Annotated in this window: 117 protein-coding genes, 1 tRNA gene and 3 pseudogenes (2 of these 121 running past the window's edge); 51 read left to right on the top strand and 70 right to left on the bottom strand. The window is 58.9% G+C overall.

The genetic code is table 11. The annotated features are described in order from the left end of the window. Positions 1–178 carry the 3' portion of a hypothetical protein gene (locus tag AC3A5O_RS08250; RefSeq protein ID WP_305467544.1) on the top strand. 50 nt of this gene lie to the left of the window's left edge, so 178 of the gene's 228 nt are visible here — the last part of the coding sequence; its start codon lies off the left edge, out of view; it ends in the stop codon at positions 176–178. 225 nt (positions 179–403) lie between these two features. Here the strand turns inward: AC3A5O_RS08250 and AC3A5O_RS08245 are convergent, their stop codons facing one another. Both AC3A5O_RS08245 and AC3A5O_RS08240 read right to left on the bottom strand, forming a co-directional pair. Further along, positions 404–1,159, bottom strand: coding sequence for an OBAP family protein (locus AC3A5O_RS08245; RefSeq protein WP_305467545.1), 756 nt, complete (start codon positions 1,157–1,159; stop codon positions 404–406). Between the two features lie 108 nt (positions 1,160–1,267). Next, the gene (locus tag AC3A5O_RS08240) at positions 1,268–1,801 is read right to left on the bottom strand and encodes a DUF3087 family protein (protein WP_305481804.1); all 534 of its coding nucleotides are present in this window, start codon (positions 1,799–1,801) and stop codon (positions 1,268–1,270) included. 217 nt (positions 1,802–2,018) lie between these two features. Between AC3A5O_RS08240 and ppnN the strand changes: the two genes are divergently transcribed. Beyond that, on the top strand, positions 2,019–3,392 hold the full coding sequence (gene ppnN / locus AC3A5O_RS08235; protein WP_122566255.1) for a nucleotide 5'-monophosphate nucleosidase PpnN: 1,374 nt from the start codon (positions 2,019–2,021) through the stop codon (positions 3,390–3,392). A 129-nt stretch (positions 3,393–3,521) separates the two neighbouring features. Here ppnN and AC3A5O_RS08230 read toward each other — a convergent pair whose 3' ends face one another. Together AC3A5O_RS08230 and AC3A5O_RS08225 are read right to left on the bottom strand one after the other, a co-directional pair. Then, positions 3,522–4,181 carry an HAD family hydrolase gene (locus tag AC3A5O_RS08230; protein ID WP_487753089.1) on the bottom strand — a complete coding sequence of 220 codons (660 nt, stop codon included), beginning with the start codon at positions 4,179–4,181 and terminating at the stop codon, positions 3,522–3,524. A 223-nt stretch (positions 4,182–4,404) separates the two neighbouring features. Continuing rightward, positions 4,405–5,751 (bottom strand): MATE family efflux transporter, encoded by a 1,347-nt coding sequence (locus AC3A5O_RS08225; protein WP_122566254.1) that lies wholly within the window; start codon positions 5,749–5,751, stop codon positions 4,405–4,407. A gap of 672 nt (positions 5,752–6,423) precedes the next feature. Between AC3A5O_RS08225 and AC3A5O_RS08220 the strand changes: the two are divergent. From AC3A5O_RS08220 to AC3A5O_RS08180, 9 genes and pseudogenes are all read left to right on the top strand, one after another. Continuing rightward, positions 6,424–7,368, top strand: a pseudogene (locus tag AC3A5O_RS08220) (methyl-accepting chemotaxis protein); the annotation flags it as partial. An 11-nt stretch (positions 7,369–7,379) separates the two neighbouring features. After that, positions 7,380–7,748: a response regulator gene (locus AC3A5O_RS08215; protein WP_003203044.1), complete on the top strand. Its 369-nt coding sequence runs from the start codon at positions 7,380–7,382 to the stop codon at positions 7,746–7,748. 15 nt (positions 7,749–7,763) lie between these two features. Then, entirely contained in the window at positions 7,764–8,048 is a 285-nt protein-coding gene (locus tag AC3A5O_RS08210) for an STAS domain-containing protein (protein WP_122566252.1), read from the top strand. A 36-nt stretch (positions 8,049–8,084) separates the two neighbouring features. Continuing rightward, positions 8,085–10,187: a chemotaxis protein CheA gene (locus tag AC3A5O_RS08205; RefSeq protein ID WP_122566314.1), complete on the top strand. Its 2,103-nt coding sequence runs from the start codon at positions 8,085–8,087 to the stop codon at positions 10,185–10,187. 33 nt (positions 10,188–10,220) lie between these two features. Continuing rightward, positions 10,221–11,879: a methyl-accepting chemotaxis protein gene (locus AC3A5O_RS08200; RefSeq protein WP_487753088.1), complete on the top strand. Its 1,659-nt coding sequence runs from the start codon at positions 10,221–10,223 to the stop codon at positions 11,877–11,879. Positions 11,880–11,918: 39 nt separating this feature from the next. Next, positions 11,919–12,455, top strand: coding sequence for a chemotaxis protein CheW (locus tag AC3A5O_RS08195; protein ID WP_122566250.1), 537 nt, complete (start codon positions 11,919–11,921; stop codon positions 12,453–12,455). Then, positions 12,452–13,288, top strand: a complete 837-nt coding sequence (locus AC3A5O_RS08190; RefSeq protein WP_163006739.1) for a CheR family methyltransferase — start codon at positions 12,452–12,454, stop codon at positions 13,286–13,288. Before AC3A5O_RS08195 ends, AC3A5O_RS08190 begins: the two co-directional genes overlap by 4 nt. Beyond that, on the top strand, positions 13,285–13,782 hold the full coding sequence (gene cheD / locus AC3A5O_RS08185; RefSeq protein WP_305467554.1) for a chemoreceptor glutamine deamidase CheD: 498 nt from the start codon (positions 13,285–13,287) through the stop codon (positions 13,780–13,782). The genes AC3A5O_RS08190 and cheD overlap by 4 nt, the downstream gene beginning before the upstream one ends. A gap of 2 nt (positions 13,783–13,784) precedes the next feature. After that, a complete protein-coding gene (locus AC3A5O_RS08180; RefSeq protein WP_122566248.1) occupies positions 13,785–14,858 on the top strand; it encodes a protein-glutamate methylesterase/protein-glutamine glutaminase in 1,074 nt (357 codons plus the stop codon). Positions 14,859–14,871: 13 nt separating this feature from the next. On the opposite strand, the gene AC3A5O_RS08175 is transcribed toward AC3A5O_RS08180, so the two are convergent. Both AC3A5O_RS08175 and AC3A5O_RS08170 read right to left on the bottom strand, forming a co-directional pair. Continuing rightward, entirely contained in the window at positions 14,872–15,999 is a 1,128-nt protein-coding gene (locus AC3A5O_RS08175; protein WP_487753087.1) for a mechanosensitive ion channel family protein, read from the bottom strand. A gap of 378 nt (positions 16,000–16,377) precedes the next feature. After that, positions 16,378–16,509 (bottom strand): hypothetical protein, encoded by a 132-nt coding sequence (locus AC3A5O_RS08170; protein ID WP_277343017.1) that lies wholly within the window; start codon positions 16,507–16,509, stop codon positions 16,378–16,380. A gap of 54 nt (positions 16,510–16,563) precedes the next feature. Between AC3A5O_RS08170 and AC3A5O_RS08165 the strand changes: the two genes are divergently transcribed. Then, positions 16,564–17,106 carry a hypothetical protein gene (locus AC3A5O_RS08165; protein ID WP_122566246.1) on the top strand — a complete coding sequence of 181 codons (543 nt, stop codon included), beginning with the start codon at positions 16,564–16,566 and terminating at the stop codon, positions 17,104–17,106. Positions 17,107–17,610: 504 nt separating this feature from the next. Here the strand turns inward: AC3A5O_RS08165 and AC3A5O_RS08160 are convergent. Further along, positions 17,611–18,528 (bottom strand): DMT family transporter, encoded by a 918-nt coding sequence (locus AC3A5O_RS08160; protein WP_487753086.1) that lies wholly within the window; start codon positions 18,526–18,528, stop codon positions 17,611–17,613. 102 nt (positions 18,529–18,630) lie between these two features. Here AC3A5O_RS08160 and AC3A5O_RS08155 point away from each other — a divergent pair, with 102 nt between their 5' ends. Then, positions 18,631–19,497, top strand: coding sequence for a LysR family transcriptional regulator (locus AC3A5O_RS08155; RefSeq protein ID WP_487753085.1), 867 nt, complete (start codon positions 18,631–18,633; stop codon positions 19,495–19,497). A gap of 268 nt (positions 19,498–19,765) precedes the next feature. Here the strand turns inward: AC3A5O_RS08155 and AC3A5O_RS08150 are convergent, their stop codons facing one another. After that, positions 19,766–20,209, bottom strand: coding sequence for a PaaI family thioesterase (locus AC3A5O_RS08150; RefSeq protein WP_305481807.1), 444 nt, complete (start codon positions 20,207–20,209; stop codon positions 19,766–19,768). Between the two features lie 470 nt (positions 20,210–20,679). Between AC3A5O_RS08150 and AC3A5O_RS08145 the strand changes: the two genes are divergently transcribed. The 3 genes and pseudogenes from AC3A5O_RS08145 (at position 20,680) to AC3A5O_RS08135 (ending at position 21,719) form a co-directional block, all read left to right on the top strand. Beyond that, positions 20,680–21,120 (top strand): HIT family protein, encoded by a 441-nt coding sequence (locus tag AC3A5O_RS08145; protein ID WP_487753132.1) that lies wholly within the window; start codon positions 20,680–20,682, stop codon positions 21,118–21,120. Next, positions 21,080–21,331: pseudogene (locus tag AC3A5O_RS08140) on the top strand (TonB-dependent receptor domain-containing protein); the annotation flags it as partial. The gene AC3A5O_RS08145 and the pseudogene AC3A5O_RS08140, both read left to right, overlap by 41 nt. Positions 21,332–21,467: 136 nt before the next feature. Continuing rightward, positions 21,468–21,719, top strand: a complete 252-nt coding sequence (locus AC3A5O_RS08135; RefSeq protein WP_122566236.1) for a hypothetical protein — start codon at positions 21,468–21,470, stop codon at positions 21,717–21,719. 175 nt (positions 21,720–21,894) lie between these two features. On the opposite strand, the gene AC3A5O_RS08130 is transcribed toward AC3A5O_RS08135, so the two are convergent. After that, positions 21,895–22,950 (bottom strand): hypothetical protein, encoded by a 1,056-nt coding sequence (locus AC3A5O_RS08130; RefSeq protein WP_305481809.1) that lies wholly within the window; start codon positions 22,948–22,950, stop codon positions 21,895–21,897. Between the two features lie 47 nt (positions 22,951–22,997). Further along, positions 22,998–23,110: transfer RNA gene (locus tag AC3A5O_RS08125), tRNA-OTHER, on the bottom strand. A gap of 148 nt (positions 23,111–23,258) precedes the next feature. Here AC3A5O_RS08125 and AC3A5O_RS08120 point away from each other — a divergent pair. Continuing rightward, on the top strand, positions 23,259–23,825 hold the full coding sequence (locus tag AC3A5O_RS08120) for an RNA 2'-phosphotransferase (protein ID WP_122566234.1): 567 nt from the start codon (positions 23,259–23,261) through the stop codon (positions 23,823–23,825). A gap of 97 nt (positions 23,826–23,922) precedes the next feature. Here the strand turns inward: AC3A5O_RS08120 and AC3A5O_RS08115 are convergent, their stop codons facing one another. Further along, positions 23,923–24,669 carry a substrate-binding periplasmic protein gene (locus AC3A5O_RS08115; protein ID WP_122566233.1) on the bottom strand — a complete coding sequence of 249 codons (747 nt, stop codon included), beginning with the start codon at positions 24,667–24,669 and terminating at the stop codon, positions 23,923–23,925. 204 nt (positions 24,670–24,873) lie between these two features. Between AC3A5O_RS08115 and AC3A5O_RS08110 the strand changes: the two genes are divergently transcribed. The 3 genes from AC3A5O_RS08110 (at position 24,874) to AC3A5O_RS08100 (ending at position 27,254) form a co-directional block, all read left to right on the top strand. Continuing rightward, positions 24,874–25,674 (top strand): DUF6630 family protein, encoded by an 801-nt coding sequence (locus AC3A5O_RS08110; RefSeq protein WP_487753084.1) that lies wholly within the window; start codon positions 24,874–24,876, stop codon positions 25,672–25,674. 140 nt (positions 25,675–25,814) lie between these two features. Next, positions 25,815–25,976, top strand: coding sequence for a hypothetical protein (locus AC3A5O_RS08105; protein ID WP_163006736.1), 162 nt, complete (start codon positions 25,815–25,817; stop codon positions 25,974–25,976). 324 nt (positions 25,977–26,300) lie between these two features. Then, the gene (locus AC3A5O_RS08100) at positions 26,301–27,254 is read left to right on the top strand and encodes an alpha/beta fold hydrolase (RefSeq protein ID WP_122566231.1); all 954 of its coding nucleotides are present in this window, start codon (positions 26,301–26,303) and stop codon (positions 27,252–27,254) included. A 194-nt stretch (positions 27,255–27,448) separates the two neighbouring features. Here AC3A5O_RS08100 and AC3A5O_RS08095 read toward each other — a convergent pair whose 3' ends face one another. Together AC3A5O_RS08095 and AC3A5O_RS08090 are read right to left on the bottom strand one after the other, a co-directional pair. Further along, the gene (locus AC3A5O_RS08095) at positions 27,449–27,841 is read right to left on the bottom strand and encodes a GFA family protein (RefSeq protein WP_305467578.1); all 393 of its coding nucleotides are present in this window, start codon (positions 27,839–27,841) and stop codon (positions 27,449–27,451) included. Positions 27,842–27,874: 33 nt separating this feature from the next. Then, the gene (locus AC3A5O_RS08090) at positions 27,875–28,801 is read right to left on the bottom strand and encodes a LysR family transcriptional regulator (RefSeq protein WP_487753083.1); all 927 of its coding nucleotides are present in this window, start codon (positions 28,799–28,801) and stop codon (positions 27,875–27,877) included. A gap of 132 nt (positions 28,802–28,933) precedes the next feature. On the opposite strand from AC3A5O_RS08090, the gene AC3A5O_RS08085 reads away from it, so the two are divergent. Then, entirely contained in the window at positions 28,934–29,332 is a 399-nt protein-coding gene (locus tag AC3A5O_RS08085; protein ID WP_122566227.1) for a RidA family protein, read from the top strand. Positions 29,333–29,550: 218 nt separating this feature from the next. Here AC3A5O_RS08085 and AC3A5O_RS08080 read toward each other — a convergent pair whose 3' ends face one another. From AC3A5O_RS08080 to AC3A5O_RS08065, 4 genes are all read right to left on the bottom strand, one after another. Then, positions 29,551–30,030 carry a VOC family protein gene (locus AC3A5O_RS08080; protein ID WP_122566226.1) on the bottom strand — a complete coding sequence of 160 codons (480 nt, stop codon included), beginning with the start codon at positions 30,028–30,030 and terminating at the stop codon, positions 29,551–29,553. A gap of 69 nt (positions 30,031–30,099) precedes the next feature. After that, positions 30,100–31,401 carry an Nramp family divalent metal transporter gene (locus tag AC3A5O_RS08075; RefSeq protein ID WP_122566225.1) on the bottom strand — a complete coding sequence of 434 codons (1,302 nt, stop codon included), beginning with the start codon at positions 31,399–31,401 and terminating at the stop codon, positions 30,100–30,102. A gap of 154 nt (positions 31,402–31,555) precedes the next feature. After that, positions 31,556–31,792, bottom strand: a complete 237-nt coding sequence (locus tag AC3A5O_RS08070) for a hypothetical protein (protein ID WP_122566224.1) — start codon at positions 31,790–31,792, stop codon at positions 31,556–31,558. Further along, the gene (locus tag AC3A5O_RS08065) at positions 31,785–32,573 is read right to left on the bottom strand and encodes an MlaA family lipoprotein (RefSeq protein ID WP_487753082.1); all 789 of its coding nucleotides are present in this window, start codon (positions 32,571–32,573) and stop codon (positions 31,785–31,787) included. The genes AC3A5O_RS08070 and AC3A5O_RS08065 overlap by 8 nt, the downstream gene beginning before the upstream one ends. Positions 32,574–32,951: 378 nt before the next feature. On the opposite strand from AC3A5O_RS08065, the gene AC3A5O_RS08060 reads away from it, so the two are divergent. The 4 genes from AC3A5O_RS08060 to kefC all read left to right on the top strand — a co-directional run bounded on the left by AC3A5O_RS08060 (position 32,952) and on the right by kefC (position 37,534). After that, on the top strand, positions 32,952–33,662 hold the full coding sequence (locus AC3A5O_RS08060) for a response regulator (RefSeq protein ID WP_487753081.1): 711 nt from the start codon (positions 32,952–32,954) through the stop codon (positions 33,660–33,662). Continuing rightward, entirely contained in the window at positions 33,659–35,005 is a 1,347-nt protein-coding gene (locus AC3A5O_RS08055; RefSeq protein ID WP_305467585.1) for an ATP-binding protein, read from the top strand. The genes AC3A5O_RS08060 and AC3A5O_RS08055 overlap by 4 nt, the downstream gene beginning before the upstream one ends. A gap of 179 nt (positions 35,006–35,184) precedes the next feature. Next, positions 35,185–35,706, top strand: a complete 522-nt coding sequence (gene kefF, locus AC3A5O_RS08050) for a glutathione-regulated potassium-efflux system oxidoreductase KefF (RefSeq protein WP_305467586.1) — start codon at positions 35,185–35,187, stop codon at positions 35,704–35,706. A 1-nt stretch (position 35,707) separates the two neighbouring features. Further along, entirely contained in the window at positions 35,708–37,534 is a 1,827-nt protein-coding gene (gene kefC, locus AC3A5O_RS08045) for a glutathione-regulated potassium-efflux system protein KefC (RefSeq protein WP_122566220.1), read from the top strand. Positions 37,535–37,540: 6 nt separating this feature from the next. Here kefC and AC3A5O_RS08040 read toward each other — a convergent pair whose 3' ends face one another. Beyond that, complete coding sequence (locus AC3A5O_RS08040; protein ID WP_122566310.1) at positions 37,541–38,509, bottom strand: GlxA family transcriptional regulator; 969 nt, start codon at positions 38,507–38,509, stop codon at positions 37,541–37,543. Positions 38,510–38,600: 91 nt separating this feature from the next. Here AC3A5O_RS08040 and AC3A5O_RS08035 point away from each other — a divergent pair, with 91 nt between their 5' ends. Continuing rightward, positions 38,601–39,383 carry an MBL fold metallo-hydrolase gene (locus AC3A5O_RS08035; RefSeq protein ID WP_305467588.1) on the top strand — a complete coding sequence of 261 codons (783 nt, stop codon included), beginning with the start codon at positions 38,601–38,603 and terminating at the stop codon, positions 39,381–39,383. Here the strand turns inward: AC3A5O_RS08035 and AC3A5O_RS08030 are convergent. After that, entirely contained in the window at positions 39,380–40,243 is an 864-nt protein-coding gene (locus AC3A5O_RS08030) for an aldo/keto reductase family oxidoreductase (RefSeq protein WP_122566219.1), read from the bottom strand. The two genes, AC3A5O_RS08035 and AC3A5O_RS08030, sit on opposite strands and share 4 nt — an antisense overlap. 100 nt (positions 40,244–40,343) lie before the next feature. Between AC3A5O_RS08030 and AC3A5O_RS08025 the strand changes: the two genes are divergently transcribed. The 5 genes from AC3A5O_RS08025 (at position 40,344) to AC3A5O_RS08005 (ending at position 45,728) form a co-directional block, all read left to right on the top strand. Next, entirely contained in the window at positions 40,344–41,297 is a 954-nt protein-coding gene (locus AC3A5O_RS08025; RefSeq protein ID WP_354338288.1) for a LysR family transcriptional regulator, read from the top strand. Between the two features lie 423 nt (positions 41,298–41,720). Continuing rightward, positions 41,721–42,401 carry an SOS response-associated peptidase family protein gene (locus AC3A5O_RS08020; RefSeq protein ID WP_487753080.1) on the top strand — a complete coding sequence of 227 codons (681 nt, stop codon included), beginning with the start codon at positions 41,721–41,723 and terminating at the stop codon, positions 42,399–42,401. A gap of 108 nt (positions 42,402–42,509) precedes the next feature. After that, positions 42,510–42,890, top strand: coding sequence for a RidA family protein (locus tag AC3A5O_RS08015; protein WP_079301342.1), 381 nt, complete (start codon positions 42,510–42,512; stop codon positions 42,888–42,890). 518 nt (positions 42,891–43,408) lie between these two features. After that, complete coding sequence (locus AC3A5O_RS08010) at positions 43,409–43,744, top strand: DUF6124 family protein (protein WP_305467592.1); 336 nt, start codon at positions 43,409–43,411, stop codon at positions 43,742–43,744. A gap of 220 nt (positions 43,745–43,964) precedes the next feature. Further along, positions 43,965–45,728 carry an L-lactate permease gene (locus AC3A5O_RS08005; protein WP_122566215.1) on the top strand — a complete coding sequence of 588 codons (1,764 nt, stop codon included), beginning with the start codon at positions 43,965–43,967 and terminating at the stop codon, positions 45,726–45,728. Between the two features lie 162 nt (positions 45,729–45,890). Here AC3A5O_RS08005 and AC3A5O_RS08000 read toward each other — a convergent pair whose 3' ends face one another. Further along, positions 45,891–46,226 carry a hypothetical protein gene (locus AC3A5O_RS08000; protein WP_122566214.1) on the bottom strand — a complete coding sequence of 112 codons (336 nt, stop codon included), beginning with the start codon at positions 46,224–46,226 and terminating at the stop codon, positions 45,891–45,893. Between the two features lie 247 nt (positions 46,227–46,473). On the opposite strand from AC3A5O_RS08000, the gene AC3A5O_RS07995 reads away from it, so the two are divergent. Continuing rightward, positions 46,474–47,130 carry a polysaccharide lyase family 7 protein gene (locus AC3A5O_RS07995; protein ID WP_305467593.1) on the top strand — a complete coding sequence of 219 codons (657 nt, stop codon included), beginning with the start codon at positions 46,474–46,476 and terminating at the stop codon, positions 47,128–47,130. 18 nt (positions 47,131–47,148) lie between these two features. Here AC3A5O_RS07995 and AC3A5O_RS07990 read toward each other — a convergent pair whose 3' ends face one another. The 3 genes from AC3A5O_RS07990 to AC3A5O_RS07980 all read right to left on the bottom strand — a co-directional run bounded on the left by AC3A5O_RS07990 (position 47,149) and on the right by AC3A5O_RS07980 (position 50,830). After that, positions 47,149–48,381 carry a nucleoside permease gene (locus AC3A5O_RS07990; RefSeq protein ID WP_305467594.1) on the bottom strand — a complete coding sequence of 411 codons (1,233 nt, stop codon included), beginning with the start codon at positions 48,379–48,381 and terminating at the stop codon, positions 47,149–47,151. 197 nt (positions 48,382–48,578) lie between these two features. After that, positions 48,579–49,595, bottom strand: a complete 1,017-nt coding sequence (locus tag AC3A5O_RS07985; RefSeq protein WP_439653612.1) for a sugar phosphate isomerase/epimerase family protein — start codon at positions 49,593–49,595, stop codon at positions 48,579–48,581. Positions 49,596–49,654: 59 nt separating this feature from the next. Continuing rightward, positions 49,655–50,830 carry a Gfo/Idh/MocA family protein gene (locus tag AC3A5O_RS07980; RefSeq protein WP_305467597.1) on the bottom strand — a complete coding sequence of 392 codons (1,176 nt, stop codon included), beginning with the start codon at positions 50,828–50,830 and terminating at the stop codon, positions 49,655–49,657. Positions 50,831–50,996: 166 nt separating this feature from the next. On the opposite strand from AC3A5O_RS07980, the gene AC3A5O_RS07975 reads away from it, so the two are divergent. The 4 genes from AC3A5O_RS07975 (at position 50,997) to AC3A5O_RS07960 (ending at position 55,676) form a co-directional block, all read left to right on the top strand. Next, positions 50,997–52,001: a LacI family DNA-binding transcriptional regulator gene (locus AC3A5O_RS07975; protein WP_305467598.1), complete on the top strand. Its 1,005-nt coding sequence runs from the start codon at positions 50,997–50,999 to the stop codon at positions 51,999–52,001. A gap of 227 nt (positions 52,002–52,228) precedes the next feature. Continuing rightward, on the top strand, positions 52,229–53,179 hold the full coding sequence (locus AC3A5O_RS07970) for a TAXI family TRAP transporter solute-binding subunit (RefSeq protein ID WP_305467600.1): 951 nt from the start codon (positions 52,229–52,231) through the stop codon (positions 53,177–53,179). Between the two features lie 80 nt (positions 53,180–53,259). Next, positions 53,260–55,287 carry a TRAP transporter permease gene (locus tag AC3A5O_RS07965; RefSeq protein ID WP_305467601.1) on the top strand — a complete coding sequence of 676 codons (2,028 nt, stop codon included), beginning with the start codon at positions 53,260–53,262 and terminating at the stop codon, positions 55,285–55,287. Further along, a complete protein-coding gene (locus AC3A5O_RS07960) occupies positions 55,284–55,676 on the top strand; it encodes a DUF1850 domain-containing protein (protein WP_122566206.1) in 393 nt (130 codons plus the stop codon). The genes AC3A5O_RS07965 and AC3A5O_RS07960 overlap by 4 nt, the downstream gene beginning before the upstream one ends. 170 nt (positions 55,677–55,846) lie before the next feature. Here AC3A5O_RS07960 and AC3A5O_RS07955 read toward each other — a convergent pair whose 3' ends face one another. Further along, positions 55,847–56,938, bottom strand: coding sequence for an SMP-30/gluconolactonase/LRE family protein (locus AC3A5O_RS07955; protein ID WP_487753079.1), 1,092 nt, complete (start codon positions 56,936–56,938; stop codon positions 55,847–55,849). Between the two features lie 96 nt (positions 56,939–57,034). Continuing rightward, on the bottom strand, positions 57,035–58,159 hold the full coding sequence (locus AC3A5O_RS07950; protein WP_487753078.1) for a sensor histidine kinase: 1,125 nt from the start codon (positions 58,157–58,159) through the stop codon (positions 57,035–57,037). 880 nt (positions 58,160–59,039) lie between these two features. On the opposite strand from AC3A5O_RS07950, the gene AC3A5O_RS07945 reads away from it, so the two are divergent. Continuing rightward, the gene (locus AC3A5O_RS07945) at positions 59,040–60,005 is read left to right on the top strand and encodes an EamA family transporter (RefSeq protein ID WP_122568534.1); all 966 of its coding nucleotides are present in this window, start codon (positions 59,040–59,042) and stop codon (positions 60,003–60,005) included. Between the two features lie 325 nt (positions 60,006–60,330). Here the strand turns inward: AC3A5O_RS07945 and AC3A5O_RS07940 are convergent, their stop codons facing one another. From AC3A5O_RS07940 to AC3A5O_RS07910, 7 genes are read right to left on the bottom strand one after another with little or no spacing between them, the layout of a single operon-like run. Beyond that, positions 60,331–61,182, bottom strand: coding sequence for a DNA cytosine methyltransferase (locus tag AC3A5O_RS07940; RefSeq protein ID WP_487753077.1), 852 nt, complete (start codon positions 61,180–61,182; stop codon positions 60,331–60,333). After that, on the bottom strand, positions 61,143–61,343 hold the full coding sequence (locus tag AC3A5O_RS07935; RefSeq protein ID WP_305490536.1) for a Com family DNA-binding transcriptional regulator: 201 nt from the start codon (positions 61,341–61,343) through the stop codon (positions 61,143–61,145). Before AC3A5O_RS07935 ends, AC3A5O_RS07940 begins: the two co-directional genes overlap by 40 nt. Positions 61,344–61,345: 2 nt before the next feature. Then, the gene (locus tag AC3A5O_RS07930; RefSeq protein ID WP_487753076.1) at positions 61,346–61,843 is read right to left on the bottom strand and encodes a DUF4376 domain-containing protein; all 498 of its coding nucleotides are present in this window, start codon (positions 61,841–61,843) and stop codon (positions 61,346–61,348) included. Between the two features lie 5 nt (positions 61,844–61,848). Continuing rightward, on the bottom strand, positions 61,849–62,793 hold the full coding sequence (locus AC3A5O_RS07925) for a glycine-rich domain-containing protein (protein WP_487753075.1): 945 nt from the start codon (positions 62,791–62,793) through the stop codon (positions 61,849–61,851). After that, a complete protein-coding gene (locus AC3A5O_RS07920) occupies positions 62,793–63,338 on the bottom strand; it encodes a phage tail protein I (protein WP_487753074.1) in 546 nt (181 codons plus the stop codon). The genes AC3A5O_RS07925 and AC3A5O_RS07920 overlap by 1 nt, the downstream gene beginning before the upstream one ends. Further along, complete coding sequence (locus AC3A5O_RS07915; RefSeq protein WP_487753073.1) at positions 63,331–64,452, bottom strand: baseplate assembly protein; 1,122 nt, start codon at positions 64,450–64,452, stop codon at positions 63,331–63,333. Before AC3A5O_RS07915 ends, AC3A5O_RS07920 begins: the two co-directional genes overlap by 8 nt. Then, on the bottom strand, positions 64,436–64,813 hold the full coding sequence (locus tag AC3A5O_RS07910) for a GPW/gp25 family protein (RefSeq protein WP_487753072.1): 378 nt from the start codon (positions 64,811–64,813) through the stop codon (positions 64,436–64,438). Before AC3A5O_RS07910 ends, AC3A5O_RS07915 begins: the two co-directional genes overlap by 17 nt. A 109-nt stretch (positions 64,814–64,922) precedes the next feature. Here AC3A5O_RS07910 and AC3A5O_RS07905 point away from each other — a divergent pair, with 109 nt between their 5' ends. Beyond that, the gene (locus AC3A5O_RS07905; protein ID WP_487753071.1) at positions 64,923–65,696 is read left to right on the top strand and encodes a hypothetical protein; all 774 of its coding nucleotides are present in this window, start codon (positions 64,923–64,925) and stop codon (positions 65,694–65,696) included. A 142-nt stretch (positions 65,697–65,838) separates the two neighbouring features. Here the strand turns inward: AC3A5O_RS07905 and lepB are convergent, their stop codons facing one another. After that, positions 65,839–66,879, bottom strand: a complete 1,041-nt coding sequence (lepB, locus tag AC3A5O_RS07900) for a signal peptidase I (protein ID WP_487753070.1) — start codon at positions 66,877–66,879, stop codon at positions 65,839–65,841. A gap of 145 nt (positions 66,880–67,024) precedes the next feature. Here lepB and AC3A5O_RS07895 point away from each other — a divergent pair. After that, positions 67,025–67,293 (top strand): annotated as a pseudogene (locus AC3A5O_RS07895) (hypothetical protein); the annotation flags it as partial. Here AC3A5O_RS07895 and AC3A5O_RS07890 read toward each other — a convergent pair. The 6 genes from AC3A5O_RS07890 to AC3A5O_RS07865 all read right to left on the bottom strand — a co-directional run bounded on the left by AC3A5O_RS07890 (position 67,273) and on the right by AC3A5O_RS07865 (position 73,102). After that, positions 67,273–67,806, bottom strand: a complete 534-nt coding sequence (locus AC3A5O_RS07890) for a phage baseplate assembly protein V (RefSeq protein WP_487753069.1) — start codon at positions 67,804–67,806, stop codon at positions 67,273–67,275. The pseudogene AC3A5O_RS07895 and the gene AC3A5O_RS07890 overlap by 21 nt on opposite strands. Beyond that, positions 67,803–68,855 (bottom strand): phage late control D family protein, encoded by a 1,053-nt coding sequence (locus AC3A5O_RS07885; RefSeq protein WP_487753068.1) that lies wholly within the window; start codon positions 68,853–68,855, stop codon positions 67,803–67,805. Before AC3A5O_RS07885 ends, AC3A5O_RS07890 begins: the two co-directional genes overlap by 4 nt. Continuing rightward, positions 68,843–69,049 carry a tail protein X gene (locus AC3A5O_RS07880; protein ID WP_030132023.1) on the bottom strand — a complete coding sequence of 69 codons (207 nt, stop codon included), beginning with the start codon at positions 69,047–69,049 and terminating at the stop codon, positions 68,843–68,845. The genes AC3A5O_RS07885 and AC3A5O_RS07880 overlap by 13 nt, the downstream gene beginning before the upstream one ends. Then, a complete protein-coding gene (locus tag AC3A5O_RS07875) occupies positions 69,049–69,930 on the bottom strand; it encodes a phage tail protein (protein ID WP_487753067.1) in 882 nt (293 codons plus the stop codon). Before AC3A5O_RS07875 ends, AC3A5O_RS07880 begins: the two co-directional genes overlap by 1 nt. Then, positions 69,930–72,446 (bottom strand): phage tail tape measure protein, encoded by a 2,517-nt coding sequence (locus AC3A5O_RS07870; RefSeq protein ID WP_487753066.1) that lies wholly within the window; start codon positions 72,444–72,446, stop codon positions 69,930–69,932. The genes AC3A5O_RS07875 and AC3A5O_RS07870 overlap by 1 nt, the downstream gene beginning before the upstream one ends. 341 nt (positions 72,447–72,787) lie before the next feature. Next, positions 72,788–73,102 carry a phage tail assembly protein gene (locus AC3A5O_RS07865; protein WP_487753065.1) on the bottom strand — a complete coding sequence of 105 codons (315 nt, stop codon included), beginning with the start codon at positions 73,100–73,102 and terminating at the stop codon, positions 72,788–72,790. Between the two features lie 144 nt (positions 73,103–73,246). Between AC3A5O_RS07865 and AC3A5O_RS07860 the strand changes: the two genes are divergently transcribed. Beyond that, on the top strand, positions 73,247–73,453 hold the full coding sequence (locus tag AC3A5O_RS07860) for a hypothetical protein (protein ID WP_487753064.1): 207 nt from the start codon (positions 73,247–73,249) through the stop codon (positions 73,451–73,453). Between the two features lie 58 nt (positions 73,454–73,511). On the opposite strand, the gene AC3A5O_RS07855 is transcribed toward AC3A5O_RS07860, so the two are convergent. Further along, on the bottom strand, positions 73,512–73,874 hold the full coding sequence (locus AC3A5O_RS07855; protein WP_487753063.1) for a DUF6124 family protein: 363 nt from the start codon (positions 73,872–73,874) through the stop codon (positions 73,512–73,514). A 1,121-nt stretch (positions 73,875–74,995) separates the two neighbouring features. Here AC3A5O_RS07855 and AC3A5O_RS07850 point away from each other — a divergent pair. Beyond that, complete coding sequence (locus AC3A5O_RS07850; protein ID WP_487753062.1) at positions 74,996–75,889, top strand: hypothetical protein; 894 nt, start codon at positions 74,996–74,998, stop codon at positions 75,887–75,889. Positions 75,890–75,934: 45 nt separating this feature from the next. On the opposite strand, the gene AC3A5O_RS07845 is transcribed toward AC3A5O_RS07850, so the two are convergent. The 14 genes from AC3A5O_RS07845 to AC3A5O_RS07780 form a co-directional block, all read right to left on the bottom strand. Then, positions 75,935–76,918: a hypothetical protein gene (locus AC3A5O_RS07845; RefSeq protein ID WP_487753061.1), complete on the bottom strand. Its 984-nt coding sequence runs from the start codon at positions 76,916–76,918 to the stop codon at positions 75,935–75,937. Next, the gene (locus tag AC3A5O_RS07840) at positions 76,915–77,577 is read right to left on the bottom strand and encodes a TauD/TfdA family dioxygenase (RefSeq protein ID WP_487753060.1); all 663 of its coding nucleotides are present in this window, start codon (positions 77,575–77,577) and stop codon (positions 76,915–76,917) included. The genes AC3A5O_RS07845 and AC3A5O_RS07840 overlap by 4 nt, the downstream gene beginning before the upstream one ends. Before the next feature lie 979 nt (positions 77,578–78,556). After that, positions 78,557–79,249 (bottom strand): hypothetical protein, encoded by a 693-nt coding sequence (locus tag AC3A5O_RS07835; RefSeq protein WP_487753059.1) that lies wholly within the window; start codon positions 79,247–79,249, stop codon positions 78,557–78,559. A gap of 102 nt (positions 79,250–79,351) precedes the next feature. Continuing rightward, complete coding sequence (locus tag AC3A5O_RS07830) at positions 79,352–79,876, bottom strand: phage major tail tube protein (RefSeq protein ID WP_487753058.1); 525 nt, start codon at positions 79,874–79,876, stop codon at positions 79,352–79,354. Then, the gene (locus AC3A5O_RS07825; protein ID WP_487753057.1) at positions 79,877–81,298 is read right to left on the bottom strand and encodes a phage tail sheath subtilisin-like domain-containing protein; all 1,422 of its coding nucleotides are present in this window, start codon (positions 81,296–81,298) and stop codon (positions 79,877–79,879) included. Positions 81,299–81,301: 3 nt separating this feature from the next. Then, on the bottom strand, positions 81,302–81,544 hold the full coding sequence (locus AC3A5O_RS07820) for a hypothetical protein (protein ID WP_487753056.1): 243 nt from the start codon (positions 81,542–81,544) through the stop codon (positions 81,302–81,304). After that, entirely contained in the window at positions 81,541–82,023 is a 483-nt protein-coding gene (locus AC3A5O_RS07815; RefSeq protein ID WP_487753055.1) for a Gp37 family protein, read from the bottom strand. Before AC3A5O_RS07815 ends, AC3A5O_RS07820 begins: the two co-directional genes overlap by 4 nt. After that, a complete protein-coding gene (locus tag AC3A5O_RS07810) occupies positions 82,023–82,454 on the bottom strand; it encodes a gp436 family protein (protein WP_487753054.1) in 432 nt (143 codons plus the stop codon). The genes AC3A5O_RS07815 and AC3A5O_RS07810 overlap by 1 nt, the downstream gene beginning before the upstream one ends. A 3-nt stretch (positions 82,455–82,457) precedes the next feature. Next, the gene (locus tag AC3A5O_RS07805) at positions 82,458–83,438 is read right to left on the bottom strand and encodes a major capsid protein (protein ID WP_043042198.1); all 981 of its coding nucleotides are present in this window, start codon (positions 83,436–83,438) and stop codon (positions 82,458–82,460) included. Between the two features lie 12 nt (positions 83,439–83,450). Next, a complete protein-coding gene (locus AC3A5O_RS07800; RefSeq protein WP_487753053.1) occupies positions 83,451–83,819 on the bottom strand; it encodes a head decoration protein in 369 nt (122 codons plus the stop codon). A gap of 8 nt (positions 83,820–83,827) precedes the next feature. Further along, positions 83,828–84,664 (bottom strand): phage protease, encoded by an 837-nt coding sequence (locus AC3A5O_RS07795; RefSeq protein WP_487753052.1) that lies wholly within the window; start codon positions 84,662–84,664, stop codon positions 83,828–83,830. 601 nt (positions 84,665–85,265) lie between these two features. Next, complete coding sequence (locus AC3A5O_RS07790) at positions 85,266–85,811, bottom strand: restriction endonuclease (RefSeq protein WP_487753051.1); 546 nt, start codon at positions 85,809–85,811, stop codon at positions 85,266–85,268. Between the two features lie 72 nt (positions 85,812–85,883). Further along, positions 85,884–87,521, bottom strand: a complete 1,638-nt coding sequence (locus AC3A5O_RS07785; protein ID WP_487753050.1) for an endonuclease NucS domain-containing protein — start codon at positions 87,519–87,521, stop codon at positions 85,884–85,886. A gap of 47 nt (positions 87,522–87,568) precedes the next feature. Continuing rightward, positions 87,569–88,471, bottom strand: a complete 903-nt coding sequence (locus AC3A5O_RS07780) for a hypothetical protein (protein ID WP_487753049.1) — start codon at positions 88,469–88,471, stop codon at positions 87,569–87,571. A gap of 496 nt (positions 88,472–88,967) precedes the next feature. Between AC3A5O_RS07780 and AC3A5O_RS07775 the strand changes: the two genes are divergently transcribed. After that, on the top strand, positions 88,968–89,720 hold the full coding sequence (locus AC3A5O_RS07775; RefSeq protein ID WP_487753048.1) for a hypothetical protein: 753 nt from the start codon (positions 88,968–88,970) through the stop codon (positions 89,718–89,720). Between the two features lie 86 nt (positions 89,721–89,806). On the opposite strand, the gene AC3A5O_RS07770 is transcribed toward AC3A5O_RS07775, so the two are convergent. The 10 genes from AC3A5O_RS07770 to AC3A5O_RS07725 all read right to left on the bottom strand — a co-directional run bounded on the left by AC3A5O_RS07770 (position 89,807) and on the right by AC3A5O_RS07725 (position 97,312). Next, on the bottom strand, positions 89,807–90,625 hold the full coding sequence (locus tag AC3A5O_RS07770; RefSeq protein WP_487753047.1) for a hypothetical protein: 819 nt from the start codon (positions 90,623–90,625) through the stop codon (positions 89,807–89,809). A gap of 419 nt (positions 90,626–91,044) precedes the next feature. Beyond that, on the bottom strand, positions 91,045–91,527 hold the full coding sequence (locus tag AC3A5O_RS07765; protein WP_487753046.1) for a phage virion morphogenesis protein: 483 nt from the start codon (positions 91,525–91,527) through the stop codon (positions 91,045–91,047). Positions 91,528–91,637: 110 nt separating this feature from the next. Then, on the bottom strand, positions 91,638–92,438 hold the full coding sequence (locus AC3A5O_RS07760) for a phage head morphogenesis protein (protein ID WP_487753045.1): 801 nt from the start codon (positions 92,436–92,438) through the stop codon (positions 91,638–91,640). A 1-nt stretch (position 92,439) separates the two neighbouring features. Continuing rightward, entirely contained in the window at positions 92,440–93,822 is a 1,383-nt protein-coding gene (locus AC3A5O_RS07755; protein WP_487753044.1) for a DUF935 domain-containing protein, read from the bottom strand. Then, a complete protein-coding gene (locus AC3A5O_RS07750; RefSeq protein ID WP_487753043.1) occupies positions 93,819–95,423 on the bottom strand; it encodes a hypothetical protein in 1,605 nt (534 codons plus the stop codon). The genes AC3A5O_RS07755 and AC3A5O_RS07750 overlap by 4 nt, the downstream gene beginning before the upstream one ends. Beyond that, entirely contained in the window at positions 95,420–95,971 is a 552-nt protein-coding gene (locus tag AC3A5O_RS07745) for a phage protein Gp27 family protein (RefSeq protein WP_487753042.1), read from the bottom strand. Before AC3A5O_RS07745 ends, AC3A5O_RS07750 begins: the two co-directional genes overlap by 4 nt. Before the next feature lie 2 nt (positions 95,972–95,973). After that, positions 95,974–96,267 (bottom strand): VpaChn25_0724 family phage protein, encoded by a 294-nt coding sequence (locus AC3A5O_RS07740; protein ID WP_487753041.1) that lies wholly within the window; start codon positions 96,265–96,267, stop codon positions 95,974–95,976. After that, positions 96,264–96,569, bottom strand: a complete 306-nt coding sequence (locus tag AC3A5O_RS07735) for a DUF2730 family protein (protein WP_487753040.1) — start codon at positions 96,567–96,569, stop codon at positions 96,264–96,266. The genes AC3A5O_RS07740 and AC3A5O_RS07735 overlap by 4 nt, the downstream gene beginning before the upstream one ends. 27 nt (positions 96,570–96,596) lie before the next feature. Continuing rightward, a complete protein-coding gene (locus AC3A5O_RS07730) occupies positions 96,597–96,815 on the bottom strand; it encodes a DUF7940 domain-containing protein (RefSeq protein WP_487753039.1) in 219 nt (72 codons plus the stop codon). Further along, on the bottom strand, positions 96,812–97,312 hold the full coding sequence (locus AC3A5O_RS07725) for a structural protein (RefSeq protein ID WP_487753038.1): 501 nt from the start codon (positions 97,310–97,312) through the stop codon (positions 96,812–96,814). Before AC3A5O_RS07725 ends, AC3A5O_RS07730 begins: the two co-directional genes overlap by 4 nt. Before the next feature lie 398 nt (positions 97,313–97,710). On the opposite strand from AC3A5O_RS07725, the gene AC3A5O_RS07720 reads away from it, so the two are divergent. Continuing rightward, positions 97,711–98,946, top strand: coding sequence for a hypothetical protein (locus tag AC3A5O_RS07720; protein WP_487753037.1), 1,236 nt, complete (start codon positions 97,711–97,713; stop codon positions 98,944–98,946). A 220-nt stretch (positions 98,947–99,166) separates the two neighbouring features. Here AC3A5O_RS07720 and AC3A5O_RS07715 read toward each other — a convergent pair whose 3' ends face one another. The 4 genes from AC3A5O_RS07715 to AC3A5O_RS07700 form a co-directional block, all read right to left on the bottom strand. Then, positions 99,167–99,766 (bottom strand): hypothetical protein, encoded by a 600-nt coding sequence (locus AC3A5O_RS07715; protein WP_487753036.1) that lies wholly within the window; start codon positions 99,764–99,766, stop codon positions 99,167–99,169. 330 nt (positions 99,767–100,096) lie between these two features. Next, entirely contained in the window at positions 100,097–100,720 is a 624-nt protein-coding gene (locus AC3A5O_RS07710; protein ID WP_487753035.1) for a hypothetical protein, read from the bottom strand. A gap of 75 nt (positions 100,721–100,795) precedes the next feature. Further along, positions 100,796–101,203 carry a hypothetical protein gene (locus AC3A5O_RS07705; RefSeq protein WP_487753034.1) on the bottom strand — a complete coding sequence of 136 codons (408 nt, stop codon included), beginning with the start codon at positions 101,201–101,203 and terminating at the stop codon, positions 100,796–100,798. Positions 101,204–101,219: 16 nt separating this feature from the next. Continuing rightward, a complete protein-coding gene (locus tag AC3A5O_RS07700; RefSeq protein WP_487753033.1) occupies positions 101,220–101,663 on the bottom strand; it encodes a helix-turn-helix domain-containing protein in 444 nt (147 codons plus the stop codon). Between the two features lie 98 nt (positions 101,664–101,761). Between AC3A5O_RS07700 and AC3A5O_RS07695 the strand changes: the two genes are divergently transcribed. From AC3A5O_RS07695 to AC3A5O_RS07660, 8 genes are all read left to right on the top strand, one after another. After that, positions 101,762–101,998 carry a DNA-binding protein gene (locus AC3A5O_RS07695; protein WP_204126644.1) on the top strand — a complete coding sequence of 79 codons (237 nt, stop codon included), beginning with the start codon at positions 101,762–101,764 and terminating at the stop codon, positions 101,996–101,998. 217 nt (positions 101,999–102,215) lie between these two features. Continuing rightward, on the top strand, positions 102,216–102,518 hold the full coding sequence (locus AC3A5O_RS07690) for a helix-turn-helix domain-containing protein (RefSeq protein ID WP_186642575.1): 303 nt from the start codon (positions 102,216–102,218) through the stop codon (positions 102,516–102,518). Between the two features lie 10 nt (positions 102,519–102,528). Further along, complete coding sequence (locus tag AC3A5O_RS07685) at positions 102,529–103,455, top strand: hypothetical protein (RefSeq protein ID WP_487753032.1); 927 nt, start codon at positions 102,529–102,531, stop codon at positions 103,453–103,455. Between the two features lie 3 nt (positions 103,456–103,458). After that, entirely contained in the window at positions 103,459–105,213 is a 1,755-nt protein-coding gene (locus AC3A5O_RS07680) for a transposase family protein (protein WP_487753031.1), read from the top strand. Then, positions 105,213–106,394, top strand: a complete 1,182-nt coding sequence (locus AC3A5O_RS07675; protein WP_487753030.1) for an ExeA family protein — start codon at positions 105,213–105,215, stop codon at positions 106,392–106,394. The genes AC3A5O_RS07680 and AC3A5O_RS07675 overlap by 1 nt, the downstream gene beginning before the upstream one ends. A 1-nt stretch (position 106,395) precedes the next feature. After that, on the top strand, positions 106,396–106,716 hold the full coding sequence (locus AC3A5O_RS07670; protein ID WP_487753029.1) for a hypothetical protein: 321 nt from the start codon (positions 106,396–106,398) through the stop codon (positions 106,714–106,716). A gap of 31 nt (positions 106,717–106,747) precedes the next feature. After that, entirely contained in the window at positions 106,748–107,110 is a 363-nt protein-coding gene (locus AC3A5O_RS07665; protein ID WP_186642580.1) for a Mor transcription activator family protein, read from the top strand. Between the two features lie 259 nt (positions 107,111–107,369). Continuing rightward, a complete protein-coding gene (locus tag AC3A5O_RS07660) occupies positions 107,370–108,230 on the top strand; it encodes a CAP domain-containing protein (protein WP_305481825.1) in 861 nt (286 codons plus the stop codon). 154 nt (positions 108,231–108,384) lie between these two features. Here AC3A5O_RS07660 and AC3A5O_RS07655 read toward each other — a convergent pair whose 3' ends face one another. After that, on the bottom strand, positions 108,385–109,017 hold the full coding sequence (locus tag AC3A5O_RS07655; RefSeq protein WP_122568532.1) for a Vgb family protein: 633 nt from the start codon (positions 109,015–109,017) through the stop codon (positions 108,385–108,387). Positions 109,018–109,051: 34 nt separating this feature from the next. Further along, on the bottom strand, positions 109,052–109,575 hold the end of the coding sequence (locus AC3A5O_RS07650) for a helix-turn-helix domain-containing protein (RefSeq protein ID WP_487753028.1). Its footprint extends 697 nt past the window's final position; only the last 524 of its 1,221 coding nucleotides appear in the window; the start codon falls outside the window, past its right edge; it ends in the stop codon at positions 109,052–109,054.

Genomic DNA, 109,575 nt, shown 5'->3' with positions numbered 1-109,575 from the left:
CGACAATCGCGTGGTCGAGGCCAACTCCGAGACATTGAGTGTCAGCGAAGCCGAAGCCTTATTGAGGGCGACGTTCAATGAACTCAAGGAGGTTGAACTCAGCGATGTGCAAGTTCAGAAAAAAACCAGGCCCAATGAAAAAGAGCATGGTGTGCCTGGGCATTTCAAACAGCCGTAGTTGTACTTCTCCTATATCATCACAAGCACTTCGCACCTTTCTTTGTGGCAAAGGGCTCTTGTGGCGAGGGGATTTATCCCCGTTGGGCTGCGAAGCAGTCCTTATGGAAGCAACCCGGATTTCCCTGCTCCACCAAAGTGGTCAGATGGGGCTGCTTCGCAGCCCAGCGGGGATAAATCCCCTCGCCACAAATAAATCCCTTATCACAAATTAGTATTTCCCCCTTCAATGTGCGTGTTCGCCAGTCGGATCCTTGATCTGCCACACCTGCCCTTTCTGCCAAGCATCGGCACCCGGATCAATCGCCGGCGTGTCGATACCCGCTCGGGCACGCTTTTTCGCTTCGCTGTCGACACCCATCCGAGCGTCCCGCTCGCGTACCAACTGCGGGTCAACCTGCCCATCGGCCGTGAACCCCATCATCAGCTGAGGCACCCCGTAAGGCAGTGCATTGCCCTGTTCGGTATGCCAGGTGTGCCAGGTCTTGCCGTAAGTGCCGATCAGATTTTTCATCAACCGGGTTTCCGCTGCCTGGGGAATCCCGGGCGCAATCAACTGCCCGGATTTCACCTCATGCACATGGCTGTGCCACAGCTGTTTTTCACTGGCCGGCAAACCTTCGAACAAGCGCTGGCTGATGATGTACTCGACGCCCATCAGCTTGGCACTGGAGGTATTGCCGTCGAAGATGGCGCACTGAAAGACTTCCTCGTTCAGCGCCGAGCAGTAGTGATGCGCTTCCATCTGCCCGGACATGCGCCCGTTATAGAAATGAAAACCATCGAGGTAGGTGTCCAAGGCCCGCAACGGCGGTTTGTCCTGCAGGATCCGCGCCCCGGTTTCCAGCGTCGCGGTGGTCGGGGTCTTCGCGGCGCCTGGCGCATCCACAGGCGAATCGCTCGTGCCGCCCGCGCAGCCGGTCAATCCAAAAACCGCTGCCCATAGCCATTTCCAGCTGCCATAAACACTTCGATCAGGCATGTCATCTCTCCTTTGCATGACTGATCATGAGAAAGACAGTGCCTGGGGCGGGTTTGATTTTCCTGACGGCCTACCGACGAACGGCGCGCATCGGCCGCCTCTGACCGATCAACCGGCGCTATAGGCCTGCTTCACCGTCTCGATCCAACTCGGGTCAAGGCGCGACTGTTCGCTGTCCAGGCCCAGCGCCTGCATGTTCGCCAGGTGCGCGTCGGCTTCCCGCGCCAGGGAACCCTGGGCGCTGGAGTTGGCGTCCAGCTGATGCATCTGGGCCAGCCCCAGGTGATAAAAGCGCAGCAGCTTCATGGCAGCGGGGTCCTGGGCCTGCACCCCAGCCGTCACCTGGTGCATCACGTTGGTGATTTTCATCAGGCTGCGCTTGAGCTGCCAGCCGTACACCGCGGCGGCCATCCACGGCTGCGACCAGAAATACTGGCGCATCAGCACAGCCATCGCCAGCACCGCGACAATCACCCCACCGAGGTTGAAACGAAAGTTATCGCCTCCGGGCGTCCCCAACAGCATCACGGCCAGGCTGGACAGCAGCATCGCCAGGGCCAGGAACACCACCGCGATGATCAGGGTGCTGCGGCGGGTCTGCCTGCGGTAGGTGTCGCCATCCCACGGTTTGATCTCGAACATCGCGGCGCAATTTCCTTGTACGGCATCAAAAGAGTCACGCATTATCGCCTGCCCGGTCGATTTAGCTATGCTGGGGCTCATTTTGTATCGCTACCGACTCGCCGGGCGAGGAACAAAGTCCATGGCGATAGTGCAAGGATCGTGCGATCTTTCGGTGTGGACGTTTTTTTCAAGATGCCGTCGTTGTGTGCATGGCATCGTTTTCAAGGAAAGCTGAATGACTCAAAGACATGTAATCAACGCCTCGGTCAGCCCCAAGGGCAGCCTGGAAACCTTGTCCCAACGCGAAGTCCAACAACTGAGCGAAGCCGGTTCCGGCAGCATCTACGACCTCTTCCGCCAGTGCGCCCTGGCCATCCTCAATACCGGCGCCCATGTCGATAACGCCAAGACCATCCTGGAAGCCTACAAGGACTTCGAGATCCGCATTCACCAGCAGGACCGCGGTGTACGCCTGGAGCTGCTGAACGCGCCAGCCGATGCGTTCGTCGACGGCGAAATGATCGCCAGCACCCGAGAAATGCTCTTCAGCGCCCTGCGCGACATCGTCTACACCGAGAACGAACTGGACAGCCAGCGCATCGACCTCAGCTCGTCCCAGGGCATCAGCGACTACGTGTTCCACCTGCTGCGCAACGCCCGTACCCTGCGCCCTGGCGTGGAGCCGAAAATCGTCGTGTGCTGGGGCGGTCACTCGATCAACACCGAAGAATACAAATACACCAAGAAGGTCGGCCACGAACTGGGCCTGCGCAGCCTCGACATCTGCACCGGTTGCGGCCCGGGCGTGATGAAAGGCCCGATGAAAGGCGCCACCATTGCCCACGCCAAGCAGCGCATCCATGGCGGCCGTTACCTGGGACTGACGGAGCCGGGCATCATCGCCGCCGAAGCGCCAAACCCGATCGTCAATGAGCTGGTGATCCTGCCGGACATCGAGAAACGCCTGGAAGCCTTCGTGCGTGTCGGCCACGGCATCATCATCTTCCCGGGTGGCGCCGGTACGGCGGAAGAGTTCCTGTACCTGCTGGGCATCCTGATGCATCCGGCCAACCAGGACCTGCCCTTCCCGGTTGTTCTCACCGGGCCGAAAAGCGCCGCGCCGTACCTCGACCAGTTGCATGCGTTTGTCGGTGCGACCCTGGGCGAAGCAGCGCAGAAGCACTACCAGATCATCATCGACGACCCGGCCGAAGTGGCACGGCAGATGACCCAGGGGCTCAAGGAGGTCAAGCAGTTCCGCCGCGAACGCAACGACGCCTTCCACTTCAACTGGCTGCTGAAGATCGACGAGGGCTTCCAGCGCCCGTTCGACCCGACTCACGCCAACATGGCCAGCCTGGGCCTGAGCCGCGACCTGCCCGCCCACGAACTGGCGGCCAACCTGCGCCGGGCGTTCTCGGGGATCGTGGCCGGTAACGTCAAGGACAAGGGCATCCGTCTGATCGAAGAGCACGGCCCTTACGAGATCCACGGCGACGCCGCCATCATGGAACCCCTCGACCGCCTGCTCCAGGCCTTCGTCGCCCAACACCGCATGAAACTGCCGGGCGGCGCGGCGTATGTGCCGTGCTATCGCGTGGTGACCTGACCTATCTGAGGGCCACAAATCCAATGTGGGAGCGAGCTTGCTCGCGATGGCGGTGGCACATTCAGCATTGATGCAGGCTGAACCACCGCTATCGCGAGCGAGCTCGCTCCCACAGGGGATTTGCGGTGGCTACAGAATTCGCATCAAGCCGGCGCCATCCACTTCAAGGCCCAGTCCACGGTAATCCTTGATCTGCGGATGACGGCTGACCACCGGGTGCGTGTGCGTTGCCGTTACCACCATCACGTCAGCCCCGACAGCCTCGCCTGCCCGGATTCCGGCCTCGGCGTCTTCAAACACCAGGCAGTCCTGGGGCGCCACTTGCAGGCGCTCGGCGGCCAGGCGATAGCAGGTGGGGTTGGGCTTGCCGTCGCTCACATCCTCGGCGGTGACCATCACACCGGGACGGGGGATCCCCGCCGCTTCCATCCGGCGCAAGGCCAACGCCATGGGCGCCGAGGTGACGATTGCCCAACGCTCTGGCGGCAGGCTTTCCAGGAAAGCCAGCGCACCGGGCACTTGCACCACCCCTTCGACGTCTTCGATTTCTTCGCGGGTAATCTGCTCGGCTTCCGCTTGGGCATCCACCCGCGACAGGTGCTGGCGGGCGATGGTGTCGATGGCGCGCACGCCATGGATGGTCGGCAGGAACGTCGCCACGTCCACGCCATGGCGCAGGGCCCAGCGCGTCCAGATCCGCTCGGCGGCGGCGATGGAATTGAGCAGGGTGCCATCCATGTCGAACAGGAAGGCGCGGTAGGCGATGTGAGTGGGGAGACTGGCAGGCATCGGATCCTCGGTGGCGGCGTGGCGGGTGATGGCCACTGTAACATCGTCAGGCACCGAACCTGTGGAAGCAGAACCTGTGGGAGCAAGGCTTGCCCGCGATAAAGTTGACGCGGTCTCTCAGAAACCGAGGTGTCTGCATCGCGAGCAAGCTTTGCTCCCACAGCAAGCTTTGCTCCCACAGGTTCGCACACAGGGAGTTTGTGTTGTTTTACAAAACGGCGATCTAAACGAGGCGCTCGATCGGCTGATGCTGCCAGACCAGCTTGTAGTACAGCGTCTGCAACAGCAGCATGCTCAAGTAAGCCACCGGGAACGCCATCCATACCCCTTGCAACCCGAAGTGCGCGTCCAGCAGATACGCGGCCGGCACTTGCACGGCGACGATGCAGAAAATCGAGATGACGACCGGCACCAGCACCGTGCCGCTGGCACGCATGATGCCGCCGACGATCGCCTGGAAGCCGAACACCAGCAAGCTCCAGAGCATGATATGCAGCAAGTGTTCGGCCTGGATCCGGGCCGCCGGGGCGGTGATGAACAACCCCAGCAGCCAGTGGGACAACAGATAGCCCAGCAGAACCAGCCCACCGGTGAGCCAGAGATTGATCGCGAGCCCCGTGCGCAGGATCGGCCCCAGGCGCTCCAGGCGGCCGGCACCGATGGCCTGGGCGCCGAGGATCGAGGCGGTGATGGCAATCGACAGCGCCGGAAACTGCACGTAATTGACGATCTGCGTCACCGCGCCGTAGGCCGCCGTAGCCTCGGAGCCATGGCGATTGACCAGTGCCAGGATCACCAACTCCGACAACGAGATCACCACCATCTGCAACCCCGTGGGCAGGCCAATGCGCAGCACCTTGCCAAGAATTTCCCGGTCCAGGCGCATCGCCGCGAACAACGCGCGGTCCGGCGCCAGGGCATGCTGGCGGCGACTCAGGCGCCATGCCAGCATCAGCATCGCCGACGTCGTCCCCGCCAGCCCCGCCCATGCCGCGCTCTGGATGCCCATCTGCGGCAACCCCAGCCAGCCGCGAATCAACGCTGGCGTGAGCAGCAACCCGACACTGGTGGACACCAGCAGCGCCAACATCGGTGACACCGTATCGCTCACCCCGCGCAGCAATTGGGTGAACAGCACGAAAACCAGCAACATCGGCAGGATCCACAGCATGACCCGGGCATAGGCAACGGCATCCTCCAGTACATCGGCCGGCGTGCCGAGCCCTTGCAACGCCTGACGCGCAAAGACACTGCCCAGCACCGCCGCCATCAGGCCGATAATCGCCCCCAGCAACAACGTCGAACCGGCAATCGCCTTCACCGTGCCGGTTTCGCCGGCACCGTAGGCCTGCCCGATCAGCACCCCCGCGCCCGCGCCCAGGCCGATCACCAAAGCGATAAAGAAAAACACGATGGGAAACATGCCCGACACCGACGCCAATGCCTGGGTGCCGAGCATCTGGCCGATGTAGATGCTGTTGAACGTGCCGGACATGGACTGCAGGAAGTTGGACAGAACCATGGGGATCAGGAACAGGAGATAGGTTTTCCAGAGGGGCTGGGTCGGCATGGGGACTCTGATGGCAGGTTCGAAAATCCGATGCGGGGTAATTTAGCTCAATCCATACAAATCGTTTCAGAAGATTCGGCGCAAACCGCTCCTGTGGCGAGGGAGCTTGCTCCCGCTGGGCTGCGCAGCAGCCCCAATACCTGAACACGCGGTGTATCAGGCTAACCGCCCCAGCCATTTTTGGGACCGCTTCTCGCTCCAGCGGGAGCAAGCGCCCGCGCCACGGGACTTCCACAGGTCAGGCCATCTCGACAATTTTCCAATCTCGTCTATCCTTAGATAGCACTGTGCCATTATTTTTATCGAAACCGGACGATTGGTCCTCAAGACCGGGTCGGTTTGGCAGATAACCAGTTATTCGCAAATAACCTGTTGGCAACACTGTTCAAGGACCGAACCATGACGTCGTATTCTCACGGTCATTCCCCTTCCCCATCAAAACCACGCATCCTCTGGAGTGCCGTGCTAGTGGCCATTGCCGCGAGCATTGGCGTGCTGGCGCTCAATGGCGCGAGTGGGCAAAACATCGGTTTGAGCGTGGCGATCCTGGCCTTGGGCGTCGGGGCCGGCGTATGGGGTGCGCGCTCGCAACGCCAGCAGTTCGACAGCGCCGTCGCCGCCGCCATTGCTCGCCACGACCTGCAAGGCAACGAGCATCTGGCCCATAAAACAAACGCACAACTCTACGAAGTCATCCTCGGTGCCATGCCGATCTGGGCCAAGCAGGTCGAAAGCTCCCGGCAACAGACCGAGACCGCGATCGTCTCCCTGACCAGCCGCTTCACCGGCATTTCGTCACGCCTGGAAGATACCGTGCAAGCCTCGCAACTGGCCGCTGGAGAACTGGCTGGCAGCAGCGGTGGCGGCGCCGTGCAGGTGCTGGCCCAAAGCGAAGGCGAACTGGTCAAGGTCATCGATTCCCTGAAAGCCACCCAGGCCAGCCGCGACGAAACCCTGGCCCAGGTGCGCAACCTGACGGCTTATACCGGCGAGCTGCGGACCATGGCCGCCGACGTCGCGGCGATTGCCGCGCAGACCAACCTGCTGGCCCTCAACGCCGCCATCGAAGCCGCCCGTGCCGGCGAGGCCGGGCGTGGTTTTGCCGTGGTGGCCGACGCCGTACGCAGCCTCTCGAGCAAGTCCAGCGAGACCGGCCAGCAGATGTCGGCCAAGGTCGACATCATCAACACCGCCATCACCCAATTGGTGCATGCCGCGTCCAGCGGAGCGGACCAGGACAGCCATTCGGTCAGTGCCTCCGAGCAAAGCATCCAGCAGGTACTGGAGCGCTTCAAGAGTGTCACCGGCCGCCTGGCCGACTCGGCCGACATGCTGCAACGGGAAAGCTTCGGCATTCGCGATGAACTCACCGAGGTGCTGGTCAGCCTGCAGTTCCAGGATCGGGTCAGCCAGATCCTCAGCCACGTGCGCGACAACATCGAGGACCTGCACGTGCATATGCAGCAGGCCAGTCAGTCGCCCGACGAGGCTGTCTCCATCGATGCCCGCCAATGGCTGGCACGCATGGAAACCACTTACGCCACCGACGAGCAACGCCGCAATCATCACGGCGACTCGAGCGCGCAACAGACTTCACAGGAAATAACCTTCTTTTAGGAGAGCCGCTCATGGCTAAAAGTGTATTGGTTGTCGACGACTCCGCGAGCGTTCGGCAGGTGGTTGGCATCGCATTGAAAAGTGCCGGCTACGACGTGATCGAAGCCAGCGATGGCAAGGACGCGCTGGGCAAGCTCAATGGGCAGAAAGTGCACCTGATCATTAGTGACGTGAACATGCCCAACATGGACGGCATCACCTTCGTCAAGGAGGTCAAGAAGCTGGCCAGCTACAAGTTCACGCCGATCATCATGCTCACCACCGAATCCCAGGAATCGAAGAAACAGGAAGGCCAGGCCGCCGGGGCCAAGGCCTGGGTAGTCAAGCCGTTCCAGCCGGCGCAGATGCTGGCGGCGGTGTCCAAGCTGATTCTTCCTTGAGAGCCGGAGGCTCCAATGCCGTTGCAATACGAAGCACAGGATGACACCGCCCAGGTGCACATCGACGGCGAGCTGACGATCTACACCGCGGCCGAGCTGGCCGTGCAGTGGCTGCCGCACCTGGGGGCAACGCCGCGAATGGCCCTCGATCTGTCGCAGATCACCGAGATGGACGGCGCCGGCCTGCAACTGCTGCTGATGGTGCAGCGCGAGGCCTCCAGGGCCGGGACCCAACTGACACTGACCGGCCAAAGCAAGGCCGTCACGGAGACACTTGCCCTGTGCAACCTGGTTGCCTAGGACCGCAATACGTCGGACACGACAAAGGAAATGAGCGTGAGCATCAATCTCGATCAGGCACAACAGACCTTCATCGTCGAGGCACGGGAACAGTTGCAGGCGATGGAAGAATCGCTGCTGCAACTGGAAACCGACCCCGGCGACGATGACGCCATCGGCGCGATCTTCCGGGCGGCCCACACGATCAAAGGGTCGGCCGGGCTGTTCGGCCTGGAACCGATCGTCAGCTTCACCCACATCGTCGAAGACGTGCTCGACCGCCTGCGCAACGGCAGCGTCGAGGTGGACGCCAGCCTGATCGCGGTGTTGCTCAAGTCCAGCGACCACATGCTGGAACTGATCAACGTGGCCGCCAACCAGGGCGGATCACTGCCGCCGCCGGCTCTGCAACGGGAAGTGGAGCTGTGTCAGATCCTTCAGGAATACCAGGCGCCCTCGCCGACCGCGGCGCCGACGCCTACGCAGGAAACCGCCCCCCACGAATCCGGCGAAACGCGCCTCTGGCACCTTTCCCTGCGCTTCGGCCAAGACGTGTTCCGCAACGGCATGGACCCGCTGTCGTTCCTGCGCTACCTGCAAACCCTGGGTGAAATCGTCGAGATCACCACCCTGACTGACGCCCTGCCCGCCGCCGACGCCTGGGACGCCGAGTCCTGCTATCTGGGCTTCGACATCGAGTTTCGCTCGGCCGCCAGCCACGGGGCGATCAACGAGGTGTTCGATTTCGTCCGGGAAGACTGCGAGATCGAGATCGTTGCCCAGGATGACGACATCACGCTTGCGGCCAACACCGGCCTGGTCACCACGTCGCCGGAACCGGCCGAGGAAAGCACCGCGTTGGTCGCTACCGGCGAGTTGCTGTCCGACCAGCGCAAGACGCCGCGCATGCCCGCCCAGATCGCCACTGACAAACAAGCGGTGACCAGCGACAGCAAGGGCAAGGACGGCACCTATGTGCGGGTCAATGCGGACAAGCTCGACGAGTTGATCAACCTGGTGGGCGAACTGGTCATTGCCAGCGCCGGTGCCAGCCTGCTGGCCCGTACCTGCCAAAACGACCCGTTGCAGGAAGCCACCTCGTCAGTCTCCGGGCTGGTGGAAGAAATCCTCGACGGCGCCCTGCGCCTGCGCATGATCCCCATCGGCGAAACCTTCAACCGCTTCCGTCGGGTGGTACGCGATGTCAGCCAGGAACTGGGCAAGGACATCGACCTGATCATCAGCGGCGCGGAGACCGAGCTGGACAAGACCGTGGTGGAAAAAATCGGCGACCCGCTCATGCACCTGCTGCGCAACGCCATGGACCACGGCATTGAAACCGCCGAGGCCCGGCTGGCGGCCGGCAAACCGGTCAAGGGGCACTTGCACCTCAACGCGTATCACGACTCCGGCAGCATCGTGCTGGAAATCGCCGACGACGGCGCCGGCCTGAACCGTGACCGGATCCTGGAAAAAGCCCAGGAACGTGGCCTGGTGCCGCCGGGTGCCAGCCCCACCGACCAGGAAATCTACAACCTGATTTTCGAACCCGGCTTTTCCACCGCCCAGGCCGTGACCAACCTTTCGGGGCGTGGCGTGGGCATGGACGTGGTCAAGCGCAACATCACCCTGCTGCGCGGCACCGTCGACCTGGACAGCCAGCCCGGCAAGGGCACCGTGGTGCGCATTCGCCTGCCGCTGACCCTGGCGATCATCAATGGCTTCCTGGTGGGCATCGGTCAGTCGACCTATGTGATTCCGCTGGACATGGTCCAGGAATGCATCGAGCTGAGCGAAGACGATGGACTCGCCAGTCGCGAACAAGGCTACCTCGACCTGCGCGGCGAGGTGCTGCCGCTGGTCTACCTGCGCGATCACTTCAGCCACGAAGGCCCGGCCGCGCGCCGGCAGAACGTGGTGGTGGTGCGCTACGCCGAACTCAAGGCCGGGCTAGTGGTGGATGACTTGCTGGGTGAGTTTCAGACCGTCATCAAGCCGCTGGGCAAGCTGTTTGGCGCCCTTCGCGGCATCAGTGGCTCGACCATCCTGGGCAGTGGCGCCGTGGCGTTGATTCTCGACGTACCGGCGCTGCTCACCCAGATCGCCCAGACCGAAAACCGCTACAACCCGACGCAATTACAACAAGCCAACGCTCGCTGACGCTTTAGCAATTCCATGGAGAGGTAATTCCCAATGAAATGGTTCTACGATCTTAGAATCGCCACCAAACTGATCACTTCATTTCTTGTGGTGCTGGCGCTGACCGCCGTCATGGGGGTGTTCTCGATCATTCAACTGGGCCAGGTGAACGACACCGCCCTCGACATTCGTCAAAACTGGATGCCATCCATGCGCGCCGCCTCGGGCATGCGCTTCTATGCGGCGAACTATCGCCTCAAGGAAAACCGCCATATTGCCGCCGACTCCGAACAGGAGCGCGTCGGCCTGGAGCAAGAAGCCGACGAAGCCAAAAAAGCCTTCGAAACGCGCCTGGACACTTACGAAAAACTGCTCTCCAGCGCTGAGGATCGTCAGGTCTTCGAAACCACTCGCACTGACTGGGCCGCCTACCTTGCAATCAGCAAAGACCTGCTCGCGCTGTCCCGGCAGAATCTGACCGAGCAGGCCCATGCGATGCTCAAGGGCGAGTCCAAGCGGCGGTTCGATCTGGTGACCAGCGACTTGCAAAAACTTGTCGAGCTCAACGCTGCTGGCGCGGACGTAGCCAGTGCACACGGCGTCGAGCTTTTTGAAAACGCACGCCTGTCGATCATTGCCGTACTGGCTGCCGCCCTACTGGTAGGCCTGGGCCTGGCGTTGTTCATCTCGCGCATCATTTCCCGCCCCTTGAAACTGGCCGCGACCGTTGCCGAACAATTGGCCGAAGGCAACCTGAACGCGAAAATCGAAAATGGCTCCAAGGACGAAACCGGCATGGTGCTCAATGCCATGCAGAACATGGTCGGCAAGCTCTCGCACATCATCGGCGAAGTGCGTAACGCCGCGGACAATCTCGCCAGCGCCTCCGAAGAAGTCAGCGCCACCGCGCAATCGATGAGCCAGGCCACCAGCGAACAGGCGGCCAGCGTCGAGGAAACCAGTGCGTCCATCGAGCAGATGAGTGCCAGCATCAACCAGAACACCGAGAACGCCAAGGTTACCGACGGCATGGCCAGCAAGGCCGCCAAGGAAGCCACCGACGGCGGCGAATCGGTGCAGCAGACCGTGGTGGCGATGAAGAAAATCGCCCAGCGCATCAGCATCATCGACGACATCGCCTATCAAACCAACCTGTTGGCGCTCAACGCCGCCATCGAAGCAGCCCGTGCCGGTGAACACGGCAAAGGCTTCGCCGTGGTCGCCGCCGAAGTGCGCAAGCTGGCCGAACGCAGCCAGGTGGCCGCCCAGGAAATCGGCGAGCTGTCGTCCAGCAGCGTCGACATGGCGGAAAAGGCCGGGAACCTGCTCAACGAGATGGTCCCCTCGATCAACAAGACCTCGGACCTGGTGCAGGAAATCAGCGCCGCCTCCGAAGAACAGGCCGCCGGTGTGGCGCAGATCAACACCGCCATGACCCAGCTCAACCAGGTGACCCAGCAAAACGCCTCCAGCAGCGAAGAACTGGCCGCCACCGCCGAGGAAATGAGCAGCCAGGCCGAACAGCTGCAACAGGCCATGAGCTTCTTCACCCTCGACACGCCGCCCAAGTCCGCTGTGCAAGTTGCCAGGGTCGATAACACCCCAGGTCCGTCCGGCCGCAAACCGGCGCGGGCATCGGCACCGATCATGCCCAAAGCGTTTGCCTACAACATGGCCAGCGCCCCGGACGAGTCGGAATTCACCCGGTTCTGATGGCCCGGTTCCACTGGCTTGCTTAAAGGAGAAGAAGCAATGGGCGCCATCGCGACCACACGTCAAACCGCCCTCGCGGTCGAGGAAGAAGCGCAATACCTGACGTTTATGCTCGGCACGGAGATGTTTGCCATCGGCATCCTGTGCATCAAGGAAATCATCGAGTACGGCAACCTGACCGTGGTGCCGATGATGCCGGCCTTCGTGCGCGGGGTGATCAACCTGCGGGGCGCGGTCGTGCCGGTGGTCGATCTCTCGGCTCGCTTCGGCCGGCCGAATTCGGCGATCAGCCGCCGCAGTTGCGTGGTGATCATCGAGGCGGCCAGTGCCGACGGGCAGGCCCAGGACATTGGCCTGCTGGTGGACACGGTGTCGGCGGTGCTGGAGATCCCGGCCTCGCAGATCGAGCCGCCACCGAGCTTCGGCGCGAAGATCCGCGCCGATTTCATCAGTGGCATGGCCAAGGTCGATGGCAAGTTCGTCATCGTGCTGGAGGTGGACCGCGTGTTGTCCATCGACGAAATGTCTCAACTCGCAGAAGCCAGCCCGAACGTGCTGGAAGTGGATGCCCCGTGAACGCCGACACCTGCAAGGAACGCACGGCGAGCTCGCTGGCGCTCAGTGACCGAGAGTTCGGCCAGTTCCAGTCCTGGCTCTATCAGGCCGCCGGCATCAGCCTGTCCGAGGCCAAGAAAGCCCTGGTGGCCGGGCGTTTATTCAAGCGCCTCAAGCACTATGGATTGGACAGCTACGGCGAGTATTTCAAGCTGATCATGAACGGCCAGCGCACCGATGAGCTACAGGTGGCGCTGGACCTGCTGACGACCAACGAGACCTATTTTTTCCGCGAGCCCAAGCATTTCGATTTCCTGCGCCAACACGTATTGCCCCATGCGACACCGGGCAAGACCTTCCGCCTGTGGAGCGCGGCCAGCTCATCCGGGGAAGAACCATACAGCCTGGCCATGACCCTGGCCGAAGGGCTGGGCACCACGCCCTGGGAAGTCATCGGTTCGGACATCAGCAGCCAGGTGCTGGCCAAGGCGCGCTCCGGGCATTACCCGATGGAACGTGCCCGCACCCTGCCCCAGCCACTGCTGGTGAAATATTGCCTCAAGGGCACCGGCAGCCAGCAAGGCACGTTCCTCATCGACCGGGCGTTGCGCAACCGGGTCAACTTCATCCAGGTCAACCTCAACGACACCTTGCCGGAGCTGGGGGAGTTCGACGTGATCTTCCTGCGCAACGTCATGATCTACTTCGACCAACCCACCAAAAGCAAAGTGGTTGCCCGTTTGATCCCCCGGCTCAAGTCCGGCGGGTATTTCATCGTCAGCCACTCGGAAAGCCTCAACGGCGTGTCCGATGCCTTGAAACTGGTGGCGCCCTCGATTTACCGCAAACCATGAGCGCCGCCATCAGGGCAGTGGCCGAGGAGTACCTGGCGCCAGGGGAGTTTCGCTTCGCCACCTGCCCGACTCGCCTGCGCACCATTCTCGGCTCTTGCGTGGCGATCACGTTGTGGCACCCCGAACGCCGGATCGGCGCCATGTGCCACTTCATGTTGCCCCGTCGGGTGCGCTGCTCCACTGCACTGAACGGCCTCTACGCCGACGAAGCCATCGAACTGTTCATCCGCCAGGCCCGGGCCCACCGCACCGAACCCGAGGACTACCAACTCAAGCTGTTCGGCGGCGGTGAGATGTTCCCCGAGCTGCAACGCCATGTGCCCTACGGCGATGTGGCGCGGCTGAACGTCAACGCCGCGCTGGAAATGGCCGCCCTCTATCGCCTCGACCTGATCGCCCAGGACATGGGCAGCACCGGCCACCGCAGCATCATCTTCGACCTGTGCAGCGGCGATGTGTGGGTCAGGCACCAACCCATAAGGACCCGGCACTGACCATGTCAAAAAAGATCAATGTACTGCTGGTGGATGACTCTGCCGTGGTTCGCCAGGTGTTATTGGCGATCCTGAGCGAGACACCGGACATCCACGTCATGGGCGCGGCGTCCGACCCGATTTTCGCCATGGACAAACTGGCCAAGGAATGGCCCGACGTGATCGTGCTGGACGTGGAAATGCCGCGCATGGACGGCATCACGTTCCTGAAGAAAATCATGAGCGAGCGCCCCACACCGGTGGTGATCTGCTCGTCCCTGACGCCCCGAGGCGCGGAAACCACGTTGCAGGCGATGGCCGCCGGCGCGGTGGAAATCATCACCAAGCCCACCACCGGGCTGAAGAGTTTTCTGTTGGAGTCGGCGCCGGAACTGGTCTCGGCGATCCGCGCCGCCGCCCAGGTCAACGTCCGCAACCTGGGCAAGCGCCCCGCCCCAGCCGCGCTGACGCCGGCGACCAAACTCACCGCCGACGCCATGCTGCCGGCCGCCAATGGCCACGCCATGGCGCAGACCACCGAACGCATCGTCGCCCTGGGCACCTCCACCGGCGGCACCCAGGCCCTGGAAGCGGTGCTCACCGCCCTGCCACGGGTGTGCCCGGGCATCGTTATCGTCCAGCACATGCCGGAAAAATTCACCGCCTCGTTCGCCGCCCGGCTCAACAGCCTGTGCCAGATCGAAGTGCGCGAAGCCCGTAACAACGACCGCATCCACCCGGGCCTGGCGCTCATCGCCCCGGGCGGCAAACATATGATGGTGACCCGCAGCGGCGCGTTCTATCACGTGCAAGTGGTGGACGGCCCGCTGGTCAACCGCCATCGCCCGTCGGTGGATGTGCTGTTTCGCTCAGTTGCCAAATTCGCCGGCCGCAACGCCACCGGCATCATCATGACCGGCATGGGCGACGACGGCGCCCGCGGCCTGAAGGAAATGCTCGACGCCGGCGGCAGCACCGTGGCCCAGGACGAAGCCAGCTGCGTGGTCTTCGGCATGCCCAAGGAAGCGATCAAACTCAATGCGGCGCAACGGGTGATGGGGTTGCAGGAGATTGCGCAGGTGATTTTGCATCGGTAACAAGGGCGTGACATCAAGCATGCCCGGCGCGCGATGAATGCTGCGTGATCGGGCGAAGTGCTACGGAGTCGGGCAATGAAGCGACATGGACGGTCTGTGACGGAAAAGCAAATTTCGTGTCCAGCTCGGCAACCGCTTCCATGATCTTCAGATTGATCCTCTGCTGGACGTCCATGTAGACGTTATAGCTGGCGTCCAGGACGATGTAGACCGTCTCGAACTCCAGGGCGCTCTGGCCAAAACTCTTGAAATGACACCGATCGAACCGCGCCTGGTCTTCATCCCTGATGATGGCTTCAACCCGTTGCGTAACCTGCCTGATCTGTTCGGTTGAACATTCATAAGTCAGGCGAAACTCGAACACGATCCGACGCTCCTGCAACCGCTTGTAATTCTGAATCGTGCTTCCGATCATATCGGCGTTCGCCATGACGATTTGTTCGCCCCCCAGACTTCGTATGCGGGTCGTCTTCAGGCCAACGTGCTCCACCGTACCGGCAAGCGAACCCACCACGATGAAATCGCCCACCTCGAATGGCTTGTCGACGGCAATCGACAGCGAGGCGAACACATCGCCAAGAATATTCTGGACCGCGAGTGCCACAGCGATACCACCCACGCCAAGGCTCGCCACGAAGGCCGTGATGTTAACGCCAACGTTCGACAGCATTGCGAGTAAAATCACCGCCCATAGGAGCACCCTTGCGCCCCACAGACTCAGGGTCGCCAAGGCACTGGCTTGAAATGTCCCATTCGCGCCATGGACAGAGAAATAGCGGTGCAGCAAAAGCGCCAACGCTCGGTTCGTCCATAAGCCGACCTGCAACGCGGCCACCACAAACCAAAGGCTGCTGACACGACTGAGCCAGCGCTCAGGCAAATCCAGTATGCCTATCCCGACCAGAATCGACGCCAATAACAGCAGCGTGTTGCTGGTGGCTGACAGCACTTGGCTGGCAATGTAGCTAAGATGACCATTGCCCGCACTCGCCCTTGCCTGGATTCTCCTGAAAACAAACCGGATCGCGGTTCTTGCAAACACGTAGCTGAGCACAGCAGCGCAAAATGCAAGGATCCAGCTAGCCAACGAAATACCCAGCAACGTGTACCCGGTGAAAAAACCCTCGAATCCCTCAATCATCGCTTACCCCTTGAAGTCCTGCGGCTGCGCATGGGGAACGCAGCCGCGGCAGGTAAAACGCCGCTTGATCCATCGCGCAAATCAAGTGGCCTGTTGGGGATTAGTCGTTATGAGCACCGCAGTGTTCAATGAAATCGTCATGTCGGTCGCCAGGAGAAAGCGCCAACATCCGTTGCCTATACCGGCGAAATCGTCGCCAGTACGCCGATCAATAGGGTCAGTGCCAAAAACCCACCTAAAAAAATCGCCATCTTCGTCATGCGCACTCCTGGACTAGAAAATTGCAGTACACAGCCCGCCCGATAGGCTCACCGTGTGGCTATTCTGAGGGTGGGGCGCGGGTTCGTGACAGTGGCACCTGACGCAGGAAACTACGGATCAGACGAACGCCCCCAGGCCAGCACAGGACTCGCTCAATGCAACCAGTGCCTGCTCCGCGACCGGGAACGACACAAGGCCGGAAATACTCAAGGAGGTATATCGCTCACGGGCCTCGATCACGGCTATCATTGCCGCTCGCCCTTATGACAGGCGATGTCGCAGGCCCCCCTCAAGGATTCATGTATGACTTTTCTGCCGTCACGCTCCACCCTCTTCGTCTCCAGCCTCCTGCTCAGCTCCCTGTGCTTTGCCGAAGGCGAACCGACGGACGGCAGCCTCATCAAGGACTCGACCAAGGCAGCCGTTTCAACGTTCATCACCGCTGGCAAGAACCTGCTGGGTGGCGTCAGCGAGGGCGTGCTCGATGGCCGCGAATCGGCCCAAGGCACCGATGGTGCCGCGATCATTTCCTCCGGCGAGCAAATGAAAGATCGCATCGCCGTTGAAGTGTTGAAGCTCGAACCCAGCGACGACAACGTCAGCATCACCCTCGGCTTCAAGAACAGCACCGACACCCAATTGCGCGTAGTCAACCTCGGCCAGACCGGCGTGCTGCTGGCCATCGACCAGGCGGGTTACTCCAACCGCCTCACCGGCCTGGACAACCCGGACGAAGTCACTATTCCGCCGAAGACCGCCGTGCGGCAGAAGTTTGTTTTTGAAGGCATGAACGAGGCAGTCAGTTCGGTACGGATGTGGGGGCAGGATTACTCGGTCAAGAAGTAATGAGGCAGCGTGTCCGGGTAACAAGCCTGGTTCTCGCCATGTGCATGCTTGTGGCTTGCGAATACGGTGCGGAGCCGGACCCGCTGAAAAACGCACTGCTCGACGCTCCACCTGAGCTCGTTTTCAAGGGCATGCTCAATGGGCAGTTTGCTCACTTGGTTGTTCACGATTGTGCGGCTTACAAGATCGAAGGCCAGTCAGCGAAAGACATGACCTGGACCGTGGTGCTGGAAACGGAGCCCTACCCTTTTTTCACCAGTTGCTCGCGGCAGTCGCTGAGTAAGGGAAAGGAGACTGTCACGGTTGAGCTGGGGCGTATGGCATTTGGAGCCGGTGGATGCTGCGCCACTGGGGGAACCTACCGCACGAGCGATGGCCGAGGATGGAAAAAGTTGTAGGCACAACGCAACCTGTGGCGAGGGGATTTATCCCCGCTGGGCTGCGCAGCAGCCCCAAAAAAAGCCGCTACAACATCCAACCTCATTGTCTAAACCCACGACAGAATCATCTGACTCTTGCCCCACTCCCCGGCTCAAGCCTCAACGCCAGCACGCTCACCAACACAATCACCGCCCCCACAATAACCATCGCTGACGGGCGCTCGGCCAGCACCAAAGAAGCCATCAACATCGCCGTGGGCGGTATCAGGTAAAGCGCCATGGAAGCGCGACTCACGTTGCTGTGCCCCAGCACGTAAGCCCAAGCAAGGTACGCCAGGGCGCTGGGAAAAATACCGAGAACCAACACCGCAAGATTCACCGAAGCCGAAGCCTGTCGCGCCGCGCTCAACATGCCCGGCGCAAAAATGAACAACAGAACCGTGCCCGACCAAACGGTGTAACAAACCAGGGTCAAACCGTCATAACGATGGCAATGGCGCTTCTGCAAAGCAAAATACAGGCTCCAGGACAGCGCCGCCAACAGGATCAAGAGTCCATGGGCGTCCAGGTCACCCAAGCCACGATCCCCCGCGACCACCACGCCAGCGCCAAGCAAGCCGCACAGCACACACCCCCACTGCCAACCACTGACCCTGTCCTTGAAGACAAAATGCGCCAGCAGCGTACTGAACAACGGCGTGGACTGGGCCAGCACACTGGCCGCCCCGGCGCTGACGCCCCGCTGACCGTAATTGAGGGCGATGTGGTGCAGGCTGACGGCAAAGAAACCCAACACCGCCAACAATGGCAAATCCCTGAGACGTGGCCAGGAAATACCCTTCACCATCGCCACAAGGGCCATGAACACTGAAGCGATGAGAAAACGCATCAGCGCCAGTTGACCGGGTTCATAAGCCTGCAAGCCAATGCGAATACCAATCGGCGAATAGGCCCAGCAAACGATCACCAACAGCGTCGCCAGGATAACCTTCACACCGGTTTTGCCGGAGGAACCTTCAACCAGCGCAAAACGCGTTTCCATCTAGAGTTCCTGCTCACTGGCCGATTTGCCTCGAAGTATCGAAACCACCCCACCTCAGCACAAGTGACTTAAACTCAGCCCATCATTCACTTTTGGTGAGCCATGGAACTGTCTCAACTGCGCATGCTCAAGACGGTCTGCGACACCGGCAGCATCGCCCGCGCCGCCGAAGTGCTGCACTGTGTGCCGTCCAACATCACTGCTCGCCTCAAGTCCCTGGAACGGGAACTCGGCACGCCGCTGTTTTTCCGCGAAGGTCGTGGGCTGCGGGTCAGCCCGGCGGGCGAAGTGTTTCTGGAGTACGCGACAAAAATACTGAGCCTGACGGAAGAAGCCCGCCGCGCAGTCGCTCCCACCCGCGCACCGAGCGGCCCACTGCGCATCGGCGCGATCGAGTCCAGCGCCACCGGGCGTCTGCCTCAGTTGCTCGCCAAATACCACGCGCAGTATCCGCAGGTGTCGCTGGAACTGAGCACCGGCACCTGGGCGCAGTTGCTGGACGATATCCAACATCACCGGCTCGATGGCGTGATCGTAGCGGTGGACATCGAACGGCCTGGACTCAAGCGAGCCGTGATGTACCGCGAAGACCTGGTGCTCATCGCCTCCGAGTCCCACGGTCCGCTGCGTAGCGCCGCCGATTTGCAAGGCAAGGCGATCTTCATGTGGCCCACGGGCTGTCCGTACCGCTTGGCGCTGGAGCAGTGGCTGCTGCGTCATGACCAAGTGCAACCGATCACCAGCATTGCCAGTTATGGCGCCATTGTTGGTTGTGTCAGTGCGGGTGCAGGCGTCTCTCTGGTGCCTCGGGGGATCTATGAGCAATACCATCAGGGGGCGGGTTGGACGGGGTATGAATTTCCTGAGCTAACGGGGATTGATAACCTTTTTTACTGGCATGAAAACGCTGGGAAGCATCCTGCCAGAGAGGCGTTTTTGACGATGCTGCAAACGGAGCTCGGAGCGTAACCATCCCCAACCGCCTCGGCGCAACGGGAGGGAGCATTTGGTTGCGTTGGCCGAGGCGACGGGGATGTCGAAGCGGGAGCTGATGCCGGTGGAGGCGGCGGCGCTTGATGGGTTCAAGGCGCAGGGAATTGTATCGGGGACTCATTGGGAGTGAGTTGTGATGATTCTTCTACGAGCTCCGTATCGACGCCGGACCACCAACAATGCCAACGGGGCATTGTCGGTCATCTGGACTCTGCCGTGTTCGCGGCGCTATGCAATAGCTATTTCATGCTTTCAAGGGAATATTTCGCATCGTCACCAGCGCCGTGGCGCAGAGGGTTTCCTTACCTTGTTTCACGGCAAATAAATCGGCAGCCGCAACCGTGGTGTTGTTCGACGCATTGATGACTCTCCCCCTGGCTAGTAGTTTTTCACCGTCAGCCGGGGCAATTAATTTGACGGTGAAATCAGTGGTCATATTGATCCAGCCAGGCGGCAGCAGAGTCCCAGCGGCCGAGCCTCCAGCAAAATCTGCCAATGCTCCGACGATGCCACCTTGAAAGTAGCCATTATGCTGAGTGAGTTCTTTGCGCGCTGGCTGTTCGATTTCACAATGACCTGGCTTCAGATAATTGTAATGAAACCCCAGCAACTGCGCTGCTGGCATACTGAGTACTGCGCGTTGGACGTGCTTGTCGAAGTCGGGATTGCTTGCAGCGAAATCTTCCATGAATTCATCCTTATAGTAGGCATTTGTGTGGTTTTCAGCAGTTTGCCTGGCATTAACAAAGCAGTTGTGCTCGATATCATGTCTTTATTCGGCCTGTCACATGTAGCTCTCCTTGGTGAATAAAACCAAGGTCTCCTGTACGTCAATAAGCCGGTTGAATGTCGCCTGATAAACGCTTTGCGAACGTGTCTGCAGAGAGAGGTTCCTGATTCCAATAACCCCGTGCGAGAGGGCCTTGAGTGTAATGATCAGACGTGGCGAGCAGTCATCATTGCGCCGAGGCTGTTCAACGAGATCAACCACCAGCTCCCGGGCTGCATCGGGAATTCGTAACGTTTCACCATCGTGACCTCCTGCCTTCGATGGGCACGAACTCTACCGAATGTTTGTGTTTAGCGGCGGTGGCGGCGGTTTCAAAGGATTTCGTACAGAACCTAACGAAGATTCCAATCATTAACACGGAGTCAACATTGGAAATAACCCCCGACTTCATCCTCGATGAAACGCCCCATTGGGTAGTCAACCACCACCTGGCATCCGCCCTGCCCGGCTACCTCATGCTCGGTTCCAAACACCACGTTAACTCACTGGCCCAATTGCCCGGACCTGCACTCGCAGAGCTGGGTGGCCTAATGGCAAACATCCAGAGCGTTCTTGAAACACAACTGAACCCCAAATGGCTTTACATCAGCCGTTTCGGCCACGATCCCCGCTACCCCATCCACTTCCATTTCATTCCGGTGTACGACTGGGTCGAAGAGCTGTTCTGGAAAGATGCGCGGTACCGACTGCTGGAGACCTTTGGGACTCAAGAGAACATCCAGACATTAACCGATGGCGCGGAGCTGACATTGTTCATCTGGCGTGAATTCGGTGCAGAGCCGCATGTACAACGACATCTCGCTGGCTAATGGCAATAAATACCGGCTCAAGCAAGGCAGCTACGCTGTCACGGACCTGATGGCCGGTTATCGGGTCAGCCAGAACCTGGACTTGCAGGTCAACGCCAACAACATCTTCGACCGCAGTTACTACTCGACCATCGCCAACTCCGTGAGTTACGGCGGTGATGCCTACGGCAGCCCGCGCAATATGATGTTGACCGCCAAGTACAGTTTCTAGAAAAAAAACAGGCAAAAGGGGGCATGACATGGAACGCCCCCTTTCCGTCTAAAGCATGCACTTACGATCATTCTTATGGTCTACCGGAAGCCGCCAACGGCATCACCTACCCCATCCCCACCAGAGGCAAAATCATATGAAAATGGCTGCCATTTTTGTACTCACCTGGATTGGCTTCTGCTCAGTGGGAGCATTTGCCGGTGATCGGCACAAGGACTATCAAGAGGCAAACAGGCGCTACTGGGAACGCCAACAGGAAATGAATAGAGCAGAAAACAGGAAACACCGCGAACGCCATGAAGAGAGGGAGCGGGAAGAACGCAAGCATTTTGAAGACATGCAGCGGGAAAATGCCAAGCGTAGAGCGGAGCTCTATCAAGAGCGGTAGAAAGCCTGCCACCCTTGACTTCATCAGGCGCCTGGCTATGTCTTGCCTACATGTCCAGAATTGAACTGGCCTCCAGCAAGCAGAGGCGTATTCCTCAGCAGCAAATCAGGACCAGACCACAATATGACAACCATGGACTGACCCAGCTATGCGATTTTGCAGGATCTAGTTGCCGTTACAAAATATCTGGAAAAACCAAGTTTGAAAGTTCCTTGAAATTATTAGCATCAAGAAAACTCATATCCTGCTTCGCGATCATGCGTCCAGGATAGCTTTTTTTCTTTCTTTCAAAAGCTGTGGAAACGAAGCCATGGTTACCGACCATTCTAAGCGCCTTTGAGATACGCTCAGGATAGCTCTTACCTGCCCACTTCCGAAGGGTAGCTTCTGGCGCACCACGCAAGTTCAGCTCCTCACAAACCGCCTCTTGAACAAACCTACCAAGATCACAGGATGCGATTAGCCGAGCATCAATTGCGGCTAGATACCGCATGAGTATGGACACGAGTGTAGAAATATCCTTAAGAGACGGCTCGCTCTTAGAACTGTATCGCTCAAGGGTTTTTTCGAAGTCTATACCGGCATGCTCTGCCGCCAGATACTCCTTGTCCGCGATCAAGTCCGAAGCGACCTTGGGATCTAGCGGATCCGTATCCATGTCGTGTACGAGTACATTGCGCCATGCAACCAATAGAACCACAGCCGAATGATAGGACGGTCTTAGGGAAATTGCGGAAATGGCAGCTCCGTTCAAGGTTTGAGCGTGGGAAAAAAGCCCACCACAACGAGCATTCAACGATAGCGTTTTTTGTTTGCCACAGAATTTTTCCGAAAAGTCGCGCAGGACAGACTTGATCTCGGATGGGCGATCAATGACCTCATTCAGTCGTTTTTCGAGTGTTGATATGCCAGCTGACGTGAGCGCCTGGCCCTTTTGGATAATCTGCGGCTCTTTTCTCAGCACTGAACGTAAAGTCATATCAGCCAGTGGGCTCGGACCAACACCTAGGTCCTCAAGGTAATGATCCAGAGCATCACAGGCTGTTACCATCAAAGACTTTATTGCAAACCCTCTTGCCTCACGCTCAGCCTGGATGAGATCTCCAGGCGCCCAGCTAACAGCAAGATCCTTGGGTTTCAACGCGATCCCTGCACCGACCCCGCATAAGCCGATCACGACACTGTTCAGGTTTCGCACCGGATTGCCAAGCTTGGTACGGAACAGCTTCAAAGCTCGCGTACGTAAAATTATAGTGTTCGTCATATTGCTGCTTAACGTGAAGTAGGCCGGATTCGAACCGGCATGGAGAAAAACTGCTTCTCCCCCGCGGATAATGTAAAGCCGAAGCTTAAGTAAAGGGCGGGTGAGCCTACCTATGCTCAACTACTCCGCCACGGATGGTAGCAATGCAGCTGAGTGATATCAACTCAACATCACTCAGAGTGAGCCTGCTCGGCCTGTGGGTAACGTTCGTTTAGTGCCTCCATACTGCTAAGCACCGTACTCTCTGCAACTAGCCAATGAAAAAGGACCTTTCCTTGAACAAGAAACAACGCGACGACATCAGCAAACTCCTCAGCTACGTACTACGCCACGCTCCCGAATCCATGGAACTCGTCCTGGACCGCGACGGTTGGGCCGACATTGAGGATCTGATACGCAAAGCTAACCAATATGGCCATACCTTCGACTACCAGATGCTGCACGAGGTGGTCGAGACCAACGAAAAGAAGCGTTTCACACTCTCCGAAGATGGCCAACGCATTCGAGCCGCACAAGGCCATAGCACTGGGCAGGTCCAGGTGCAGCACGTCGAAAAAACACCACCTGCCCAGCTCTATCATGGAACCGCCGGCCGCTTCATGGCCTCCATCGAGGCGCAGGGATTGATCCCAGGCAGTCGGCACCATGTCCATCTGACTGAAAGTCCCGAAACGGCAATAGCCGTCGGCAAGCGGTATGGACAACCTGTACTACTCGCTGTTGATGTGCAGGGCATGAGACAGGCAGGGATTCGTTTCTTTCAGGCGGACAATGGCGTTTGGCTTGTGGCGTCGGTACCTGCGGCTTACCTGAGGACGGTAAAGGACAAGATTCATACATGAACTGGTCCGTTTTTCTCACGGCAGCAAGTACAAACCCGAGCGTTGGCAGCTAACGACAATCCGTGCGGCTCGCACTCAATATGCCTTATGAATGACCTCATTGCCGATCACCTCCCTCATACCGCCGCTGAATCCGCGCCAACTCCCCAGAACGGCGCAACTGCTCCAACGCCCGGGCCCACGCTGCCACCACTTCATCTTCACTGTCAGGGCTGAAGGCGATGTACAACGATGAGCGATACAGCTCGATAGGTATCCGTCGCAGGGTGCCCGGGGCGATGCCCAGTTGGCGGCTGTAGTAGGCCACCCCCGCATCAGTGTCACCGACGATGACTTGGGTGCGTCCGGCAAGCAGCATGCGGTAGAGCAGCTTGCTCTCGGTGGCGCTTTTGTCCAGGTTGTTGAAGCCCAGCGACTGCAGCATCTGGGGCACCAGGCCGGCGTGGCGCGTGGTGATCTGCGGGGCGTTCAGGAGTTGCTCCAGGGAGCTCAGCGGCGGCGCATTGGCCAGTTGATAGGGGTGGATGGATTCTTCCACGATCGGCCCGACCCATTTGTACAACGACTCGCGTTCCGGCGTGCGAAACAGGGAGTACATGATGGTCTTGGGACGATGCTTGAGTACTTGGGTGGCCCGCATGCTGGGTTGCAGCACCACCTCGAAGTCATCCCCGGTCAGCGCCATGATGGCCCGGACGATCTCGGTGGTCATGCCGGTGAGCCGGTTGTTTTCCTGATAGTTGTACGGTGCCCATTCTTCGGTGACGATTTGATACTGCTCGGCCCTGGCGACCGTGCCGAGCAATAGACAAAGCAGTGCTGCAGCCGGTATCGAATGTCTCACGCGTACTCCCTGTGGACCGTTCGGTGTTCGTGCATGGGTAGGCCTGATTCAAGAGGGCAAGGTAAGCATAGACCCAAACACTTGCCTGACAGTTGACGCAGTCCACATTCCGCCCCTTAGCAACCTCTGGACCTTGGTGTAGGATCGGCGCGAACCAGATACGCGGCGCTCCCCTTTCGCCCTCCTCCCTGTGACCCAGCCCATATGAATCCAATCGATCCATTGTCGTTGCAACGCATCATCACCGCCCATGGCAATTTCGAAGGGGCGGCGTATTTCGATGTGGAGGAAAGCCTCGCCCATGAGGTGTTCCCTGATCGCATCGTGTTCCAGACCAACTACCTGGATTACCGCAGCTATGAGGTCGATCTCGCCGAGGGCAGCGTGCGTGTGCGCAAGACGCGGCTGGATAATTACCTGCGCGGCCACAAGGCCCAGGTGATCGAGGACGACATGGATGACGAGGATTGGGACGATCTGGGCAGCCTTTGGCAGCGCTTGAGCCACGACCTGGATACCCAGGGGCAAGGGCCACAGCCCGATCTGGCCGATACCCTGGCCGATCTGTTCGAGAGCCTGTTCGACGAGGCACACGCGCAAGCCCTCATTGAGAACCTGCCGTCACCTGGCGGACAGTGGGATTGGACCTGGACGCAAATCGAGTCAGCGCTCACCGAGGCCAATCAGTTGGCGGGGTTCGAATGGAAGGAGTGGTCGTCCTGCGGCGTCGATGCGGTCAATGCCCTGGCCCCGCTGCGGCAACTGGGCATTGAAATCACTGCGCCTGAACGTGAAACCATCGAGGCCGTCAACCGCGCCGACGATTGGGAACGCGCGCTCCTGCAGTATTTCAACGCACAGCTGGAGGCCCATGACTTGAAGTTGCTGGCCATCGGCACGCACTTCGATGAGTACCAGGCCTTCGCCTGCCTGCCCATGAACGGTTTGGGCTTGGTCAATGCCCTGGAGATCATGGGCAGGCTGGGCATCGTCTATAAATATTAAGCGACTGGCGCCCTGTGCTTTTACCAGCCCATAAAGGCTACCCTTCCTTTGAGCCTCGAAGTGACGACATGACAAACTGTGATCAATGCGGGTCCCCCCTTCCTCACGACACTGCTGTTTGCCAGCGATGCGACGGGGGGATGACGTTCACGGTAGAAACGCTCGCGCCAAGGTCTCAGCCGTCGAAAGGGTGGAAAATCCTCAAATGGGTGCTGATCGGTTTTGTGGTCGCGGTGCTGGCCGCCGTGGCGGCGGTCATGTGGATATTCCACTCGTTGGGGCCAATGCCTTCTTTTGGTTGAGGATGGCTCCAGAGCACTTGAAAACCCATCGTGGCGAGGGAGCTTGCTCCCGCTCGACGGCGCAGCCGTCGTAAATCGGCCAAATGAGCTCTGCCTGGAAGACACGCATCGATCCGTTTGGGGCGGCTTCGCCACCCAGCGGGAGCAAGCTCCCTCGCCACGAATACTCACCCGCAACCGAAGCGAAACGCAGCTATCGGTTTTTCCCATAGTTGCTATCGATACCCGCGCCGTTCTCGCCATCGTCCTCTCTCTCTAATCTGCCCACCAACGCGATCGATGACGGCCGCCGCAGATCAAATCGACCTTATGGAGAGAAACACGATGAACACCTTCAACCGCACCCTGGCTGTCGCGACCCTGGCATTGGCCAGCCTCAGCGCCGAGGCCGCTTCGCTGGTCCAAGCCCCTGCCAGCGCGTCCGCTGTCGGCAGCGTGATCCAGTCTGCCAGCTACATCACCACGAAGGACGGCGTGCAGCTGTATTACAAGGATTGGGGCCCGCGCGATGGCCAGGTCGTGACCTTCAGCCACGGCTGGCCGCTGGACTCCGACAGCTGGGAAGGCCAGATGATGTTCCTCGCTTCGAAAGGCTATCGGGTGATTGCCCACGACCGTCGCGGCCATGGTCGCTCCAGCCAGCCTTGGGAAGGCAACGACATGGACCACTATGCCGACGACCTGGCGGCGGTGATTGAAGCGCTGGACCTCAAGAACGTGACGCTGGTGGGCTTCTCGACGGGGGGCGGTGAAGTAGCGCGTTATATCGGTCGCCACGGTACCGGCCGGGTGAAAAAAGCCGTGCTGGTTTCTTCGGTGCCACCGTTGATGCTCAAGACGGAAACCAACCCCGGCGGCTTGCCTATCGAAGTGTTCGACGGCCTGCGCAAGGCGTCCCTGGAGAACCGTTCGCAGCTGTACCTGGACATCGCCTCAGGCCCGTTCTACGGCTACAACCGCAAAGGTGCCAAGCCATCCCAAGGGCTGATCCAATCATTCTGGGTGCAGGGCATGCAGGGTGGTAGCAAGAACACCTATGACTCGATCGCGGCGTTCTCGGCGACGGACTTCCGCGGCGACTTGAAGAAGTTCGACGTGCCAACCTTGGTCATCCATGGCGATGACGATCAGATCGTGCCTATCGACGCCGCAGGCCGAGCCTCGGCAGCGCTGATCAAGGGTGCTCGACTGATCGTCTACCCTGGCGCACCGCACGGCTTGACCGAGACCCACAAGGACCGGCTGAACCAGGATCTGCTGACATTCCTCAAGGAATAAATACACACATCATTTGTGGGAGCGGGCTTGCTCGCGAAAGCGGCGGGCCTGCTTGCATCAGTGTTGAATGGGCCGCCGTCATCGCGAGCAAGCTCGCTCCCACAGGGGTTTGGTTGGGAATCCAAAATTGGCGTACACCCAAGATCAAACCGTGGGAGCGAGCTTGCTCGCGATAGCGATGAAACAGGTTGCATCTATTCCTCAGACCGCCCCGTACCCTCACGATCACGCTCATAGCATCGGGTGAACGGAAACGCCGGTAACCAGGACTCACGGCGCACGGTCCAGCTTTCGTAGGTGGGCATCAGTTGATCGGGGGTATCCAGGATTCCCAAGTGCACTTCGATTTCGTCGCCAGAGCGGGCAAACAGCGACGAGCCGCAGCGGGGACAGAAAAATCGCCCGGCGTAATCCCGTGTCTCGCCCTCGATCGTCACCGCCTCCTGAGGGAACACGGCCGCCGCATAGAACAGCGCCCCGTGATGCTTGCGGCAATCGAGGCAATGGCAAAGGCCGACGCGATACGGGCGCCCCAAGGCTTCAAGTCGAACATTGCCGCACAGGCAACCGCCGGTGAATCGGTCCATGGTGTATCTCCTCTACAACTGAACAGCCAGATTTCACGAAACAGGTCGACTCATGATTGGCGCATGCTGCGCCATCAGCTCCACGACCCAGTCGATGAACACCCGCAGCTTGGCATTGACGTGGCGGTTCGGAGGGTAAGCCACGTAGAGCGGCATCGGGTCGAGGTGCCAGTCTTCGAACAGCGGCACCAACTCGCCTTTCACCTGGTGATGCCGGGACATGTACTCGGGCAACCAGAGCACGCCCAGCCCCGCCAGACCGGCGGCGAGGTAGGCGTTGCCGTCGTCGATGGCCAGGGCGTAGCGCCCTTTGACGTGAAGCCGCTCACTGCCACGGCGCATGGCGTAAGGCAAGGATTTACCGGTGCGTGCCCACAGGAAGCCGACGATGCGATGGTGTGAATCTTCCAGTTCGCGCGGATGCGCGGGCCGACCGAATCGTGCCAGGTAACTCGGTGCAGCGAAGACACCGAGGGCGAGATCACCGACGCGTCGGGCGACCAGCGACTGATCCGTCAGCTCACCGCCGCGCACCACGCAATCGACGTTTTCATCGATCATGTCGACGATACGATCGCTGACGCCCATGTCGATCTGGATGTCCGGGAATCGTTCATAAAACGCTGGCAAGGCCGGCACCAGGATCATCGCCGCCAGCGGGCTCGGCACGTCCACCCGCAGGCGCCCGCGGGGTCGTGCCTGGGCGCTGGACAGGCTGGTCTCGGCATCGTCCATGTCGGCCAGCAAGCGGATCACCCGTTCGTAATAGGCGGCGCCGTCGGCGGTGACATTGACCTTGCGCGTGGTGCGGTTGAGCAACTTGACCCGCAACCGTGCCTCGAGCTGCTGCACCAGTTGGGTCACGGTGGTCTTGCTCATGTGCAGGGTCTCCGCCGCCTTGGTGAAGCTGCCCGCCTCCACGACTCGCGCGAACGCTTGCATCGCATCAAAACGATCCATTTCTGCCTCGGGTATCGATCCGATTGTTTGGATTCTACAAACAGTGATCGCCAAGGTTGCTCGTTTATCGCCAGAACACAAGCCCCTAGAGTGAGTTCATCGTTTCAAACCCACTCTTTGATGGAGGTAGTCGTGACACAGCGCGATGTGGTTTTCCCGCCTGGACGCCAGGCACTGTATGAGCGCAATCGCTATTCACCGGCGATTCGTTCCAATGGTTTCCTGTTCGTCTCGGGGCAAGTCGGCAGCACCGCCGACGGTTCACCAGAGCCCGACCTGGAGGCTCAGGTGCGGCTGGCGTTCAACAACCTGAAGGCGATCCTCGCCGCGGCCGATTGCAGCTTTGACGATGTGGTGGACGTCACGGTGTTCATGGTCGATCCCCAGTCGACTTTCGAACGGATCTGGAGCGTCGTGCCCGAGTTCTGGGGCAGCGCGCCGCATCCGACACTGACGGCGGTGGGCGTGACGTGGCTGTATGGTTTTCAGTTCGAGATCAAGGTGATTGCCAGGTTGCCCGAGGCCGACTGATAGGTCAGCTTCATCGGTGTTGACTGTGCCGCCGTCATCGCGAGCAAGCTCGCTCCCACAGGGGATTTGGACAGGTCGAAAAATCGAAGTCACCACCCATCAAGTGTGGGAGCGAGCTTGCTCGCGATAGCGGTGGGTCAGCTTGCACCGAAGTTGGTTGTGCCGCCGTCATTGCGAGCAAGCTCGCTCCCACAAGGGATGGTGGTGGTTTTCGCCGGCTAGCCTTTCACCGCGGCTTCAATCGCGGCAATGTCGATCTTGGTCATGGTCATCATCGCCTCGAAGGCCCGCTTGGCGGCGGCTTTATCGGAACTGGCGACCGCTTCAAGCAACACACGCGGGCTGATCTGCCACGACAAGCCCCACTTGTCCTTGCACCAGCCACAGGCGCTGGCCTGGCCGCCGTTGTCGATGATCGCGTTCCACAAGCGGTCCGTTTCGGCCTGGTCTTGCGTTGCAATCTGGAATGAAAAGGCCTCGCTGTGCTTGAACACCGGCCCGCCGTTGAGGCCGATGCAAGGGATGCCGATCACCGTGAAATCCACCGTGATCACATCGCCCTGCTTGCCCGACGGATAATCGCTCGGGGCCTGGTAGACGGCGTTCACCGCACTGTCGGGAAACGTTTTGGCGTAGAACTCCGCAGCTTCCTGCGCATTGCCGTCGTACCAGAGGCAGATCCTGTTTTTATTATTCATTCCGCTTCTCCGAAAGGGACTGGACGATAAAGTCTAGCAGTCCCCCCAAAAGTTGCAGATGACCCGACCTCAGGTAAACAGATCCACGCCCAACTGGAACGCGACCCACAACGCCAGGCCCGTGGCAAACATCAGCGCGATGTTCTCGAACAGGTTGTTGCGATACTCCTTGCCCAGCAGGGACTTCTGGTTGGACATGATCAGCAGGCCCAGGGAAATCACTGGCAAGCCGATGATGTTCAGCGCGTTGACGCCGATGGTCAGCGTGACAAAGTCCGGCATGCCGGGGAGCGACCAGATCAGCGGCGTCACGAGAATGAACAGCATGAACCACTTGTGCATCGGATCATGGTGGAATTCCTTGCCGTAACGCTCCCGGCGCTCGGGCCGCACGTGCTGGAAGGCATCGGTGATAAGCATCGGAAACGCTGTGGTCTTGCCGGAGATGCTGGCGAACAGCGTGGCGAACACGCCGATAAAGAACACGTACCAACCGATCGAGCCGAAGAACATTTCCAGGGCCTTGCCCAGATCGCCCAGGGTTTTGACCTCGATACCGTTGGGTCGCAGGATTTCCGCCCCGACGATCCAGATCGCCAGGTTGATGATGATCCCGACAAACACCGCGAACAGCAGATCGTTACGCTGGATACGCTTGTGTTCAGGCCCCACCCAGCCCTTCTGGCGCATGACATACGGATGGACGAAGTTGGCAATGGAACCGGCCACCGCACCGATCACCGAGACGGCCACCAGCAACGCACCGTGCACACCTTCATCGGGCGGAATGCTGAAGCCGATGGTGCCCTTGACGATGCCCGCGACATCCGGGCCGGACATCACCGCCAGGGCCAGGAACGCCAGCGTCATGATCGCTAGCAGGCCTTTCATCACGCCCTCGATCATCGAATAGATATTGCGCCCGACGAGCATCCACACCGCCAAGACCACCGCCACCGAGCACAGCAGTGGATAGTCAATCTTGAGCAACATGGCTAAGGCTTCACCGGCCCCCTTGATCATGTAGGCATTCATCAGGTGCCCCATGAGCAGCGCATACACCAGCAGGAACCAGGCGAAAAACGGATTGAGCTGGGCATAGCCTTGCAGGATGGTCATGCCCTGGTTATTGCAGAGCTGGAAGCGCGCGATGATGTTGACGATCAGGTAGCGCAGCAGCAGAGAGATCGCCAGCACCCACATCATTGCGTAGCCGTAGTTCGCCCCGGCCACGGATGAGGTGATCAGGTCGCCGGCACCCAGCCAGGAAAGGACGGCGATGATGCCGGGACCGAGAAGCTTGAGCAGGCGCACGAAACGGCCTTGCACGGGCGCCGCAACCTTGCCTTCAACGGAAGGAATGCTCGTCATGGATGGAGTCTCCGTTTATTTTTTTTGTGAGAAACGACCACAGTCGAACATATTAGATACGACGTCGTACAACCATAATTAATGCGTAATTATGTAAAAATGTTTCAAGGGTATCCGCTCCCGAGATACCGCTGTCCTCAGGAGCAAATTGCCACTAATCCCTCAGAGGTTCGCCGTTATCGACCAGCCAGCGCACCATCCGCGCCAACGGCACCCGATGCTGCTGGATGGCGCACCAACTGACCTGTTCATGGCGATACAGCTCGACGTAACGGTTGAGCAGCACATGGCGACCATCCTCGGCCAAGCGCAATTCAACTTCACGACAGTGCAGGACATCCGGCTGGAGCGAGCGCATTCGTCGATGCAAGACCAACGCTTGGTTATTCATCGGCAGCGGCTCCATCCTGGCACTGCGGGGCGTCCTCCACCACTGCTCCCAACTTGCCCTGGGTGACAAGATCGGCACGCCGCTGCGCCGTGGCATCGCGAAGCGCCGCGTAGTAATCCGGTTCGGTCTGCAACTCGTTTGTCAGTGGCAATGCCTCGGCGCGGCCATCGACAATGCCGCCGACGGTGTTGATCGTGCCCAGGGTGTCGACGGTGCTGCTGTTGTCGCCAAACGGGTCGACCGCAGAACTCAGCACTTTACCCGTCGCGTCCCGCAGGTTGGCACTGCCCAGCAGCGGCAGTTCCACGATGGGCCCGGGGGCGAGGTTCCAGACGCCGAAGGTCTGGCCGAAATCGGCCTTGTGGCGCTCAATGCCCAGCTTGCCCGACACGTCGATCAGGCCGACGATGCCCGCTGTGGTATTGATGACGAAACGGCCCAGGGTGTTGACCGAGCGTTGGGCGTTGCCTTGCAGCAGGTCATTGATGAACACCTTGGGCTCGCCGAAGTTCGCCACGAAATTGTGGACGCCGGCCTGGAACATTTCTGGCAGCTTGCGATAACCCCGGGCCACCGGGGCCAGCGCATAGTCATCCACGGTTCGGTTGAACGCGAAAATGCCACGGTTGACGGGTTCCGCAGGATCGTAAACGGTATAGGTCGTGCTTTCACACGAGCCTGGTTTTGCAGCGGGTGTGCTGGAGCAACCGCTGGCGAGTGCCGCCAATACAACCACGACGGTGGATCGAACGAACAACGGAGCGGGCTTGGTGATCGGCATACAGGGTTATCTCGGCGAGGAATGGGAGGCTGCCGATCAGCTAAATAAACGGTGCCGGACACAGCTCTTGTGAAGAGGGGGATGCTTGCTGTGGGAGCAAGGCTTGCCCGCGATGCAGGCGACGCGGACTTTCAAACATCGAGGCGCCTGTTTCGCGAGCAAGCTTTGCTCCCACAGAAACCCCCTCGCCACAAAGGTTGTGCAGGGCTGACTTGTTTTTAACTGACCGACATCAAGGCCATCCTGCCGCCGTTTTTTTGCCCGCAGATTTCCAGAATATTGCCCGCCGGCAACTTTATTACCGAGTTGAAATATATGACGCGGGCCCTGGATTGACCCTAGTATCCCCTCCTGTATTCATTACCCTGCGTGCCCACCGTGAGCCATTTATTACTGGTGGACGATGACCTCGAAGTCCTCGCCCTCTTGCGCAAGTTCCTCGAACAACATGGCTATAGCGTGGACGTGGCGGCCGACGGCAACGCGCTCTGGCAGGCGGTGGCGCGCCAGGTGCCGGACCTCATCATCCTCGACGTCATGTTGCCGGGCGACAACGGGCTGGTGCTCTGCCAACGGCTGCGGGCCGAGCACACGGTCGGCATCATCATGCTCACCGCCATGGGCGAGTTGAGCGACCGCGTCGTCGGTCTGGAGTTGGGGGCGGACGACTACCTGACCAAGCCCTTCGATGCGCGGGAGCTGTTGGCCCGGGTACGCGCCGTGCTGCGGCGCACCGGTGAGGCCAGGAGCGCATTGACCGACGTCTCCCGGCCGATCCTGGAGTTCGAAAACTGGCAACTGGACGTCACCCGCCGCGAGCTGCGCTCGCCGGACAAGGTCATGATCCCGCTGTCCACCGGCGAGTTCGAACTGCTGCTGGTGTTTGCCGAACATCCGCGTCGGGTGTTGACCCGCCAGCAGTTGCTGGACCTGGCCCGTGGCGAAACCTTCGAGGCGTTCGACCGAAGCATCGACGTCCAGGTCAGCCGCCTGCGGCGCAAATTGGAGACCGACATCACCGGCGCCTCGATGATCCGCACCGTGCGCAACAGCGGCTATCTGTTCAGCCCCCACGTGGTGAAGCGATGAAGCCCTCGCGCTCGGGCACTCATCGTCCTCGGGACACGGTGGCGCGCTGGATCGCCCTGACCACCCTGATCGCCATGCTGACCTTACTGGCCCTCAACCAGCTGTTCAGCCTGCTGGCCGGTGCCTGGGCACGCCCTCCCCTGATGGAGACCGGCCTGATGGAAAAGGCCGCCGCCATCACCCGCATCATCGACTCCGTCGCCCCCGCACAACGCCCCGCGATTGCCGCGGCCGCGAGCGACCAGGCGTTCAACGCGCACTGGTTGCAACGGCATGAAGAGGCGCGGCTGCCGGTGATCGACGACCCGGAGTTCAGTGAAGGTTCGGCGTTCCTGCGCCAGCAATTGGGCCGGCCGGATGCCAGGATCGAAGCCTACGAACCGGGCGACTGGCCGGCCGACCAACCGGATGCACGCTACGCGGTGATCATCGAACTGGCCGACCATTCGTGGGTGATCTTCTCCGTACCCTCGCGCAGTTGGGGGCTGAGCGAATGGGCGCGCAACGGGATCATCATCGCGCTGATCCTGCTCTCGACGTTGATCGTCGCGCTGATCGCCACCCGGCACCTGGCCGCACCGCTGGAACGCTTTGCCGAAGGCGCCCGACGCTTTGGCGTCGACCACCAGGCGCCACCGATTCCAGTCATAGGCCCCCACGAAATCCGCCAGGCGATCCTCGCGTTCAACGCCATGCAGGCCCAGCTCAAGCACTTCCTGCAGGACCGCACGCAGATGCTCGCCGCCATCTCCCATGACTTGCGTGCGCCGCTGACCCGCATGCGCCTGCGCGGGGAGTTCATCGAGGATGCCGAGCAGCAATCGCGCTTGTTCCGGGACGTGGACGAAATGCAGGCGATGGTCAACTCCGCCCTGGAGTTCTTCCGCGACGATGCCCGGCTTGAACATGCCACCGCGTTCGACCTGGCCGAGCTGCTGCACACCATCGTCGATGACCTCAAGGACGCCGGCACCGAGGTTGGGTTCGAAGGTGCCCAGCGCTTCGTCTATGTTGGTCGGCCCATCGGCATCAAGCGCGCCTTGGTCAACCTGATCGACAACGCGATCAAGTATGGCGGCGAGCCGACGGTTCGCCTCGAAGCCGACGCCCACCGTGTGGACATTCGCATCCTCGACCGAGGGCCGGGCATCGCCGCCCAATACCTTGAGCAGGTCTTCACGCCGTTCTTTCGCATCGAAGGCTCGCGCAACAAGCACACCGGCGGCGTCGGGCTGGGCCTGTCGGCGGCCCGGGCGACGGTGCTGGAACATGGCGGGACGCTGACCCTGAGGAATCGAAAGGACGGCGGATTGGAGGCCAGAATCTCCTTGCCGCTTGACTGAAGCCCCGGATGTATCGATCCGCGCTAAACAATCCGCGCCTTCCTCGGTAGGATGTCCGGCCTTTCCGGCCTCGACCCTGTCCCGGGAAGGCGCTCTTGTTTGTATCGCCCGGCTCCAAGCGCCATCGTTCGCGCTCACGACAGACAAGAATCGACGGAGCCAAACCAAGGAATTCACCGATGATTCTTATCATTTATGCGCACCCCTACCCCGACAAATCGCGGGTGAACCAGCAGATGCTCACGCAAGCATCCAGCAACCCGGACGTCGTCATACGTTCGCTCTACGCGCTTTACCCCAACTTCGATATCGACGTCGAGGCGGAACAGCGTGCGGTGGAACAAGCAGAGCTTGTCGTCCTCCAGCACCCGATGTACTGGTACAGCACCCCGCCCCTGCTGAAACTGTGGATCGATAAAGTCTTCACCCACGGCTGGGCCTACGGCAAAGGCGCCACGGTCCTCAAGGACAAAAGCCTGTTGTGGGCCGTGACCACCGGCGGCGAACAGGATCATTTCCAGATCGGCGCCTACCCGGGCTTTTCGGCGTTGGCCCAACCTCTCCACGCCACGGCCATTTATTGCGGCATGCGCTGGCTGGAACCCGTAGTCGTGCATGGCGCGTATGCCGCCGAGTCCGAGGCCCAACGCACCCAAATCGAACATTACGGCGAACGCCTGGCCGCCTGGAAGGAAGATTGAAATGGAGACTCACAGCCTGATTGAAATGCTCATCTACCTGGCCTCAGCGACGCTGATCGTACCGATTGCCGTTCGGTTTGGCCTGGGCCCGGTATTGGGTTACCTGCTCGCCGGGTGCATCATCGGCCCGTGGGGGTTGAAGCTGATTACCGATGTGAAGGCGATCCTGGAGTTCGCTGAAATCGGCGTGGTCCTGATGCTGTTCATCATCGGCCTTGAGCTCGACCCCAAACGGCTCTGGGCCCTGCGCCGGATGGTATTTGGTGGCGGAGCCCTGCAGATGCTCGCCTGTGGCGCCGCCATTGGCTTGTTCTGCACAGCCCTGGGCCTGAACTGGACGGCAGCGCTGTTGGTCGGCCTGACCCTGAGCCTGTCCTCCACGGCCATCGCCATGCAGGCCATGAGCGAACGCAACCTGACCGCCACCGCCGTCGGCCGCAGCAGCTTTGCCGTGCTGCTGTTCCAGGACATCGCGGCCATTCCGCTGGTGGCGATGATCCCGCTGTTGTCGGCCCACGGCGACACGCCTTCGGGCACCGCGCTGTTGCTATCGATTGGCAAAATCGTCGCCGCCATCGCCATCGTCGTGCTGTTGGGCCGCTACGTGACGCGACCACTGCTGCGCTTCGCCGCGCGCTCAGGCTTGCGGGAGATTTTCAGTGCCGTCGCGCTGTTCCTGGTGTTCGGCTTCGGCTTCTTGTTGGAGGAAGCCGGCTTGTCGATGGCCATGGGCGCATTCCTCGCCGGGGTGTTGCTCGCCAGCTCTGAATATCGACATGCCCTGGAGAGCGACATTGAGCCCTTCAAGGGCCTACTGTTGGGTCTGTTTTTCATCGGCGTCGGCATGTCGATCGATTTCGGCACCCTGGTCAACGCCCCGCTCAAAGTCATCACCCTGACCCTGGGCTTCATTCTGATCAAGCTGCTGGTGATCAAGTTGGCGGGCCGGTTCCTCAACGTCCCCGCCGGCCAGCGTTCCTGGCAGGCGGTGTTGCTGGGCCAGGGCAGCGAATTCGCTTTCGTGGTGTTTGGCGCGGCGACCGTGGCCGGCATCTTGACCGATCAATGGGGCAAGAGCCTGACCCTGGCAGTGGCCTTGTCCATGTGCCTGACGCCCTTGTTGATCCTGCTGCTGGATCGCTTCGAGTCCGTCACCCGGAAAAACAAACGCGAATCCGACCTCGTCGACCAGCAGAACCCACGGGTGATCATCGCCGGGTTCGGCCGCTTCGGGCAGATCGCCGGACGCCTGCTGATGTCCTGCGGCGTCGAGGTGGTGGTACTGGATCACGACCCCGACAACATCGAGACGCTGCGCAAGTTCGGCGTGAAAGTCTTTTATGGCGATGCCACGCGCCTCGACTTGCTGCATGCGGCCGGTGCGGCCCAAGCGGTGGTGTTGATCAATGCGATCGACAATCAGGAAGACAACCTCACGCTGACCCGGCTGGCCCAGGAACACTTCCCCGCGTTGCAGTTGATCGTGCGGGCGCGGGACATGGGGCACCTCATCACCCTGCGGCAGATGGGCGTGGAAGCGGCCGAGCGCGAAACCTTCGAAAGCGCGCTGTCCTTGGGTCGCAGTGCGCTGGAACGCATGGGGGTCGGGGCTTACGAAGCCCGTGAGCGGGCGGATCAGTTCCGGCGGCTGAACCTCAAGATGCTGGAGGAAATCGTCGCCCAGCCGGAAGACGACCTCAAGTTCCGCCACGACGCCTACCGCCGCGCCAATGCGCTGCTCACGGAGATGTTCAACGAAGACCGTGCCCACCCCGTCGACAGCTGGCCGGAACACCATCGCAACGAAACCGACAAGACGCCGAGTTGACCGGCGTCATACACGCCCGAACTTGCGCCGGTATTCCATCGGCGTCAGTCCGGTCAGTGCCTTGAACATCCGCTGCAAGTTGGAGCTGCTGCTGAAACCCAGCTCGGCGCCGATGCTGGCGAGGGGCAGCGCCGTCAACATCAGGCGCTCGCTGACCTGATTCAACTTGATGCGCCGGGCATAGGCTGCGACGGGCTGACCTGTTTCACGGCTGACCTTGCGCGCCAAGGTGCGCTCGGACACCGCCAGCGCGCTGGCCAGCACCTGGGCGGTGATCCCCTCGGCCGGCATCTGTTCGATCAACCCATGCAACTGTCGCAACCATCCACTGGGTTGCTCGATCAGCGTGCTGCCCTGGAACGCCACATGGGCAATGGCCGGGCGCGGCAGCACCATGAGCCGGGTGATGTCCCGCAGGACGTCGCTGCTGACGCTGCGCTCGATGAGGGTTTCAGCGATGGGCAGGTAGCCGTTCACTCCGGACGCCGTCGCCGTGCGTTCATTGAACACGCAGTTCTGCTCGCTTTGCCAAAGGACTTTTCGATACTGCTGCTGCATCGCTTGCGCCAGCCACCAGGTCACCGTCGCGCCCTGCCCGTCCAGGCGGCCACTGGCGGCCAGCAGGCAGACGCCGGTGCAGTAGGACCAGAGCTTCAGTGCTCGGGCAGGCTTCGACAGCGCGCTCACGAGGGCTGCCTGATCAGCCAGCAGCGCATTCACCTGCTCCGCCGATTCGGCCCAGAAACCGGGAACCAGAACGGCATCCAGCCTGGTGCTGCCCAAGGCCGCTTCCGCGTGCAAGGTCACGCCATGGGCACACACCACGGGGCCGGCCTGCAAGGCGATGTAGCGCGCCTCGAACAGCGCCTGCCCTCTCCTGCGGTTGGCGGCATGCAGCAGATCGGCGAAGGCGAACAGGCCCGCAGGCATGCAGCCGGGAAACAGGAGCAGACCGACTCGAAGTTTTTTGATCATGGCTTAAAACGAATCAAAGATGTCAGATCCGGCCATTATGCACACGGAGCCGGATCGGCACCATGAAGCGCTCGCTCAACAGGAACGCCTCATGAACATCCAGCAGATCCGTAACGCCACGATCATTCTTGAATTCGGCCCGTATCGCGTGCTCGTCGACCCGATGCTGGCTGGCAAGGGCACGCTGCCGCCGCTTCGCCTGTTTGGCGCCACACAACGCAATCCGCTGGTGGCGCTTCCGGCCTCGACAGCGCAGGCCCTCGAGACCGTCACCCATTGCCTGATCACCCACTGCCAGAAAGGCCATTTCGACCATCTGGACCGCGCGGCCAAGCGGTGGCTGAGGGAAAAACAGATCCCGGTCATCTGCACACCCCATGACGCCCCGTACCTAGCCAAGCGTGGTTTGAATGTCCAGGCGCTTGCCCAGGCCCATGATCAACCCCACCCGTTTCTGGGCGGCACTATTCGCTCGGTCCGATGCACCCATGGGTTGGGCCTGGTGGGCAAGTTGATGGAGCACGGTGTCGGCTACCTGATCGAGCTGCCCGGCGAACCGAGTGTCTACCTCACCGGCGACACCGTGCTCACCCCCACCGTGTGCGAGTTCGTCTTGCGTCACCAGCCGCAGGTCAGCGTGGTGCCGGCCGGTGGGGCACGGTTCGATATCGGCGGCGACATCATCATGGGCATCGACGAGACGCTGGAATTCACCCGTTTGTCCCGCGGGACCGTGGTGGCCAATCACCTGGAAGCGATCAGCCATTGCCCGACGACACGCCAGGCCCTGGCTGCAGCCGCCGTGAAGGGCGGTGTTGGGGGCCGGTTGTTGATACCGGAAGATGGCGAGACGTTGGTTTTCCAGGCGGCCTAGACCAATGCGTCCAGCTCGGCGAGCATCGGCGCCGGGATCTTCAGCTCACTGGCCGAGAGGTTTTCACGCAGGTGCGCCAGGGACGATGTACCGGGAATCAGCAGGAGATTCGGCGCACGTTGCAGCAACCACGCCAGGGCCACGCACAGCGGTGACGCCTGCAAGCGCGCCGCCACGCTGGAAAGGGTTTCCGATTGCAGCGGTGTGAAGCCGCCCAGGGGGAAGAACGGCACGTAGGCGATGCCCTGCCGGCCCAGGTCGGCGATGAGCTGCTCGTCGTCGCGATGGGTCAGGTTGTAGTGGTTCTGCACGCAGACCACCTGGGCGATGCCTTGGGCCTGCTTGACCTGCGTGGCCGTGACGTTGCTCAGGCCCAGGTGGCGGATGAGGCCCTGGCGCTGCAACTCGGCCAGTGCCGTGAACGATTCCTCGATGGAAGCCTCCGAAGGCGAATGCAGGTCGCCCCACACCCGCAGGTTGACCACGTCCAGAACCTCCACGCCGAGGTTGCGCAGATTGTCGTGGACCGCACGGGTCAGCTCGGCGGGGCTGTGGGCCGGGTTCCAGGACGCATCGACACCGCGCACGGCACCGACCTTGGTCACAATGACCAGATCCTGGGCATAAGGGTGCAGCGCTTCGCGGATCAATTGGTTGGTGACATGGGGCCCGTAGAAGTCTGCGGTGTCGATGTGGTTGACCCCGCTCGCCAATGCTTCGCGCAGCACGGCGACGGCGGCCACCGGATCTTTGGGCGGCCCGAAGACCTGGGGCCCCGCCAACTGCATAGCGCCATAGCCCATGCGATTGACCGTGCGATCACCCAGTAAAAAACTGCCCGCCTTGCCTGCAATGTTCATCTCGTAGCCCTCGGATCAATGTAAGTGGGCCGACTATAGGCGTTGACCATTTCCTTGATAATCAGGTGCAATCAGCACGGGTTGTACGGGGGAGAGAACAATGGCGACGGATATTCAAGACTTGCTGGCCTTTGTGGCCGTGGTCAATGCAAAGGGCTTTCGTGAAGGCGCGCGGGTGAGCGGCAAGTCCGCGTCGAGCCTCAGCGATGCCGTACGCCGGATGGAAAGCCGGCTCGGCGTGCGCCTGCTCAACCGCACCACCCGCAGCGTGGTACCGACCGAGGCCGGTGCCCGGTTGATGGAACGCATCGTCCCGGCCCTGGGCGAAGTCGAGGCGGCGATGGACGTGGTCAACGATTTTCGCGACCGTCCTTCCGGCACCCTCAGGCTGAACGTGCCGGTCAGCGCGGCTCGGCTGGTGTTGCCGGCGATCATCACGCCGTTCCTGAAAAGCTATCCCGACATCCGCCTGGAAGTGGTCACCGAAGAGAGTTTCGTCGACATGCTCGCGGCCGGCTGTGACGCGGGCATTCGCTACGACGAGCGCCTTGAGCAGGACATGATCGCCATCCCCATCGGCCCCCGGTTCCAGCGCTTCGCCACGGCCGCGGCACCGGCGTACCTTGATGTCAGGGGCCGGCCCGAACATCCACGGGACCTGCTGGGGCATGCCTGCCTGACGGGCAAGTTTCCCAGCGGTGCCCTGCCCCTGTGGGAATATGAACGTGACGGCGAAACCGTGAGCGTCGACCCGAGCGGCCCGTTGATCGTGCGCATCGGCGGTGCGATGGACCTGGCGGTACAGGCCGCGGTGGATGGCTTGGGCGTTGTCCACCTGTTCGAGGACTGGCTACGGCCCCACCTGGACAGCGGCGCCCTCGAACCGGTACTCGAACCCTGGTGGCAGCGTTTTACCGGGCCGTTCCTCTACTACCCCGGCCGCCGCTACCTGCCCTCGCCGTTGAGGGCTTTCGTGGACTTCATCCATGCACAACGGGGTGGAGGCGAGCCTGCTCGCGAAGGCGTCGGCACAGCCGGCATCTTTGTAAACTGACACACCGCCATCGCGAGCAAGCTCGCTCCCACAAAGGCTCGGCTGCGTAGCTGAAAATCCCGCACCACCTCAAATCCCTGTGGGAGCGGGCTTGCTCGCGAAGGCGTCGGCACAGTCAACCTCCCCCGCAAGCTGATACACCGCCATCGCGAGCAAGCTCGCTCCCACAAGGGTTCGGCGGTGTAGCTGAAAATCCCGCCCACCACAAATCTCTGTGGGAGCGAGCTTGCTCGCGATAGCGGTAGTGCATCCACCCCAATGGCCCGCTCGTCTCCCCGCCACGAGGATTTTCGAACCAAGCGTTTCGCCACGGTTCGGACCTACATGACACCGCTGAAAGCCACGCTGACGCGCTTCGACGTCACGGCTTGAACAGCGGGTAGATCAAGGCTTCTTTGCGCTTCACTGCCGGGAGTTTTCGTTATGTGTGACGGTCTTGTTCAACACGGTTCTTCAAAAGACTCCCTGGCGTATTTCGCCCAACGAGACACGCCCGGCAGCCGTTTCGGTACAAGCGTGACGCCCCTGGAGCTGTGCGTGACAACGCCGCCCAAGACCCAGGAGCAGCACAGCCTGATCAAGCCAAACATGCAGGTCAGTGCCATTCGCCGTCGCGGCGGGCACTTGGAGTGCATCAAGGTTCGCTGGGGCTGGTCGCCGATCTGGTCGGTGGGAACGATGCCGCCACTGACGCATCTGCCCTTGCATCTGGTCATGCGCTCCAAAGTCTTCGATCCCATCAAGCACGAAGGCCGCGTACTGGTCGCCGTGGAGGGCTGGTATGAGGCGCAAGCGTCCTCCTCGCCCTCCCAGGCGCAACGCCTCACCTACACCACCGCCCGGCAGTCGACCCCGATCTTCCTGGCCGCCCTGGCCCAGGCCAGCGAGACGCCGTTTGGCTGTGACGGCCTGGCTCTGATCACGTACGGCGACATCGCCAACCAGCAACAGCGGGTGCTGGCCTTCAGCGCCGAAGAGGCACTCGACTGGCTGGCGCCCGAGCTCGGATGGGAGCAGGCACAACAACTGGCCGCCCGCCTGAACGGCGCGCCACCGCCCCTTGAACCGACGATGACAACCCAACGTCCGGCCCAAGGGCTTTGATGCTGGGAACAGCGGACTGGAAGCGCACGGCCAAAGGAATGCAGGAACAGCGCAGCAAGGGACGGTAAACTGCGGCGGTCTTTTTACTTTTCCTGCATGAGGCTTTGCATGAGCAACCCAGACATCACGTTTATTCCAGATCCAGATGCCGATTCCATTTCCTCCGACGTCGCCGGTTTCGGCGGCCTGCTGGTCTCCACGCAAATCCCCACCCACGCCGATGGCAGCCTGGAGCTGGGCGACATCACGTTGCAGAGCGAATGCACGCTGCAAGCCCTCAAGACCGCCCTGGAGGGCGCCGGCAGTTCCATGGACCGGGTCCTGCACCTGACCATCTACCTGACCGACATGGCCGATCGCGCCGCGTTCAACGAAGTCTACAAACGCTTCTTCGCCAAGCCCTGGCCGGTTCGTGCAGCGGTGGGCGTGGCCGCGCTGGCGGTCGAGGGAATGAAAGTGGAAGTGACGGCGATGGCGGCGAAGGGCTGAACGGGGGCGCTGCTCTGTTGGCCTGAGTAAGCGCTTTTGTGGCGAGGGAGCTTGCTCCCGCTGGACTGCGAAGCAGGCCCAGGTTTTTTGCTCAATGCAGAAATTTTGGGGCCGCTTCGCGACCCAGCGGGAGCAAGCTCCCTCGCCACAAGGGGGATTGTGTTTATTCAAATGACTGTGTTTATCCCGGTGTAGGAGCGTTCAGGATCGGGCTACGTTGTCTTGCGCCATTCCCTACAACTGCGCCAGAATCCGCCGGCTTGTGCGCCTGGGGGCCGGGCTCTATCGTTTCCGGGTCGCTGACGAATCAGCGATCGGGTTTGGTAGCCCGGTTTCCTGGCGCACGTGCAATCCTGATGCAAGGGACTTCTACGTCCTCTGTTTTATGGTGGTCATGCGCAGGGCGTTCTCGGACGCGCCGGGTTGCCAGGTAACCGGTCTACCAACCTTCGTATGGCCACCACCCTTCGTTTGGTAGCGAGAGTGATGGCTCCAATTTCTTATCTGGAGTTTCATCTATGTTCAAACCAACACCCAACCCACCGGACACCGATCCAGCCAACTCAAAAGCATTCGACAAAGCCGCCGACCGCATCCTCGATCACTACCTCAAGCCCAAACCCAACAAACCCGAGGCCGATCCGGGCCAACTGTTCACCGTCGCCCATGGCGTCGATACCGAAACCCTGCTCGCCAACCTCAGCGAAAACCTGGCCTCGGCCAATGCCATGGTCAATGACCTGGCCTTCGACCTGGAAGGTCCCAGGCGTCACATTGCCTTGGGCATCCAGCAACTGATCGAACTGAGCGCAATGCTGGCGAACCGCGCGCTGGACAACGTCGAAGCACGCTAGCCCTCATCACAAAAAACCTGTGGGAGCGAGCTTGCTCGCGATAGCGGTGGGTCAGTTGCCGATAATGCTGACTGACCCACCGCTATCGCGAGCAAGCTCGCTCCCACACTTGGTTACCAGGGCCATAAGGTCCCAATCCCCTTCCCCAATCCCCGCCTATACTTCTCTGCCAATCCCCCTGGGGGCCTGCACTTCCAACAATAAAAAGCAGAGGTGGAACATGGTCTGGCAACAAGTCTACGATCCCTTCGGTAATGCGGTGCTGTCGACGCTCCTGGCGGCGGTTCCGGTGGTGGTGATGCTGGCGTCCCTCGCCTTCTTTCATGTCAAAGCGCACCTGGCGGCGTTGTACGCCCTGGCCTCGGCGTTGCTCATTGCGATTTTCGCCTTCGGCATGCCGGCCGACATGGCCGGTTCTGCGGCTTTGTATGGCGCGGCCAATGGGTTGCTGCCCATCGGCTGGATCGTGCTCAACATCATTTTCCTGCACCGGCTGACCACCGAGAACGGTTCGTTCAAGGTCCTGCAGGACTCCCTCGCCCGCATCACCGACGACCGGCGCCTGCAATTGCTGCTGATCGCGTTTTGCTTCGGCGCATTCTTCGAGGGCGCGGCGGGCTTCGGCACGCCGGTGGCGGTGACCGGGGCGATCCTGATCGGGCTGGGCTTCTCGCCCCTGGCCGCCTCGGGCCTGGCGCTGATCGCCAACACCGCGCCCGTGGCCTTCGGCGCCCTGGGTACACCCATCATCACCCTGGCCAAAGTCACCGGGCTGGATGAAATGGAGCTGTCGATGATGGTCGGTCGGCAGTTGCCGTTTTTCTCGGTGCTGGTGCCGTTCTGGTTGATTTGGGCCTTCGCCGGGTGGCGCAAGATGCTGGAGGTCTGGCCGGCGATCCTGGTGGCCGGCGTCAGCTTCGCCATCCCGCAGTTCCTGGTGTCCAACTACCACGGGCCGATGCTGGTGGACGTCATCGCCGCGCTGATTTCCATGGCCTGCCTCACCGGTTTCCTCAAGGTCTGGAAACCGGCCACGGTGCATACGTCGGCGGCGTTGACGGGTCGGCACGATGACTCGAAGATCGAGGCGAGCGAGCAACAACAACCGGTCACCACCGGCGCTTTCGGCAGCGACAACCGCCCCGCCGTGCTACGGGCCTGGATGCCATGGATCATCCTCACGGTATTCGTATTCGCCTGGGGCACCCAGGGCTTCAAGAATCTGTTCGACACCCGTCCGGCGCTGGACCCACAAACTCAATCGGCCAAGCTTGACCCCCAAGGCAAGCCAATGCGCGAGGCCAATCCGATCTTCTCGCCCTTGGTGACCTTCGGCACCATCCACCAGCAGATCGAAAAAGTCCCGCCCGTGGTACCCCAACCTAAAACCGAGGAAGCGGTCTACAAATTCAACTGGTTCACCGCCACCGGTAGCGGCATCTTCCTGGCGGCGATTCTCGGTGGCTTGCTGATGGGCTATTCCATCCCGCAATTGGTGCGCCACTACCTGCGAACGCTGTGGGTGGTCCGCTACTCGCTGATCACCATCGTGGCGATGTTGGCTTTGGGATTTCTCACGCGATATTCAGGCCTGGACGCGACCATGGGCCTGGCCTTCGCCGCCACGGGCATTTTCTATCCGATGTTCGGCACCCTGCTGGGCTGGCTCGGCGTGGCGCTGACCGGCTCGGATACGGCCTCCAACGTGTTGTTCGGTGGGTTGCAACGGGTGACGGCGGAACAGTTGGGCATCAGCCCGGTGTTGATGGCCGCGGCCAACAGCTCCGGCGGCGTCATGGGCAAGATGGTCGACGCCCAGTCGATCGTGGTCGCCTCCACCGCGACCCGTTGGTACGGTCACGAAGGCGAAATCCTGCGCTACGTGTTTTTCCACTCGGTGGTGCTGGCGATTCTGGTGGGCGGGCTGGTGACGTTGCAGGCGTATGTGGCGCCGTTCACGCATATGGTGGTGGGAGGACAGTAATCGAGGGTCAGGCATGATCGGGGCTGTTGTGGCGAGGGAGCTTGCTCCCGCTGGGCTGCGAAGCGGCCCCTTTTGCGATCGCTGCGCGATCGAGCGGGAGCAAGCTCCCTCGCCACAGACAAGCGCCTTTACAACCGGCAGGCTTGCCTTTCAAGCAGGGTGTTACTGAACGTTTTTCAGCTTGACCACATCACCGGACACCGAGGTGGTGTAGCCGGTCAGGACCCAGGCCCAGAACCAGTTTTCCTGGACTTGGGTGTTGATCATGGCGTCGCCGCCCTTGGCCTTGATCGCGGCGGTCTGGGCGCGCACGAAACGGTTGTTCTGCTGGATCGGGATCAGGCCGAACAGCAGCAGGCCGGTGGCCTTGGCTTCACTGTGGCCGACAACAGTGTATTGGGTGCTGTCGTATTGCTGGGTTTTCATCGGGGTGCCGGTGCAACCCGCCAGGGCCAGACCAAACAGGGCGCAGGCAACAACTTTGCTGATGTGATTCATTTGAAGCTCCATAGGAAGACGCCCGGGATCCGTCTCTCGGGCGGCGCGTACTCTAACCGATCAGCAATAAATTGACACACCATAATCCGCCCGATTCAGTGCCTCAAAGGCTCATCGCAGAGCCATCCGTCAGGTGCACCTCCAGCGAAACAGCCCCTCGTCGATAACATGAAAACTGCGCCACGGAAGGCAGTTCTTGTCTTGACGGCCGCTAGGTAACGGCCGGTCCCGTTGGAGGGTTTTTATCATGATTGACCTGACTGTCTGGAACATTACCCTGCCCGTGCAAACGCCGGCGCAGGTCGTGGCGACCAAAGCCATGCCGGCCCTGAAAAACAAGTATTTCGACAATAACGGCCAGCGGATCGTCTTCTGGGCGCCGGTCACCGGCTCCCATACCGGCAAAAGCGAATACCCGCGCTCCGAGCTGCGGGAAACCAGTAAAGACGGCAAGCTGCGCAACTGGCGCTACAACAGCGGCACCAACACCCTCAAGGGCACCCTGGCGGTGAACCAGGTCCCTTCCGAAGGCCGCGTGGTGGTGGCGCAGATCCACGCCAAGGACGCCCCCACGCCTTTGTTGAAGCTGGTGTACCGCTACGCCAAGGGCACCGGCAATATCGACGTGGAATACCGGGTCAAACCCAAGGACAAAAAGAGCCCGGTGATCTACACCGTGCCAAACGTGCCGCTGAACAAGGCCTTCTCCTACTCGCTGCAAATGGACAAGCAAGGCAAGCTCTCGGTGCTGATCGGCAGCACGGGCAAACAGGTGAAGCTGGACCCGTCCTGGTACGGCTATAACTTCTACTTCAAGGCCGGCGTCTACACGCTGGATAACAAGGGGTATTCCAACGAAGGCGGAAAAGTGACCTACACCAAACTGGACGTCAGCCACAAATGACTGACGCCCGGCGCTGCTTCAGGCCTTTGACGGCGCAACGAGCGCCTGCTGGCCACGGAAGGTAAACAGGAAGCAGACCAATACCAGCAACGCGAAACCGGCCGGGAACAACCAGATGCTCTGCCAGTCATGACCGCCAGCCACGACAAAGTGATCGGTCACCTGCCCCGCCACCCAGAAGCCGATCAGCATCCCCACGCCATAGGTCGCCAGGGTAATCAGGCCCTGGGCCGAACTGCGAAAGCGCTCCGGTGCCTTGGCATCGGTGTAGATCTGCCCCGAGACAAAAAAGAAGTCGTAGCAGATACCGTGCAAGGCGATGCCAGTGAACAGCATGAACGCCAGGTCGCCGTTATTGCCGTAGGCGAACAGCAGGTAGCGCAAGGCCCACGCCGCCATACCCACCAACAGTGCCAGCTTGATGCCGAAGCGCTGGATGAACAGCGGCAACAGCAGCATGAACAACACTTCCGAGACCTGCCCGATGGCCATCTTCGCCGTTGGGTTGGTCATCCCGGTTTCGGCCAGGAACGGGTTGGCATTCTGGTAATAGAACGCCAGGGGAATGCAGATCAGGATCGAGGCGATGAAGAACACCAGGTAGCTGCGATCCTTCAGGAGCCCCAACGCGTCCAGCCCCAGCAGTTGCTTGACGCCGCCCGTGCCGGCCTGTTCCTTGAGCGGTGCCGTGGCCGGTAGCGTGAAGCTGTAGAGCCCCAGGACCAGGGACGCGATGCCCGCCATCAGGAACGTATTGCGCAAGCCGCCTGCCGCGATCGCTTCGCGCGAATCCCAAGCGAACACGAAGCTGATCACCACGCCGGCGACGATCCAGCCGATGGTGCCCCACACCCGGATGCGGGAGAACTCCAGCGCCGGGTCGCGCATCTGCCGGAACGCCACGGAATTGACCAGCGCCAGCGTCGGCATGTAAACCACCATGTACACCAGCACGTACGGGTAGAACACGCTGAAATCCGCCGCCGAATACAGCTGATACAGCAACACCGCACCCAGCAGGTGCAGCACCGCCAGGATCCGTTCGGCGTTGAAGAAGCGATCGGCGATCAGGCCGATGACGAACGGCGCAATGATCGCCCCCCACGATTGTGTGGAGAACGCCATGCCGATCTGCCCACCGCTGGCGCCCAGGGTGCTGGACAGAAAGGTGCCGAGGGTGACGAACCAGCCACCCCAGATAAAGAATTGCAAGAACATCATCACGCTGAGGCGTGCGTTCATCGTGGTCATGACAGTCACCGTTTTATTGTTGTTCTTGTGAAAAAAAGCCGCACCGCTTTTGTTACAAAGGGACCTCAACTGTGGGAGCAAGGCTTGCCCGCGATGGCCGCGCCGCCGTCTCACAGTTGAACCGCGTATTCGTTCATCGCGGGCAAGCCTTGCTCCCACAATGAGTTTCCTCGCCACAGGGGTTTGCTTTGCGCCAGCTACCTCAACAAACCCAACAACCGCCGGTTGGAGTCCTCATCCGCCGTAACGCTGGCGAAATCATCGAACGCCTTGCCGGTCTTGCTGATCATGTGCCGCTGGATGAACGCCGCGCCTTCTGCCGCGCCCTGTTGCGAATCCTTCAGGCAACATTCCCATTCCAGGACCGCCCACCCGCTGAAATCGTATTGAGTCAGCTTGCTGAAGATCGATTTGAAATCGATCTGGCCATCGCCCAACGAACGGAACCGCCCAGGGCGATCGACCCAGCCCTGGTAGCCGCCGTACACCCCGGAACGGGCATCGGGGCGGAATTCGGCGTCCTTGACGTGGAACATGCGGATGCGTTCGTGGTAACGGTCGATGAAGCCCAGGTAGTCCATCTGTTGCAGCAGCAGATGGCTGGGGTCGTAGAGAATCGCCGCCCGAGGGTGATGATCGACCGCCTCCAGGAAACGCTCGAAGGAGGCGCCGTCGTGGAGGTCTTCGCCGGGGTGGATTTCGTAGCACAGGTCCACGCCGGCCGCATCGAAGCAGTCGAGAATCGGCAACCAGCGCCGCGCCAGTTCGGCGAAACCCTGTTCCACCAGGCCCGTCGGGCGCTGCGGCCAGGGGTAGAAATACGGCCACAGCAGCGCGCCGGAAAACGTCGCATGGGCCTTCAGCCCCAGCCGCTGGCTGGCGCGGGCGGCCAGCTTGAGTTGCTCGACCGCCCACTCGGTCCGCGCCTGGGGCTGGCCGCGCAGATGGGCCGGGGCGAAGTCGTCGAACAGCGCGGCGAACGCCGGGTGCACCGCCACCAACTGGCCTTGCAGGTGCGTCGATAGTTCGCTGATTTCGACACCGGCCTGGGCACAGGTGGCCTTGAGCTCATCGCAATAAGCCTGGCTCTCGGCGGCCCGGGCCAGGTCGATGTATTGGGTGCCAGATGTTGGCAGTTGAATGGCCTTGTAGCCTAGTGAAGCGGCCCATTGGGCGATGTTGGCTAGAGTGTCGAACGGGGCTTCGGCGGACATGAACTGCGCCAGGAAAATGCCCGGGCCGCGCAGGCCGCTCGGTGTTTTATTGGAGGTATTCACAACAAGGATGCTCCGGTTTGCACGGCGGTCCATTTCGCGTCGCCACGGTGGTTGAGGATGGCGGCCTCGATGAACGCCATGCCCCGCAAGCCGGTTTCGATGCCGGGTACGCCTGGGGCGTCAGGGCCTTCGATATGGCTGCGAATGGCCTGGGCGAAATCGCCGTAGAGGTTGGCCATGGCTTCCAGATAACCTTCGGGATGCCCGGCCGGCAGGCGCATGCGCCGCGTGGCCGCCTCGCACAGCCACGGCTGGCCGACACCGCTACGCAGGATGTGCAGGGGTTGATCGAAGGCGCGATGGATCAGGCTCGCCGGTTCTTCCTGGCGCCACTCCAAGGCACCCTTGTCGCCGTAGACGCGAATCTTCAGCGGGTTCTCTTCGCCGGTGCAGACCTGGCTTGCGATCAACACACCGCTGGCGCCACCCGCCATCTTGAACAGCATCGCCGCATCGTCATCCAATTGCCGGCCCGGGACGTGGGTGCCCAATGTGGCGCAGAGCTGCTGGATCGGTTGGTCCGCGACGAACTCGGCCAGGGAAAACGCATGGGTGCCAATGTCGCCAATGCAACCGCCCAACCCGGACTGCCCCGGGTCGTCGCGCCATTCGGCCTGTTTATTGCCTTGGGCCGCGACATCCTGGCTGAGCCAGCCTTGGGGGTACTCGACCAGCACTTTGCGCACCTGACCGATCACGCCCGAACGCACCATGTCCCGGGCCTGCCACACCATGGGATAGCCCAGGTAGGTGTGAGCCAGGCCGTAGAGGCAACGGCTGCCTTGCAGCACCTCCCGCAAGGCCAGCAACTCGTTGAGGTCCAGTGCGGCGGGTTTCTCGCTGAACACATGGAAACCGGCTTTCAAGGCCTGGCTGGCGATGGGTGCATGAAGATGATTGGGGGTGACGATCACCAGCAGTTCCATGCGCTGGTCGAGCGGCAGCAGCGCTTCGGTGTCGAGCATCTGCTGCCAGTCGTGGTAGCAACGGGACGCTGGCAGACCCAGGGCCGCGCCGGTCTGCCGATTGTTGTGGGCGTCGCGGCTGAACGCACCGCACACCAGTTCGAAACCGCCGTCCAGGCCCGCGGCCTGACGGTGGGCCTGGCCGATGAACGCGCCCTCTCCACCGCCGACGAAGCCCATTCTTATTTTCGGTGCTACAGGATTCATCGCGATTCTCTTCCTGTCAGAATGATGATGTAACCGGTTACATCATGGCGGAAATCTAGGCTCAGTTTTCCCGCGTGTCAAACCCAAAGGGTTCACACGCAATATTTGTGAGGCGCTCAACCTGCGGTAAGCTCCCCCACCGTAACCCCTGTCCCCTGAGGTGATTTTGTCCAACATTCGTGAAGTGGCCCGGCTGGCGGGTGTTTCGGTGGCCACGGTGTCCAGAACGCTGAAATCGCCCGAGCGGGTGCTTCCCGAGACGCGGGACAAGGTCAACGCGGCAGTGGAACAGGCCGGCTATCGGCCCAACCTGATGGCGGTGCAGTTTCGCTCCCGCCGCACTGGCAACCTGGTGATCCTGGTGCCGGCCATTGCCAACACGTTTTTCGCCCGGGTCATCAGTGGCGCGCAGCAGGCCGCGCAGGCAGCAGGTTATCGATTGCTGCTGTGCGACACCCAGGGCCGGGCGCAGATCGAGCGGGAATTCGCCGCCCTGGTCTACGCCCACCAGGCCGACGGGGTGATCCAGTTGCGCGCCAGCGATCCTTTCGAATCGATGCCCACGGGCGCCGAAAGCCTGCCGCTGGTCAACGCCTGCGAAGTGGTCAAAGGTGCCCCCTACCCGACCATCAGCCTCGACAACCGGGCCGCCGCCCAAGCCATGACCGAGCACCTGATCGGCCTCGGCCACCGCCGCATCGGCATCATCAAGGGGCCGCGCAGCAGCCCCCTGACCCTGGACCGCGTGGCCGGCTACCAGGATGCCCTGCGCCAGGCTGGCATCGCCGTCGACCCCAGCCTGATCTGCCATGGCGACTTCACCTTGAAGGCCGGTGACGACGGCGCCGGCGCGATGCTGGAGTTGGCCGACCGTCCCAGCGCGCTGTTCTGTGAAAACGACGAAATGGCCATCGGCGCGCTCAGGCGCATCAAGCAAATGGGCCTGCGGGTGCCCGAGGATATTTCCCTGGTGGGTTTTGACGACATCCCGTTCGCCGCCTACTGCGACCCACCCCTGACCACCATTTCACAGCCTGCCGAAACGTTTGGTCAAAAAGCGGTGGAGATGCTGATCGCCCTGATCGAGAAGAAGCCGATTGCCGAACGCCATGTAGTGTTGCCGTTTGGGTTGACGGTGCGTGGCAGTACGGCCCCTAGAGCCAGACAGTGAATGGAACCCGGAGCTTGCTCCCGCTGGGGCGCGAAGCGGTCCCGAATGAAGCTGATTGAATCAAACAGACATACCGGGCTGCCTGGTTTCAGGGCTGCTGCGCAGCCCAGCGGGAGCAAGCTCCCTTGCCACAAAAAGCCTTTACGGCCGCTCGACTCGCCATCACCCGCGTTTGAACTACAGTGGAAGGACTCTGCATAAAGCCATAACAAGACGGAGAGTTCCCCATGCGAGTCAACCAGCGCTTCACCCTCCTGGCCGCCGCGGCAGCCTTGGCGGTTACGACTGCGGCCCAAGCAGGCCCGGTGTACATCAACATCCTGACGGGAGGCACCAGCGGCGTTTATTACCCGATCGGGGTCGGGCTTTCACAGATCTACAGCACCGGCATCCAGGACGCCAAGACCTCGGTACAAGCCACCAAGGCCTCGGTGGAAAACCTCAATCTACTGCAAGCCGGGCGTGGGGAGCTGGCCCTGGCCTTGGGCGACTCGGTGGCGGATGCCAAGAACGGCGTGGAAGACGCCGGTTTCAAGGCGCCATTGACCAAGTTGCGCGCCATCGCTGGCGCTTATCCCAATTACATCCAGATCGTCGCCAGCCAGGAGTCCGGCATCAAGACATTGGCCGACCTCAAAGGCAAGACCGTTTCCGTCGGCGCGGCAAAATCCGGCACCGAGCTCAATGCCCGGGCAATCTTCAAGGCTGCGGGGCTGACCTACCAGGACATGAAGGTCCAGTACCTGCCATTCGCCGAGTCGGTGGACCTGATCAAGAACCGCCAACTGGACGCCACGCTTCAATCCTCGGGCCTGGGAATGGCGGCCATTCGTGACCTGGCCTCGACCATGGCGCTGAGCTACGTAGCGGTGCCCACCGATGTGGTGGAGAAAATCGGTAACCCGGCCTACCAGAGCGCAATAATTCCGGCCAATACCTACGACGGCCAGACCGACGCCGTACCCACGGTAGCCATCACCAACATCCTGGTCACCCGCGAAGATGTCCCGGATGAGGTGGCGTACCAGATGACCAAGCTGCTGTTTGAGAACCTCACTCGCCTGGGCACCTCCCATTCAGCGGCCAAGGACATCAGCCTGAAAAACGCCGCGAAAAACCTGCCGATCGCACTCCACCCCGGTGCCGAGCGCTACTACAAGGAAGTGGGCGCGCTGTAACCCCTACCCATCAACGGCGCATGGCGCCGTTGATGGGTCGTGTTTTCGCCCCTTGAATGTGAACAGAAGGCAGGCACCTCATGAGTGAAGACCCGCACGGTATCGCCACGAACCCGCGAGACTGGCCCAAGACATTGTTCTACGTGGCTTTGCTGTTTTCAGTGTTTCAGATCGTCACCGCCGCGTTTTCGCCGGTCTCCAGCATCGTGCTGCGGGCGGTGCATGTCGGCTTCCTGCTGTGGGTGGTATTCCTCAGCTACCCGGCCTATGGCAAGCAGCGTCCCTGGCAACCCTTGGCCTGGGTCTTGAGCCTGGGGGGCGTGGCGACGGCGCTCTATCAATGGGTGTTCGAAGCCGACCTGATCCAGCGCTCCGGCGACCTGACCACCGCCGACATGATCATTGGCGTGGTCCTGATCGTGCTGGTCTTCGAAGCCGCGCGACGGGTGATGGGCATCGCGCTGCCGATCATTTGTGGCGTATTCCTGGCCTATGGCCTGTTGGGCGAATACTTGCCGGGCGACTTGGCCCATCGCGGCTATGGCGTCGATCAAATCATCAACCAACTGTCGTTCGGCACCGAAGGGCTGTACGGCACGCCAACCTACGTGTCGGCCACCTATATCTTCTTGTTCATCCTGTTCGGCGCCTTCCTGGAGAAGGCCGGCATGATCAAGCTCTTCACCGATTTCGCCATGGGCCTGTTCGGTCACAAACTGGGCGGGCCGGCGAAAGTGGCCGTGGTGTCATCGGCACTGATGGGCACCATCACCGGCTCGGGCATCGCCAACGTGGTCACCACCGGGCAATTCACCATCCCGCTGATGAAGCGCTTCGGCTACAAGGCGGCGTTTGCCGGCGGTGTGGAAGCCACGTCCAGCATGGGCAGCCAGATCATGCCGCCGGTCATGGGCGCGGTGGCGTTCATCATGGCCGAAACCATCAATGTGCCGTTCGTTGAGATCGCCAAGGCGGCATTGATACCGGCATGCCTGTACTTCGGCTCGGTGTTCTGGATGGTTCACCTGGAGGCCAAGCGCTCCGACCTCAAAGGCCTGCCCAAGGACCAGTGCCCCAGCGCCTGGGGCGCGGTCAAGGAAAGCTGGTACCTGCTGATCCCGCTCGGGGTGTTGGTCTATCTGCTGTTTTCCGGACGCACACCGCTGTTTTCCGGCATGGTGGGCCTGGCGTTGACGGCTATCGTGATTCTCGGCTCAGCGATCATTTTCAAGGTCTCGAACTACGCGTTGCGCTGTGCCTTCTGGATCGCCTTGGGGCTACTGTGCGTCGGTTTTTTCCGGCTGGGCATCGGTGTGGTGTTTGCGGTGATCGGCGTATTGGTGGTGGCCTGCTGGTTCATGCAAGGCACACGGGAAACCCTTGTCATCTGCTTGCATGCCTTGGTGGACGGCGCGCGTCACGCCGTTCCGGTGGGGATCGCCTGCGCCCTGGTGGGCAGCATCATCGCGGTGGTCTCGCTGACCGGCGTGGCCTCCACCTTTGCCGGCTACATCCTCGCCATCGGCCGGGACAACCTGTTGCTGTCGCTGATCCTCACCATGCTCACCTGCCTGGTGTTGGGCATGGGTATCCCGACCATTCCCAACTACATCATCACCAGTTCCATCGCCGCGCCGGCCCTGTTGGAACTGGGCGTGCCGCTGATCGTGTCGCACATGTTCGTGTTCTATTTCGGCATCCTCGCTGACCTGACACCACCGGTGGCACTGGCGTGTTTCGCCGCCGCCCCCATTGCCCGGGAAAGTGGTCTGAAAATCAGTTTCTGGGCGGTGCGCATCGCCCTCGCCGGCTTCGTCATTCCGTTCATGACGGTCTATAACCCGGCCCTGATGCTCCAGGGCGACAACCTGTGGATGACGGCGTATATGCTGGTCAAGACGTTGCTGGCCATCGGGCTCTGGGGGATGGCATCCACCGGATATATGCAACAGAAAATGCCGGTTTGGGAACGCCTGCTGTGCTTTGCCGCCGGCGCGTTGCTGGTGGTTGCCCTGCCCTTGACCGATGAGATTGGCTTCGTGCTGGGTGGGCTGCTGATTGTCCAGCACGTCTGGCGCGCGCGACGCAATGGGCGGGCCTTGGCGTGATCGGCTTGTGCGTGGGCCTGTCCGGCGTGGTCTGGGCCCAGCTTGCGGTTGCCGATTTCACGCTGGCGTGGAACCACACCATCGAGAAGGTCCGCTGGGAGGAGGACTATCGCGTGACCGAACAGGGGCTGGTCCTGGGTGAAGCCAGGGTCAAAGGCAATGGCGCGGGCATGGAGATTCCCGACAATGCCCGGCTGGAGAATGGCAGTTGGCACTATCGGCGCCAGGTGCCGCCCCTGCAACCGCTGAAACTGGCCCGCACGCCCCAGGCTGGCGATTATCAATTGTGTTTCGAAGGTGGTTGTCGGCCGATGAGCCATTGGTTGGGGCCGCCGACGGCGGGCGGGCCGACCGTGGAACTGTGGGGTTGTGAATCACCGAAGAGTTGACGCATCTGTGGCGAGGGGATTTATCCCCGCTGGGCTGCGAAGCGGCCCTAAAACCTGACATCTCGGTGTGTCAGGCTCATGAGGTTGACTGAGCTTAGGGCTGCTTCGCAGCCCAGCGGGGATAAATCCCCTCGCCACAATGGTTAACAACCTGAAGATCAGTTATTCACTCAGGCAAACGTCGCCCCTCGGGTATTCACGAACAGTGAATACAACGAGTGGCTGCCGGCCATGAACAACCGATTGCCTTCCCGGCCGCCGAAGCAGACGTTGGGGCAGCGCTCCGGCAGGGAGATGTGCCCGATGGCCTTGCCTTCGGGGTTGAACACCCGCACGCCGTCGAGCTTTTCCAGGTCGGCCTTGGGGTCGCCATTGCCGCCCCAACCGCACCACAGGTTGCCGCTTTCATCGCACTTGATCCCGTCGATCGCCGCGTAATCCAGGCCCTCGATGTGCTTGCGCCGCTCGCCCAGGGTGCCGTCGTCCTTGACGGCGATGGCCCAGATCAAGCGGTTGGGCTTGGCCCGGCCTTCGACCACATAGAGGGTTTTCTCGTCCGGGGAAAAACACAACCCGTTCGGCCCCGCCAGGTCGTCGATCACCCGGCTGACCTTGCCGGTTTCGCCGTCGATGCGGTACACCGCGTGGGGCTGGACCGGTGTGACTTTGTGCCCTTCGTAGTTGTTGCCGGTCTGGAACGGCGGATCGGTGAACCAGACCGAACCGTCCCGCTTGCAGACGATGTCGTTGGGCGAGTTGAAAGGCTTGCCCTCGAAACTGTCCGCCAGCACGGTGAGCGTGCCGTTGTGCTCGGTGCGGGTAATGCGCCGGCCCTCGCCGGCGGTGGTGGAGCCTTCGCACACCAGTAATCGGCCCTGGCGATCGCGGCACATGCCGTTGGAAAAATTGGAGTTCTCGCGGTACACCGACAGGCCGCCGGTGATTTCATCCCAGCGCACGATGCGGTTGTTGGGAATATCACTGACCAGCAAGTAACGCCCATCACCGACCCATACCGGCCCTTCCGCCCAACGCAGGCCGGTGGCGAGCTTCTCCACGCTGGCGTTGAAGAGGCGCAAGTCCATGAAGCTGGGGTCAAGGATATTGATCAGTGGGTCCGGGTAACGCTGACTCAAGGGCTCGGCCTGGGCGAGCCCGGGCAAGTTACCAAGGGTGGCGGCGGCGGCCGAGACCACCAGGGATTTTTTCAGGAACACCCGGCGGCCCTGATCGGCGGCGGTTGCAGATTGCGAAGCATCCATCGTGCGTCTCCGTTAATTATTATTGGACGGGACGACAGTTTTACTCCGTGATAAGACATCGTACAAGCATATGAAATGGTCCATCCGTACAGTCAATCAGTCCGGGTGCAGCGGTATGCGAACGGTAAAGGTCGTGCCAACTCGCGCCTTCGAATGCACCTCGATGGTGCCCTTATGGGCCAATACGATTGCCGAAGCGATGTGCAGGCCCAGTCCGAGCCCGGCCGTGGAACCGTACTGCGTTTCACGCAGATTTCGGACCATCGGGTTGAAGATGCTGGCAATGGCCTCTTTCTCGATAGGCTTGCCCTGGTTGTTGATCGCAATCACTGCCATATCCTCTTCAGCGCTCAACGAAACGGTAATCGGCGTGCCCTCGGTACCATGCTGGACGGCATTGCCGATCAGGTTGGAGAACACCTGCTCCATGCGTGCCTGGTCAAACAACCCTTCCAAGGGACCGGTGGTTTCAAAGAGGATTCTGTTTTCCGGGTGATAGGCCCGCGCCTCCTCCACCATGCCTTCGCAGGCGGCCACCAGATCGCCGTTGAAGCGCTGCACCGGAATGCCCGAGCCCAGTTGCGTACGGGTGAAATCCAGCAGATCGCCAACGATTTTGTTGGCCCGCTTGACGCTGGTGTAGATGCGCGACGTGATCTTGGTGGCTTTGGCGGGCAGGTCCCCCGCCCGCAGCAGCACCTCTGAACTCAGCAGGATTGCCCCTAAGGGGCTGCGCAGGTCATGCCCGAGAATCCCCAGAAAGATGTTGCGCGACGCATCCACCGCCCCCGAGTAACTGACGACGGACTCGGCCAAGGCCTGGTCCACCGCCTCGTTGAATCGAATCAGATCGTCCATGACCTGCTTGTGATCCAGCTGCGTGTGCGGCATCCAGAGCATGAGCACGCTGGTGCGCAGGGCCCGATATTCGGAAACCATTTGCTCCACGGTAAAACCCGAGGACTGACGGATGACCGCGTGGGTTTCGGCGGCGGTTTCGGCATCAGCCGCCGGCGCCTCCCCGTGGGACTTGGCAATCTGCTCCTTGCGCGTTTGCGAGGTGCACAGGTCAGCGGCGATGGTGCGCAGCATCTGCTCGGCGTGGTCGCGCAGGGCCACGGAATCCATGCCAAGGGACGCGGGGGTGATGGTTTTGGCGAAGTCTTCCCACGCCTGAAGAATCGGCTCGATATTGTCGAGAATGAAATCAGCCAGGCGCATGAGGGGTTCCGCTGGAAGGGTAAGGCTGTAAACGACACAGGGGTCAGATTGTTGTACAGCAAAGCGCTGGGCAATGTGCGGAATGCTGTTCACTTAAGGTGCTTACCATGGTTTTGATTTTCCGTTTCGAGTGGCGTCGTTTTTAGTTGGATTGGTGTGTATATCCGTTTCTGCGGTAACGGCTGCTTAGGGTTCCGCTCTTACAGCGGGTCACTTTTGAAAAGCGCAAAAGTAACCAAAACGCTTTTGCCCCACCACTTGGTGCCTCGCCTAGGCTCGGCATACCCTCACTCCGGCATTGCTCCGTGGGCCCGCCGCGAAGGGCCATCCATGGCCCAGCGCGGCTATCCCGGCATCCATGCCGGGATGCCCACTGCGCAATGCCTGCGTTCGGCCAGCGTGGTTAACGGGGCGTCCAGATCAAGATCCAAAGCAAGAGCAGGAGCAAGAGCAAGAGCAAGAGCAAGAGCGGGACACATGCCGACATCGATGTGACTGAGCCACCACCATCGCGAGCAAGCTCGCTCCCACATTGGATCTTCAGCAGACACAAAACTTATGTATACCGCAAAACCTGTGGGAGCGAGCTTGCTCGCGATGAGGCCAGCAAACCCAACATCCATGTGACTGAACCACCGCCATCGCGAGCAAGCTCGCTCCCACAGGGGACACGCGGTCTCATCAAGAACCAGATCGGCTATAAGGCCGCCTCGTGTAGATATTGCGAGGTGACGGCACCGCTGCAACACAGCGTACAGGCCTGCAGACCTTATCCCTTGCAACCCATGAGGCAGAAACCTTAAAGTTGTACGACAACCTATAACTACAAATAGCTGATCCGAGGCCTTTTGCCTTGGCGGCCGCCTTCGAGACACCTGCCATGACCCGTTCCACTGCCACACCGGATACCCCCACCCCGTTACCCCGCCACCTCGCGGTGCTCGTCCTGCTGTGCATGGGCTGTGCCTTCGCAGGTAACCATGTCGCCGCCCGGGCCGCCTTCGACGACGGTGCCGGGGTGCTGCTGGCGATCCTGCTGCGTTCGGGCGGGACGCTGCTGGTGTTGGCGGCGATGGTGCTCTGGCAGCGACAGAGCCTGCGCTTGCCGCCCGGCGCGTGGCGTTGGCAATTGACCCTGGGTCTGTTGATCGGCGCCCAGAGCCTGTGCCTGTACTCCGCCGTGGCGAGAGTGCCGGTGGCGTTGGCGCTGTTGGTCGGCAACGTGTTTCCGATCCTGCTGGCCCTGCTGACCTGGGCGCTGGGCGGACCGCGCCCGACGGCTCGCACCGCCGCGTTGATGGGCATGATCCTGGTGGGGCTGGTGTTCGTGCTGGAAGTGCCGACACGCTTATCGTCCGGGCAGGACGTCGGCCCGCAGTGGCTGCTCGGGGTGGGCCTGGCGTTCTGCGCCGCCTGCGTGTTCGCCTGCGCGCTGTGGATCACCGATCACAAGTTGTCCCAAGTGCGCGGTTCGGTACGCAGCCTGTTGACGATTTTCATCGTATTCAGCAGCGTCAACCTCGCCGGCCTGACCGGTGCCCTGCCCGGCGGTTTCGACCTGCCGGCCAGCAGCACCGGGTGGATCGCCCTGGCGACCTTGGTGGTGCTCTATGGCACCGGGTTCATCGTGCTGTTCATTTCCGTGCCCCGCCTGGACATGCCGCGCAACGCCCCGGTGATGAATATCGAACCGCTGGCGACGCTGCTGATCGGCTGGCTGGTACTGGACCAGATGCTCAACCCGGGCCAGGTGATGGGCGGTGCGATTGTGGTGACGGGCATCGTGCTGCTGACCTATCGCAAGGTTGAGCGGGTCAAGGCGTCTGTGGCTGAAACGGCGAACTGAACTGACTGAACCCATTGTGTGGCGAGGGGATTTATCCCCGCTGGGCTGCGAAGCGGCCCTAAAACCTGACATCTCGGTGTGTCAGGTTCATGAAGTTGGCTGAACTTGGGGCTGCTTCTCAGCCCAGCGGGGATAAATCCCCTCGCCACAATGGTGTTGTGCCAGCTCGCAGATAGTCTTCACCGTCCTGATGATGCCGAGCGCGAAAAACTCGGGCGCTGGGGCGAGGTAAATAGGGTTTAGGTTTTTTGCGTGTGGTGCAAGGGAGTTTCGGAAGTTGAGGTGGGGGTTGGCAGCGGGGACGATGTCCCCGCTGCCTTGGTTGCTAGCCGGCTTTGATTAGCTTTTCGGCAATCCATTGCGCGATTTGCGTAACGACGGCGTTTCCGGCAGCGAAAGCCTCTGCAAGGTTGGCCGCATCCAGTCCGAGGCAAATCCCATCATCTTCAGACGTTCGCTGCCGCTCAGCCATCTGATGCCATCGGTGCGGGTGAGCGATGAAAGTTGTACAGCCCATAGCGATTTGTGAGCCTGCTTTGTTTGCCAATAGAGTATTGGCAGCCCATGCATCCGCGGGCCGTGGCCACGGGATCTTGCCAGACGCTGGAGGTATTGCTTCCACTGGCGCGGCGTCAGCCAGCAGCTCGATGGGGGGCATTCGTCGATGACCTGCGACCAGGAATATGCGACGACGTTGCTGGGGGACTCCGAAATATTGAGCATTAAGCACTCGCCAGCATCCCACATACCCGCATTGCGCAAGGGCCCCGATGACTGTTTCAAAGTCTTGGCTATCGTTGATAGCGAGCAGGTTAACGACATTCTCAAGCACCACCCAGCGAGGTTGTGTCTCTTTGAGGATTCGTATGACTTCCCAGAACAGGCCGCTTCGTTGGCCGCGTAGGCCTCGGGTGTTTTTGTTGTTGGGTCTTGAGCCGGCAATGCTGATGTCTTGGCAGGGAAATCCGGCAGTGAGGACGTTGACGAGGCTGAGGTTGTGGGCGCCGCAGTGGCGGACGTCTTCGAACTGGGTGGCGTGTGGAAATCGGTCGGTAAGGACAGCCCGGTTGGTGGGGTTGAGTTCCACTTGCCAGGCGGTTCGGTAGCCTGCGTTTTCGAATCCGACATCAAAACCTCCTATGCCTGCGAACAGGCTTCCAATGGTGGGCTGGGGCATGTCTGCTCTTTTGTGGGCAGATGCTCAGGGCATTCGGATAGGAGGCTCGGGGCCTTCAGGTGATTGAGTGTCCGGCAGCGCGGGCACTTGATTTGTAGGTCTATGAAACTGCGGACGGTGGCGAGTTTGCGGTGGCACTCGCCACAGCGAATTTCCTGCATGGTTATGCCTCTTGTATCGCCGGCCACCCGTGGTCAAGCATGGCGACTGTATAGGTCTCCTCGGCCAGCGCCATTAGTAACTGACACTCCCGATCAAAGCAGGCCTGGACGTGTGCTCGTACGGCTGTGGCTATCTCGATTATCTGGGCTGCCGTTAGCGTGACCGGGCCGTTTAACGCCTTCCAAACACATACGTAAGTTGGGTCAATGACGGCAGATAACGCCGCAGCGGTGATTAACGCCTGGCTGTCGCGGTTGGTATCGATATTCACGCTGTCTACGGTGATGCCTGCTGTTTCGTGTTGGTAGCGCCGACTGGCAATTTGTGCGGCATGGTCGATTGGCGCTTTTAGTTTTACTGTAAATATTCCATCCGCGTACTGCATGCCTGGCTGTGTGTTGTCAGGACATGCTATCCAGATTAGTGACGAGGGAAACCGGCCTTGTGGGTCGATGCTTGTCATCTCAGCGACTGTTGCGTTTTCTATGCGTGCCCACATGCTTGTCACCATTGAATAATTACCTGTCCACCTGCGCCATCAGGGGCGGCGTCGGATACGCGCCCTCCACCTCCTTGTCCTGGTGCTGAAGGTTTGCGGGTGTCATCTGAAGTGGAGACTGACTCGCCCCCTCCGCCAGCGCCTCCGTAGAAGCCATTATTATTGGCACGACCGATGGGGTGACCAGCCGGTCCAAGGCTATGATTCTCGTCGCCTCCCATACCTTGTCCACCAAAGGGGGCGTGGCCAGTAATCAAACCACCACCACCGCCCGTGGCCGCTACGGCGTTGCCAAATGATGAAGTCCCACCCGCGGTGCCGGCCCCCCCGTCAACCAAAGCGCCAATGCCGCCCGCGCCAACGGTGACTGTCACTGTGGTTTGGCCGCTGAGTTCATGAAGTTTTCGGGCTATCCCTCCACCAGCACCACCGGAGGGACCTGGGAGTGTTTTAGATCGAGCCCCACCGCCGCCACCGCCGATGACCTCCACCCAGACTTTGGTTACCCCCGAGGGTACTTTCCAAGTAAATACTCCGGGCACTTTGTAGACCTGCCGACCACGAAACGGGAACACGGTCCTGAGAACGTGTGGCGTCACTATTGAGCCGTAATCGGTCCCTTCTATGACCATAGAAGGAGTGGCAATCCGTGCAATGCCTGGGGTAACTATCGTTGCTTGAACCACTTTGGCGCTGATCGCTTGAAATACTCTGAGCGCATTCATCGGTTTTTTGGTATCGGTTCCTTTTTCTGCATCCCGTAGGCTCGCAAAGCTAATGCCGGAGCCGTCGAGGAAAGACTCTATTTTTTTCTTTAGCCAGCTCGTTCGGTTCGCCAGCTGTTTGGCTTGTTGATTGGATATGCCCTCTGGCCCGCCTAGAACGGGATCGGAGGTTTCGAGCTGGTAAACACCTGGCGCCCATTCTTGAGACTCGGGTAAATCGGCCATTAGCTGCTCCCATGGTTGTATTGGCCGTCGTAACACGCGACAGCGTTGTAGCGAATGGCGACGGATTGATAGTCGAGCGACACCAGGCGACAGCGCGCTGGGGCGACGGAAAGAAGTAAGCGGCGCACGAGCACCGCCTGATCGTTGGTGATGACGCGTTTTAGAACGACCCGGTACAGCGACCAGGTGGAAGGTTCCGTGCTCGGCTGCGCTTGTAGCCCTTCCAGGAGGGTGACTTCGCCGAAGCCCAGCAGGCGAATGACCTCGCGGATTGCCCAGGGCGTGCCTTTGAAGCGGTGCAGTTCACCGGCACCTTTAACCAACTTGCGTCTGGCTTCTTCGGACTCGGCCAATTGCCAGGCTGCTTCGTCCAACAGTGAGAACTGGTCGGCCAGGATCGGAAGCAACGAGGGTTTCACTAGATCGATCAGGTAGACCAGCATCACGTTGAGGTCGAGGTCATCCAAGGCTTGGTTAAGCAGTTCAAACAGCAGCGCGAAACGTTCATCGCCGGCCAATACCGGCGGCAGTGGCTGTTCAGTCATGGGCCACCCCGGCATCGATCAAATGAATGGCGGTACAGTTTGCCCACTCGTTTCCTTGCAACTCGTGCACGCCGGACGGTAGCGACAGATGGGCGCGGTATACGCCGGTGACTTGAAGCAACGCTGTGAGTTGTTCTGGCACCAGATCGCGGCCTAGGCTGGCACGGCATTCGTCTGCATAGGCCCGTGCGGCAGCCTGCGCGGTGGCCATGGCGACACTTCGGTCGGCGTGGGCATAGAACGTGATGTTTGCCTTGATTTGATAAGGGACCTCGGCGGGTGATAGCGCGCTGACCGTGTCGCATAGAGGGCGGAGTTTTTCGCCGCTGATCTGGTTCTCGATGCGTCGGAGTAGATCGTCTGTTGGCAAGCCAGAAGTGGTCAGCGGGAACAGCGCGACGTGGCCGTCTGGCTGACCTTCGTCTGGGCCTTGCACGGCGACGTCGACGATGGACTGGTGCACGGCCAGGGTGTGGTAGCGATAGGCTGCGCGGCTGCCCGCGTTGCTGAAGGCTTCGGGGGCCAAGATGATGCGCTCGCGGTAGCGGTCATCGTCTTCATCTTGGGCACCGTGGGCGGTGACCGTCGTGTTGCTGGCGGTCAGGCCCGGCGCTGGTGAGTTGCCAAGGACGCTGATTTGTCCGGCGGACCAGCCGTTGCCATGTTCGCCGACCGTCGTGCAGGTTGCGGTGACCGTGACTTGGCTTTGACCGACAGCCATCACCACGTCCCGATCGGTGATGAACGTGAGCTTGGCATCTTGGGTGCTGACCCGAGTTCCGATTGGGATCAGCAGTGGCTGCGTTACGGCCGCAAGCATGGTGAAGCGCACGGTGCAACGGGCGGCCTGGGCCAGCAACCTTGGCGTGGCGACCAGTTCCCCGAGGTAATCAAGGATCGGACCACGGGCGAATCGCACCAGCAGTTGTTCCCCAGCATGCTGGATGCTCATCTGCAACCGGGATACCGCATAGGCAATCTGGTCGATGTACAACCGTTCGATCTGGGCCGGGTACAAGGTTTTGCCTGACTTCTGCTCGTAGCGGGCGATCAGTTGGGCCTCTAGCGCGGCGGGGTCTATTTTAATGAGTTCGGGTTTAGGCAACTCGCGCATAGGGCACCTCGGTCAACTGGGGTACTTCCCCGGCTACGCGCCATTGCACCCGCACAGTGATCTGTGCTGCATGGATCTGGATTTGCACTTGGACTACCGAGACGCGGGGTTCCCATTGGCGAATTGCGTCGACGGCTTCGCGCACCAGGTGCGGTGTGACGCGGTTAGTAGGCCAATCGAGGTACAGGTGCAGATTGCTGCCGAATTCTGGGCGGTGGGGGGCGCTGCCTTTGGGCGTGCAGAGGATGATGCGGATGGCCTGGTCGATGTCGCGCAGGCCCTGAACCACCTCGCCGGAGGTTCCGAGGGCGGGCTGCCAGTGGGCGGCGGTGATGCTGGTGTGGGGAATGGGCTTGGTCATGAGCCCATGGTGGGCGATCTAATTGATGGTCGCTTTTAATCGGATTTAAAGATGCTGCTCGCAAGGCCGATGACGCGATATCGCAAAAATATCGAAGGGAGTCGTTTTAATGTTTGGCATGTCAAAATCAACGGTCCAACAGCTCGTAAAAGAGTTTCGAATACCTCTTGTGGTCGCGACGGTATGGACTACCTACGCCGTCTGGGGGCCGGAGGTCTCGTTTAAAAGCACCATTTCGACCTTCGGAACTTCGTTTTTCTTGGCTAGCTGGATGACTGGTCAGATTTTCAGAGTGCGAAAACAGGCTGGTGTGGAAAAAAGCTTTGGGAGCGTCGAACAGCGCCTCAATGACTTGGTTAACGAGCTGGAAAGCAAAACTCAGAACATGATTAGCCACATCACTGGCGGTGACAGCTATCTGCATGTCTTTCCGGTCAGTTTCGTCGGCTCAAAAATACTGTGGATCGCTATCCACAAGGGGCAGTATTCCTTACAGCAAGTGAGCGTCAGAATTACCGACGTGGAAAAGTTAAAAGGGGGCTTCAAGCCGCAGGGTCGGATGGATTTCACAACCAAACACCAATTGGGTGACGTCCATTGCGGAATGAACCAAAAAATTGCTGAAAACGATGTCGGCGATCGAGCTCGGTTCAGCTTCAAGATCGTCACGCACTCGCGAAATGGCACGTTCGAACAAGAGACTCGATTTTTGAAAGTTGACGGTGCCCTGCGTGTGGCGTTACGCATCACTGGCCCTTCGGGAATCGTACATGAAGAGGTCCACCCCGACTTCCCGGTAAACGAAGAAGGTAAGGTCGCCTGGAATAAACCACACGTTGGTGCCGGTGATGAGCAGCCGATAGATGTGGAGCCAGCGACCTAGGTTCTGTACGAATCCTTTGAAACTGCCGTCACCGCACTGCTACGAGTACAGTGCCTGCCGAAGTGCCATTCAAATCCGTCCCCTTTTTTCCACCTTTACCCTCGCTGCGATGAAGTCTTTGACGAACTGCTCTTGCGCATGATCAGTGAATTCTACCTATTCGATTCAAGCGAACGCCGGTCGGCCATTCCGCCTCGTGTTTCTCGAAGCTCATCCAGATTGTTGTCGCTTTGCCAACCAGGTTTTGCTCCGGGACAAAACCCCAATAACGACTGTCAGCGCTATTGTCTCGATTGTCACCGATCATAAAATAATGTCCAGCTGGAACAATCCAGCTTGCACGTTGTTGGTAATATGTTTGTATTGAGTTGTTTTCAATTGGGACGGTTAAAACTCGGTGAGTCACCTCACTTAAATTTTCTTTGCGTTCAATCAGGCGAATGCCATTTGCTCTATTGTCGCCTGGTGGTATTTGAATGAATTTTGAATTGACTTGTCGGTTGTTTTGATGTGCAAAAGTTTGTAGAAAAACGCTCTCTTGGGTGTCGGAGTAATTGATTGGTAACGTATAGGTGCATGTTTTCTCATCGCTGCAGTTGGGTTGAATGCTGAGTTCTTTGGTCAGAGGATCGTAGCTCACACGATCCCCGGGCAATCCCACAACCCTCTTTATATAATTCAGGTTTTTATCTTGTGGGTATTTAAATACTGCTATATCACCACGTTCTGGGCGGCTGGTTTTAATTAAGGTTTTCTGAAAAATGGGATCTTTAATGCCGTAGGCAAATTTTTCTACCAAGATAAAGTCGCCAATAAGTAGGGTCGGCATCATTGACCCTGTTGGGATCTGAAAGGGCTCATAGATGAATGAGCGAATAATCAGCAGAATAGCCAGCGTTGGGAAAAAAGCCCCTCCGGCTTCCACCAATTCTGGTTTGATATTTCGTTTTTGGGGTGTGTGTTTGCCGGACTCTCTAGCCGTAATGGCCTTAAGTTTTCGGCGTTTTGGTGCAAGGATAAATTTGTCCGTGCACCATAAAAGTCCTGTGATCAAGGTTAATATCACTAGAGCTGGGGTAAATATGTTCATTATCCAATTCCACAATGGTTGCTCATCTTTACGATGATTTTGGAATCGACGAAAATCATCGAAAGGGTTGCGCTTAATCAATGCTATCTGCATCTTAGCTCCAGATGAAGCATGGCATTGCCGAGCGAAATTTACTGCAATAAAAAATAACGAAAATGGGCTGCCCTAGTGTCTTTGCAGATTTTTCCTACTTGTTAGTGGGTATGCTTCTGATAGTTAGTTCTGATGGTGCGCGTCGATGACTCGCTACTGTGACCGTTACCGGATGCAGCCGGTAATCCCTCTGCAATCCATGAAACGCAAACCCAAGCCTCGCTTGTTTGATCGGCCAAAATACCGGTAGCGCAATATCATCGAACGCATGTTCGGGTGGCTGAAAGAAAACCGCCGCATCGTCACACGCTTTGACATGCTCGCGAACAATTATGCAGCGATGGTCTCGTTAGCTTGTGCTAGCGATGTTTGCGACATTACTTCGTACAGTGCCTAATGACTGTGGTGGTTTGAATTGCCTCCAGTGTCCATGATGCCTCCCGTAGCGCTGATATCGCCATTTACCTGCAGGTCACCATTCAACGTGACCTGCGGGATATCCAACGTCGCTGAAGGCGCCTTCACTACCAGAGGCTCTGCTGCTTCAACCCTGATACCCCGTCCGCACTTCACGATCAAAGCCCCCACGCAATCCAGCGTCATCACTCCCGCTGCACGGTCGTAGGTCGAAATCGTCCCATCACTGAACCGCACATAATCCGTGTCCTCATCCACAACTGGTGGCGGTTCGGCAGTTGAATAGATACCGCCCAAGTACACACCACCCACCCCATCCGCATCTAGCAACACCGCGACCTGCTCACCCAGTTCAGGCATAAGCGGTCGTTGCTTTGTGCCTTGCGTGTAGCGCTGCGGGATATTGAGCCAATAAGTCTGCAGGCCATCGCGGTCGTCCAGGCGGACGCGGATGCGGCAGCTTAAATAATCGATGGCGCTGACTTCTCCGTAGGCCAGTTCTGTGCTCATGGGGTTGGCTCTTGGTGGGGTGTGCGGACGCGGCAGACGTGTTTGTCGACGGTGTAGCCGCCGGTACGGATGATGCGGTGGTGAGATGAGGTGATGAGGTAGCGGCCGGCGAGTTGGCCGGCGGCGGCCAGGACGATGACGTTGCCGCTGACCAGGTTGGGTTGGCCCATGGCCGTCCAGCTACCGGTGGTGCGTTCGCGGTTGGCTTGGGCCCGTTCGGCGTTGGCTTTGGCTTTGGCCGCTTCGGTCGAGGCGCTGCGTTGGCGGCTTTTTCGGGTGTCGCCGCTGGTGGTGGTTTTGCTGAGGCTGCTGGGCGCGGCGACGGTTTCGCCGTTCTCGATTTTGTAGGTGATCAGTTGTTTGCTCGTGGGGTCTTGGTGTTTGAGCTCGATGGCCTGGGGGACGTCTTTTATTTGGTCGCGCAGGTTTACATGGCTTAAGTCTTGGAGGATCAGCGTTGCCACTGGCGCGGTGTTGGTCAGTTCGCTGATGGCATGGAAGACCATGCGCTGGCCGGTGATCTTGAATGCATAGTCGTACTCGGCAGCCAGGTTACGCAGGAAGGTCAGGTCGGCGTCTTGCTGGGTTATACGGTCGAGCGGGATCGGCTGGATGTTGCCGATCAGCTGTAGGCCTTGGCGCGTGGCGATCTGCTGGGCGATGGCGGCCAGTGTGGTGTTTTCGTAGGCGTGATGTTGCGTGGTGCGTAGCGCTGCTTTGATGCCGGTGGCCAAGCCATGTAGCGTGATGGTCGAGGGTGGACAGTTGAGTTCGACTTCGTCGATTTCGAAACGGCCGAGGGCGCGCAGGGGCTGGCCTTCCCAGCCGATGGACAGGGCCAAGCTGTCGCCGTGGCCTGGGTACCATTGATCGCGCCATTTGCCTTGGGTGTCTTCCAGTTCGACCGCCAAGCTGTCGGCTTTGCCTGTGAGGAAATCGGTGTAGGACAAGGACAGCAAGTGCTGGCTGACGTTACGGGTGATGTTGCGCTGCTGATAGGTCAGCACAAAGCGCGCCTGTGGCACCTGCTGGGGAATCATCGCATCCATGGCGGGAGGTCTTCTGTGGTGGGCAGTGGTTGCAATACGGGGATGGCGAGTGTCAGCCCCGCCGGCAATGTGGCGCTGATGGGAACGTGGGGGTTGGCCTGGACGATGGGTAAATATCGGTGAGCGTCGCCGTAATACCGCCAGGCCAGTTGGTCCCAGCGTTCGCCTTCGGTGGTGATATGCGCAATGAACATCAGCCCCTCCGAGTCAGGATTTGTGCGGCCAAGGTCGCCAGTCGGGTGTTGGCACCGTCCATTTGGCTGACGGCTTGGTCGAGGGCGTCACGGGATGCAGAAAAACGCTCGACGAGGTTGCTGAGGTCGATGGGGTTCAGGCTGGCGCGTGCGCCCAGGACATCGCCTAGCACCTGTTCGCCCAGGCGCGATAAATCGGCACCGTTGTGAAGCAGTCCTGCGGCAGTGGCTAACCCTTGCAGCGGCTCAATGGCCTGCGCTGTTTTACCGAGTAACTGCGGGACCTGTTCCAGAATCAGGGTGGCGTTACGGCTCTGGATCGTGTGGTAAAAATTTTGGCCTGCCTTGAGCACCGTGGCGGCGGTTTTCGCATGGGCGACCACTTTCTGTAGGGCGCTGGGCGAAGGCTTCATGTGAGAGATCAAACCCGGTGAGCCGATGGTGGCGGCTGATGTACCGCTAAGGGTGTCGTCGAGTAAGCCGGGGCGCTGGGTTTTGCGCGTAAAGGCGCCGGTGTATTCCTTCAGGCTGAGTTGCACGGTGGCCGCTTTGACCTGCCCGGTGGCCGTGGCACGCCGCAGAGTGTTGCTGATGTTGCTGATGACATAGGCCCCCAGGTATTCACCGCTGCCCATGACGAACGCCAACGGCTGGTGTTGGCTTTTGGCTAAGCGCAATGCCCGTAGACGCGCTTCGGGGTCGCCGAGTAGCGGGTGCAATTCAATGGTTAGGTGGTATTCATCCAGGCCTTCGCCCATCCATTCCAGTAACGGCTTGCCTTGGATGCGCGCATGTTCGGCCCAGTCGGCCGAGCCGCTGTGTTCTATGCCGCTGATGCCGCCCGCAACGGTGAATTCGATATCGCCCAAGATGGCAAACATTAGGCGGTGACCTCATTGGCGGGGCCGTAGCTGTGGCGGCGCTTGTCGTGTAAGTAGCGCTCCATTAACCGCACCCATTCGGCATAACTGGCGTGTAGCCCCTGGTTGATTTGCTCCATGCCGGCACCGCTGGGAACGTTGATCTGGGGCGAGAAATGGAAGGTCATGGGCCCTGCGGACTCAGAGGCGGCGGACTTCGCGCCAGCGGCGCCCAGCATGCTGGCCCGGGTCACCTGAGCCGGATTGGGCGGCGCCATGTCGACCGCGCTTTGTGCGGCCATGCTCAACGCCGCCTGCCGGACCAGTCCCGACTGAGCCTTGATGCCGAGGGCCGCGCCTTCGCTGATGTTGGCGCCGTAACCGATGAAAACGCGACTGGGCGACTCAATGCCCAGGGTTTCGGTGAACCAATCTTTAACGAATGCACCAATGCCTTCGACGCTGTCTTTGAGGGCGCCGGCCATGTTGCCGATGCCGTTGACCAGCCCCGTGACGAGCAGGCCGCCGAACTCGGTGAACGTGCCCGGTAGCTCAATGCCGAAGTAGTTCATGACGCCGGCGAAGGCCCGGTAAAACAAACCCAGTGGCGAGAAGTTGAGCAGTACCGCGAGAATGCCGGACAGGCCGCCGTCGAAGCCTGCGCGGACTTCGTTCCAGAGGCCGGTAAAGAAGGTTTTAATCGGCGCCCAATAGCGATAGATCAAGTAAGCCGCCAGGGCGATGCCGGTGATCGCTAACCCAATGGGGTTAAGCATCAGCGCTCGGCCGAGCCAAAGGACGGCTTGCCCGGCGAGCTTCAACCCTACCAGCAACGTCCCGCCGAGCGTCTTGCCCAAGCGCAGCGCGCCGCGAGCGACCTTGAGTAGCCCAGCGCCGGTACGGCTTAACCGCGTGATAAACGGCGCGAACTTGCCCACCTGCCACATCCCGCGCAGTACCGCCCATTTGGCCGACAGTGCGGTGACGGTGGTGGTCATCGCCACGAACGGTGCCATGACCAGATGGACGCCGTAGGCCACGCCGAGGAAGGCCAGTTTGCCGAGCAACAAACCGCCAACCAGACCGACGACGCCGCGAATGAGGCCCGGGTGCTGCTCTGCCCATGCCGAGAACGAACGTATGAGCGGCACCACGGCGCGGCTGACCTCGACGATGGCGGGCAGCAGCGCGCTACCGACGGAAAGGCCTACGTCGGTCAGGTTATTGCGCAGCTCTTTCAATTGCTCTTTGGAGCTGCCCATGCGCTTGGCCCAATCCTGATCCAGCACGCCTTGGTCGGCGGCGCTTTTGCTGCCTTGTTCGATGCCGGCCAGATCCTTTTGATTGGCCAATGCAGGCCGAATGAAGGACAGGACCTGTTGGTCTGCGAACAAGGCGCCGAGCTTATAAGCTTCGTCGAGCCGAGCCAGGGCCATGACCCGTTCTTGCTCATCCTTGATGTCCAGCGCCTTGCCGTACTCTGCCGCCGCGGTCGGGGCCTTTTTGCCCAAGTGGGCGGTGAGGATGTTGAGCATGGCCTGGGCGGGAGACAGCCCCTCGCTGACCAGATTCTTCATACTGCCCTTTAGGTCGATGCCGGCTTTTTCAAAGGCCTTGAGCGTTTCTGGCGCCGTGATTTTTGAGAGGAAGTTCTTGTAGTTGTTGGCGGCTTCATCGTTGCTGCCGGCACCGCGACGGGCGATCTGCAAGGCGGCGCCGATCTCTGCCACGGCGCGCTCGCCGGTAATGCCCAAGGCTGCGAACTGGGGCGTGAGTTGCGGCAGCCACTTGGCCATGTCGGCCAGTTCGAATTGACCGCTTTTACCGGCAAAGGCCAGCATGTTCATGGAGCGTTCAAGGCCCACGGCGCCAATGCCCAAGTTGTCGTTGAGCGCGATGGCGACCGAACCCAAGTCCTTCATGCTGGCGCGGGTCGCGGTGGCGGTTTTAGCCATGACCGGGGCGTACGCGGTGAGCTCTTTCAGACTGTCGATGCCGCCTGCGATAAGTATGGCGGTGCCGTTGGCGACCTCGGCTTGGGTCTGGTTCCACCTGAGCGCCGCGCCACGCATAGCCAAGCTCAGGCGCAGCTCTTGGGCTGGGTTGAAGCCGCCGGTGATGGCGATGTCGCGGGTCTGGTCCTGGAAATCGACGGCGGTATTGAATGAACGAAGTACGGGGGCGCCCAACGCTACGCCGGTACCGATGACCTCCATGGCCTGACCACGTAGGTCACGCCGCTGCCCCTTGAGGGCGGTACCGCGCTCGATGCTGGCCGTGAGGCGGTCTTGCTTGGCTTTGAGCTGGTCGATGGTGTTGCCCAGCGCATCGTACTGGCGGCGCAATTGCACAAGACCGGTGCCGCCACGTGCCAAGGACGCCGACAACGCGTTACCGACGGCCTGCTGCTTAACCGCAAGGCCATCAGTGGCCCGACCGAGCTGCTGCACGGTGGATTTGGCTGTGCCAAAGGCCGCGTTGAAACTGCCTGAAACAACCCCGCCGATTTTTAACCCCAATAGGACTTCGTTCGCCATCGATCTTGCTACGCTTTGGGCATGTTAGAAAAAATCGCGCTACGCACCGCCCACATCGTTTACGCACTGGCCCTCGGCGCCGGTGTGATCTGGCTTGCCTGGCTGTGCCTGGTGCATTTGCCGTTGTGGGCGGCGGTGTTGGCGTTCTGTTTTGGGCTGCCGCTGCTGGCCTTGGTCGCCGCCCCTTTGGTGGCGGGTGGCGCGTTGCTGGCGGGGTTGGTGGTGGGTGCTGTGACGCTGATCAGCCACTGGCTTTGTCGGCTAGTTCGAGCCGGCGATCGATCTCACGCTGACACACGTCTACCCAGCGCCAGTACTCCACCAAGTCGAGCTGAGCGATCTCAGACGGCTGCATCCTGAGTACCAGCAGCAACGCTTCGTCCCAGGAGTGCAGCAAGGTCACGTGCGGCTGCCATTTCCCGCAACACCTCGGTGGCTAGTCGGGAGTCGGCGATGTCGAACTCGCCGAGGTCTTCGAGGGTGATGCCCAGCATCTTGGCCACCAGTTGATCTTCCATGGCACCTTCGTCTTTGGTCACTGCTTGCGCCGCGGTGATGTCTTTGCGTTTGAGGCGTTTGATGGGCAGCGTTGATATCTGCTCACCACTGGCGCTGGTGAACGGAAAATTGAGGGTGAAATTGAATGCATCGGCCATCGTCTTGCTCCAGGTCGATCGGTGAGATCGGTTGCTCTTTGGTTGAGCCCTGATGATGACGATGCGCCTGGATACTGGCTTTTAATCGGATTTAAAGAGACGATTTGGACTGCATAGCAAGCCGCAACCAAAACCGGAGACCGGATGGAAGACGAAATCACGATTGAAATTGAAGGCGTGCAGCACACCGCTTTGTACAGCGTGTTTAATGACACCTTGACGGTGTCGCTGCCTGACGGAAGCCAACGTTCCACCGAGCTTCGCGGGCTTAGCCCAGCCAGTGCCGCGAGGGTTCACCTGCGTGCTTACATTGGCCGCGTTGCTGAACAGGAGAAGCAAGAGACCTTGTAGTTCTTGCTGATCTTTTGTTGTGAGGGCGCTTGCGGCGCCCCACAACAATGCCTGGCAACTACCCAGGCCTGTGGTTATCCAGTACCCGATTGACCGCTAACTCACCCAACATGATGACCCGTTGCAGCACCAGCATCGTTTGGCGTCGTGGGCCGTCCGTCAAATCGGTGAGGTCGCTGACCATCACGCTGGCGGATGCCAAGGATTCGCACGCCTCAACGAGCAACGTTTCGTCATCCACCGCTGCGTCGATGGTGAAGATCGTGCTGGGCTTGCGGGGCTGTATCTGCGTTTTCGTTGCCCCGGGGTTCAGGTAGTGCTTGAGTGCGCGGTCTGCCGCCTCTTTCAACTTTTCAGGGTCGAGAGAGTCGCCGTAGAGTACCGAATCGATATCCGGGGGGTTGGGAGTAACCTTGAACATATACTAATTCCCTCAGTTGGGGCCGCAACCGTTCTCGACTAAAAGAAGGGTGGCGGCTGTGCGCAGGTTAGTCGACCGGTGGAATTAGCAAGCCCGGCGCGCCCAGGGGCGCCCTGCACACAACCACCATCAAGTGCAGGGATAGAATGACCTGACTGAATGGTACTTACGCACTTTACTAAAACCATCCGGGCGACTAAACCCGACCACTGATGGGCAGTGGCAGGTCAACGATAGAGGCCAGGGGCAAAGCGCACAAGCCAGCGGATTCTGACGCATGCGTAAGTACGGGCGCAAGCTCTCGTAGCCTTTAGGGCGTAATGTGGAGTGTATTTAAACGTGTCGCACTGGATATGTTTGCGGCAATTAAACGGGGCGACTTTCTTCTTTTATTTCTTGGGGCTTTATTGTTGCAAACACAGTGTCTTATGGGGCGCTTCGGGCTCATCGATATTAAACGAGATCAGACCGTAAATAATACGGTGACGGATGCTTTGGGGAATTTTCCTACATCTGACCGCCGCAACGACGTGCATTTTCGGCCGAAGGTTTGAGGTTGGAGGCGATTGTCTTGGGCTTCGGCCCTCGACCGCCTTTGTTGGGCTTTGAAGGAGGCTTGGCTGAGGGAGGCGGCTGTACGAGGTCTCCGGCAAAGAGGCCGACCTTGATGCCGTCGGCTGAACCCTCGTACAGCCACCATAAGTAGCCGGGTTGCTAAAAGATGGCCACTGCACGCCGGAGTAGACCAGAGAACTGGGGATCGCCAGAAAGCCTAGGGGCCCGGCGTACAGCGCCATCAAACATCGGGCGGAGCGGCCTGTTCCTTCAAGAGAGGTACCTAAGTACAACCGCAGGCTGCTCCGTCCGGTCACCGCGAGTGGTGACGAGGGATAAGATACCGGTGGGGCTGTGGATGCGCTGCCGGGGGATTCTGTTGTCACTGTAGGTAATAGCTACTGACGAGGTAAGGTCGTTAGAATCCGCTCGACTGCGAGTTAATTTACGCTTCGGTTGAGCCACCCAGCGCCTTCCTGGAAGTCGCGCGCCCCATAAATTCGATGCTCGGACCGGGCCACACGATTGATGTTTTTGGACACGCGTTGGCTAAGTAAGCGTTAGACTTGTCTGTTGACGATGTGGTTTCTGGCTTCCAAAAGCGTTTAGATTCACTCATCACCCTTTATGAGAGCAGAATTCATATGCGTCGCCCGAAAACAAAACGGAACATTGCAGCAACACCATATCATCCAAATCCTCTACCACATCGCAGTAATGATCCGAAAGCGGTGGATATTTGGCTTTCTAGGCTTAGCCATTTATCTCAATTCGGACTTTTTGCACTCACGATAGGAGCACTTTATTTTACGGTTATTCCTCTGTACAAAACAGCCGCATTGGAGGAAAGCATCGCTCGTCGTGAGTCAGAGCTCCGAACTTTGAATGAAAAGCTCGAAGTGGCCTCTGTTGCGCTGGATAAGGTAAAGCTTGAGACCTATAAGCGCGACAGAAAAGATTTGCAAGAGCGGATAGTTTTCGCTGCTCCATTTTGCTCAGGTCTCATGACTCCTCCACGTGAACGGAGCTCAATGAAGGACTATCAGTTGGGAGATAATCTGTTAAAGGTCGATGCAGCACAATGTTTACGTGGCGAATTTAAGAAAAGCAAGGCTGAAGAAACTCTTAAGCCTGAAGACTATTCGCATCTTAGAGACGCAGTAGAAGATATCTCAATGAGGCTGTCACAGTTACAAAAACAAGCGTTGCTCGATTTCGATTCAGTCCCAGAGCGGGCAGCTAAAGATCCGTCTATCCTCGCGCCGATGGGGCCAGCCGCCCAAGACGCAGAGCAGCTAACACAACTCATTGAAACGCTTGCACCTGGTATTGTGGATCCTAAAAGAAAGTTTAAAAACGCCGTAGATCGAACTCGTAGTAAAATATCTTTGGATTTTTCTGAGGCTGTTCGAAAAGAAATTCTCAAGCTTTGGAGTATAGAATGGCCAGAAAAAATATAAACTGAGGAAATTTGTACTGAGCAAACGGTATTTATACAAATAAGCTCAGTCATTTCCATAATCCGGCTCGTACTCCATTTCTCGCTCGATCTCTTCGGAGTAATCCTCGGCAAGGTCAGCTTCGTGCAACGCTTCCTCACCCTCAAGGTGTAGTTGGCAAGTAGGGCAGTAAAACTCCATTGGAGAGAAGTACTGATTTACCGTTTCGTAACCAGAGCTGAAGTCTTGATCAACCACTTCCTCATCAGCTCGATCGCCTCCTAAAAAACCGGTGCAGGCGCACGCGGGGCAGATCTGTTGCCAATGATGATCTAAGTAATAGCGAAAGTTGCCGAGGTATGAAACGCTGCTTAAGCTTCTTGCCGCAATCTGAAGTGCCTCCAACTCCTTTTTGGTGTGATCTTTAAAAAACGTCGCCTTCGCATCGGCAATCCTTTGTCGAGTTGCTTGGATTTTAATGTCACGAAGGTGCTTCAGTAACTCCAAAGGAACTAGAGACTCTGCGCCTACCCAGGCTTCCAAATCCAACGCCATGGATATCAAAATAAGCTGTGCGGCGCTCCAGAATTCCCCTTCCCACGCCTCCAACGCCATTCCAGAGAAGGCCGCCTGACCTGAATGAAGTTCCGCATTTCGACGCGCCGATATGCGTCTGCACGCCTCGGCATTGGGAGTGCCAAAATTCGGAACTGTGTGCTTAAGCCGAGCGAAAACAACGTTAGCATCCACCGTCTTCACTACGGTATTGGTATTAAATCCGCACGCTTCAAGAAGGCTGTTTGGGTTGACAGAATCAACAACAAGGCAGGGGTGAATTTTTGCGAGTGATGCCTTTGCTAACAGCTCCAATGCCAAGGCGGCCCACATCTGGAAGACATCATGGTCCGCGCCATCTTTGGCTTTCAGTGCTCGATGTGCGAAAACTCGGGACTTCGCAAAAAGTGCGTCTGCGGACAGCGCCACCGATTCATGCTTGCTCGGTGCGGATTTTGAATGCTTGTCCATTTTTCCCCCATCGTTCATCGTCATTCCATTACCGTCGTGCGAAGAAGGTAGCGGGCACTATCCTGTGTGGCGTTCTCACGTCGATGTAGGCATCGCCAGTTGTCGATTACCGCGATCAATCCAGGCTTCCATATAATTTGATCTGAGATCCAGATGCCTTCGTCTTTTATCGCATCCTGCAAATGCCGAGCGCTTGGGTCCAGAGGTGTCATACAGCCGGGATCATAGCGATAGAAAGGTTGCAGCGGACTGGTGGCCGTTGCGTAGAAACTATGAGCACCATTGCAAACCCTGAAATTTGCTCGCTGCGCCGCCGGATTGTTCAACGCAAGGCTTCGGCGTGCATCCCAGACCTTAGTCGGTGCCGTCTTAACTGCGGCTTGCACACAAGCCAAGACCAAGTAACGGGGAGGAACCGGCCAATGTGCCCCATCGGTATGCCATGGAAATGTCCCAACACCATAGAGAGCACTTAGGGATTTCGGTTTCGCCGCGTTGACGCTAGTGGGTCGGAGGTGATCTACAAATTGTCCGCCCTTGCGGCTAGGCCGAGGTGACCCTAGCTGTTGGGCGATTTGCATCACCTGATCTTGAAGAATATCCACCGTTGAGCCTTGGCCGGAGAAAATAGCCCAACCAACTGAAACCAGCCTTTCCTCGACATCCTCAAGCTGCTCGTCCATCGATGGCTTTCCTGTCGGGACTATCTGAATCAAAGGCGAAAACTGACTAACGAATATAGGTGTCTGTCCGGTCGAGTGTAGAAGTCGTAGCCGAATACGCTGGGTTTATTTTCAGCGGACTACACATAGGTTACTGTCGGCACGCGAGGTAGGGAAACAGGCTGCTGCGTTGGATCTATAGAGCTGACCGGATAGCCATAGCATTCGCCGGTGCTAAGCTGAGGAAAACTACTTCAGCATCGTCACGACCGAGAATTTTTCGCATTGCCGTGTCAGCGTCACTCTCACGGTGAGTGTTTTGAGATCCGATTTTTCACCCACAGAGGAAGAAAAATAATGCCTAGACCGATAATCCCAAACATGAAGTTGTGGCCGCGAAATATGAGCACCAAACAAGGCGGCGGTTTGTCCACATCACAGTACGGGGGGATGTCTACATCTCAGTACGGCGGAATGTCGACTTCACAATATGGCGGTATGTCTAGGTCCCAGTATGGAGGTATGTCTACCTCACAGTACGGAGGTCTATCCACATCACAGTATGGAGGCCTATCAAGGTCTCAGTATGGCGGATTGTCTACCTCGCAGTATGGAGGTCTTTCTACCTCGCAGTACGGCGGACTGTCGACCTCGCTAGGAGGCGGGCTGTCCACCTCCTCAAGTAATGTCTATATGAGCAACATTCCACCCTGGCCAGTATTTGTGCGTGAGCTTGAGGCTCGGGGTTATCAAGCAGAAGCTGATTTTATCCGCAGCCGTCTACCTTCCTTCTTATGGCCCGAAAATTTCTTCGGTTATTACTAGGTGGCGCAAAAATTGAGGATGATGAGTTGTGCCAACCAAACAGGCGATCATCTAATGGTGGTACACAACGTTTAGTGGTGTTGGTGAAACTTCTAGGTCGCTCCGGGGGGGCGGCCTAAATCAAAGTATCCAATATTTTTGTATACCTCCCCAACTGATGCTCACTCCCCCCTCACTATGATTTGCTCGGTATGACAGTGACCTTCGAAGCCCCTAACTCGGTTAACGTTGCATCCAGTCTTCTTAGATAGCTAACCGTAAATCTATCATAGTGCTGTAGTAGGTTTGAGGCGTTCTCTTCGGTGTTGCGCTTAGATTCTAGCGCGTCAAATAACCCTTTGGTTTTTCCGTCTTTAATATCTTCATTAATGATATCTTGCTTTAATATTGCAAATCGAACATGACATTCGATTTGGCCGGAGAGTTTTTCTACATCATAATTCTTGTCGTCTCCCGGCGGCGAGCAAGGATTTGGGGAGGAGTTATTGTTTACAGGGTTGATGTCGATTTCATCGATATGAACCAGTTCATTTGCCATGTTTTTGCCAAAGTAGCGCGACAATTTGAAATGTTCGGCGATCAGTTGCTGACGCCAGCCTCGTTGGAATTGCATGTACTCATGCCACGGCCCTTTAGAAAACTCCCCCCAGCCTTTCTGATCCGTTTCTTTTAATAACTTATCGAGCGCATTGTAGCCATCGTACAACAGACGGCTGGTTTCTTGCGCCGTGGCTTGGGCGCCGTCCAGAAATTTCGCCCTGTCCACTCGCTCATCTTGGTGAGCTTGCTGAAAATTTGTACCGACAAGGGTAAAAGCAGCGGTCAACAGTGAAGCCGCTGCGGTCTGCCACCACGATGAGTCAGCCATCCATTATCGTCCTGTAATGATTCACTGAGGCTAGATATCGGCTGCCGCTTTGGCTTCATGAGACGCTGCCCGCCCTGACTAGCGCAGAGGAAGCTTTGTTAGCTAAAACTGACCAATGTTCTTTCGGTACTTAGTCAACTGATCCTCCCCACCCACCCGAAAAATGTTCGCCAGATAATCCAGCAACACCACCTCATCCCCATTGATCATCTGCCGCACATACGTCGCTGAAAACGGCGTCTCGTACTTGGTAGGGTCACGCGGTTTGTGCGTACCCAACTGATACTCCTTGCCAGTAATGGTCATAGTCGTGACCAGCGGAATCTCATTCACCAGCCCCCCGTTGTTGAACACCTGAACGTTGGAACGGCATTGCAACTGCACGCTCTTGAACGGCGTCACCAGCTTCTTGGCCGCCTCGAAGTACAGGCTGTTCCAAGTGATCTTCCCTTCCAGCTTATCGATGCCATCCGGCAGCTCGATCAGCCCGACCATGCCCAGCCCTTGAAAGTCGCTCGCCACGGTTTTGATGCTGCCCAGGTCTATCTCTTCGCATTTGCCGAAGAAGCTGGTGCCATCGAGGTAGACGTTGGCATTGGAAATACGGTGTGCGCTAAAGCCTGCCATTTATGCAGCTCCCAAGTTGACCAGGTATTGCCCAGTGATTTCGGTTTCGAAGGTGCCGCGTTCAAAGGGCGGCGGTACGGTGAGTTTGTAGTTGAACAGCGCGTGGCCTTGTTCCAGTTCGGTTTGGGGATTGCGGGCCGGGTCGTACCAGCATTCGCCGCCGAGCAAGGCGCCGTCGCCGATGAGTTTGCGCAGGAACAGGTTGACGCTTTCGGTGATGCTGGTGATGAGCGAGGTGGTGAGCGGTTGATCGACGAACTGCAGCGCGCTGTAGCGGATGGATTCGTCGACGACGTCTTTGGTGCGGCGCACGTTTTCGAAGTTGCGCATGTGGGTGACGCTGGGCCAGGCCGCGGTGCGGTTGCCCCACAGGCGCAGGCCGGTGCCGAAGGCGTTGAAGACGGTGGTGATGCCGTTTTCGTTGAGCAGGTTGACTTCGCTGTGTGAGTCATCGACCCGGGCGGTTAGCGGTCGCTCTAGGCCGATGACGACGATCAGTTCCTGGTTGGAGCTGCTCCACCAATAGCCATGGTCGTTGTCGACTTTGGCGCGCAGGCCGGCGGCGCGGATGGACAACGGTTGCAGGCGTTCGCCGTTGACGGCGTCGTGGACTTTGATGTGGGGGAAGCACAATCGAACACGGTCGCTGCTGGTGTTGAAGTTAATGGCGCCCGCTGGCCCGCGGCCGGCCAATACCTGCTGCACGGTGGTGCCGATGGGCGCGTCGATGTAGGCAATGCCGCCGACCTGGCCGGCTGAGGCGCCCAGTTCGGCGGTCACTTCTTTCAAGGTGCTGAAGCCTGGGGCAATGAAGATTTTAGGAAAGAAGCCCAGTTGGTTATAGCTGTCTTGGAAGGCTTTCAGGCCGGTGCGCCGCCCGGCAGCGTTGACGGCGCCGATGATGTCCGTCGCGGTGACTTTGCTGGGATCGGCGTGGGTGTAGTCCACTTTGATCTGGGCATTGGCGGCAATGTTGCCGGTCGGCAGGCGCCTGATGTGGCCTGTGGGCCTGTCGACTTTGTAGTCAGTGCTTTCCAGGTAGGTGACCAATCCGTCGGCGGATTTTATTTGCAGCGTTTGCAGGGCGCCGTGTTCCAGTTGCAATCGATCGTTGGAGGCAAACTGTTTGTCTTGCTCGGCCACGGTGGTGCTGTGGATGGTGGGATCGAGCACGTTGACGACCAGTACCGTGCCGGCGCCGAAGTCGAAGACGCCTTGCAGGGCTTCGGGGATGGAGAAGCCTGTCATGTGTGGGCCGAACTGGGTGGCGTGGGTGTCGTTAAGGCATAGGGTCAGTTCGTTGATGGGGCCGGTGGGCGCCGTACCGATCACGGCGATGACGGCGGATTTGACCACGCGGATGGATCTGGGGCCGCGTTCGACTTCGGTGGTTTCGATGCCGTGCAAGTAGTTAGCGGGCATGGGTTATTCCTTAGCGGCGGATATTGATTGTGTTGCTGCCTTTACGGGCAAGCCCATCGGCAGAGGGTTGGCGTATAGCGGATGCAAGTGTTTGAGGGCCAATAGGACGCGGGTGTATTCGTGATCGGCCGGCATGCTGACCGGTTGGCCTGGGTGCAGGAGGACTTCGAGGCGTTCGCCGGTTTTGCCGACGCGTAGAGAGGCGCAACTGGGTGGCCCAGCGTAGCGGTACGTGGTGAGTTTCATGGGTGCTCCTGGAATTGGGCTAAGGTCAGTCGCGGTCCGTTTTCGGCGACAAGGGTTTGCAGGTGTGGGGTGCGGGTGGTGAAGTCTTGGGCGTACTGCCAGACGCCGCTTTGGTGGCCGATAAAATGTTCGGACACGGGACGACAGGCTTGGTCGGCGTGCGGCGGGTACCAGCCGGTGAGGCAGGCGCGGGTGCGGTCAAGGTGACTGACGATGCCGTCTTTGCCATTGAGTTGGCGGAACACCAACGTGAGGCGCAGTACCAGGTGACGCGCTTGGAAACAGGCGTCGGTGCTTTCTGACTGGCCGAACGTGGATTTGCCGTAGGTGAGCAAGACGGCGCCGCGGGGATGGTTGAGTCGGTATTGCAACGGGTTTTCGGGGAACAGCTCGATCATCAGTTCGCTGCTGAGGTTGGCTTGTAGCCGGGCGAGCATGGCGTCGAGCAGTTGTTCGGTTGGGGTTTTGGGCGGGGTCATTAATAACGGCTCCACTGTTCGGCGCCGAATTGTTGTGGGCGAGCGCGCACGCGGATTTCGCCCGGCTCTGGCACGACTTGACCGGTGGGTGTGCCGAGGGTGATGACGCCGTCGCGGATGTTTTCCAGCAGCTTGAGGGTGTCTTTGCGGCTGTCCTTCACGGCGTCGGGCAAGGCGCCCTCGGGGCGGCGTTGGTAGAGCCAGTGCCGGGCCAGGTAGACCACGGCATCGCGCAGGACGGTGGGCACCGGGTCGAGCGGCAGTTGATAGCGGCCGCGCAGGTAGCCGTCGACCAGTTCCTGGGCCTGACGCACGCCGTCGTCGATGACGCTTTCGTTCGGCGCGGTGGCGGCCGGGTCGTCGTTGGAGAGCTGGGTGAGCGTCATCAGGGGGATGGCGTTGCCGAGGTCGGCGCGGGTGCAGTAGCGCATGGCTCAGCCCGCCTTCAGTTCGACGAGGGCTTCGGGAAACAAGCACATGGCCAAGGGGTTGGCCTGGGCTTCCAGGTCCCAGCCTTTGCCCATCTTGCGCGGCTCGGCTTTGCTGTAGAACGCCTGGCCCAAGGTGTTGACGGTCTCGTTGTAGTTGGCCGGGGCGTTGAACAGGCGGAACACACCGCGGGCGACGGGAAAGACCTGGGCGATGTCGGCCGGGATGAAGCGTTGGCCGCTGACGGTGACGTCGTATTCGATGTACTCGATGCCGCCGAAGGTGAAGCCCGAGCGCATGTCACCGCCGAGACGATCTTGGGCCGCCTGGTAGTGGGCGAAGGCTTCTTTGACCTTGGCGTGGTCGGTGAAGGCGTCGAACCAGTCTGGCCCACAAAAAGCGCGAAAGCCGGTGACCATGACGCCGCCGAGTTTGGATTCGGCGTGGCGCTTGGCGTCGAGGCAGGCTTTGCGCACGTTGGTGTCGGGGTTGCTGAGGGCGACGGTGACCTTCTTTTGTTTGACGTTGAATTCGTCGAACAGGTTGGTCAGCAGCGAGCCGTCGGCGTCCAGCAGTTGGCCGCGCAATGCGCCGACGCGCTGGAATTCGCGGGTGGCTTCAATGCTGTTTTTCAGTTCTTGCAGGTGGTCGTTGACGACGGTGACAACGGGCGCGGTGGCGCTTTCCTGGCCGAAGGCGGCGATGCCTTGTAGCTGGCTGGGCAGGATGGAGCTGCTGACCGGCAGGTGCAGGGTTTCGAAGGTACGGCGTTTGCGTTTGCGGCCTTCGAGCGGCGCCGGGTCGTCGTTGCGTGAGGTGTTGGGCACGAGCACCAAGCGGCCTTCGCGTTCGTCGATGATGACGCTGGTGCTGGTGACGCCTTTTTCATCGAACAGGCCCATGGCGCCGACCTTGCCGGGGATGGCCGGGAGTTTGTTTACGGCGGCGGTGAGGTTGGCGACGCTGAACAGGTCTGGCAGGTTCATGGCTGGCTCCGGTTAGAGGGTGGCGCGGGCGACGATGCCCAGGGCGTTGAGTTCGTCGAGGGCGACGGCTTGCTGGGCTGGGGTGATGCCGACGGGCCAGACCAAGTGCGCTATGGCAAGGACGGCGCCGCGGGCGATGACCACGCCGGGTTGATCGCCAGCCGTGGCGTCTACGCGCTCGGCCAGAACGGCGGCGGCTTTTTTTGCGGCGCCGTTGCCAGCAGGATCGAGGGCTTGGTATTTGCCGGCGACTTTGGCGAGTACCTGACCGAGTGGGTAGTCGGTGCCGGCGAGCATGGTGACGTTGCTTTTGGTCCAGCCGGGGCTGACTTGGAGCAGCAGTAAGTCGCCCAGGTCTTTGGGTTGGTTGAAGGTGGCCATGGGGGTTCCTAGCGTTGGGCGCGGGCGGCGGCATCGGCGAGTAAAGGATTGGTGGGGGCGGCATTGGGTTGGCCGGTGCGGGCCTTGGTGGCGACTTCGGTGAAGCTGACGGGGTTGGTCAGGTCGTTGAAGAGGGTTTTGAGGCCGACGCTTAGGGGCTGGCGTTGGTCGCCCTCGCCGAACTCCAAGGGGGTTGTGCCGGATTGCACGGCGTCGAGGGCGGCAATGACGATTGGGGCGTGCAGCGGCTTCATGCCGGCGGCGACCAGTTGTTCGGCGTAGGCGACACTGGCGCTGTGGAGGGTTTGTTGGGCGGTGATACGGGCGGCGTTTTCGCGTTGGGCGAGTTCGGCTTTTAGGCGTTTGTTCTCTGCTTCTAATGCAGCGGCGCAGGACGTGGGTTGTAGGCCGCCTTCGCTGAATTCGATGATGCCGGGTTCACCTTCGGCCAGTTCGATGGGGCGCAGGCCTTTGACGGCTGGCGGTTGGGCGCCGAGGAAGCCGACGTGGCGCAGGTAGTAGACGCCGGGCGCGGGGTTGTTGGCTGCGGTTGGGTGGTAGAAGGACGCGGAGATTTTTTTGTAGCTGCCCTTGGCGATTTGCTCGGCGAAGGAGGCGTCGATTTGTTGGGGTTCGGCGATGAGGCCGTGGGCGGTGGCGGACAGGGATTTGACCCAGCCTGCGGCCGGGGCGTCGTGTTGTGGGTGGCCAATGACCAGGGGGGCTTCGTGGAGCGACGGGTTGTAGGCGGTGACGGTGGCGGCCAGGTCGGCTTCGGTGAAGTTGTAGGTGGTGCCGCATTGGGCAGTGTGGGTGCCGGGTTTGAAGATGTGGAGTGGGTTCATGGGGCTGCGCCGTTGGGAGATGGTGTGCGCAGTTTTAGGTGTTTGGCGGATTGGGGCTTTTAATCAGATTTAGAGAAGACTGGATGGGGCAGCTTGTAGACGTGTCGAGTTGGTGTGCAACGTCACGAATGAAAGGTTAGACGGTCATCAGGGCAGTTAGATTTTCAGGCAATCGAAGTTGATCTGCGATGGTGAGGTGAACCATTGATGCCCAACACGGCTAGGGGTCTTTATAAAACGTTTACGCCTAGTTTTTTGTTTTATCGTGAGTCGAGGCATGGTGGGTGGCTAATCGCACCTGGCACGAGCTTCTGCAATCGACCCCAAAGAGAGCGGAGACTAGCATTGGTCAGTGATCTCTTTGTGTGTCCGTCTAGAGGTTTCATTCACCGTGTAATTTGACTGAGCATCGTAAGGAAGGGGCATGGCACTAGTGCACTCAACGCCACCAAAGGTAACGAGTGTTGTGCCTCAGGACGCCTTGGCCATTCCATAAGGAGGGGCACAGCGAATGGCGCAGCGTCCAGTTTGCCATTGATTTACCAAGACAACGGTTGCCGCCGTTACCATGGTTTAGAACGCCTCGATCTGTCAGCCAGAACTACGTCTGCTCGTCATCAAAAAGGTAACGTTTGAGATATTCCCCGTGCTCCTCAGAAACGACTGAATAACGGTTGTCATCAATTAGCCATCCGGAAACAGGCGGAAGCTTCGCCCACGGCGGCGGTTCAACCGGTTCACTCCCGAACGATTTGGTGAAATACACGCTCCGGCCATCCACGACTTTTACCGTAGCGATTTTATGCACTTTCGCATATTTCAGGGCGCCGGATTGAAAACCAGACGTCGTGAATACAGCGCACTTCTGAGCTCCCACTGAATGCATTTTGTCGTAAAGGGCTTGGAGCGTCTCCCGTTTCACTGGATTCTTGTAGTGTTTACACTCAACAAGGACCAAAAACTCCATCCCCAGGTAAGCGAATCGAGCTGATACGTCGATTTCGTAGTCACCGTCTACGCCAGGGATAACCTCTCGGTGCTCCGATCGATAGTCGAGAAGCGAGTTCCCCATCGCATCGAGCATGGAGCGTACATGTCGCTCAAATTCGATGGGGGTAAGCGTTAATTGAGGGTATCTTTCGTCCATTGACATCCTCCCTAGCGGTTGCAGACTCGTAAATTCAGGGGATCTTGATCGTAATCCAAGTGTGTAACCCTCTTATTTTAGAAGTCCCATGGAGCAGCCCTTTACAACTTCGACCAGCTCCCTGCCGAATTCTTTGTGCGAGCTGGAAAAGTCATTTAAAGTTAATGGGTCATTATTCGAAAAAGAACTCGAAACAATTCGACCATCTTTTAGTGTGGCCCGGAATACACTTTCGTCCACCTTTCCTGGATTTATGATTTTATAAACCTCGTATTCAATTCCTAGAATATTGCATGCCAAACTTTCCCGGTGATGCTGTTCGCCAAAGGCGAGCATTACGAAGTAATCTTCTACCGAATCGTATGAGCTCTCAATCCATTCGGCAGCACTGATCTTTGATTTTATACCGTCCCAAGCTAACTGGCCTAAATATACGATTGTCTGCCTCTCGCCTGAAAGTACTAATTGGAAGCCCGGTTGGTATCTGAAATCATTTTCACCGAAGATTTTAGCCAGCCCAATCAATATATTTACGGGATTGTAGAGGTGAATTGATATTGTCGGGCCGGATGAGTCAGCTTCTACCTCCCTTATCAACGCCTCAAAAAAGGATACCCATTTTTCGCTTCCCATGAGAATCAAAAAAATATCGTTTTTAAATTTATTCCAGCTGGGTGGATATTTAGGGGACGAGGTGCCATAAAGATAATAAGTAGCACCTCCTTCTGCTTTTGTGAATTCAGATATAAGCTGGTCATCAGGCAGCAGATCAATATTTTTTTGGTAGCGTCCGCTTCGCGCAGCCACTGCAATTGACCAGCCCAACTCGTCCATCAGCTTGAGCTTTTCAGGATAACCGATTTCTACAGTATCGTGACCGCTAATATTGTCCATCAACGCGCAAAGAAAGTTCTCATCAAGATCATCCAAATCTTCATCCCATGCTAACGATTGCATTATCAGCTTGGACTCTTCGGTTTCTGGGTTTGAGATCGGCGAAGAGAAACCAAAATATATGCCGTGAGGATAAATGATTTCACTGTCACTTCCCTTATAGTCCGCTACCAGGATTACAAAGTCTGATAATTGCGACTGCAGTGCAGCACTTACAACAATATCAACCCCTTTGTTTCTTTTTGCTACGCTCTTATATAATATAAGGCTTTGCTGCCTACTGATAGATAGTCCGCTCTCTAAATGAACTGGAGAGAATTTAGTGCAGCTGACGACCTCGCCGGTATTAGTCGCTGAAATGACGTATCCAGCCGTCGGAACTTCGCATGTGTTCTGGTATTCAGAAAATGGGACCGCTAGCTCTTTCCATTCGGTTGAGATTAATAGAGCTCGAATTTTTTCAGCAGGAACCCCTAAGGAGGATCGAAGCAACGCTACATATTTTGTTAGCTCATGTAAGGCGGCCCTCGCTGCTTGATCACTTCTTTTGATTTCTATAATTACGTAGTGGCCGAGGCTGTCCTTTGCAAGGATGTCTATGCTCCCGCCCGAGCCGAGGCTGTTGGGTAACCTATATTCTTTACGAATAAGAATTAGATCTGATTCGATTGTGTTTAGGTTGATCGCCAGGAAATCCCTGATTCGTTCCTCAAGTCTGTTCACTATTTTTTCTCTATTGGGGGCTTGAGTAATTGTAAAAATTATCGATAGTAGAGTGTTTGTTTTGAATCTCGATGCCAAAAAAAGCGTTGGCATACTTGAAAATGTCCTCTTGCCCAAGCATCAGGAGTCGTTCGCTTGTGTTACGAACCTCCCATAATTGCCTTAATATCTCTAACCACCTTTCCTACATCTACTTCGGTGGAAGATGAACCGACGCTTGCCTCAAACACGGTTGTGGCCCTGTCTGCGGCCCGCTGACCTTTTCCAGAATCGCCAGTAGCTTGGGAGACCGACGCTGCCGTGGCAGCGTTGACAATCTCTTTTCGCTGCTCAAGCGATGCATTCGCAGGCGTGGCTTGGGTGATCGCGTCCGCTGTTGCCTTCACTGCCGTTTGGTTACCGTTGGTTGCAACTGATGTTGCCGCTGCGCCTGACGCGACAGCCGTCGCCGTAGTGGTATTCGTCACGTTAGGATTGGTGCTCTGGAGAATGTTAGGGGTTGCGTCGCTGCTCCCTAGCTCCACCACTGGGCCCAAAGGTTTTTCATTGGGCCCAACAACACCTTTTGTTAGATTTAATTCTTGTGCAATGAGTACCGCCGCCATTTCGGCAGCCTTGTTGATCATTCTTGTATAGTCGGCAGGCGAGATGGTATTTTCATTTGCATAGGCCATGCATAAGCCTGATGCCATTGCCTCATAAAGCATCATCCCCTGCGTTTTCTGCGCGACGTTCACGACTGTTTTTGCTGCGCTTTCCGCGAAGTTATTGCTCACTTGTGGCTGGGTTCCCCCTGCTTTCACCGCAGCCGTAAGGCTATTGCTCAGCGACGCCCCCACATTCTCCGCCACACCTGCTGGCGGTTCTCCACAGGTGCGGTTAGTGGTGTTATTTACGACAAATATTCGGCGATCGGCGGTAGTCGTGACGGTGACGAATTTAGCTTTGTGGTCGATGACTGTGACAATTGCAGGGTCGGTCATGCGGTCGGTGACGCAACCAGTGGTGGCAAGGACTGCTGCTACAAGCAATGGGGCTCTCATGGGGCTTCTCCTTGATGGCTTTTTGCTTCCATTTGGTGAGAGTAGAACATATTCCAGAACCTGCATTCTCAATGTGGTGTCCTAGAAACACCCGTACCGAGTGAGAGGCGATGGAGCCCTACGTAGCGGTTTCCAAATGTGCTAATGCTAAATTGGGAATGGTCACGTCAGCTTCGGGTCGCAGTTACCTTACTCTTGGCTGGGAAGACTTCCCCCTTTACTGTCTCAGCTTCACGGGATGTGGCGTGGCTAATAGTTGTCTTCGTCGAAGCGCTATCGACCCGAAGCGGTGATTGGAGAGGACCGTTACCGCTTAGAAACGGATGGCGCCTTGAGAAGTGGTTTCGATTAACAGCTAGTAGTCAGACTATCGCTACGCCACGCTCTAATACTTTTTAAGAACGCTAAGCAACTTGAGGTATCTCTCCGCAATGAATCCAGCTAAGATCCCAATTGATGTTGAACAGTCAATACCCATTGAATATAGAGAGTTCTTATGGCTAGATGTTATTTTCCCGGCTGTGAAAGTCATGCAAACACCAAAGAGCATATTCCGCCACAGTCATTTTTTCCAGACTCTAAAAAAGTAAACCTAATGACGGTAAAGTCATGCAAGGTGCACAATAATGAAAAAACAAAGGATGACATATATGCCCTTGCCAATATTTGTGTGAACTGCATATCCGATGAGCCAAGCAATGCAGCAGAGGTTTTTGAATCCAGCGTTAAGCCTCAATTGATGCATAACAATCAAACATTATTCAATAAAATATTCAAGGATCTAACCAAGCAACCTCGTGGGTATCGATTTTCGGTTGATTCTGAGAGACTAAATTCTTTCTTTGACTGCCTTACTCACGGCGTTCTATATAAAAAGACAAAGAAAAAAATCAACCCCGAAAGCTATAGAGTGCAACATCTTTATATGAATCTTGACGAACAAAGCTCCGACGGCTCCCATGAGTATTTAAAGGCAATGAAGGGGTACTGGAAAACCCACCTCTTGAGCGGAGGGCCCATTGAGGAAGTCTTGAACTTCAGAATTAAAGATGTTAAAGGGTACAGTCATGATATTTATAAAGTTAAAATCATGGGCACTGATTTTTTAAGTTCTGCAGAGCCAGATGAGTTTCAATCGTCCATTTCAGTAATTCATGAGTTTTACGGCCACTTCGTTGTGGTTTCAGCCCTGACACGAGTTGCAAATTTTGAGAATACCCCCGTATCCATACGGCCTGTATTTACCTAATAAACTACATCTTTGAAAGGGCGGCATTTACGCCGCCCGATTTAGAGCTCAGCCCTTTTGGCCGCTCACCGTTGTACCCTTGGGCCTTAGTTTGCTTTTGCCACAAACTCAAAAACGTACTCGCCTACTTTTAGATTTGAGCTAGAGTTCAAATGAAGATTGCATCCACGCATGCTGGGCGTCCCAGGCTTAGCTGATATTATAGATGAATCATCATATGGAGAGAGCACAAGCGTTGCGGATACAACAGGAATGGATTGAAAAGATGGATTGAATTTAATCCCTGCGGTCGCAATTCTGGTAGGTCTTAAAACTTGTATTCTTACCATGCCGCTCTGCTCAAACTCGTCTGAGCTAGTTGTTTCTTGATAATACTTCATTGCAGGTGCGTCGGCATCAATATTTGGAAATAGCGACTTTATCTGACTTTCTCTTATCCCGCGCCCCAACTCGTCAAGCTGGTTTTTTAGAGCGGAAACCTCTTGAAGAAGTTGTTGCGTGTCTTCCACTCCGGCATTTTGGATTGACTGCTCCAACTCGCTCAGCCGTTCATATACTTCACGCTTACTCTCGGCTACCTGCCCATCTCCGCCGCCGCTATCTATCCAGTAACTAACGGCACGCTGAACGATTTCAGTTATATTTACCTGTACACCAGCGACGAGTGTTTCTATCTTTGTAACCGTTTCATTTGTCTTGTCGGATGCCTGCGTTGACTTAACATAAAACTGCCATGAAAGCCAAGCCATAAAAACTGAAAGTATAAGCGCAGCAATTGCCAAGCCGAATGAAATAAGAGAAAACATGTCCAACTCATATCGAGGACTTGCTCCACTCACTGTTTCGGCTGCGCAGATCGTTGGGGTTAATACGCCGAATACCACACTTTGATACTTAAGAAACATCTGCATTCCTTCGCTTGCATGACCAAGCCATATTGTGAGAATAAAATTTGGATAATCACCCGGAGAGTGAATGTTTCTCCGCTTCCACTTAGCAGCCCTTCTTTTTACACCGAGGCAAGTCGGCGACGTTTTTGATCTGACCATGCTCCATTGCAAATCGAATAGAAGCATATAGCCATTACCGATGCCAAAGCTAGTAGAAATGGTCTAGCAGAGCGTACTGCCGGCTTTTGGCTGTGGCCAGCCCTCATGAGCCCGTACCCGGTGGTGGTGCATCTGAGTCGGATCGCATCATCTCAGCTGTCGGTCCTGTTCCTTGCCGATGGATAAGATCCGATCTCCCAAGGCGATAAGGTTTAAGCGTACGTGGACGTTTACAAGTTGCACATCAAGCCTTCAATGGCTAAGCCTATGCAACGTTATCGAACAATCTCGGTAGCGAATTTCAAATGGTCCAGCGCTAAATCGAGGATGGCTTTTTCCGCTTCAGGCTGCGGGTTGCCTTCAGCATCCATGGGCAAATACGGCCGCCCCGGAATATCACCCCACAGTTGCGGAAAGTCAGCTTGATTACCTCCGAACTGCATCATCGCCGCATAAGGTTTGTTAGTGCCCACCAGCGCCGAGCTGTCAGAAGCCTGAGTGATAATTGAGGCAGCCAAACCGGCGGCGCTGACTTGCAGCATCTTTCCAGGCCAGTGGCCAGTTTCGGCTCGGCGTCCAATGGTCACGTCGGAGAGTTCGTGCCACTGGGGCCGGCCTTCATGTTCGAAGTTTTCCTCGGTTTGACTGGCAAGTTCGGCGGCTAGGCTGTGCATCAGCGGTGTTAGGTCGCCGATGGTCTGCTCCACTTTGCTAAGGGTTTGCTGCAGGTGTTGGTGGTCTAGTTCGATGATGAACATGGGATGCCTTCCATTTTGGTTTGCGGTGGGTCAGGAAGTATTGGTTGGGCTGGGTTTGGGGCTGCTGTGCAGCCCAGCGGGAGCAAGCTCCCTCGCCACGGGAACGTGTGTTAATTCAGGCCGGTGCCGGGTGCGTGGTTGAAGCCTGGGTCGGTACGGAATGTGATGCTGTTGCCCTGGGCGTTGATGATTCGGATGCCTCCTACGGTTGCTGTTCTGATTCCCCCGGTGCGTTTGTTGGTGCCGGTCTCGACGGTTTCGGTGAAAGTCTTCCCCTGGCTGGAGATGACGGTAAGGCCACGGCGTTTGACGGCGGCTTCGCTCAGGGCGATGACGCGGCAGCGGCAGTTAAATCCGTTGGGCGGAAAGATGGTTGACCAGATGGGGTCGTCGTGGCGAAAGACCTGGCCGTGCATGGCGCGGTGGCTGCTGCGGGTTTTGCCGTCGAGGACGGCGATGTACATCCAGTACGGGTGGGTCTCGGTGGTCTGTTCCATGGCAGCTTTGCGGCCAGCCATGTAGGCGCTTTGCAGGTTGGTCTGGTAGATGGTTTTGAGCCGACGCGGGCTGCCCAATTGGACGGTTTCGGCGGTGCCTTGGCTATCGACGATGACTTGCCGGCCCCACCAGCCTTGGGCTTGTAGGACGGGTTTGAGGTTGGCGGTGAATTGCTGGAGGGTTTGGCCTTGTTGGAGGGCGCTTTCCAGGGCGGCGCGGATGTCGGTGAGCAGGTCCAGGCGCATGGCTTTGGCGACGGTGAACGCGTGGTCGTGGGCCTGGTCGAGGATGTCTTGCCAATGCCAAGTGATGGTGTAGCCCTTGGCTTTCAGGTAGGCGATGGCGTTGGCGGGTTCGAGGCCGAAGATGACCTTGAGGTCCGCAGGGTCGAGCTGCTTTGCGGGACTGCCCATGTCAGTCTTCCCGGTCTGCGGTGGTGCTTAGGCGGCCCCAGGTGTTGGCCATGAACATCAGGTTGGCGAGGTTTTCAGTCAGTTGGTTTAAGGGCTCGGATGGCAGGCTATCGATGGCCTGATCGAGGGCTGCTTGATCCGGCGCCCGGTGTTGTGTGTTCTCGGCAAATGCGGGTTTGTCGCCCTGGGGCGGTGTTTGTTGTAGGTCACCATCCTGCAGGTTGTAGGTGCGCTGCCAATAGGCGTTGGTGAACTTTACCCCGGACTCGGTCAGTGCTTTGTCGCGCTGGGCCAGGGATTTGTCGATTTCTTCTTGTTGCCACAGCGCGTAGCGCGGTGCGACGACGTGTGGGCCGAAGTTGAGGTCTACGACGTGGCGGATGCAGGCGTTGAGCGCGCTGGCAACGATGGCGGCGTCGCCGTCGCGGATGTCTTGGGTGACTTCGGCACCGGCCGCGGCGCTGGCGTGGTTGGTGTCTTTTTCGGTGGTCTGGTTTTGCCCGAGCATGGCGACGTTGATTTCGCTGCGGCAGTATTCGAGCAGTTGGCGGTAGACGTCGGCGCTGCCGGCTTTGCCGGCAGCTTCGATGATTTGCACGCTGGCGTCGTCGGGGATGGCGGCGACGGCGTCTTGGACCATGGCTTCGAGGCTGTCGAGCAGCAGTTCGGTTTCGCCGTCGGTGGCGCCGCGTGGGTGTTGGCCGATGACCCAGGGGCTGCCGTACTTTTCGGTGAACTGTACCCAGAACTTGAGGCCGCCTTTCATGAAGGTGGCCGGCCAGAAGCACATGCTCAGGTCTGGGAAACCGTAGGGGTTGGCGTAGGTCGCGTCTTGGCGAGCCACGACGAAGCGTTGCGGGTCGCAGAGCTCGCCGTCTGGGCCGGTGTCTTTGGCGCGAAAGCGCAGCGCGTTGTCTTTGTCGTAGAAGAACCATTCAGCCGGCTTGCCGAGCAGGTCTTGCGGTACCCAGTGCCTGCCCTGGGGCTGCCATAGCAGTTCGATGGGCTGGTAGCCGAACAAGGGGGCGTCGAGCATTTCGCGGATGATGCGGTCCAGGTCGAGGTCGGCGAGCCAATCGGTGATGAAGCGTTCAACGTTACGAGTGGTTTGTTCGCGTTGCAGGCCTCGCTCCAGTGACAGGACCGCGGCCTTGCGGCGGCGGATGTTGCCGCCGACAAGGGCTGAGCTGCGCAGGTCGCGGTAAATGGCGATGTCTTTGCCTTGGGCTTTGAGGATGGGATCGGGGTTGGGCAAGTGGCTGGTGAAGTCGCTGGCCTGTGTGCGACCACGGGTGGCTATTTGCTGTTTGAGCGAGGGCCTGCGCTTGGCCTCTGCGAAGCTTATGAACTCGGTGGGGCTGACCCATAGGCCGGTTGTGTTCATGCGTACCCCTGGGTGAGGTGTTGGCCCTGGCGCGGGCGCCGTGATTTGACGGTGACCGGGCCGCTGGCGACTTCCAGCGTGGCGAAGTTCGCCAGCGCGCCGGCACCGGCAAAGTCGCCGTGGCGGTAGAGGTCGGGGTCTTTGAGGTCTTGTTTGCGGGCTTTGACGATCATGGGGATGCCGTCGACGGTTTCGATGGCGCGGATGTCTTGGTGCAGCGAGTCGTCCCTGGGCAGCGTGAGGGTCGCGTCTTCGAACAGTTGAACGAATTTGGGCATCCAGGCGCCGTACCAGGCGCGAGTGATTTTGACTTGTTGGATGCGGTTGTGGCCGAACGCGTCGGCGGTGTCTTCGGCGAGTGTTTCGCCGCTGCCGGTGGCGTCCAGGGCCGCGCCGACGAAACGCGGCAGTCGGCGCAGGATGTAGAACAGGATCTGCTGTTGTTGCCGGGTGGGCACTTTGTGCATTTCCACGACGAACGGGACGTCGCGATGTCGTGCATGGTCAACGGACATCGGGCAGATGATGGAGAAGTCGCGGTGCCGGGCGTAGTCCATGCCTAGGAAGTGGCGGTGCTCGGGGCTGAGCGGTTGCAGTAGTGGCGCCAGGTAGCGCTCGATCCAGTCGTCGACGTAGGCCTCGCGCCGGTAGACCGGCTGTTGGGTGAAATCATCATCCAGGGCCAGGCGTAGAACGGTGCGACCGGGGCGCATGGCTTCTTCGATCCAGACGCCGGGGATGCAGACGCCGTTGCCGTCGCGGGGGATGGCGTCGAGTTCTTCGCGCATTTGTGCTTTGCGCGGGCCGTAGGCGTTGCGGATTTGTTTGTACCAGGCCTCTTTGTCTTCGGCCGTGGCGACCTTGCCGGCCATGAAGCAGACCCGTTCAAACAGGCCGTTGGCGACGGCGTCGTCGAAGGTGGCGCGAAAGACCTGGGCGCTGCTGCCGTAGCGCTGGTCGCGGATGTCGCTGACCATTTGGTTGAAGGCGTTGGCTTTGCCGTTGTGGGTGCTGATGATGACGATCCGGCCGCCCCAGATCAGCAGCGCGGTGGCGGCATCGAGCACGGCAGAGACGTCGCGGTGGAAGGCGGCCTCGTCGATGATGACTTTGCCTTGCAGGCCGCGAACGCCGGCCGGGTTGCTGGAAAGCGCGACGATTTTGAAGCCCGAGGCGTAGCGGATGCGGTAGGCGTTGATGTGGCGGGTGTTGCCGGCGTCGTCTTGGTCCTGGAAGAGGAATTCTTCGATCTGGCTGACGCCGGAGGCTTGGGCTTCGGCGATGACGCGGCTGAATTTGGCGCAGTAGCCGATGAACTCCAGGCCCTTTTCTTTGGTGTCGCCGATGTAGAAGCAGTCCATGCCGCCGGCCACTTTTTGCGAGGCGGCGGTGATGACGCAGTCCAGTGCTTCGGCGAAGGTGATGCCAGTGCGGCGGCCTTTTTCACAGAGTTTGATGTGGGCGTCGATGGCCAGCCATTGGGATTGGTGCGCCATGAGGATGCCTTCGGCCAGCGGGTTGTAGCCTTCGGGGATCTCGCGGACGCTGGGCGGCAGTTCGTCCCATTCGATGACGCGCAGTGTGCTGGAGGACGGTTTCATGGTTTGACGCCGAGGAACTTCTGGCGCCAGAACCGGGCTTGGTCTTCGGTCATGCCTTGGGCTTTGACGGCGTTGTCGAGTTCGGCGGCTTGCTCTTGGAGCAGGCGTTCACGGGTGGCTTTTTCGATGGCTTGGCGTTCTTTGACGCTGAGGGTGCGGGCTTCCATGGTGGCTTTGGCGGCGCGGGCCAGCGCGGAGACTTCGGCGATGGTGACGTCGTCTTTTTCGTGGGCGCCCATGGCGGCTTGGTAGGTCAGGGTTGAGATGGCTTCGACGAGTAAGGCGCCGGTTTTGTCGGTGGCGTCTTCACCGAAGGCGCCGACGAAGGCTTCGGCCATTTCGCGTTGCTGGCGGGCCTTGTCGATGAGTTCGTCGAAGCCGACTTTGAAGCGGCCCAGGGCGCTGCGGCTGGGGGGCTTTTCGTTGGGGAAGCGCCGTTGGATGTCGGCGAGCATGTCGTCGAGGGTCAGACGGTCTTCGCGCAGGAGCTTTTGTAGGTAGGCCTTGACGATGGGCGGCAAGCGGTTGATGGAGGATTTGCCAGCCATGGTCAGGCCCCCGGGCGTTTGATGCCGGGCACGCGGGCGCGACCGGCGGCGATGTCTTGGCCGCGTTCGGTGAGGGTCGCGACCAGTACCGGGCCGATGTCAGCGAGGGTGACGGCGCCCTGTTCGGTGAGCCAGTGCAGTTCGGTTTTGATTTGGTCGCGGCTGGCGGTGTGGCCGAAGTTGTCGAGGGCGGTGTTGAGGACGGAGCTGTTGGCGCGGTAGCCAGGCATTTCAACCAGCAGCCGCAGGATGACCAGGCGCATGTCGTGGCGCAGGTAGTCGGCGTAGAGGGTCATGTTTTTTCTCGCAGCAGGTAGTCGTTGATGCGGTCCAGGGATCGGGCCAAGGGGCTGAGGGCGTCTTTGACGCCGGAGAGTTCGGCGCGGATGGCTTTCATGTCTCCCAAAAGGTCGGTAACCGCCGACGGGTCTGGCAGGTGCCGGACGTGTTCTTCGAGGGCGACGATGCGGGTGCGCAGTTCGAGCAGTTCTTGGGTGCTGGCGGTTTGGCGTTTGGTGATCCAGGTGTAGAGGGCGAGTACGGTCAGGACCAGCCACTGGACGGTTTGGAAGCCGAAGTTGAGTTCGTTGAGGTTCATTCAAGGCTCCGGGTCTGAGACGGTGGCTTAGCGCTGTGGCGGTCGGTCTGGGCCTTGTTTGATCAGGCGTGCGACGAACAGGAGGATGGCCAGTGCGCTGTTGAGGGTGGCGTAGGCGTTGGGTGACAGCTGGAGTTGCCAGAGCGGCAATAGGTCCAGTTGGGCGAACGCTACCAGGGCGATGACTAAGCTGATTTGGAGGCTGTAGAGTCTGTAGCCTTGGCGCCAATCGGTGATCAGTCTCATGCCGCCGCCCCCTTGAATTTGCCGTGGACGATGCCGCGTTCGATGCCGGCCAGTGCTAGGCCGTCGGCGATGATGGTGTCGCCGTACCAGCGGCCGCCTGGTAATGGGCCCGCGCCGTTTTCGTGGCGGATGATGACGGTGACCAGGGCGCGCATGATTTCGAAGTCGTAGACGTCGACGCTGGCTACGTCGGGGTCCAGGCCCAGGGCGCGCGCGACGCTGATGACGTAGGCGTCGGTGTTGTTTTCTGAGGGGGGCGCCCAGCGTTCGATGATTTCGCGCACGGTGTCGATGGGGCTGCCGTCGGCGGCGTGGCGTTTGTCTTGGTAGGTGATGAGGACGCGGGCGATGGCGCGGACGCCCCAGCGTGGGTCGATGAATTGGACGTATTGGTTGTCGCTCTGGTTGGGGGCTGTGCCTTGCCAGCGGATGCCTTGGGTGTGGCGGATGTTGCCGGGGTTGTAGTTGCGGATGCCGCGGGGGTGTTCGGGTCGCATGGGGGTTGCCTCCAGTCGTGGCGCCCCTGGGGTTTGGGGCGCTGGATGTGCTCACGCCGCTATGGTGGGCGGCGTGGGCTGGAGGGGCTTTTAATCGGGTTTAGGGAGAACTATTAACCGAGCAAATATCCCGAGGCGCGGATAATAAGTAGCAATGGCCATAGGCTCTACGTAATCCAGCGTCTGTCCGATGACTTGTATGGGACGTGCTCTGCCGGTTTTGACCACGAAGAGTGATGGTCAAATCCAATGCATATGATCGATCAGGTCGAATGCAAACGGGTCGTCAACGCGCCATTACCCAGATCGGCTAAAATCATTCGCCGACGAGAGATTACGCGCTGAATTCAAGGATTCATCCTTGGGGATTCAGTCCCACGCCCGACCCAGGTATGCCCATGATCACCGAAATTCACGCAGACGACTTCCCGATGATCTATGCAAGGCTGGTCAAACGGTTTCCCAAAAAGCCATGGCTCAAGCGCACCCAGGATTTGAACCACGAACGTACAGCCAACCCCATTTCAATCCCTGGCTTGGAGATTGAAAACCGTATTGCTTATGGCCTCACCTGGTACGACTCGGGAGTACACCCAGAGGATTCGGAGCGTTGGGGAGCTGTGAAAGTGGCCATGGGTTTCGCTATTCAGGTCAATGCTCTGTGCGAGGCGGAGGCCCTAACCGGTTCCAACAGCCTTGCTGGGCGTGTAGCAGGAACCTTTAATAACCCAGCGGATCTACGGGCCATGGTGCTAGAACTGCATGCTGCAATTGGGCTGCACCGTAAGGGTCTTACCGTTGAGTGGCCTGAGACCACAAGCAGTAGCAGTGACACCTTCGACATTCTGGCCAAGGGGGGGCCAAATGATTCATTCGAAGTTGAGTGTAAGTCCTTCTCCCCTGACAAGGGGTTGAAGATCACTCAAAAAGAGGCGGAAGGATTTTTTGGTGTCCTCCTTCCCAAGCTGTCATCCACACTTGCATGCGGCGAAATTGTTGGTGTCTCGATCACAGTGCCGAAGAAGCTCCCTACCAGCAAGCCTGCGTTGGAGGATCTCTGTAATCAGGTCTGTGCTGCCATTCTCGGTAACTCACCCGGCATCGAAGGGATGTTTACTTTAGACAAGCTCCCAGTGAAGCCTTTCGCACATGGCGAGCTCAATGACCAGGAGAAATTGGCTGAGCTTTTCCACAAACACGTCCAAGGCCTAGCGAAAGCTGTAGGTTCGATGACTCTTGTCGCCACCACCCCCCAGCTCGCTTGTGTCCTCCTGACAGTCGAGAGTGAGGAAGGCGATCGCACCTTGAGGGCCTGGGAGGACTCTGCAAAGCATGCTATTCGACGTCAGATGAGCGGAGACCGACCCGGTTGCCTGTTCATCCGACTTGAGGGCATGTCTCACGAGGCGATGAAGTCAGTAAGCGCGGCACAACCAAACGTGCTTTCTGTGTTCGCGACTAAGATTCTGTCAAATGATCGGCATAAGCACGTTGCGGCCATCGTATTTGTGAGTGACTCCGAGTGGCTAGAAACTCCAGGCAAACCCCAGCGTGGGCAGAGTTGCACCTACGTCTTCAACAACCCGGGCGGTAGCTTTCCTAACTGTGGGATTGGTTCATATTTTATGGAGTGAATTCGATTGCATGTGCCACTGCCAATATGCTTAAAAACCAGCTTTCCATTGCGGCCCTCGATTTAACAGACGCCGATTAAGTTTGCAAAATGTCACTTCACTTGAGCACCCCCGATGCAATCAGGCGGTCAAGTGGAGTGTAATTTCGCAGATGCCAAACTGATGTAAAAAAGCCCTGCTAGGTGGCACGGGCTTTTGGGTGGGGCGAAAGCCGCTGAGCTTACTTCTTGTTTTTCTGGGTTTCCCGCAGGAAAACTTGCTCAGAGCGGCTGACTTGGTCTTTAACGGCCATCGACGCTTGGTCTTGCAGGTACGAAGGGGCGCTTTTAAAGATGCTGTCGCCGTAGCTGCTCCACTTGAGATAGGTTTCGTCTACAGCCCCTTTGACCGCGTTAGAGCTGGCCGACGGTACGTAAGACTTGTAGTAGTAGCTGCTAATGACCCTGCTCGAAGTAGATATGCACTCAACGAGTTTCCTCTCGGTCTTCTTCGTGTATTCGTAAGTAATGGGAATCTTCAGGCTACTGCGTTGCAGGTCGCAGTAAAAAAGCCCTCGGTCGATCAGTTCCACCAAGTTCTCGGCTGGCGTTGAAATTGGGCTGATGTAGCTCTTCAGTTGGTCTTCGTACGACAGCTTCGAATGCGTAACCATGCGGTCGATCTCTGCTTGTGAAGCTCCTCGCCGCTTCATGTCGGCGACCGTCTTATCCAGGGCTTCCTGAGCGATCTGCTCGTCTGTCCTTGGGACGTAAGCAGGTTGGGAGACACACCCGGCAAGAAGAACAAAGGTGATGGCAGCACAAGTCCATTTAGATCGCATAACGCTAAGGTTCCTATCAAAAACTGTTGGGTGGCGGCGCATCGCTTGTAATAGTAAAGATACATCAGTGAAACGAGAAAGCCTCTCGCGGCGCCTGTCGTATGCGTGATTTGTAGTGGCCTCGTTCCGTAGACTGATATGCAAACCGCATGTGCAAGCAGTTTTTCAGAGGGCTGGCTCGCTTGGGAATTGAGCGGTTTGAGGCTCATCAAGCATCCGTTCGTGGTGCGAGCAGCGCGAGGTATCTACGAGGTAGATTTCCCATACGTTGATCGCCCTCTTTAAACCAAATGCCAGACCGAGATCAGGACTGGCTTAACTCAGGACAGGTCAACAGCTCTTCCTTGGTTTTGGGATCAACGGTGAAGGATGTAAGGCATTCACCGCCGTCGGCATTTTGGTCGTGCGTTGTGGCGGTGTCGATGGAGGGGTCGCGCTTTTCAGGCATTCGGCTCGGTTGGCGTTGTACTCGTCCAGATTGCTTTGGATCGCGCCAGGAGTTGTTTCTTTGCCCCCTTGTCGAGCAGCACTGACTTGGGCCTGCCACCAGCTATTGGCAAAGATGGCGGCTGAGCTGCACCGGCCTAATGGCTGGAACACAGAATGACCAAACTGCACGCGGCCGTCTTCAAGTAATGATTTGAATACTCGGCTGTGAGCTGACAGTTCAGCCAGGTTGTTGGCTTCGAGCATTTGAGCGCTCTGAGCCATGGCGCTGTCCAGTTTTGACAGGTATTGGGTTGCATCGGCCAGTGCTTGTGCACTGGCGCGGGTGTAGCGAGCCGTGGGGCGTTGTACTTCAGATTCGATGCTGTTTGGGGAAACGTTCGGTTCGGGTTTGTTCGGTAGGACCCAGTACACCATGAGGATTGCGATGGCACACCAGCCGATGATCAGTGCGGTCTTTTCGGTGGTGGGCCGATCTTTCCAGGGGATGTTCTGTTTTTCGGGCATTGAAAGTTCCTTTTAGAGTGTTTGTGGTCGTCCCTGACCGGTTGCTAGTTGGGCCACGACCCAACGTCTTAACGCTTAAGGCAGAAAATCCCTGATGCAAAAGCTCAAGGTGGCTATGCCTACGCAGCAGATACAGATTTTCAGGACTTGTAAGTATTTTCGTTCAAGGCGGGCCTGTTCTTTTTTGTGTTCCGCGACGTTGTCATGGCGGTGCAAGTTGTAATCACAATGCATGCACAGCTGCGTGTAACGCCAGGTGTTACGTTGGCATTGCGGGCATTCTCGGGCGCGGTCGCTGCCTTCTGGTGGGGGTTCTTTGGTGGTCTTGATGTCAAAGGTCTGATGGCCGAGGTTGATGTGCCCCCGATTGCCTTTGATTTTGATGGTGAGCTGGTGATCTTTTCCTTCCTTGGGGAGGTTTTCGATTTCCTCAGAAAGCCTGGCCGACAGATTTTTTACCAGGTATTCGTCCTCTCTTCGCATAGAGCTCCTTTGCTATTTAGCGATTTACTACCAACTTCAATATTCGCTCAACACGTGGTTGATCAAATCCTTGATCGTCACCCAGCGTGTTGTAGACCTCTGCGGCCACTTCGGCCAGTTTTTTTGCCGGCCAGCGTCGACCGGCTTGTTTGGCAGCGCCCTCTAGCATTTCGATGATGCGGCAGAGCTTTTCGCCATCGATGGGCGTCCAGGCCTTGGCGGGCGTCGTGACGGCGATTTTTTGCCCTGTGATGATGAAGTACATGTCTGCGCCCGCTTTGGTGATGGCGCTCATGTAGTTGGCATCAGGCACACGTTCGCCTGCTTCGTAGAGCATCTGCGTTTTTTTCGTCACGCCGGCCAGTGCTGCGAAGTCGGTCTGGTTGAGGCCAAGTCGCGTTCGTTCGGCGCGCAGCCGCTCACAAAAAGAAACCATTCGGTTGCCAAAAAGCCTTTTCATGGGAACCGATTGGTTCCATTATCAATTCACACCGTCCGACCACGAACGGCAACTTAGTCGGCACCCAAGTGGCGCCATCAGCCCCCCGGAGTGAACCCATGGAGCTACGTACAGCAGATCAGGCCCGAGCTGAGCTTAAGGCCAAAGGTATCTCGATTACCCAATGGGCAATCGCGAATCGTTTTTCACCCAACCTGGTGTTCGAGGTGTTGGGTGGGCGCAAAAAATGTGTACGGGGTCAGGCCCATCAGATCGCGATCAAGTTGGGTCTTAAGGCCGGAGAAATTTGTACTGATCCGGCGGCGGCCCTTGAGCTCAACCGTTTTGTGGCGTGAGGCTCGTGATGAAAAATCATATCGGTAATTTGGAATCTACCGCTTTAAAACCTGGGCCGCGTGGGTACGCAGAACAAAAAAAGAAACTTCCTACAAAAAAACCACCAATTCACACCTTTTTCGTTGTTTTCAACACCTGCCGGACCCCACCGCGAGTCGGGGCCAAGGGGGTTGAGGTTGTCAATTTACCTGAAATGTTTATGCCGGAGGCGAGGTTATGAATCGCTCGGTGTCGGCGGCCGCACGTGTTTTGCGTGCGCTGAAGGCGTTGAAGGGCCACACGGTGACGGGGTTGAGTAATGCGGAGTTGGCCCATCTGACGCAGGACAGTCCCAGCAATATCACGAGAGCGATGCAAACACTGATTGAGGAAGGCCTGGCGGTGAAGCTGGATAACGGCCGCTTTGCCCACTCGGTGGGTGTGTTGCAGATCGCGCAGGCGCATGCCGAGCACATGGCTCGTTTGACGGGCCGCATGCAGGAAATCAATCAGCGTATTGCCGCTGGGTCGATTGTTTAAGGAGGGTTGTATGGCACGGAGCAAGAGCACACCCGCGGAGGCACTGGCGTTGCCTGTTTTGGACGGGGTGATGTTGACGGCTGATCAGAATGCGATGGCTGCACTGCAGGCCTCACACAGTGAAGAGTGCGACACGGTGAATCAGTTGCTGGGCCAGGCGCAAATGGCCGGGGTGTTTGAGGCGTTTTCCCGCACGGTGCGGACGTCGAAGTTGGCGTTTGTGAAGGAGAACAAGCTGTATCGAGGCTTGGCCGGGCGTAAGAGTCCGCACGGTGCGGGGACGTTGAGCGGTACGTGGGATGAGTTTTGTGGGTTGCTGGGGCGCTCGGTTGATCAGGTGGATCGGGATATCGCGAATCTGCGGGCCTTCGGTGAAGAGGCGTTGGACTCGATGTCGCGTATGGGGATTGGTTACCGGGAGTTGCGCCAGTATCGGCGATTGCCGCAGGACCAGCAGGCGGCGTTGGTTGAGGTGGCGAAAGCTGGCGATAAGGAGGCGTTTGTTGATCTGGCCGAGGAGATGATTGCCAAGCACACCAAGGAGAAGGAGGCGCTGGGCCGGCGACTTGATGAGGCGAAAGCCGATTACGCCGCGCAAAGCGAGGTGATGGCGAAGAAGACTGGCGAGTTGGATAAGGCTCGGCGGGAGTTGGAGTTGGCTCGCAAGCGGATTCAGGTGATGCCTGCCGATGAGGCGGCGAAGGCTTTGCGTGCGGAAGTATCGGCGATCGCTTATGAGGCCGAGGCCAGTGTGTTGGGGCCGCTACGCGAGGGGTTTGCGAAGTTGGAGGCGTTGGCTGTCGGTGGCGAGGATCACCGTGTCTTTAGGGCCGGTTTGATTCGGCAGTTGGAGATTACGCTGGGGGCGGTTCGCAGTGAGTTCAATTTGCTTGATCAGGCGGATGGTGCGGCCTGGATGACGACTGCGGAGGCCTGACTGATGAATCCGGTACACATTGAGCAGTTGATGCAGGTCGCACGGCGCGCTGATGCGGCTGTGCATGGTGAGCGTACGGCTATTTATGAAGCTGGGGCGCTGGCTTTAGGGGTGTCGATTTCTACCCTGCAACGCCAGTTGAAGGCGGTGCGTTTGGCGAAGCCGCGAAAGCGGCGCAGTGATGCGGGTTGCAGTGCGTTGCCGCTTAAGGAGGCGCGGTTGATTTCGGCAGTGTTGTTGGAGTCTATCCGGGCGAACAATAAGCAGTTGTCGACGATTGAGCGGGCCGTCGAGCGCTTGCGCAGTAATAACTTGGTGATGGCTGGCAGGTTGGATGAGGCTACGGGTGAGTTTCGACCGTTGAGTCGCAGTGCGATTAGCCGGGCGTTGCGCGCTTATAAGTTGCATCCCGAACAACTGTTGCAGGACGCGCCGGCGGTGTCGTTGGCGAGTCAGCATCCCAATCATGTCTGGCAGATTGATGCTTCGATCTCGACGCAGTTTTATCTGGCCGATGATGGCGCTCGGGTGATGAACAAGGCCGAGTTTTACGACGGCAAGCCTGCGAATCTGAAGAGGATCGAACGTCAACGACTGTGGCGGTACGTGATTACCGATCACACGAGCGGCACGTTGTATGTGGAGTATGTGTTGGGCGCAGAGTCGGCTGAGAATCTGTGCAGTGTGTTGATTAATGCGATGCAGAAGCGCAGTGAGTCGGACCCTTTTCATGGGGTGCCTTGGGTGCTGATGACGGACCCTGGGGCGGCGATGACGAGTGGTATTTTTCGCAATCTTTGCCGTGTTCTGTCGGTTGATTTGATGATTCATAGGCCCGGTAATGCGCGGGCCAAGGGTCAGGTTGAGCAGGCGCACAATATTGTTGAGCGTGAGTTTGAGAGCGCTCTGAAGTTTCAGGCCGCCACGAGTCTGGAGCAGATCAATGCGTGGGCCGGTCAGTGGATGCGGTATTTCAATGGGACGTCGATTCATACCCGCACGCGGCGTACCCGGTATGGCGTTTGGCAGTTGATTAAGCCGGAGCAGTTGCGCCTGGCGCCCAGTGTTGAGGTGTGCCGGGAGCTGGCGGTGAGTACGCCGGAGAGCCGCAAGGTGAGCAATTTGCTGCGGGTTTCGTTTCGGGGCTCGCAGTTTGATGTGAGTTCGGTGCCTGGAGTGATGGTGGGTGAACAGCTGCTGATCACTCGCAATTGTTGGCGGGATAAGGACTCCGCTATTGCGGTGCTGGTGGGCGATGACGGGCGTGAGTGTTATCACGTGATTGAGCGCGTTGGGGTGGATGCGTTTGGGTTTGCCGAGTCGTCTGCGATGCTCGGTGAACGGTATAAGCGCCACGCTGAGACGCCGGCCCAGGTGTCGCGCAAGGTGTTGGAGCAGATTGCGACGGGTACGAGCAATCAGGCCGATGCGCAGGCCGCCCGCAAATCGAAGGCCGTGCCGTTTGGTGGGCTGATCGATCCGCATAAGCATGTCAATGACACTGTGCTGCCGGCTTATTTGCCGCGGCGTGGTACGCATCTGGATTTTGATGCTCCCACTGTTGAGATTGCCCCGCTGAGTCATGTTGAGGCGGCGAAGCTTCTGCGTCCGCGTTTGGGCAATCTTTGGTCGGCTCAGACGTTTGGTTGGTTGCTGACGCGGTTTCCAGAGGGTGTTCCCCAAGAACAGATTGAGGCGGTTGAGGCTGAGTTGAAACGGCCCGCTGAGGTCATGCGCCATTCGATTGGAGTTGAGTGATGTTGAAGCTGAAAAGGATTTTGCAGGATGTGGGGCGGCCTCAGGCAGCGTTGGCCCAATCGCTGAACTTGAGTTGCGCAACGATTGCGCAGTTGGTGAACCACAACCTTTGGCCTCGCCGTCTTGACGGTGAGGTTTTGCGGGGGCGCATTCGGGGGTTCTTGGCGGAGTCCGGCGTCAATGATGCCGCTATTGCTAATGCTTTTGATGAAGTGGATCGGCCGTACGCCAATACGGCAGGCTCGGCCCTTGTGAAGGGGCCGTCCGGGGAGGAGGAATCGATGTTATTGCCTAAACAAGTACTGCAACCAGCCACACGCAAGGCTTTTGGCTTGTTTCGTGATCCGTTTGATGAGTTGCAGTGTGCGCAGGATATGTGGGTGAGCCCGGAGATTCGTTATGTGCGTGAGGCGATGTATCAGACGGCCCGGCACGGTGGGTTTCTGGCGGTTGAGGGGGAATCGGGAGCCGGTAAAAGTACGCTTCGCCGGGATCTGGTGAACCGCATTGCCGAGAACAATGATCCGGTGATGATCATTGAGCCGTATGTGTTGGCCTCCGAGGATAACGACGCTAAGGGCAAGTCGTTGAAGAGCACGCATATCGCCGAGTCGATGATGGCGGCTGTTGCGCCATTATCGAAGCCAAAAAGTAGCCCTGAGGCGCGTTTCGCTCAGGTCCATAAGGCGTTGAAGGAGTCGCATGCGGCTGGGTATCGCCATTGCCTGGTGCTTGAGGAGGCGCACAGTTTGCCGGTTCCGACGTTGAAGCACCTTAAGCGCATCCTGGAGTTGGAGATCGGGTTCACTAAGTTGGTGAGCATCATCATGATCGGTCAGCCCGAGCTGGGGGTGAAATTGAGTGAGCGCAACGCAGATGTGCGTGAGGTGGTGCAGCGCTGTGAGCGGGTCAAGTTGATGCCGGTTGGGCATTCACGTTTGGCGGAGTTTTTGACGTTCCGCTTTGATCGGGTTGGCAAGGTGCTGGGGGACGTCATTGATGAGGGTGCCATTGAGGCGATTGCGGCGCGGTTGTCTCAGCCGACTCGCTATGGGGGGCGTGATGGGACTGTTTCGCTGCTTTATCCATTGGCGATTGGCAATTTGGTGATTGCGGCGATGAACTTGGCAGCTCAGTTGGGTGTGCCGAAGGTAACCGCCGATGTTGTTAAGGGGGTTTGAGATGGATTCTCTGGATTTGGTAAGGGATGCAGCGCCGGTCAAGCCGTTGAGTATTTTGACTGAGGCGTTTCCGGCGCAACTGGCCGCGTTCAATGAGTTGACTCGTGACATTCGTGAAGCTGGGGTTTCGATCATGCTTTTGGTGTTTTTGGACAATAGGATCTTTATCGAGCAGGACAGTCTTGGGCTGTTCATGCGCCGATTTGGATCTCAGCTGAGGGGGATTCGCTATTCGCCTGCGGGACCTCTGACCTGTAACACCGTGACCGTTCGGGGCGTCGATGTGGCTTGGTTCACGCCAGTGAAGGAGCAGGAACAATGAATCTGGCCCTTGATGCTGCGGTGACTGCTGTATGAGTGACTTCCGAAGCAAGGGGCCGGAACTGCTGGTTGATCTGACCGAACACGTTGCGGCTGCGCTTGGCGAGTTGGTGTCGATGGATGATGAGGCCGCTCGCCATGTGGCCAATGAGGTCGCCGATCGAATGGCGGCGCATTGGGGTGGGCAGAATGTCTATTTCCCCATGGGGCTGGCGGGCAAGCTGAGCCGACGGGATCGGCAGATCTACGAGGAGTTCAACGGCACCAATCAAAGCGATCTGGCGCGCAAGTGGGGGGTGTCGCTTCAGTGGATCTATAAGATCGTTAAGGCGGTTCGAAAGGATGAGATCGCGCGTCGTCAGGCCGATATGTTTGCCCCGCCAGTCGATGACTGAGCGGGGCGCTTTCATTGCACTGGTTGCAACGGTATTGCATAGGCTGTCCCAGTTTGTGCCAGCCTAGCCCGGAATAGCCCGGATTTATCTCGCTTATGCGGTAGGATTTATCTCAACCCTCAACATCCTGAAACTTGTTCCCAACCCCACAGTCCTACCCCAGCCGTGAAAACCTCGCCAACCTGCAGCGACCCGTTTTCCAGCTGATCGGCGCCAAGCCTGGCGCTAAAGCAACTCCCCCTCTTGAGCCGCTCGTCCCATGCGCCACCCTGTTCGCTCTTGCCGTTTCGTTTCGCTGTGCCTGCTGACCCTGCTTCCCCTATTCACCAGCCCCGCCCATGCCCGTGGCGAAGGGCAGTTGGTGGAGGCTATCAACGACTTCCGTAGTGAGTCCCGCCGCTGTGAATGGCGCACGGTGCGGGCCACGCCGCCGCTGGTGCTGCGTTCGAGCCTGGGTTTGCCGATCGGCTTTCGCGGTGGCCTGCGGGAAACCTTGCACGACGCCGGCTATCAAGCCCGGGCCGTGCGCAGCATCCGCCTGACCGATGCGCGGGATGCCGAAGAGGCCTTCGAGATGCTGGCCGACCAGCATTGCGCGGCGCTGCTGGACAACCAATACGCCGACATCGGCGTCAATCGAGTCGGTGATGAATGGCGCGTGGTGCTGGCGCAGCCCATGGGCGGCACGCGGATGAGCGACGTGAGCTCGGCGGACAAGACGCTGCTGGCCCAGGTCAATGCCGCCAGGGCCAAGCCCCGGATGTGCGGACGCCAGCGCTTTGCGGCAACTCGGCCGGTGAGCTGGAACGCCGCGTTGGGCACCGCTGCCCAAGCCCACAGTCGGTCGATGGCACGGGACAATTATTTTGCCCATCGCGACCCGAACGGGCGTTCCACCTCCGATCGCGCCAAGAGCGCCGGCTTTCGCGGACGTAAATTGGGCGAAAACATCGCCGCCGGCCAACGCTCACCGAGCCAGGCCCTGCACGATTGGCTCGCCAGCCCCGGGCACTGCGCCAACCTGATGAACCCGATGTTCACCCAGATGGGCGCAGCGTCCGCCAGCGATTCACGAAGCGATGCGGGGGTGTACTGGACGATGGTGCTTGGCGCGCCATGAAAAACCATTCCCGCTGTTGAGCCATCGGCTGTTGTGGCGAGGGAGCTTGCTCCCGCTGACTTGCGAAGCAGGCCCAAGGCATTTGCGACCGCTTCGCGCTCGAGCGGGAGCAAGCTCCCTCGCCACAGGGGGGCTATGACAAATCTGCCAGCATTCACGCCGGCCGACGCACCGCCCTCACCTTGCCACTGCCACCGCCGCCACAGAAAAACCGATCGGCCCCGTCGGACTCCAGTCCCGACACACCGATCCCTGGCGGCATCGTCACGCTTTCCAGCACTTGCGCCGTTTGCGGATCGATGCGCCGCAGGTCACTCTCGTCGTTTTCCCAGGTGCCATGCCAAAGCTCGCCATCGACCCAGGTCACGCCGGTGACGAAGCGGTTGGACTCGATAGTGCGCAGAATTCTGCCGTCGGCGGGATCGATCTGCAGGATCTTGCGCGCTTTGTACTGACCGACCCAGAGCGACCCTTCGGCCCACGCCAGGCCGGAATCGTCCCCGCTGTTGGGGGCCGGGATCGTCGCCAAGACCTGGCCGGTGCGGGGGTCGATCTTGCGGATGCTGTCACCGGCGATCTGGAACAGATGTTCGCCATCGAACGCCGTGCCCGCATTCGCCGGGACATCGAGGGAATGCACGGTCTGGCCGCTGGCGGGATCGAGTGCGTGCAGTTTGTCGCCCGACGCGAACCAGACGCGCTCGCCGTCATGGCTCACGCCGTGCACGCAATCAACGCCCGGAAACGGGCCGTATTCACGCAGGATTTGTGCCTCTGAACGTTTCATCTCACTCGCCTCATCGGTGGGGGTTGAGTGCATCCTAGCCATCGGATGGCAGTGCAGTGAGTAACAATACCGTCGCGAATCCAGGCATCGGTGGCGCCATCCAGCGCCGGGCCCTGGCGCGCCCGAACGACTGCGCCTTGCCGGCGGCGGCCAGGGTTTCCAAGGCCCGCTGCACGCTACGCTGGCTGATGTCCAGGGCCAACGCCAGGGCCGAACTGGACCAGGCTTCGCCGTCGGCCAGCAACGCCAACACCGCCCCGTAGGGTTCCTCGACGGGGCGCGTGAGCACCACGACCTCATCGGCCTGCCGCGGCACCAGGGTAAAACCGCGCGGGGTAGCCTTCACCTCCGCCAACGGGCGAAGCATCGCTCGCAACCGACCCATCTCGACCCGCAGCCGGGCGCGATGGGACTCATCCGTCAGCTTCAAGCCAAAGGCCTGGGCCATGAGCGCTGCCCTCGACACATCGCCGGGCCAAGCTTGCGCCAGCCCACATATCAGGGCGAACAACACCGGGCGCCGGGACAGGTTGAGCTGAATGCCAGCGCCACTGACCC

The sequence above is a fragment of the Pseudomonas sp. Soil_N_39 genome (assembly GCF_057655955.1).
This window is presented reverse-complemented; position numbering and strand designations above follow the sequence as displayed.

Bases quoted from the DNA above. Each gene is read 5' to 3' on its own strand.
- AC3A5O_RS08245 (WP_305467545.1), bottom strand. From the start codon at position 1,159: ATGCCTGATCGAAGTGTTTATGGCAGCTGGAAATGGCTATGGGCAGCG.
- AC3A5O_RS08240 (WP_305481804.1), bottom strand. From the start codon at position 1,801: ATGTTCGAGATCAAACCGTGGGATGGCGACACCTACCGCAGGCAGACC.
- ppnN (WP_122566255.1), top strand. From the start codon at position 2,019: ATGACTCAAAGACATGTAATCAACGCCTCGGTCAGCCCCAAGGGCAGC.
- AC3A5O_RS08230 (WP_487753089.1), bottom strand. From the start codon at position 4,181: ATGCCTGCCAGTCTCCCCACTCACATCGCCTACCGCGCCTTCCTGTTC.
- AC3A5O_RS08225 (WP_122566254.1), bottom strand. From the start codon at position 5,751: ATGCCGACCCAGCCCCTCTGGAAAACCTATCTCCTGTTCCTGATCCCC.
- AC3A5O_RS08215 (WP_003203044.1), top strand. From the start codon at position 7,380: ATGGCTAAAAGTGTATTGGTTGTCGACGACTCCGCGAGCGTTCGGCAG.
- AC3A5O_RS08210 (WP_122566252.1), top strand. From the start codon at position 7,764: ATGCCGTTGCAATACGAAGCACAGGATGACACCGCCCAGGTGCACATC.
- AC3A5O_RS08200 (WP_487753088.1), top strand. From the start codon at position 10,221: ATGAAATGGTTCTACGATCTTAGAATCGCCACCAAACTGATCACTTCA.
- AC3A5O_RS08195 (WP_122566250.1), top strand. From the start codon at position 11,919: ATGGGCGCCATCGCGACCACACGTCAAACCGCCCTCGCGGTCGAGGAA.
- cheD (WP_305467554.1), top strand. From the start codon at position 13,285: ATGAGCGCCGCCATCAGGGCAGTGGCCGAGGAGTACCTGGCGCCAGGG.
- AC3A5O_RS08180 (WP_122566248.1), top strand. From the start codon at position 13,785: ATGTCAAAAAAGATCAATGTACTGCTGGTGGATGACTCTGCCGTGGTT.
- AC3A5O_RS08175 (WP_487753087.1), bottom strand. From the start codon at position 15,999: ATGATTGAGGGATTCGAGGGTTTTTTCACCGGGTACACGTTGCTGGGT.
- AC3A5O_RS08170 (WP_277343017.1), bottom strand. From the start codon at position 16,509: ATGATAGCCGTGATCGAGGCCCGTGAGCGATATACCTCCTTGAGTATT.
- AC3A5O_RS08165 (WP_122566246.1), top strand. From the start codon at position 16,564: ATGACTTTTCTGCCGTCACGCTCCACCCTCTTCGTCTCCAGCCTCCTG.
- AC3A5O_RS08160 (WP_487753086.1), bottom strand. From the start codon at position 18,528: ATGGAAACGCGTTTTGCGCTGGTTGAAGGTTCCTCCGGCAAAACCGGT.
- AC3A5O_RS08155 (WP_487753085.1), top strand. From the start codon at position 18,631: ATGGAACTGTCTCAACTGCGCATGCTCAAGACGGTCTGCGACACCGGC.
- AC3A5O_RS08150 (WP_305481807.1), bottom strand. From the start codon at position 20,209: ATGGAAGATTTCGCTGCAAGCAATCCCGACTTCGACAAGCACGTCCAA.
- AC3A5O_RS08135 (WP_122566236.1), top strand. From the start codon at position 21,468: ATGAAAATGGCTGCCATTTTTGTACTCACCTGGATTGGCTTCTGCTCA.
- AC3A5O_RS08110 (WP_487753084.1), top strand. From the start codon at position 24,874: ATGAATCCAATCGATCCATTGTCGTTGCAACGCATCATCACCGCCCAT.
- AC3A5O_RS08105 (WP_163006736.1), top strand. From the start codon at position 25,815: ATGACGTTCACGGTAGAAACGCTCGCGCCAAGGTCTCAGCCGTCGAAA.
- AC3A5O_RS08100 (WP_122566231.1), top strand. From the start codon at position 26,301: ATGAACACCTTCAACCGCACCCTGGCTGTCGCGACCCTGGCATTGGCC.
- AC3A5O_RS08095 (WP_305467578.1), bottom strand. From the start codon at position 27,841: ATGGACCGATTCACCGGCGGTTGCCTGTGCGGCAATGTTCGACTTGAA.
- AC3A5O_RS08090 (WP_487753083.1), bottom strand. From the start codon at position 28,801: ATGGATCGTTTTGATGCGATGCAAGCGTTCGCGCGAGTCGTGGAGGCG.
- AC3A5O_RS08080 (WP_122566226.1), bottom strand. From the start codon at position 30,030: ATGAATAATAAAAACAGGATCTGCCTCTGGTACGACGGCAATGCGCAG.
- AC3A5O_RS08075 (WP_122566225.1), bottom strand. From the start codon at position 31,401: ATGACGAGCATTCCTTCCGTTGAAGGCAAGGTTGCGGCGCCCGTGCAA.
- AC3A5O_RS08070 (WP_122566224.1), bottom strand. From the start codon at position 31,792: ATGAATAACCAAGCGTTGGTCTTGCATCGACGAATGCGCTCGCTCCAG.
- AC3A5O_RS08065 (WP_487753082.1), bottom strand. From the start codon at position 32,573: ATGCCGATCACCAAGCCCGCTCCGTTGTTCGTTCGATCCACCGTCGTG.
- AC3A5O_RS08055 (WP_305467585.1), top strand. From the start codon at position 33,659: ATGAAGCCCTCGCGCTCGGGCACTCATCGTCCTCGGGACACGGTGGCG.
- kefF (WP_305467586.1), top strand. From the start codon at position 35,185: ATGATTCTTATCATTTATGCGCACCCCTACCCCGACAAATCGCGGGTG.
- kefC (WP_122566220.1), top strand. From the start codon at position 35,708: ATGGAGACTCACAGCCTGATTGAAATGCTCATCTACCTGGCCTCAGCG.
- AC3A5O_RS08040 (WP_122566310.1), bottom strand. From the start codon at position 38,509: ATGATCAAAAAACTTCGAGTCGGTCTGCTCCTGTTTCCCGGCTGCATG.
- AC3A5O_RS08035 (WP_305467588.1), top strand. From the start codon at position 38,601: ATGAACATCCAGCAGATCCGTAACGCCACGATCATTCTTGAATTCGGC.
- AC3A5O_RS08030 (WP_122566219.1), bottom strand. From the start codon at position 40,243: ATGAACATTGCAGGCAAGGCGGGCAGTTTTTTACTGGGTGATCGCACG.
- AC3A5O_RS08025 (WP_354338288.1), top strand. From the start codon at position 40,344: ATGGCGACGGATATTCAAGACTTGCTGGCCTTTGTGGCCGTGGTCAAT.
- AC3A5O_RS08020 (WP_487753080.1), top strand. From the start codon at position 41,721: ATGTGTGACGGTCTTGTTCAACACGGTTCTTCAAAAGACTCCCTGGCG.
- AC3A5O_RS08015 (WP_079301342.1), top strand. From the start codon at position 42,510: ATGAGCAACCCAGACATCACGTTTATTCCAGATCCAGATGCCGATTCC.
- AC3A5O_RS08010 (WP_305467592.1), top strand. From the start codon at position 43,409: ATGTTCAAACCAACACCCAACCCACCGGACACCGATCCAGCCAACTCA.
- AC3A5O_RS08005 (WP_122566215.1), top strand. From the start codon at position 43,965: ATGGTCTGGCAACAAGTCTACGATCCCTTCGGTAATGCGGTGCTGTCG.
- AC3A5O_RS08000 (WP_122566214.1), bottom strand. From the start codon at position 46,226: ATGAATCACATCAGCAAAGTTGTTGCCTGCGCCCTGTTTGGTCTGGCC.
- AC3A5O_RS07995 (WP_305467593.1), top strand. From the start codon at position 46,474: ATGATTGACCTGACTGTCTGGAACATTACCCTGCCCGTGCAAACGCCG.
- AC3A5O_RS07990 (WP_305467594.1), bottom strand. From the start codon at position 48,381: ATGACCACGATGAACGCACGCCTCAGCGTGATGATGTTCTTGCAATTC.
- AC3A5O_RS07985 (WP_439653612.1), bottom strand. From the start codon at position 49,595: ATGTCCGCCGAAGCCCCGTTCGACACTCTAGCCAACATCGCCCAATGG.
- AC3A5O_RS07980 (WP_305467597.1), bottom strand. From the start codon at position 50,830: ATGAATCCTGTAGCACCGAAAATAAGAATGGGCTTCGTCGGCGGTGGA.
- AC3A5O_RS07970 (WP_305467600.1), top strand. From the start codon at position 52,229: ATGCGAGTCAACCAGCGCTTCACCCTCCTGGCCGCCGCGGCAGCCTTG.
- AC3A5O_RS07965 (WP_305467601.1), top strand. From the start codon at position 53,260: ATGAGTGAAGACCCGCACGGTATCGCCACGAACCCGCGAGACTGGCCC.
- AC3A5O_RS07955 (WP_487753079.1), bottom strand. From the start codon at position 56,938: ATGGATGCTTCGCAATCTGCAACCGCCGCCGATCAGGGCCGCCGGGTG.
- AC3A5O_RS07950 (WP_487753078.1), bottom strand. From the start codon at position 58,159: ATGCGCCTGGCTGATTTCATTCTCGACAATATCGAGCCGATTCTTCAG.
- AC3A5O_RS07945 (WP_122568534.1), top strand. From the start codon at position 59,040: ATGACCCGTTCCACTGCCACACCGGATACCCCCACCCCGTTACCCCGC.
- AC3A5O_RS07940 (WP_487753077.1), bottom strand. From the start codon at position 61,182: ATGCCCCAGCCCACCATTGGAAGCCTGTTCGCAGGCATAGGAGGTTTT.
- AC3A5O_RS07935 (WP_305490536.1), bottom strand. From the start codon at position 61,343: ATGCAGGAAATTCGCTGTGGCGAGTGCCACCGCAAACTCGCCACCGTC.
- AC3A5O_RS07930 (WP_487753076.1), bottom strand. From the start codon at position 61,843: ATGTGGGCACGCATAGAAAACGCAACAGTCGCTGAGATGACAAGCATC.
- AC3A5O_RS07925 (WP_487753075.1), bottom strand. From the start codon at position 62,793: ATGGCCGATTTACCCGAGTCTCAAGAATGGGCGCCAGGTGTTTACCAG.
- AC3A5O_RS07920 (WP_487753074.1), bottom strand. From the start codon at position 63,338: ATGACTGAACAGCCACTGCCGCCGGTATTGGCCGGCGATGAACGTTTC.
- AC3A5O_RS07915 (WP_487753073.1), bottom strand. From the start codon at position 64,452: ATGCGCGAGTTGCCTAAACCCGAACTCATTAAAATAGACCCCGCCGCG.
- AC3A5O_RS07910 (WP_487753072.1), bottom strand. From the start codon at position 64,813: ATGACCAAGCCCATTCCCCACACCAGCATCACCGCCGCCCACTGGCAG.
- AC3A5O_RS07905 (WP_487753071.1), top strand. From the start codon at position 64,923: ATGTTTGGCATGTCAAAATCAACGGTCCAACAGCTCGTAAAAGAGTTT.
- lepB (WP_487753070.1), bottom strand. From the start codon at position 66,879: ATGCAGATAGCATTGATTAAGCGCAACCCTTTCGATGATTTTCGTCGA.
- AC3A5O_RS07890 (WP_487753069.1), bottom strand. From the start codon at position 67,806: ATGAGCACAGAACTGGCCTACGGAGAAGTCAGCGCCATCGATTATTTA.
- AC3A5O_RS07885 (WP_487753068.1), bottom strand. From the start codon at position 68,855: ATGGATGCGATGATTCCCCAGCAGGTGCCACAGGCGCGCTTTGTGCTG.
- AC3A5O_RS07880 (WP_030132023.1), bottom strand. From the start codon at position 69,049: ATGTTCATTGCGCATATCACCACCGAAGGCGAACGCTGGGACCAACTG.
- AC3A5O_RS07875 (WP_487753067.1), bottom strand. From the start codon at position 69,930: ATGTTTGCCATCTTGGGCGATATCGAATTCACCGTTGCGGGCGGCATC.
- AC3A5O_RS07870 (WP_487753066.1), bottom strand. From the start codon at position 72,446: ATGGCGAACGAAGTCCTATTGGGGTTAAAAATCGGCGGGGTTGTTTCA.
- AC3A5O_RS07865 (WP_487753065.1), bottom strand. From the start codon at position 73,102: ATGGCCGATGCATTCAATTTCACCCTCAATTTTCCGTTCACCAGCGCC.
- AC3A5O_RS07860 (WP_487753064.1), top strand. From the start codon at position 73,247: ATGGAAGACGAAATCACGATTGAAATTGAAGGCGTGCAGCACACCGCT.
- AC3A5O_RS07855 (WP_487753063.1), bottom strand. From the start codon at position 73,874: ATGTTCAAGGTTACTCCCAACCCCCCGGATATCGATTCGGTACTCTAC.
- AC3A5O_RS07845 (WP_487753061.1), bottom strand. From the start codon at position 76,918: ATGACGATGAACGATGGGGGAAAAATGGACAAGCATTCAAAATCCGCA.
- AC3A5O_RS07840 (WP_487753060.1), bottom strand. From the start codon at position 77,577: ATGGACGAGCAGCTTGAGGATGTCGAGGAAAGGCTGGTTTCAGTTGGT.
- AC3A5O_RS07835 (WP_487753059.1), bottom strand. From the start codon at position 79,249: ATGGCTGACTCATCGTGGTGGCAGACCGCAGCGGCTTCACTGTTGACC.
- AC3A5O_RS07830 (WP_487753058.1), bottom strand. From the start codon at position 79,876: ATGGCAGGCTTTAGCGCACACCGTATTTCCAATGCCAACGTCTACCTC.
- AC3A5O_RS07825 (WP_487753057.1), bottom strand. From the start codon at position 81,298: ATGCCCGCTAACTACTTGCACGGCATCGAAACCACCGAAGTCGAACGC.
- AC3A5O_RS07820 (WP_487753056.1), bottom strand. From the start codon at position 81,544: ATGAAACTCACCACGTACCGCTACGCTGGGCCACCCAGTTGCGCCTCT.
- AC3A5O_RS07815 (WP_487753055.1), bottom strand. From the start codon at position 82,023: ATGACCCCGCCCAAAACCCCAACCGAACAACTGCTCGACGCCATGCTC.
- AC3A5O_RS07810 (WP_487753054.1), bottom strand. From the start codon at position 82,454: ATGCGCTACTGCACCCGCGCCGACCTCGGCAACGCCATCCCCCTGATG.
- AC3A5O_RS07805 (WP_043042198.1), bottom strand. From the start codon at position 83,438: ATGAACCTGCCAGACCTGTTCAGCGTCGCCAACCTCACCGCCGCCGTA.
- AC3A5O_RS07800 (WP_487753053.1), bottom strand. From the start codon at position 83,819: ATGGCCACCTTCAACCAACCCAAAGACCTGGGCGACTTACTGCTGCTC.
- AC3A5O_RS07795 (WP_487753052.1), bottom strand. From the start codon at position 84,664: ATGAACCCACTCCACATCTTCAAACCCGGCACCCACACTGCCCAATGC.
- AC3A5O_RS07790 (WP_487753051.1), bottom strand. From the start codon at position 85,811: ATGGACGAAAGATACCCTCAATTAACGCTTACCCCCATCGAATTTGAG.
- AC3A5O_RS07785 (WP_487753050.1), bottom strand. From the start codon at position 87,521: ATGCCAACGCTTTTTTTGGCATCGAGATTCAAAACAAACACTCTACTA.
- AC3A5O_RS07780 (WP_487753049.1), bottom strand. From the start codon at position 88,471: ATGAGAGCCCCATTGCTTGTAGCAGCAGTCCTTGCCACCACTGGTTGC.
- AC3A5O_RS07775 (WP_487753048.1), top strand. From the start codon at position 88,968: ATGGCTAGATGTTATTTTCCCGGCTGTGAAAGTCATGCAAACACCAAA.
- AC3A5O_RS07770 (WP_487753047.1), bottom strand. From the start codon at position 90,625: ATGTTTCTTAAGTATCAAAGTGTGGTATTCGGCGTATTAACCCCAACG.
- AC3A5O_RS07765 (WP_487753046.1), bottom strand. From the start codon at position 91,527: ATGTTCATCATCGAACTAGACCACCAACACCTGCAGCAAACCCTTAGC.
- AC3A5O_RS07760 (WP_487753045.1), bottom strand. From the start codon at position 92,438: ATGGGCAGTCCCGCAAAGCAGCTCGACCCTGCGGACCTCAAGGTCATC.
- AC3A5O_RS07755 (WP_487753044.1), bottom strand. From the start codon at position 93,822: ATGAACACAACCGGCCTATGGGTCAGCCCCACCGAGTTCATAAGCTTC.
- AC3A5O_RS07750 (WP_487753043.1), bottom strand. From the start codon at position 95,423: ATGAAACCGTCCTCCAGCACACTGCGCGTCATCGAATGGGACGAACTG.
- AC3A5O_RS07745 (WP_487753042.1), bottom strand. From the start codon at position 95,971: ATGGCTGGCAAATCCTCCATCAACCGCTTGCCGCCCATCGTCAAGGCC.
- AC3A5O_RS07740 (WP_487753041.1), bottom strand. From the start codon at position 96,267: ATGACCCTCTACGCCGACTACCTGCGCCACGACATGCGCCTGGTCATC.
- AC3A5O_RS07735 (WP_487753040.1), bottom strand. From the start codon at position 96,569: ATGAACCTCAACGAACTCAACTTCGGCTTCCAAACCGTCCAGTGGCTG.
- AC3A5O_RS07730 (WP_487753039.1), bottom strand. From the start codon at position 96,815: ATGAGACTGATCACCGATTGGCGCCAAGGCTACAGACTCTACAGCCTC.
- AC3A5O_RS07725 (WP_487753038.1), bottom strand. From the start codon at position 97,312: ATGCGACCCGAACACCCCCGCGGCATCCGCAACTACAACCCCGGCAAC.
- AC3A5O_RS07720 (WP_487753037.1), top strand. From the start codon at position 97,711: ATGATCACCGAAATTCACGCAGACGACTTCCCGATGATCTATGCAAGG.
- AC3A5O_RS07715 (WP_487753036.1), bottom strand. From the start codon at position 99,766: ATGCGATCTAAATGGACTTGTGCTGCCATCACCTTTGTTCTTCTTGCC.
- AC3A5O_RS07710 (WP_487753035.1), bottom strand. From the start codon at position 100,720: ATGCCCGAAAAACAGAACATCCCCTGGAAAGATCGGCCCACCACCGAA.
- AC3A5O_RS07705 (WP_487753034.1), bottom strand. From the start codon at position 101,203: ATGCGAAGAGAGGACGAATACCTGGTAAAAAATCTGTCGGCCAGGCTT.
- AC3A5O_RS07700 (WP_487753033.1), bottom strand. From the start codon at position 101,663: ATGAAAAGGCTTTTTGGCAACCGAATGGTTTCTTTTTGTGAGCGGCTG.
- AC3A5O_RS07695 (WP_204126644.1), top strand. From the start codon at position 101,762: ATGGAGCTACGTACAGCAGATCAGGCCCGAGCTGAGCTTAAGGCCAAA.
- AC3A5O_RS07690 (WP_186642575.1), top strand. From the start codon at position 102,216: ATGAATCGCTCGGTGTCGGCGGCCGCACGTGTTTTGCGTGCGCTGAAG.
- AC3A5O_RS07685 (WP_487753032.1), top strand. From the start codon at position 102,529: ATGGCACGGAGCAAGAGCACACCCGCGGAGGCACTGGCGTTGCCTGTT.
- AC3A5O_RS07680 (WP_487753031.1), top strand. From the start codon at position 103,459: ATGAATCCGGTACACATTGAGCAGTTGATGCAGGTCGCACGGCGCGCT.
- AC3A5O_RS07675 (WP_487753030.1), top strand. From the start codon at position 105,213: ATGTTGAAGCTGAAAAGGATTTTGCAGGATGTGGGGCGGCCTCAGGCA.
- AC3A5O_RS07670 (WP_487753029.1), top strand. From the start codon at position 106,396: ATGGATTCTCTGGATTTGGTAAGGGATGCAGCGCCGGTCAAGCCGTTG.
- AC3A5O_RS07665 (WP_186642580.1), top strand. From the start codon at position 106,748: ATGAGTGACTTCCGAAGCAAGGGGCCGGAACTGCTGGTTGATCTGACC.
- AC3A5O_RS07660 (WP_305481825.1), top strand. From the start codon at position 107,370: ATGCGCCACCCTGTTCGCTCTTGCCGTTTCGTTTCGCTGTGCCTGCTG.
- AC3A5O_RS07655 (WP_122568532.1), bottom strand. From the start codon at position 109,017: ATGAAACGTTCAGAGGCACAAATCCTGCGTGAATACGGCCCGTTTCCG.